109 protein-coding genes and 1 pseudogene (2 of these 110 running past the window's edge) are annotated in these 113,787 nt (G+C 68.5%); 77 read left to right on the forward strand and 33 right to left on the reverse strand.

The window, feature by feature from the left end; translation table 11 throughout:
* The 15 genes from ACFWUR_RS06640 to ACFWUR_RS06710 all read left to right on the forward strand — a co-directional run.
* On the forward strand, window positions 1–448 hold the end of the coding sequence (locus tag ACFWUR_RS06640) for a hypothetical protein (RefSeq protein WP_378902956.1). 833 nt of this gene lie to the left of the window's left edge; only the last 448 of its 1,281 coding nucleotides appear in the window; its start codon lies beyond the left edge, outside the window; it ends in the stop codon at window positions 446–448.
* Window positions 449–457: 9 nt separating this feature from the next.
* Window positions 458–1,312 (forward strand): MinD/ParA family protein, encoded by an 855-nt coding sequence (locus tag ACFWUR_RS06645; RefSeq protein ID WP_378902959.1) that lies wholly within the window; start codon window positions 458–460, stop codon window positions 1,310–1,312.
* Window positions 1,309–1,950, forward strand: coding sequence for a hypothetical protein (locus ACFWUR_RS06650; protein WP_378902962.1), 642 nt, complete (start codon window positions 1,309–1,311; stop codon window positions 1,948–1,950). The genes ACFWUR_RS06645 and ACFWUR_RS06650 overlap by 4 nt, the downstream gene beginning before the upstream one ends.
* A 94-nt stretch (window positions 1,951–2,044) precedes the next feature.
* Window positions 2,045–2,338: a hypothetical protein gene (locus ACFWUR_RS06655; protein WP_056815437.1), complete on the forward strand. Its 294-nt coding sequence runs from the start codon at window positions 2,045–2,047 to the stop codon at window positions 2,336–2,338.
* Window positions 2,338–2,592, forward strand: a complete 255-nt coding sequence (locus ACFWUR_RS06660) for a hypothetical protein (RefSeq protein WP_056810720.1) — start codon at window positions 2,338–2,340, stop codon at window positions 2,590–2,592. Before ACFWUR_RS06655 ends, ACFWUR_RS06660 begins: the two co-directional genes overlap by 1 nt.
* Entirely contained in the window at window positions 2,589–3,197 is a 609-nt protein-coding gene (locus ACFWUR_RS06665) for a hypothetical protein (RefSeq protein ID WP_378902965.1), read from the forward strand. The genes ACFWUR_RS06660 and ACFWUR_RS06665 overlap by 4 nt, the downstream gene beginning before the upstream one ends.
* Window positions 3,194–4,009 carry a hypothetical protein gene (locus ACFWUR_RS06670; protein WP_378902968.1) on the forward strand — a complete coding sequence of 272 codons (816 nt, stop codon included), beginning with the start codon at window positions 3,194–3,196 and terminating at the stop codon, window positions 4,007–4,009. The genes ACFWUR_RS06665 and ACFWUR_RS06670 overlap by 4 nt, the downstream gene beginning before the upstream one ends.
* Window positions 4,010–4,065: 56 nt before the next feature.
* A complete protein-coding gene (locus tag ACFWUR_RS06675) occupies window positions 4,066–5,520 on the forward strand; it encodes a hypothetical protein (RefSeq protein WP_378902971.1) in 1,455 nt (484 codons plus the stop codon).
* The gene (locus ACFWUR_RS06680; RefSeq protein WP_378902974.1) at window positions 5,517–7,013 is read left to right on the forward strand and encodes an SCO6880 family protein; all 1,497 of its coding nucleotides are present in this window, start codon (window positions 5,517–5,519) and stop codon (window positions 7,011–7,013) included. Before ACFWUR_RS06675 ends, ACFWUR_RS06680 begins: the two co-directional genes overlap by 4 nt.
* Before the next feature lie 7 nt (window positions 7,014–7,020).
* The gene (locus ACFWUR_RS06685; RefSeq protein WP_378902977.1) at window positions 7,021–9,414 is read left to right on the forward strand and encodes a hypothetical protein; all 2,394 of its coding nucleotides are present in this window, start codon (window positions 7,021–7,023) and stop codon (window positions 9,412–9,414) included.
* Window positions 9,411–9,719 carry a transposase gene (locus ACFWUR_RS06690; protein WP_378902980.1) on the forward strand — a complete coding sequence of 103 codons (309 nt, stop codon included), beginning with the start codon at window positions 9,411–9,413 and terminating at the stop codon, window positions 9,717–9,719. The genes ACFWUR_RS06685 and ACFWUR_RS06690 overlap by 4 nt, the downstream gene beginning before the upstream one ends.
* A 61-nt stretch (window positions 9,720–9,780) precedes the next feature.
* Window positions 9,781–11,436, forward strand: coding sequence for a peptidoglycan DD-metalloendopeptidase family protein (locus ACFWUR_RS06695; RefSeq protein ID WP_378902983.1), 1,656 nt, complete (start codon window positions 9,781–9,783; stop codon window positions 11,434–11,436).
* Between the two features lie 59 nt (window positions 11,437–11,495).
* The gene (locus ACFWUR_RS06700) at window positions 11,496–11,999 is read left to right on the forward strand and encodes a hypothetical protein (protein ID WP_378903446.1); all 504 of its coding nucleotides are present in this window, start codon (window positions 11,496–11,498) and stop codon (window positions 11,997–11,999) included.
* A gap of 90 nt (window positions 12,000–12,089) precedes the next feature.
* Complete coding sequence (locus tag ACFWUR_RS06705; RefSeq protein WP_378903449.1) at window positions 12,090–13,856, forward strand: type IV secretory system conjugative DNA transfer family protein; 1,767 nt, start codon at window positions 12,090–12,092, stop codon at window positions 13,854–13,856.
* The gene (locus tag ACFWUR_RS06710) at window positions 13,853–14,278 is read left to right on the forward strand and encodes a DUF4913 domain-containing protein (RefSeq protein ID WP_378902986.1); all 426 of its coding nucleotides are present in this window, start codon (window positions 13,853–13,855) and stop codon (window positions 14,276–14,278) included. Before ACFWUR_RS06705 ends, ACFWUR_RS06710 begins: the two co-directional genes overlap by 4 nt.
* 52 nt (window positions 14,279–14,330) lie before the next feature.
* On the opposite strand, the gene ACFWUR_RS06715 is transcribed toward ACFWUR_RS06710, so the two are convergent.
* On the reverse strand, window positions 14,331–14,915 hold the full coding sequence (locus tag ACFWUR_RS06715) for a hypothetical protein (protein ID WP_378902989.1): 585 nt from the start codon (window positions 14,913–14,915) through the stop codon (window positions 14,331–14,333).
* 239 nt (window positions 14,916–15,154) lie between these two features.
* Window positions 15,155–16,051 carry a peptidylprolyl isomerase gene (locus ACFWUR_RS06720; protein ID WP_378902992.1) on the reverse strand — a complete coding sequence of 299 codons (897 nt, stop codon included), beginning with the start codon at window positions 16,049–16,051 and terminating at the stop codon, window positions 15,155–15,157.
* 85 nt (window positions 16,052–16,136) lie between these two features.
* On the opposite strand from ACFWUR_RS06720, the gene hisS reads away from it, so the two are divergent.
* Both hisS and ACFWUR_RS06730 read left to right on the forward strand, forming a co-directional pair.
* Window positions 16,137–17,411: a histidine--tRNA ligase gene (hisS, locus tag ACFWUR_RS06725; protein ID WP_378902995.1), complete on the forward strand. Its 1,275-nt coding sequence runs from the start codon at window positions 16,137–16,139 to the stop codon at window positions 17,409–17,411.
* Between the two features lie 250 nt (window positions 17,412–17,661).
* Window positions 17,662–18,309, forward strand: a complete 648-nt coding sequence (locus ACFWUR_RS06730) for a hypothetical protein (RefSeq protein WP_378902998.1) — start codon at window positions 17,662–17,664, stop codon at window positions 18,307–18,309.
* Between the two features lie 143 nt (window positions 18,310–18,452).
* Here the strand turns inward: ACFWUR_RS06730 and ACFWUR_RS06735 are convergent, their stop codons facing one another.
* A complete protein-coding gene (locus ACFWUR_RS06735) occupies window positions 18,453–19,466 on the reverse strand; it encodes an Rv2578c family radical SAM protein (protein WP_378903001.1) in 1,014 nt (337 codons plus the stop codon).
* Between the two features lie 31 nt (window positions 19,467–19,497).
* Complete coding sequence (locus tag ACFWUR_RS06740) at window positions 19,498–20,472, reverse strand: NAD-dependent epimerase/dehydratase family protein (RefSeq protein ID WP_378903004.1); 975 nt, start codon at window positions 20,470–20,472, stop codon at window positions 19,498–19,500.
* Window positions 20,473–20,665: 193 nt separating this feature from the next.
* On the opposite strand from ACFWUR_RS06740, the gene ACFWUR_RS06745 reads away from it, so the two are divergent.
* Window positions 20,666–20,995: a type VII secretion target gene (locus ACFWUR_RS06745; RefSeq protein WP_378903007.1), complete on the forward strand. Its 330-nt coding sequence runs from the start codon at window positions 20,666–20,668 to the stop codon at window positions 20,993–20,995.
* The gene (locus ACFWUR_RS06750; RefSeq protein ID WP_378903010.1) at window positions 20,992–22,638 is read left to right on the forward strand and encodes a hypothetical protein; all 1,647 of its coding nucleotides are present in this window, start codon (window positions 20,992–20,994) and stop codon (window positions 22,636–22,638) included. Before ACFWUR_RS06745 ends, ACFWUR_RS06750 begins: the two co-directional genes overlap by 4 nt.
* Before the next feature lie 57 nt (window positions 22,639–22,695).
* Here the strand turns inward: ACFWUR_RS06750 and ACFWUR_RS06755 are convergent, their stop codons facing one another.
* Entirely contained in the window at window positions 22,696–23,190 is a 495-nt protein-coding gene (locus ACFWUR_RS06755; RefSeq protein WP_378903012.1) for a hypothetical protein, read from the reverse strand.
* Between the two features lie 47 nt (window positions 23,191–23,237).
* Window positions 23,238–24,161, reverse strand: a complete 924-nt coding sequence (locus ACFWUR_RS06760) for a neutral zinc metallopeptidase (protein ID WP_378903015.1) — start codon at window positions 24,159–24,161, stop codon at window positions 23,238–23,240.
* A 209-nt stretch (window positions 24,162–24,370) separates the two neighbouring features.
* Here ACFWUR_RS06760 and aspS point away from each other — a divergent pair, with 209 nt between their 5' ends.
* Entirely contained in the window at window positions 24,371–26,176 is a 1,806-nt protein-coding gene (gene aspS / locus ACFWUR_RS06765) for an aspartate--tRNA ligase (protein ID WP_378903018.1), read from the forward strand.
* A gap of 67 nt (window positions 26,177–26,243) precedes the next feature.
* A complete protein-coding gene (locus ACFWUR_RS06770) occupies window positions 26,244–27,212 on the forward strand; it encodes a DUF389 domain-containing protein (RefSeq protein ID WP_378903021.1) in 969 nt (322 codons plus the stop codon).
* A gap of 2 nt (window positions 27,213–27,214) precedes the next feature.
* Here the strand turns inward: ACFWUR_RS06770 and ACFWUR_RS06775 are convergent, their stop codons facing one another.
* Window positions 27,215–28,234, reverse strand: a complete 1,020-nt coding sequence (locus ACFWUR_RS06775) for a hypothetical protein (RefSeq protein WP_378903024.1) — start codon at window positions 28,232–28,234, stop codon at window positions 27,215–27,217.
* Between the two features lie 192 nt (window positions 28,235–28,426).
* Here ACFWUR_RS06775 and ACFWUR_RS06780 point away from each other — a divergent pair, with 192 nt between their 5' ends.
* Together ACFWUR_RS06780 and ACFWUR_RS06785 are read left to right on the forward strand one after the other, a co-directional pair.
* Window positions 28,427–29,596: a phosphotransferase family protein gene (locus tag ACFWUR_RS06780; protein WP_378903027.1), complete on the forward strand. Its 1,170-nt coding sequence runs from the start codon at window positions 28,427–28,429 to the stop codon at window positions 29,594–29,596.
* 71 nt (window positions 29,597–29,667) lie between these two features.
* Window positions 29,668–30,492 carry a siderophore-interacting protein gene (locus ACFWUR_RS06785; RefSeq protein WP_378903452.1) on the forward strand — a complete coding sequence of 275 codons (825 nt, stop codon included), beginning with the start codon at window positions 29,668–29,670 and terminating at the stop codon, window positions 30,490–30,492.
* Window positions 30,493–30,512: 20 nt separating this feature from the next.
* On the opposite strand, the gene ACFWUR_RS06790 is transcribed toward ACFWUR_RS06785, so the two are convergent.
* Both ACFWUR_RS06790 and ACFWUR_RS06795 read right to left on the reverse strand, forming a co-directional pair.
* The gene (locus ACFWUR_RS06790; RefSeq protein WP_378903030.1) at window positions 30,513–30,674 is read right to left on the reverse strand and encodes a hypothetical protein; all 162 of its coding nucleotides are present in this window, start codon (window positions 30,672–30,674) and stop codon (window positions 30,513–30,515) included.
* An 81-nt stretch (window positions 30,675–30,755) separates the two neighbouring features.
* Entirely contained in the window at window positions 30,756–32,423 is a 1,668-nt protein-coding gene (locus tag ACFWUR_RS06795; RefSeq protein WP_378903033.1) for an alkaline phosphatase D family protein, read from the reverse strand.
* 125 nt (window positions 32,424–32,548) lie between these two features.
* Between ACFWUR_RS06795 and ACFWUR_RS06800 the strand changes: the two genes are divergently transcribed.
* From ACFWUR_RS06800 to ACFWUR_RS06825, 6 genes are all read left to right on the forward strand, one after another.
* On the forward strand, window positions 32,549–33,925 hold the full coding sequence (locus ACFWUR_RS06800) for a replication-associated recombination protein A (protein ID WP_378903036.1): 1,377 nt from the start codon (window positions 32,549–32,551) through the stop codon (window positions 33,923–33,925).
* 110 nt (window positions 33,926–34,035) lie between these two features.
* Complete coding sequence (gene alaS / locus ACFWUR_RS06805) at window positions 34,036–36,702, forward strand: alanine--tRNA ligase (RefSeq protein WP_378903039.1); 2,667 nt, start codon at window positions 34,036–34,038, stop codon at window positions 36,700–36,702.
* Window positions 36,702–37,265: a Holliday junction resolvase RuvX gene (ruvX, locus tag ACFWUR_RS06810; protein WP_378903042.1), complete on the forward strand. Its 564-nt coding sequence runs from the start codon at window positions 36,702–36,704 to the stop codon at window positions 37,263–37,265. The genes alaS and ruvX overlap by 1 nt, the downstream gene beginning before the upstream one ends.
* Window positions 37,262–38,773, forward strand: coding sequence for an endolytic transglycosylase MltG (mltG, locus tag ACFWUR_RS06815; RefSeq protein ID WP_378903045.1), 1,512 nt, complete (start codon window positions 37,262–37,264; stop codon window positions 38,771–38,773). Before ruvX ends, mltG begins: the two co-directional genes overlap by 4 nt.
* On the forward strand, window positions 38,766–39,590 hold the full coding sequence (locus ACFWUR_RS06820) for a shikimate dehydrogenase (RefSeq protein ID WP_378903048.1): 825 nt from the start codon (window positions 38,766–38,768) through the stop codon (window positions 39,588–39,590). The genes mltG and ACFWUR_RS06820 overlap by 8 nt, the downstream gene beginning before the upstream one ends.
* A 75-nt stretch (window positions 39,591–39,665) precedes the next feature.
* The gene (locus ACFWUR_RS06825; RefSeq protein WP_378903051.1) at window positions 39,666–40,109 is read left to right on the forward strand and encodes a B-4DMT family transporter; all 444 of its coding nucleotides are present in this window, start codon (window positions 39,666–39,668) and stop codon (window positions 40,107–40,109) included.
* 63 nt (window positions 40,110–40,172) lie between these two features.
* Here the strand turns inward: ACFWUR_RS06825 and aroB are convergent, their stop codons facing one another.
* From aroB to ACFWUR_RS06845, 4 genes and pseudogenes are all read right to left on the reverse strand, one after another.
* On the reverse strand, window positions 40,173–41,291 hold the full coding sequence (aroB, locus tag ACFWUR_RS06830) for a 3-dehydroquinate synthase (protein WP_378903054.1): 1,119 nt from the start codon (window positions 41,289–41,291) through the stop codon (window positions 40,173–40,175).
* Between the two features lie 662 nt (window positions 41,292–41,953).
* Window positions 41,954–42,670, reverse strand: a pseudogene (locus ACFWUR_RS06835) (shikimate kinase); the annotation flags it as partial.
* 104 nt (window positions 42,671–42,774) lie between these two features.
* The gene (aroC, locus tag ACFWUR_RS06840; RefSeq protein ID WP_378903056.1) at window positions 42,775–43,992 is read right to left on the reverse strand and encodes a chorismate synthase; all 1,218 of its coding nucleotides are present in this window, start codon (window positions 43,990–43,992) and stop codon (window positions 42,775–42,777) included.
* 173 nt (window positions 43,993–44,165) lie between these two features.
* On the reverse strand, window positions 44,166–44,639 hold the full coding sequence (locus ACFWUR_RS06845; RefSeq protein WP_378903059.1) for a prepilin peptidase: 474 nt from the start codon (window positions 44,637–44,639) through the stop codon (window positions 44,166–44,168).
* Between the two features lie 160 nt (window positions 44,640–44,799).
* Between ACFWUR_RS06845 and ACFWUR_RS06850 the strand changes: the two genes are divergently transcribed.
* From ACFWUR_RS06850 to ACFWUR_RS06865, 4 genes are all read left to right on the forward strand, one after another.
* The gene (locus ACFWUR_RS06850) at window positions 44,800–45,921 is read left to right on the forward strand and encodes a M24 family metallopeptidase (RefSeq protein WP_378903062.1); all 1,122 of its coding nucleotides are present in this window, start codon (window positions 44,800–44,802) and stop codon (window positions 45,919–45,921) included.
* Window positions 45,922–45,986: 65 nt separating this feature from the next.
* Window positions 45,987–46,550, forward strand: coding sequence for an elongation factor P (gene efp, locus ACFWUR_RS06855; RefSeq protein ID WP_378903065.1), 564 nt, complete (start codon window positions 45,987–45,989; stop codon window positions 46,548–46,550).
* Window positions 46,551–46,552: 2 nt separating this feature from the next.
* Window positions 46,553–47,071, forward strand: coding sequence for a transcription antitermination factor NusB (gene nusB, locus ACFWUR_RS06860; protein ID WP_378903068.1), 519 nt, complete (start codon window positions 46,553–46,555; stop codon window positions 47,069–47,071).
* 2 nt (window positions 47,072–47,073) lie between these two features.
* Window positions 47,074–47,340, forward strand: coding sequence for a YciI family protein (locus ACFWUR_RS06865; protein WP_378903070.1), 267 nt, complete (start codon window positions 47,074–47,076; stop codon window positions 47,338–47,340).
* Between the two features lie 281 nt (window positions 47,341–47,621).
* Here ACFWUR_RS06865 and ACFWUR_RS06870 read toward each other — a convergent pair whose 3' ends face one another.
* The gene (locus ACFWUR_RS06870) at window positions 47,622–49,919 is read right to left on the reverse strand and encodes an NERD domain-containing protein (protein WP_378903073.1); all 2,298 of its coding nucleotides are present in this window, start codon (window positions 49,917–49,919) and stop codon (window positions 47,622–47,624) included.
* A 190-nt stretch (window positions 49,920–50,109) separates the two neighbouring features.
* On the opposite strand from ACFWUR_RS06870, the gene ACFWUR_RS06875 reads away from it, so the two are divergent.
* Complete coding sequence (locus ACFWUR_RS06875; protein WP_378903076.1) at window positions 50,110–50,352, forward strand: hypothetical protein; 243 nt, start codon at window positions 50,110–50,112, stop codon at window positions 50,350–50,352.
* A 210-nt stretch (window positions 50,353–50,562) separates the two neighbouring features.
* On the forward strand, window positions 50,563–51,777 hold the full coding sequence (locus ACFWUR_RS06880) for an alpha/beta fold hydrolase (protein ID WP_378903079.1): 1,215 nt from the start codon (window positions 50,563–50,565) through the stop codon (window positions 51,775–51,777).
* A gap of 73 nt (window positions 51,778–51,850) precedes the next feature.
* Here the strand turns inward: ACFWUR_RS06880 and ACFWUR_RS06885 are convergent, their stop codons facing one another.
* Entirely contained in the window at window positions 51,851–52,300 is a 450-nt protein-coding gene (locus ACFWUR_RS06885; RefSeq protein ID WP_378903082.1) for an SgcJ/EcaC family oxidoreductase, read from the reverse strand.
* A gap of 52 nt (window positions 52,301–52,352) precedes the next feature.
* Window positions 52,353–52,976, reverse strand: a complete 624-nt coding sequence (locus ACFWUR_RS06890) for an alpha-ketoglutarate-dependent dioxygenase AlkB (RefSeq protein ID WP_378903085.1) — start codon at window positions 52,974–52,976, stop codon at window positions 52,353–52,355.
* A 450-nt stretch (window positions 52,977–53,426) separates the two neighbouring features.
* On the opposite strand from ACFWUR_RS06890, the gene ACFWUR_RS06895 reads away from it, so the two are divergent.
* Window positions 53,427–54,959 (forward strand): FAD-dependent monooxygenase, encoded by a 1,533-nt coding sequence (locus tag ACFWUR_RS06895; protein ID WP_378903088.1) that lies wholly within the window; start codon window positions 53,427–53,429, stop codon window positions 54,957–54,959.
* A 96-nt stretch (window positions 54,960–55,055) separates the two neighbouring features.
* Here ACFWUR_RS06895 and ACFWUR_RS06900 read toward each other — a convergent pair whose 3' ends face one another.
* From ACFWUR_RS06900 to ACFWUR_RS06915, 4 genes are all read right to left on the reverse strand, one after another.
* A complete protein-coding gene (locus tag ACFWUR_RS06900; protein ID WP_378903091.1) occupies window positions 55,056–55,526 on the reverse strand; it encodes a DUF6463 family protein in 471 nt (156 codons plus the stop codon).
* Window positions 55,527–55,687: 161 nt separating this feature from the next.
* Window positions 55,688–55,978: a hypothetical protein gene (locus ACFWUR_RS06905; protein WP_378903094.1), complete on the reverse strand. Its 291-nt coding sequence runs from the start codon at window positions 55,976–55,978 to the stop codon at window positions 55,688–55,690.
* A gap of 196 nt (window positions 55,979–56,174) precedes the next feature.
* Window positions 56,175–56,774, reverse strand: a complete 600-nt coding sequence (locus tag ACFWUR_RS06910) for a GNAT family N-acetyltransferase (protein ID WP_378903097.1) — start codon at window positions 56,772–56,774, stop codon at window positions 56,175–56,177.
* A gap of 54 nt (window positions 56,775–56,828) precedes the next feature.
* Complete coding sequence (locus tag ACFWUR_RS06915) at window positions 56,829–57,386, reverse strand: TetR/AcrR family transcriptional regulator (RefSeq protein WP_378903100.1); 558 nt, start codon at window positions 57,384–57,386, stop codon at window positions 56,829–56,831.
* Between the two features lie 97 nt (window positions 57,387–57,483).
* Here ACFWUR_RS06915 and ACFWUR_RS06920 point away from each other — a divergent pair, with 97 nt between their 5' ends.
* The 8 genes from ACFWUR_RS06920 (at window position 57,484) to pyrF (ending at window position 67,490) form a co-directional block, all read left to right on the forward strand.
* The gene (locus ACFWUR_RS06920; RefSeq protein ID WP_378903102.1) at window positions 57,484–58,335 is read left to right on the forward strand and encodes an SAM-dependent methyltransferase; all 852 of its coding nucleotides are present in this window, start codon (window positions 57,484–57,486) and stop codon (window positions 58,333–58,335) included.
* A 411-nt stretch (window positions 58,336–58,746) separates the two neighbouring features.
* Window positions 58,747–59,349 carry a bifunctional pyr operon transcriptional regulator/uracil phosphoribosyltransferase PyrR gene (gene pyrR / locus ACFWUR_RS06925; protein ID WP_063056556.1) on the forward strand — a complete coding sequence of 201 codons (603 nt, stop codon included), beginning with the start codon at window positions 58,747–58,749 and terminating at the stop codon, window positions 59,347–59,349.
* A gap of 76 nt (window positions 59,350–59,425) precedes the next feature.
* Window positions 59,426–60,379 carry an aspartate carbamoyltransferase catalytic subunit gene (locus ACFWUR_RS06930; protein WP_378903105.1) on the forward strand — a complete coding sequence of 318 codons (954 nt, stop codon included), beginning with the start codon at window positions 59,426–59,428 and terminating at the stop codon, window positions 60,377–60,379.
* The gene (locus ACFWUR_RS06935) at window positions 60,376–61,674 is read left to right on the forward strand and encodes a dihydroorotase (protein ID WP_378903108.1); all 1,299 of its coding nucleotides are present in this window, start codon (window positions 60,376–60,378) and stop codon (window positions 61,672–61,674) included. The genes ACFWUR_RS06930 and ACFWUR_RS06935 overlap by 4 nt, the downstream gene beginning before the upstream one ends.
* Before the next feature lie 12 nt (window positions 61,675–61,686).
* Window positions 61,687–62,193 carry a transporter gene (locus tag ACFWUR_RS06940; RefSeq protein WP_378903111.1) on the forward strand — a complete coding sequence of 169 codons (507 nt, stop codon included), beginning with the start codon at window positions 61,687–61,689 and terminating at the stop codon, window positions 62,191–62,193.
* The gene (carA, locus tag ACFWUR_RS06945) at window positions 62,190–63,305 is read left to right on the forward strand and encodes a glutamine-hydrolyzing carbamoyl-phosphate synthase small subunit (RefSeq protein ID WP_378903114.1); all 1,116 of its coding nucleotides are present in this window, start codon (window positions 62,190–62,192) and stop codon (window positions 63,303–63,305) included. Before ACFWUR_RS06940 ends, carA begins: the two co-directional genes overlap by 4 nt.
* Window positions 63,305–66,667 carry a carbamoyl-phosphate synthase large subunit gene (gene carB / locus ACFWUR_RS06950; RefSeq protein WP_378903117.1) on the forward strand — a complete coding sequence of 1,121 codons (3,363 nt, stop codon included), beginning with the start codon at window positions 63,305–63,307 and terminating at the stop codon, window positions 66,665–66,667. The genes carA and carB overlap by 1 nt, the downstream gene beginning before the upstream one ends.
* A 1-nt stretch (window position 66,668) precedes the next feature.
* Entirely contained in the window at window positions 66,669–67,490 is an 822-nt protein-coding gene (gene pyrF / locus ACFWUR_RS06955) for an orotidine-5'-phosphate decarboxylase (protein ID WP_378903455.1), read from the forward strand.
* A 51-nt stretch (window positions 67,491–67,541) separates the two neighbouring features.
* On the opposite strand, the gene ACFWUR_RS06960 is transcribed toward pyrF, so the two are convergent.
* Window positions 67,542–68,240, reverse strand: coding sequence for a class I SAM-dependent DNA methyltransferase (locus tag ACFWUR_RS06960; protein WP_378903120.1), 699 nt, complete (start codon window positions 68,238–68,240; stop codon window positions 67,542–67,544).
* A 391-nt stretch (window positions 68,241–68,631) separates the two neighbouring features.
* Window positions 68,632–68,976 (reverse strand): DUF6463 family protein, encoded by a 345-nt coding sequence (locus ACFWUR_RS06965; RefSeq protein ID WP_378903123.1) that lies wholly within the window; start codon window positions 68,974–68,976, stop codon window positions 68,632–68,634.
* A 30-nt stretch (window positions 68,977–69,006) separates the two neighbouring features.
* Between ACFWUR_RS06965 and ACFWUR_RS06970 the strand changes: the two genes are divergently transcribed.
* From ACFWUR_RS06970 to ACFWUR_RS07035, 14 genes are all read left to right on the forward strand, one after another.
* Window positions 69,007–69,597 (forward strand): TetR/AcrR family transcriptional regulator, encoded by a 591-nt coding sequence (locus ACFWUR_RS06970; protein WP_378903126.1) that lies wholly within the window; start codon window positions 69,007–69,009, stop codon window positions 69,595–69,597.
* A 348-nt stretch (window positions 69,598–69,945) separates the two neighbouring features.
* Window positions 69,946–70,266: an integration host factor, actinobacterial type gene (mihF, locus tag ACFWUR_RS06975; protein ID WP_056815410.1), complete on the forward strand. Its 321-nt coding sequence runs from the start codon at window positions 69,946–69,948 to the stop codon at window positions 70,264–70,266.
* A 6-nt stretch (window positions 70,267–70,272) separates the two neighbouring features.
* Window positions 70,273–70,857, forward strand: a complete 585-nt coding sequence (gmk, locus tag ACFWUR_RS06980) for a guanylate kinase (protein WP_378903129.1) — start codon at window positions 70,273–70,275, stop codon at window positions 70,855–70,857.
* Between the two features lie 27 nt (window positions 70,858–70,884).
* Window positions 70,885–71,163: a DNA-directed RNA polymerase subunit omega gene (rpoZ, locus tag ACFWUR_RS06985; RefSeq protein WP_056810542.1), complete on the forward strand. Its 279-nt coding sequence runs from the start codon at window positions 70,885–70,887 to the stop codon at window positions 71,161–71,163.
* Window positions 71,164–71,190: 27 nt separating this feature from the next.
* Complete coding sequence (gene coaBC, locus ACFWUR_RS06990; RefSeq protein ID WP_378903132.1) at window positions 71,191–72,408, forward strand: bifunctional phosphopantothenoylcysteine decarboxylase/phosphopantothenate--cysteine ligase CoaBC; 1,218 nt, start codon at window positions 71,191–71,193, stop codon at window positions 72,406–72,408.
* A 215-nt stretch (window positions 72,409–72,623) separates the two neighbouring features.
* The gene (metK, locus tag ACFWUR_RS06995) at window positions 72,624–73,835 is read left to right on the forward strand and encodes a methionine adenosyltransferase (RefSeq protein WP_378903135.1); all 1,212 of its coding nucleotides are present in this window, start codon (window positions 72,624–72,626) and stop codon (window positions 73,833–73,835) included.
* A 14-nt stretch (window positions 73,836–73,849) separates the two neighbouring features.
* On the forward strand, window positions 73,850–76,057 hold the full coding sequence (locus ACFWUR_RS07000; RefSeq protein WP_378903138.1) for a primosomal protein N': 2,208 nt from the start codon (window positions 73,850–73,852) through the stop codon (window positions 76,055–76,057).
* 63 nt (window positions 76,058–76,120) lie between these two features.
* A complete protein-coding gene (locus ACFWUR_RS07005) occupies window positions 76,121–76,714 on the forward strand; it encodes a TetR/AcrR family transcriptional regulator (RefSeq protein WP_378903140.1) in 594 nt (197 codons plus the stop codon).
* Between the two features lie 501 nt (window positions 76,715–77,215).
* Window positions 77,216–77,893, forward strand: a complete 678-nt coding sequence (locus ACFWUR_RS07010) for a PadR family transcriptional regulator (RefSeq protein WP_378903143.1) — start codon at window positions 77,216–77,218, stop codon at window positions 77,891–77,893.
* A gap of 62 nt (window positions 77,894–77,955) precedes the next feature.
* On the forward strand, window positions 77,956–78,975 hold the full coding sequence (locus ACFWUR_RS07015; RefSeq protein WP_378903146.1) for an esterase/lipase family protein: 1,020 nt from the start codon (window positions 77,956–77,958) through the stop codon (window positions 78,973–78,975).
* Between the two features lie 76 nt (window positions 78,976–79,051).
* Complete coding sequence (def, locus tag ACFWUR_RS07020) at window positions 79,052–79,591, forward strand: peptide deformylase (RefSeq protein ID WP_378903149.1); 540 nt, start codon at window positions 79,052–79,054, stop codon at window positions 79,589–79,591.
* Window positions 79,591–80,514, forward strand: a complete 924-nt coding sequence (gene fmt, locus ACFWUR_RS07025) for a methionyl-tRNA formyltransferase (RefSeq protein WP_378903152.1) — start codon at window positions 79,591–79,593, stop codon at window positions 80,512–80,514. The genes def and fmt overlap by 1 nt, the downstream gene beginning before the upstream one ends.
* Window positions 80,515–81,080: 566 nt before the next feature.
* Window positions 81,081–82,439, forward strand: coding sequence for an RsmB/NOP family class I SAM-dependent RNA methyltransferase (locus tag ACFWUR_RS07030; RefSeq protein WP_378903457.1), 1,359 nt, complete (start codon window positions 81,081–81,083; stop codon window positions 82,437–82,439).
* A 95-nt stretch (window positions 82,440–82,534) separates the two neighbouring features.
* Complete coding sequence (locus ACFWUR_RS07035) at window positions 82,535–82,879, forward strand: MmcQ/YjbR family DNA-binding protein (protein WP_378903460.1); 345 nt, start codon at window positions 82,535–82,537, stop codon at window positions 82,877–82,879.
* 22 nt (window positions 82,880–82,901) lie between these two features.
* Here the strand turns inward: ACFWUR_RS07035 and ACFWUR_RS07040 are convergent, their stop codons facing one another.
* Window positions 82,902–83,810 carry an RNA polymerase sigma factor SigF gene (locus ACFWUR_RS07040; RefSeq protein ID WP_378903155.1) on the reverse strand — a complete coding sequence of 303 codons (909 nt, stop codon included), beginning with the start codon at window positions 83,808–83,810 and terminating at the stop codon, window positions 82,902–82,904.
* The gene (locus ACFWUR_RS07045) at window positions 83,810–84,232 is read right to left on the reverse strand and encodes an ATP-binding protein (RefSeq protein ID WP_378903158.1); all 423 of its coding nucleotides are present in this window, start codon (window positions 84,230–84,232) and stop codon (window positions 83,810–83,812) included. Before ACFWUR_RS07045 ends, ACFWUR_RS07040 begins: the two co-directional genes overlap by 1 nt.
* 99 nt (window positions 84,233–84,331) lie before the next feature.
* Between ACFWUR_RS07045 and rpe the strand changes: the two genes are divergently transcribed.
* Window positions 84,332–84,988: a ribulose-phosphate 3-epimerase gene (rpe, locus tag ACFWUR_RS07050; protein WP_378903463.1), complete on the forward strand. Its 657-nt coding sequence runs from the start codon at window positions 84,332–84,334 to the stop codon at window positions 84,986–84,988.
* Here rpe and ACFWUR_RS07055 read toward each other — a convergent pair whose 3' ends face one another.
* Window positions 84,989–85,459, reverse strand: coding sequence for a hypothetical protein (locus tag ACFWUR_RS07055; protein ID WP_378903161.1), 471 nt, complete (start codon window positions 85,457–85,459; stop codon window positions 84,989–84,991).
* 549 nt (window positions 85,460–86,008) lie between these two features.
* On the opposite strand from ACFWUR_RS07055, the gene ACFWUR_RS07060 reads away from it, so the two are divergent.
* The 4 genes from ACFWUR_RS07060 (at window position 86,009) to ACFWUR_RS07075 (ending at window position 89,069) form a co-directional block, all read left to right on the forward strand.
* Window positions 86,009–86,632 (forward strand): riboflavin synthase, encoded by a 624-nt coding sequence (locus ACFWUR_RS07060; RefSeq protein WP_378903164.1) that lies wholly within the window; start codon window positions 86,009–86,011, stop codon window positions 86,630–86,632.
* A 202-nt stretch (window positions 86,633–86,834) separates the two neighbouring features.
* Window positions 86,835–88,079 carry a bifunctional 3,4-dihydroxy-2-butanone-4-phosphate synthase/GTP cyclohydrolase II gene (locus ACFWUR_RS07065; protein ID WP_378903167.1) on the forward strand — a complete coding sequence of 415 codons (1,245 nt, stop codon included), beginning with the start codon at window positions 86,835–86,837 and terminating at the stop codon, window positions 88,077–88,079.
* Between the two features lie 25 nt (window positions 88,080–88,104).
* Window positions 88,105–88,581 (forward strand): 6,7-dimethyl-8-ribityllumazine synthase, encoded by a 477-nt coding sequence (gene ribH / locus ACFWUR_RS07070; protein ID WP_378903170.1) that lies wholly within the window; start codon window positions 88,105–88,107, stop codon window positions 88,579–88,581.
* A gap of 2 nt (window positions 88,582–88,583) precedes the next feature.
* A complete protein-coding gene (locus tag ACFWUR_RS07075; protein ID WP_378903173.1) occupies window positions 88,584–89,069 on the forward strand; it encodes a PH domain-containing protein in 486 nt (161 codons plus the stop codon).
* Between the two features lie 49 nt (window positions 89,070–89,118).
* Here ACFWUR_RS07075 and ACFWUR_RS07080 read toward each other — a convergent pair whose 3' ends face one another.
* Window positions 89,119–91,071 (reverse strand): gamma-glutamyltransferase family protein, encoded by a 1,953-nt coding sequence (locus tag ACFWUR_RS07080; protein WP_378903176.1) that lies wholly within the window; start codon window positions 91,069–91,071, stop codon window positions 89,119–89,121.
* Between the two features lie 168 nt (window positions 91,072–91,239).
* On the opposite strand from ACFWUR_RS07080, the gene ACFWUR_RS07085 reads away from it, so the two are divergent.
* Window positions 91,240–91,932, forward strand: a complete 693-nt coding sequence (locus tag ACFWUR_RS07085; RefSeq protein ID WP_378903179.1) for an HAD family hydrolase — start codon at window positions 91,240–91,242, stop codon at window positions 91,930–91,932.
* Between the two features lie 206 nt (window positions 91,933–92,138).
* On the opposite strand, the gene ACFWUR_RS07090 is transcribed toward ACFWUR_RS07085, so the two are convergent.
* Window positions 92,139–92,552 carry a hypothetical protein gene (locus tag ACFWUR_RS07090; protein ID WP_378903182.1) on the reverse strand — a complete coding sequence of 138 codons (414 nt, stop codon included), beginning with the start codon at window positions 92,550–92,552 and terminating at the stop codon, window positions 92,139–92,141.
* A 169-nt stretch (window positions 92,553–92,721) separates the two neighbouring features.
* On the opposite strand from ACFWUR_RS07090, the gene uvrC reads away from it, so the two are divergent.
* The 7 genes from uvrC to tpiA all read left to right on the forward strand — a co-directional run bounded on the left by uvrC (window position 92,722) and on the right by tpiA (window position 101,061).
* Window positions 92,722–94,722, forward strand: a complete 2,001-nt coding sequence (uvrC, locus tag ACFWUR_RS07095; RefSeq protein ID WP_378903185.1) for an excinuclease ABC subunit UvrC — start codon at window positions 92,722–92,724, stop codon at window positions 94,720–94,722.
* 121 nt (window positions 94,723–94,843) lie between these two features.
* Window positions 94,844–95,800, forward strand: coding sequence for an RNase adapter RapZ (gene rapZ, locus ACFWUR_RS07100; protein ID WP_378903188.1), 957 nt, complete (start codon window positions 94,844–94,846; stop codon window positions 95,798–95,800).
* Window positions 95,797–96,843 (forward strand): uridine diphosphate-N-acetylglucosamine-binding protein YvcK, encoded by a 1,047-nt coding sequence (gene yvcK, locus ACFWUR_RS07105; RefSeq protein WP_378903191.1) that lies wholly within the window; start codon window positions 95,797–95,799, stop codon window positions 96,841–96,843. Before rapZ ends, yvcK begins: the two co-directional genes overlap by 4 nt.
* On the forward strand, window positions 96,834–97,817 hold the full coding sequence (whiA, locus tag ACFWUR_RS07110; protein WP_056810477.1) for a DNA-binding protein WhiA: 984 nt from the start codon (window positions 96,834–96,836) through the stop codon (window positions 97,815–97,817). The genes yvcK and whiA overlap by 10 nt, the downstream gene beginning before the upstream one ends.
* Before the next feature lie 215 nt (window positions 97,818–98,032).
* Window positions 98,033–99,049, forward strand: a complete 1,017-nt coding sequence (gene gap / locus ACFWUR_RS07115; protein ID WP_378903195.1) for a type I glyceraldehyde-3-phosphate dehydrogenase — start codon at window positions 98,033–98,035, stop codon at window positions 99,047–99,049.
* 5 nt (window positions 99,050–99,054) lie between these two features.
* Window positions 99,055–100,269: a phosphoglycerate kinase gene (locus ACFWUR_RS07120; protein WP_378903197.1), complete on the forward strand. Its 1,215-nt coding sequence runs from the start codon at window positions 99,055–99,057 to the stop codon at window positions 100,267–100,269.
* A gap of 3 nt (window positions 100,270–100,272) precedes the next feature.
* Window positions 100,273–101,061: a triose-phosphate isomerase gene (gene tpiA, locus ACFWUR_RS07125; RefSeq protein WP_378903199.1), complete on the forward strand. Its 789-nt coding sequence runs from the start codon at window positions 100,273–100,275 to the stop codon at window positions 101,059–101,061.
* A gap of 78 nt (window positions 101,062–101,139) precedes the next feature.
* Here the strand turns inward: tpiA and ACFWUR_RS07130 are convergent, their stop codons facing one another.
* Window positions 101,140–101,928: an META domain-containing protein gene (locus tag ACFWUR_RS07130; protein ID WP_378903202.1), complete on the reverse strand. Its 789-nt coding sequence runs from the start codon at window positions 101,926–101,928 to the stop codon at window positions 101,140–101,142.
* A 68-nt stretch (window positions 101,929–101,996) separates the two neighbouring features.
* Window positions 101,997–102,548 (reverse strand): MmpS family transport accessory protein, encoded by a 552-nt coding sequence (locus ACFWUR_RS07135; RefSeq protein WP_378903205.1) that lies wholly within the window; start codon window positions 102,546–102,548, stop codon window positions 101,997–101,999.
* 234 nt (window positions 102,549–102,782) lie between these two features.
* Here ACFWUR_RS07135 and ACFWUR_RS07140 point away from each other — a divergent pair, with 234 nt between their 5' ends.
* A complete protein-coding gene (locus ACFWUR_RS07140; protein WP_378903208.1) occupies window positions 102,783–104,378 on the forward strand; it encodes an MFS transporter in 1,596 nt (531 codons plus the stop codon).
* Window positions 104,379–104,412: 34 nt separating this feature from the next.
* The gene (gene secG / locus ACFWUR_RS07145; protein ID WP_101468684.1) at window positions 104,413–104,646 is read left to right on the forward strand and encodes a preprotein translocase subunit SecG; all 234 of its coding nucleotides are present in this window, start codon (window positions 104,413–104,415) and stop codon (window positions 104,644–104,646) included.
* On the opposite strand, the gene ACFWUR_RS07150 is transcribed toward secG, so the two are convergent.
* Complete coding sequence (locus ACFWUR_RS07150) at window positions 104,633–106,759, reverse strand: thiamine pyrophosphate-dependent enzyme (protein WP_378903212.1); 2,127 nt, start codon at window positions 106,757–106,759, stop codon at window positions 104,633–104,635. The genes secG and ACFWUR_RS07150 overlap by 14 nt on opposite strands.
* Before the next feature lie 119 nt (window positions 106,760–106,878).
* Here ACFWUR_RS07150 and ACFWUR_RS07155 point away from each other — a divergent pair, with 119 nt between their 5' ends.
* The 4 genes from ACFWUR_RS07155 to ACFWUR_RS07170 all read left to right on the forward strand — a co-directional run bounded on the left by ACFWUR_RS07155 (window position 106,879) and on the right by ACFWUR_RS07170 (window position 111,665).
* A complete protein-coding gene (locus tag ACFWUR_RS07155) occupies window positions 106,879–107,106 on the forward strand; it encodes a hypothetical protein (RefSeq protein ID WP_378903215.1) in 228 nt (75 codons plus the stop codon).
* 118 nt (window positions 107,107–107,224) lie between these two features.
* Window positions 107,225–108,190 (forward strand): alpha/beta hydrolase fold domain-containing protein, encoded by a 966-nt coding sequence (locus tag ACFWUR_RS07160; RefSeq protein WP_378903218.1) that lies wholly within the window; start codon window positions 107,225–107,227, stop codon window positions 108,188–108,190.
* Entirely contained in the window at window positions 108,187–109,959 is a 1,773-nt protein-coding gene (locus ACFWUR_RS07165; RefSeq protein WP_378903221.1) for an ABC transporter ATP-binding protein, read from the forward strand. Before ACFWUR_RS07160 ends, ACFWUR_RS07165 begins: the two co-directional genes overlap by 4 nt.
* Window positions 109,956–111,665 (forward strand): ABC transporter ATP-binding protein, encoded by a 1,710-nt coding sequence (locus ACFWUR_RS07170; protein WP_378903224.1) that lies wholly within the window; start codon window positions 109,956–109,958, stop codon window positions 111,663–111,665. Before ACFWUR_RS07165 ends, ACFWUR_RS07170 begins: the two co-directional genes overlap by 4 nt.
* A gap of 48 nt (window positions 111,666–111,713) precedes the next feature.
* On the opposite strand, the gene pgl is transcribed toward ACFWUR_RS07170, so the two are convergent.
* The 3 genes in view from pgl to zwf are tightly spaced (each overlapping or abutting the next) and all read right to left on the reverse strand, a layout consistent with a single transcriptional unit that may run on beyond the window.
* Window positions 111,714–112,499: a 6-phosphogluconolactonase gene (pgl, locus tag ACFWUR_RS07175; protein ID WP_378903227.1), complete on the reverse strand. Its 786-nt coding sequence runs from the start codon at window positions 112,497–112,499 to the stop codon at window positions 111,714–111,716.
* On the reverse strand, window positions 112,492–113,400 hold the full coding sequence (gene opcA, locus ACFWUR_RS07180; RefSeq protein WP_378903466.1) for a glucose-6-phosphate dehydrogenase assembly protein OpcA: 909 nt from the start codon (window positions 113,398–113,400) through the stop codon (window positions 112,492–112,494). Before opcA ends, pgl begins: the two co-directional genes overlap by 8 nt.
* Window positions 113,397–113,787 carry the end of a glucose-6-phosphate dehydrogenase gene (gene zwf / locus ACFWUR_RS07185; RefSeq protein WP_378903230.1) on the reverse strand. The gene runs 1,181 nt beyond the window's last position, so only the last 391 of its 1,572 coding nucleotides appear in the window; its start codon lies beyond the right edge, outside the window; the stop codon is at window positions 113,397–113,399. The genes opcA and zwf overlap by 4 nt, the downstream gene beginning before the upstream one ends.

The following is a 113,787-nucleotide window of genomic DNA, read 5'->3' on the forward strand; positions in this document are numbered from 1 at the left end:
ACGCGGTGGCGACAACGCCGCTCGACACGCCACCCCGCCGCTGCACTTCACCGCGGGCAATCTGACCGCCGACACCGCGGGCTCGTGCCCGACCGAACGCACCGACATCGTGCTGCGCAGCGCCGAAGCGGGCGGCACCGACTCGGGCCCCGACGCTGTCCTCGCCTTCCAGTACGCCTACTACGTGAGCCGATCGGGGGAGCAGGCCAGAGCGGTGGTCGCCCCCGATGCCGACGTCTCGCCGGCCGCCGTGATCCAGCGCGGTATCGACACCATTCCGGTGGGGACCACTCACTGCGTGCGGATCACCACTGTCGCGGCCGACCGGTTCACGGTGGAGGTCACCGAGTTCCGGCCCGCGGGCGCACCGGCCACCTACACCAAGCAATCGGTGCGCACAGCGCTGGTCGGCGATCGCACGCTCATCACGGGCATCGCGGCAGGGTAAGGAGAGGCGATGACAGACGACTGGAGCCGTTGGCTCGACGAGGCCCCCGAGGGGGACCCGTCCGATGACCTGGCGCGTGATCCGGCTCCGGTGGTGCGGTTGCGGCGCCGCACCGGTGAGCGCCGCGACGGCACCCGCAGGCCGATCCTGGTGGTCGGTGGCTGCGGCGGAGCGGGCACGACAACGACGGCGCTCGGCTTGGCCGCGGAACTGGTCACCGCTGGTGCGACGACAGTGGCGGTCGACGCGACCGCGGCGGGTAGCGATATCGCTTTGCGCGGTGCCGACAAGCACCTGCACCCGGTGAACCTGCAGTCGTGGGTATACGGCCGCGGCGACGACGAACCGGCGCCGCTGGAAGACTGTCTTTCCCGTTCCACCTCGGGTTTCGGACTGCTCTGGCGCGATGCGACGCCGCTGCGCCGCCGCGCGACATTCCTCACTGTGGCGCGGGCACTGGACACCGGTGGGTACACGGCGGTGTACGACGGCGGCAATCCGATTGCCGGACGGCAACTGCGACCCCTGCTCGACGACGCCGATATCGCCCTGGTTCTGGCCATTCCGGCCCGCGTGGATGCCGCCAACCGGCTTCGGGTCACGCTGGAATGGCTCGACGACCACTACGGCGACGACGGCGCGGGTGTGGTCGCCGATACCACCATCGTTGTCTCACATCAGTATTCGCACGACGACTCGCGCGTAGCGGAGCATTTGCGCGAGCACCTGTCCGGTTGGGTGCGCGAGGTCGTCGAGATCCCCTACGACCCGCATCTCGCCCGGGGTGAACTCGTTCGTCACGGCGAACTGGCCGAGGCGACGCGATCGGCGTATGCGAGCCTGCTCGCCGGGGTGGCATCATGACGGCAGCCATGAATCTTCGTCGTCGTCGTGAACCGGACGCCCCCGCCGGTGTAGTCGCGCCGCCAGAATCGCTGCGCGCCAAGATCTGGGAGCGACCGGTACCCGGGGTCGGCCGGGCGCCACTGGTGTGGTTGCTCGGGGTGCATGGTGGCGCGGGCGCGACTACCCTGTCGCACGTGCTCGCTCCCGCCGCCGACGCGCGCGGGCGCTGGCCCGGTGTATTCGACCGCGAATCCCCGTATGTCGTCCTGGTCGCCAGGGAGACCATCTCCGGGCTCACCCGCGCGCACGATCTGCTGCGCCAGCACCACGCCGGGCTCGCCGGCCCGGCGCTGGTGCTCGGCCTGATCACCGTCGCGGCGCGCCCCGGCCGGATGCCCCCGGAGATCCGGCGCTATCGGGAAGTGGTCGGCTCGCTGGCCGGGCACGTCTGGCAGGTGCCGTGGTTCGAGGAATGGACTCTGGTGGAGTCCGATGTGCTTCCGGTGTGGTCGCCGGGCGACGAGGTGGCGGTCAGGAAACGCCGCCCCGACCCGCTCGACGACGTGCCGGTCGAAATCGGTGATCTCGGTACCGATGTGGTCGCCGCGATCCGTACGAGTCTCGGCGCGCCCGCGCCGGGCGAGGGTCGATCATGAACGCCGGGCGGTTCGCCGGTCGGTGGTGTACAAACGTGTGTCGTCGTCGAAGTGTTTGTGGCACAACACCTTTACAGTGGGAGAAAGGCACCCGATGAGCATGCTCCTCCTCGCCGTGCAGGACACGTACGGCACCGTGCTGGCCCAGGTCGGTAATCCGACCCCGGAGGCTCCTCCCGGCTCGGAGAAGATCCTGCAGCTGGTGCGATACCTCACCTGGTTCGTCCTGCTGTCGGGCATCTGCGGCATCACCTACGCGGGCGGCAAGTTCGCGTGGGAGCGCTGGACCGGTGGTGGTCTCGAGTCCCCGAAGATGGTGGCGGGCGCCATGATCGGTGGCGTCGTGGCGACCAGCGCGGGCACGATCATGAGCGCGGTCATCGGTTAGTGATCACCGTGCTCGCCTATAAGCAGATCCCGGCCGACGTATTGGCGCCGATGATGCAGTTGCTCAACTGGCTGCTCTGGTTCGTCCTGCTGTCGTGCCTGGCCTGGATGATCCTGTCGGCGGGTCGATTGTGGATCGCGTTCCGCAGCGACCTGGCGGTCAACGACGCCTCACACGGGGTCCTGATGAGCCTGATCGGTGCCTCGGTGGCCAGTACCGCGTCCGCGATCGCGCTGGCCTTCCTGCCCGCATGAATTCCACAGTGACACGACCGGTCGCGGTCGGTATCGCCGTGCTCGCGGCAGCCGTCGGCTGCGGTGGCGGTGGCGATACCGGTCCGGACCTGGCGGCCGCGCCGACCGGGGTGGGCTGGCAGGACTATCAGGGCATCGCCCTGCCGCACACCGACCAGGGTCCGACGACGGTGAGCCAGGGTGCCGCGACGGGTTTCGAGCATTCCCCGCGCGGGGCCGGGCTCGCGGCACTGACCCACACCATCCGGTTGTCGGTGGCCCCGGACGGCCAGTGGGCCCCGGTGGTGAACGCCGAACTCGTTCCGGGCCCGGCACGCGACGAGTGGGCGCTCAACCGAGTACAGCTGTCGATCACCGGACCCGCTACGGCGGAGTACGCGCCGAAATTGTTGGGTTACAAAATTACCGAATATCGTGACGAGCGAACGGCAGTCGACGTCTACACCGAATATTCCGACCGGTCACGGGCGGTGAACCACACCACGGTCAGCTGGTACGGCGGAGACTGGAGACTGCAGTTACCCGATCCGCGCGCCACCGGCCGACCGGTGGATCCGATCGACGAATTACCGCAAGACATCGTGACATTGGAGGCACCGCAGTGAGCGAGAAGGAGCCGGGCACGCGCGACCGCGCGTCCTTCGGCGTGATCGCCTCCGGTGCCCTGCTCGCCCTGATCATGGTCGTGGGCGCTGTCGTGTACTTCACGCGCGACGGCGACACCGAGGTCGACTCCGCGCCCCCACCCGCCCAGGCCGCGGGCGGAACGGGATTCGCCGACCCCGAGGTCGACCTGCTCGGCAGGCGCGTGGACATTCCGAACAACCCGGCAGGCCAGCCGCTGGCTCAGCAACCGGGTACGCAACGTACCGCCGCTGACCCGGATTGGCTGACCGGCGCGCCGGAAGGCACCACGAAACCGCATGGCTGGCAGCGTGTCTACGGCGCGTCGGTGCCGTTCTCGACCTCCGACGGGCCATCGCGGATCGAGGACGGACTCGCCGTCGGCTACGCGCGCACACCGCAGGGCGCCGCGCTGGCCGCCGCCCAGATCACCTACCGGCTCAACGCCCGCCCGGCCGACCGCGACCTGTACGTGACGCAATTGCGGGTCAGCACAGCACAATTGGCCGCCTACGACTCCGCGCTGTCAGGCGACCGGCTGCCGGCACAGCAGCCGGAGCGGGTGACCAAGTACTTCGTGGCCTCCGACGCGTTCAAGATCGACGACTTCGCCGACGACCTGGCGATCGTGCGATTGGCCTCGCGCGGCCCGGTGATCGACGGCAAGCAGTTGTACGCCGCCATGCGGATGATCGTGGTGTGGGACGACGGTGACTGGCGGCTCAAGCCCTCGACGACAGCAAATGCCCAGACCGAGTACGTGGAATCGCTGGCGGGGTGGACGACATGGTGACCGAGGTACAGCACAGCCCGGATCGTTTCCGCGCGGACCATCGAGGGGTGCCAACAATGCTGAGGCGGATCGTCACGATTTTCGCGGTGATCTTCACCGTCATGCTCGCGACACCGACGGTGGCGATGGGCCAGACCTACGGCTTCGACGAGGCGTGCAACGAACTGCACGACACTCTCGACAGCGTCGCGATCCCCGGTGTCTCGCTCGGTGACGCGGCCTCGGCGGTCTGCAAGGCCGGCAATGCCGCCTCTCATCCCGACCAGGCGGCCAACGCGGTCAAGGACAAGGCGTGGGATTCCACCTTCGGCAAGGTGGTCGACTCGCTGATGAAGGGCCTCGGTGAGGCGCTGATCCTGGCGTTGACCTTCTGGATGAAGGTGCCCAACGAGGCGGTGAGCGACTCGGGGGCACTGTTCACCAAGATCAACGACTACACCTATCAGATCCAGATATTGCTGTTGATCGCCTCGGTGATCATCACCGGCGGCCGATTGGCCGAGGCCAGACGCGGGGCAGCCGTGAGCGAGGCCGCCGAATCGTTCCGCCTGTTCGCCCGAGTGGTGTTCAGTTCGTGGATGCTGGGCGCGGTGATCGTCGCGGGTACACGGGCCTCGGACAAGTTCTCCGAGTGGATCATCGAAGACGCCACCGGTGGCAATGCCAAGAACATGGCCGAGTTGATGGTGAAAACCAGTAAGTTGCAAGCTTTTTCGCCGGGTCTGGTGCTGATCATCGCCATCGTCGGCTTGCTCGGCGCGCTCGCCCAGATCGTGCTCGCCATCGTTCGGCAGGGGCTGTTGGTGGTGGCCGCGGGCGTGCTGCCGCTGGCCGCCGCCGCCTCGGCGACGGGGACCGGCAAGCAGTCGTATCAGAAACTGGTCGGCTGGATCATCGCGTTCATGTTGTTCAAACCGGTGGCCGCGATCGTGTACATGATCGCGTTCACCACCGCGGGCCACGTCGACGAGACCACGACGTCGGGCGGGTTGCCCAGCGGTGAGGACGCGCAGCGGATGCTGGTCGCGCTGGTGCTGCTGTGCAGCGTGGCGTTCGTACTGCCCGCGCTGATGCGCCTGGTGGCGCCCGCGGTCGCGACGGTCGGCACCGGCGGCTCGGGTCTGATGATGGCCGGTGGTGTGGCCGTCGGCGCGATGGGTCTCGGTGCGATCGGCACCAAGGCCGTCGCCTCCCGGCCGGTGGCCGCACCCGGCTCGGCGGGCTACTTCGGTGGTGGCGGCGCGGGTGCGCGGCCGAGCGGGCCCGGTGGGGGCGGCGGTGGCGGTGGTGGCGGTGCGCCGCGCCCGGCGCCACCACCACGCGGGGGTGGTGGTGCGCCCGCGACGACCAGTTCGGGTTCGGTGCCGCAGGGGGCGGCGGCACGCAATGTGGTCGCCGCGCGGGCCGCGGCGGGCAGTGCGTCGCGCGCGGACCAATCCATGGGCGACGTCGCCGGTGACCGCTGGGCGAATCGTTCACCCGACCTCGGCAGGAGCACGATTCCGCGATGACGACCTCGGTGACCGACACCTACGAGCGCCGCTCGTACGGGCTGTGGCAGAAACCGCGCAGCGCGGGCCTTTTCGGCCTGCGCTGGGAAGAGACCGTGATCGGTTTCGTCGTGGTGATCACGGCACTGATCTGCGCGATGGTGGGTGGATTCAAATGGGGCTTCATCGTCGGCGGGCTCGGCGCGCTGGTGATGGTGCCCCTGGTGTGGCGGACGGGGGGCCGTTCGGGCTATGAGACGGGACTGATGATGTTCAACTGGAGGCGCTCGCGCAACAACGGCGAGCACGTGTATCGCGGTGGCCGGTTCTCCCGGATCCCCGGCGGTGTCACGAAACTGCCGGGGCTGCTCGCCCCGTCGAAGCTCTACGAAGGCATCGACGCCGGTGGCTATCACTTCGGGATGATCCATCTGCCCGCGTTCGCGCAGTACACCGTGGTGTTGCGGGCGTGGCCGCAAGGGCACGAGGCGGTGGACCAGCCCGTGATCGATCGCTGGGTCGCGGCCTGGGGCACCTTCCTCGCCTCGGTCGGGCAGACCAGTGACATCGTCGCGGTGGTGCCGGTGATCGACACGGTGCCCGAGACCGGAAACCGCTTGCTCAACGAGGTTTCCACGATCACCCGCCCCGAAGCCCCCGATCTGGCCCAGCAGGTGATGTACGAGCTGGCGACCGAATTGCCGCAGGAGCGGGTGCAATTGCTGCCGCGGGTGGCGATCACGTTCAAGGCCACCACCGCTGAACGACGCAAGAATCCGGCCGAGGAAGCGGTGGAGATCGGGCGCAGGCTGCCCGGTATCTGCGCGGCGCTGGCCGAGGCGGGCGTTCGCGCGCAGCCGATGTCGGCGGAGGAGGTCATCTCCTTCATCCGCCGTAGCTACGACCCGGCCTCGCAGGCCGATCTCGAGGTGGCCGCGGCCGATCCCGGTGGGCACGGCCTCGGCTGGGACGACGCGGGTCCGGTGTCCTACGACGAGAAGTGGGATCACCTGATCCACGACGGTGGCCGCTCGGTGACGTGGGAGATGGACGCGGCGCCCGAGGGCGCGGTGGACGAGCGAGTGCTGCAGCGGCTGCTCGCACCCAATCCCGAAGTGCCACGCAAGCGCATCGCGATCGTCTACCGGCCGCACTCGGCCGCCGACGCCGCCGAGATCGTCGACGACGACTTCAAGAACGCGCTCGTCGCGCAGCAGAGCGAACGCGGTGTGGTCTCGGCGGCGGCGACGCTGCGAGTCGGCGCCACCCAGCAGGCGCGCGAGGAACAGGCGCGCGGACACGGTGTGACCCGGTTCGGCGCGCTGGTCACCATCACCGAGCCGCTGCGCGGTGACCTGCCCCGCATCGAGGCCATCACTCGCGACCTCTCGACGCAGGCCCGGCTCAAGATCCGGCGCTGCTACCGCTACCAATCCGCGGCGTTCGCGGCATCTCTGGGTTGCGGCGTGATCCTGCCCGAGCACGCAACCATTCCGAAGGCATTGGCGGGGTGAGGCGATCATGGGACGCGACTACGAACCCCCGGTGCGCGATCGCGACGACGTCGCGTTGCGCCCGGTCCACCGGCCGCCGCGGATCCGCGGCGAACGCGAGCCACGGCCCGCGGGGAGTGCGCCGCGCGTGAGCGACGACGTGCTCGGCCTCGACGAGCGCACCGAACGCGCCGAGCGTGACAGCTCGGCGCGGGGGTCGCGCACGACCGAGGAACGCCCGTCGGGTGAGCGCAGGTCCGGTGAGCAATCGCGCGGCGAGCGAGGTCGCCCGACGGGTCCGCGTGGGGAGGAACCGCGTCCGCGTGGGGAAGAACCGCGCAGACCGCGCGAGGACGAGCCCGGTCGCGGTCGTTCCCGTGGCGACGACACGCGCGGTCGCGGTGACGGGTCGCGAGCGGTCGGTCGCGAAGGTGCGGGGGAGCGGCGTGCGCGGCGCCCGCATACGGATGCCGAACGGACCGCCAAGGCGCGCGCCGAACGCGGGCTGCGCGAGGAGGACCACGGCCCACGCCTGGAACACCAACGCCCGCAGGGTGATCCGCGTCGACGGCCGAAGCAGGCCGAACCCAAACTGGTGAAGAAGAAGCCGAGGCCCGCGAAGGCTGTTCGCCCGATCCGGCCCGACGAGGCCGCCGACCGTGCGATGGGGTCGGGTCGGTCGGTGAAAACGACCAAGCCGGACCGGCGTTCGCAGTCCGGCCCCGCGCTGCTCGACGACGCCACCCGCGCTCGCTACGAGATGATCGCGCGCGAGCAGTCGGGCTTGCGCGCGGCTTGGGCGACCTTCCGTATCCACACCGACGACCTGCGTCGCAACAACGCGAACGCCCGGTCCGAGGCCGTCGTCAAGGATGGATTCGACCGCACCACCGCCGAATTGACCGACCGCGGGTATTCGGGCGCGGGCGGCGGCAAGATGAACGTGGTCGGCCGCCCGGTCGAGTATCGGGCCACCACCGCCCAGGTCGCGGGTCTGTGGCCGTGGTCGGTCGGCGCCGGCGCACCGCTGATCGGCACCCCGCTCGGCTCGCATCTGCATACCGGCGCCCCGGTGTGCTTCGATCCGATGAACTGGTTCATGCGCGGCAGCTTCATCACCGCGCCCAGCCTTTTCGTGCTCGGCCTCAACGGTTTCGGCAAGTCCTCGCTGGTGCGCCGGATCGTGCTCGGCGGCATCGCCCAGGGGATCACCCCGCTGATCCTGGCCGACGTGAAACCCGACTATCGCAAGATGGTCGAACTCGTCGGCGGCCAGGTGATCGACCTCGGCTACGGGCACGGCAAATTGAATCCGCTGGCGGCCGGCGTGCTCGGCTCGGTCGTGCCGCGACTGGAAGACAAACCGGCACTGCAACGTCAGGTGCTGCAGGATTTGCGGGCCCGGCAGGTGACGCTGATCGCGGGCCTGGTGGAACTGGTTCGTGGCGCCCGCGTCGCCGACTTCGAGGAAACGCTGATCGCTACCGCGCTGCGCATCCTCTACCAGCCGGGCGGTTTCACCCCCGACAAACCGCCCATCATGGAGAACCTGCTCGAGGTGATCGTCGGCGGCGGCGCCGAGATGATGCTCGACGCGGGCGCCGACAACGCCGACGAATACCAGAACGCGATCAAGGGCCTGCGCCGATCCTTGCGCGCGCTCACCCAGGGACCGTTCGGCGCGATCTTCAACGGCCAGACCAGCGTTCCCATCGATACCAGCGCGGTGGCGGTGTGCATCGACGTCTCACACATCCCCAGCGGCGACAAGAAGCTCAAGGCCGCGGTCATGCTGGCCTGCTGGGCCGACGGTTTCGCCTCCGTCGAGGCCGCGCACGTGCTGGCCGACGCCGACCTCGGTCCCCAGCGCTACTTCCAGGTGGTGATGGACGAGCTGTGGCAGGTGCTCGGGCTCGGTGACTTCATGGTCGACCGCGTCGACGAACTGACCCGATTGCAGCGCGGTCTGGCCACCGCCCTGATCATGATCAGTCACACCATCAAGGACCTGCAGGCGCTGGGTTCGGACGCCGCGATCGCCAAGGCCATCGGCTTCCTGGAACGCGCGCGCGCCAAGATCTTCGGGGCGCTGCCTGCCGAGGAGATCAGCAGGCTCGACTCCACGGTGCCGTTCACCTCGGCCGAGCAGGAGATGGTGACCAGCTGGTCGGCGCCGCAAGCCCTCACCGGTGAGGCGCTCAAGCCCGGTCAGCAGCGGCCCTCGCCGCCCGGTACCGGCAAGTTCCTGTTGAAGGTCGGCGAGGATCGTCGGCCCGGTATCCCTTTCCACATGGAGTTCACGGTGTCGGAACGAGAAAGCGGCATCCACGACACGAACCAGCGCTTCAGCGAGTTCGGCGACAACCCTCGTGGCACGCCTGCCGCCTCGCAGCCGGACCATTCGAACGGGAGTGAGCAATGATGCCGCACCGGTCCTATCGCCGGGTCTCGCCGGAGGTCCGCAATGCCGCCGTCGCCCAGGTGGTGGCGCTGACCGACAAGTTGCGCAGCGAATCGGAGGCGTGCCGGATGGTCGCCGAACAGATCGGCGTGCACGCCAATTCGGTGCGCAACTGGGTCCGCGCGACCCAGGACTCGAGCCTGGAGCGGATGGACGCCACCGCGCTACGTCGCAAAGTGGCTCTGCTGCAACAACAGTTGGCCGCCGCCGCGGAGATGAACCGCACGCTCGCCGATACGCTCAACGAGTCCCGGCGCCGCACATGAACTCCGCCGCGGCCGACGATGGCGAGATCGGCGCCCGGCGCGGTACGCGGGGAGGCGGTCGGTGAACGTCCGCACGATCATGATGACGGTGATCGGCTCGGTCATCGGGTTGGTGGCACTGGTGCTGGTGATCGTGCTGCCCTCCTCCGATGAGACCTGCGAGACCGGCGATGTGCTGGACGGCTCGTCGGTGCCGACGCTGCCCCAACTGGGCGGCGACACTCGCGCGGGCGCGACCAGTTCTGCTGCGCCCACCTCGAATCCGACGGTCACCGGTACACCGTCGCTGGCCGCGGGTGTCGGCCCGCTGCGCCGCACGTTGCCGCTCGAGACCGGAACCTTCACCATTTCCGATGTGTTCGGTTCGCGCGGCGGCGATCACAAGGGCATCGACATGGCCGCCACCGACGGGACCACGATCTACTCGGTGTCCGACGGCAGAGTCGTCGCCGCAGGCCCCGCCTCGGGTTTCGGCAACTGGATCGTCGTGGATTCGGTCGACACCAACGGTCGCGCCTACTCTGCGGTCTACGGCCACATGTGGGACGCGGGCGTCAAAGTGCGCACCGGTCAGACGGTGACCGCGGGCCAGCCGATCGGGATGGTCGGTTCGGCAGGCGAATCGAGCGGCCCACACCTGCATTTCGAGATCGTGCCCGGCGGTCGGTTCACCGGCGGCCGTCAGATCGACCCGATGCCGTGGCTCGACGGCGCACCGACTCCGGACGTCGGTGGTGCGCGGGCATTTTCGAGCGACCCGAACTGCGTGCGCGGATTCGGCAGCGCCGGTGGGGCATTGGCCGACGGGAAGGTGCCCGCGGAACTCGAGATCTGGTATCGCCGCGCGGGGACGGTGTGCCCGGAGATCTCGTCGTCGCTGCTGGCCGCCCAAGCCAAGCAGGAGTCGGGATTTCGGCGCGGACTCACCTCGCCCGCCGGCGCCCAGGGCCTGGCTCAGTTCCTGCCGGGAACGGCCGCCAGTATCAATCCCGACGACGGGCAGCCCTACATCATCGACGCCGACGGCAACGGCTCCGCCAGCGTGTGGGACGACGGCGACGCGATCATCGGCCAAGCGCGCTACATGTGCTCGATCGCCCGCAAGATCGCGGGCTGGATCGCCTCGGGGCGCGTCTCGGGTGACCTGACCGCGCTCACCCTGGCCGGATACAACGCCGGTGAGGGAGCCGTGCTGACCTCGGGTGGAATGCCCAATCAGTATGCGGCGCACTATTCCGAGACCCGGCCCTACGTCACCAACATCTTGTCGATGGAACCGCAGTACCGGGCGCCCGGCGCGCAAGGCCGGTTCACCCCGGGGCAGGGCAGTGACGGCGAGCAGATCGTCGAGGCCGCCCACGACTGGCTCGGCACACCGTACGTCTGGGGCGGTGGGGGCGTGCAAGGGCCAAGCGGCGGGGGTTTCGACGGGCCGGGACTGACCGCGGCGGCCGTGTTCGCCGCGTCCTCGGGCGAGGTGACGTTGCCGCGCACCGCCGAACAGCAGTGGGAGGCGGGGCGCGAGATCCCGATCGCGAAGGTGGCGGTCGGTGATCTGGTGTTCAGTGACTTCGGGCGTCGGGGGCCCACACAGGTCGGGATCTACACGGGCAACGGTCAGCTGATCCAGGCGGTGCCGCCGACGAGCAACCGAGGTGGCGGGGGTGTCGCCGAGGTGGCGGTACCCGGTGACGCACGGGCGAGGAGGGTGTTGTGAGCGCGCGACCAGCGATAACCTGGTGGGAGAGAACACGAATCCGCACAACTCCGGCGGTGATGCTCGTGGTAGTCCTGCTCTCGGCCCCCGCCTGTGGTGGCGACGCCGCACCGACGCGTCCCGAGGCGAGCTCCACCACCCGCCTGCTCGAGGCCGCGGTCGACCCGACCACTCCCGACGGGGTCGCGGTCGTCGCCCTGCGTGAGGTCTACACCTGGAACCCCACGACCGAGCAACCGGGATCGTCGTTGCAGCGCGCGCGAAAATGGCTGGGGCCCAGCATGATACGTATGCTGGACAGTTCGATCGGCGCGACCGAGACGCCGAAGCCTTCACTGCAGTGGGCCGACTGGGCGAAGGCGAAAGCGCACGTGGAGGCATTCACCTTCGCCTCGGGCGAACCCGCGCCCGCGAGCGCGGATCCGGCTGTGGCGCAGTACAAGATCGGTATCGAACAAACGGTCGTCTACCCGAACGGACGCACCGAAGACCTACCGCCGAGCACGGTCATCGCGACCGTGGTGCAGACGCCGCAAGGCTGGCGCCTCGACGCGTTCCGCTGACCACCCCACGACGTCCACACAAAGGAGGCACCCGTGGCGAAGAAGAAGGTGACGGATCCGGCCGCGGTCGGACCCGACACAACGCTGATCATGATCATGTTCGGGTTCGCGGCGCTGATCACCCTCGCCGGGGCCCTGCACCTGGGCAACGCGTTGGCGGTGGTGCCACAGAGCATTCCGGTGAACCCGATCGCGGTGGTCGCCGATCTGGCGCGGGGCAAGCTGCAGTGGCCGCGTGCCTCGACGGTGATCGTGCTGCTGGTGATCGCGGCGGCCATCGCGTACGTGGTGATCCGTAAGCGGTTGAAGAAGCGTGCGGTCGCGGGGCGATTGGCGGTCGACGACAAGGCCGACCACATGGGCAGCGGTAGTGCGATCGCGTCGATCACCGAGGCCGGAGTCAGGGAGAAGGCGGCTGCTCTCGGTATGAAGCTGGGCACCAACGACTCGCCCGGTGTGCCGATCGGCATCGCTGTCGCCGACGGCACCCCGCTCTACGGCTCCTACGAAGACCTGCACCTCGACATCTGGGGCCCGCGGCAGGGCAAATCGACTTCGCGGGTCATCCCGGCGATCCTGTCCGCGATCGGGCCGGTGCTGGCGACGTCGAACAAGCGCGACGTGGTCGACGCGACCCGAGATGTGCAGGAGGCCAAGGGCAGCCGCACGTTCGTGTTCGATCCACAAGGCGTCGCCGGTGAACGACCGACCTGGTTCTGGGATCCGCTGAGCTGGGTCAACTTCCGCACCGAGGGGTGCGAGATGCGGGCGGCGCGGCTGGCGGGACACTTCGCCGACGCCGAGACGGGCGGCAGCGACGACCGTGACAACTTCTTCGATCCCGAGGCCGAGGACCTGCTCGCCGCGTTCTTTCTCGCCGCCGCGATCGCGGGCAAGCCGATCACCCAGGTGTGGGAGTGGGTGACGAACCCGCAGAACACCGAGGCGATCGAACACCTGCGCGGCGCCGAGCACCACTTCACCGCGTCCGGCCTCGCCATGCAGTACAACGCCGACGAGCGCACCAGGAGCGGTATCTTCGGTACCGCCAAGAAGATGATCCGCTGCCTGCAGCTGTCGAACGTGCATCCGTGGATCACTCCCGCCGACGGCATGCGTCCACAGTTCGACGAACTGGAGTTCCTCGAACGCAACGGCACGCTGTACTGCCTCTCGCTCGAGGGCCGCGGTTCGGCGGCTCCACTGGTGAGCGCGCTCACCGAGGCGGTCGTCGATGTGGCCATGCGCAAGGCGTCGCGGTCGTCGGGTGGTCGGTTGCCGATTCCGCTGCTCGCGGTGCTCGACGAAGCGGCCAACGTGGTGCGCTGGAAGGATCTGCCCAAGCAGTACAGCCACTTCGGGTCGCGCGGCATCGTGGTGATGACCGTGCTGCAGTCGTGGGCGCAGGGTGCGCGCTGCTGGGGCGAGGCCGGGATGAGCGCGCTGTGGTCGGCCGCCAATATCAAAGTGCTCGGCAGCGGTGTCGACGACATGGCTTTCCTCCGCGATCGGTCCGAGGCGATCGGCGAGTACGACTCGATCTCGGCGTCGATGTCGCAGTCGGGCAGCAGCAAGAGCTACTCGCGTTCGCTGAGCTCCTCGGTGACCTTCACCGCGCAGGGCCTGGCGACGCTACCGCGCGGTCGTGCCGTCGTGTTCACCTCCGGTCAGCCCGCTGTTCTGGTGCGGACCGTGCCGTGGTGGGAATCGGACTACGCCGACGCGGTCAAGAGGTCGATCGAGCAGAACGACCCGACTCGCAAGACCCGCATCGAGGACCTTTTCGGATCCCCGTCGTTGACGAAAGCCGTTCCGCCGGAAGAAATCGGTGAAGTCGAGGAGGTCAAGCCGCTGTGAGTCAGGACAATGTTGCCAATGGTGAGATTACGAACGGCTACCCGGGGGTGTACGAGTTCGTCACCGAGTACCTGAGCCAGGTCTATCGCCGTCAGGTCACCGATATCAGCGACACGGTGTGGTGTCCGGAATGGTGGCATCACAGTGAGGCCGTGATCCGGTTGAGTGCGTTGTGGCAGGCCTGGGAAAAACACCGTCTGCAGGGCGGTACCGGTATCAGCGTGTGGTTCCTCGACCACGCGGACCCGCACATGACCAAGCTGTTCGACCCGAAGGGGCCGTTCAAGTACTGCAGTGTGCGCAACGGGCACAAGGGAATGCTCGAACCGCTACCGCTCAAGAAGCCGGAAGGCGCGGACGCGCAGATGTTCGGCAGTCCGGATATCGACCGGCTCTGGCAGAAGAGCCGCGTGCCGGACTGATTGGTTGGGTGCTCGGATCCCGTTGCCAGGCAAGGGGATCCGAGCGGTCAGGTCAGCGCCCGCGTTCGATGCCGCGTTCGATGCCGCGTTCCCCGCGCTGGCGCGCGAGGGTAGCCCGCATCACCGTGTCCCTGGACCGGATCGCCTCCTCCGGTGAGATGCCCTGGCCCATCTCGACCAGCATCCGAACCTGAGTGAGCTCCGGCGCGACGCCGGCGCGCTGCAGATGTGCCGCGATCGCCGAGCGCCGCTCGGCCGAGTCGTAGCCGGCGCTCGGCGCGGCCACGGCACTCGAGGCGAAGGCGGAGCCCGGCGGCTTGGCGAGGTTGATGCCCCGCGACTCCACGCCGCGTGATTCGACGCCACGTGATTCCACACCGCGTGATTCCACCGAGCGCGAGCCCATCGACATCATCTGTACGAGTTCGACATTGCGCGGATCCTTGGCCTTGAGATCACGCGCCTCGCGGATCTGCAGTTCGCGCGCTTCCTTCATCTTGGCCTCGATCGCCTTGGCGCGAGATTCGGCGTCCTTCTGGCCGTGTTCACGCGACTTGACGGCGACCAGGATGGCCATCTGCAGCATAGTGCGCATCATGGACGCCGTTTCGCTGCCGATGTCGTCGAGTTCCGCCATGACTGCTCCCCGATGCTGCTGTGGAAGTGGACATCTGAGCCTACCGCGCCGAGGACACGGTGCGATGTCCGGCGGGGCCGCGCAGCGATGGAGAAAATGCGGGTGAGCACGTGGTGGGCCGAATGGATCGCAGGGTTGCCTAGCCTCTGATGATCTTCTGCGCACGTCGGGGCCGGAAAATCGGAAACGGACCGGACACGCGAGCGTGTCCGGTCCGTGGTGTCTCCGCAAAGGCGGTGTCAGCCCACCTTGACAGTGTTGAACGAGATCGGGATGGCAGGCCCACCGTCCTCGGCGCCACCCTTGACGCCGCCGCCCGCGACCTTGTCCAAGGTGGCCAGGCCGGCTTCGTCGATCGTGCCGAAGATGGTGTAGTTCGGCGGCAGCTGCGTGTCACCGAAGACCAGGAAGAACTGGCTGCCGTTGGTGCCCTTGCCCTCCGGCGAGGTACCCGCGTTGGCCATGGCGACCAGGCCGCGCTTGTAGTTCACCGGCTGCTGGAGCGCCGGGTCGTCGGCGGCGAACAGATCGGTCGGGTACTCGTTGTCGAAGGTGTAGCCGGGGCCGCCCATGCCGGTGGCCGCGGGATCACCGCACTGCAGGATGCCGAAGCCCGGTGACGCCACGATGCGGTGGCAGCTGGTCTTGTCGAAGTAGCCCTGCTGGGCGAGACTCACCAGCGAGTTGACCGTGCACGGTGCCTGTGCGCTGTTGAGCGACAACCCGATCGGGCCCTGTGTGGAATCGATCGCGACCTCGACCTCGGGACCGTCGGTGGCCACCGATGTCGTGGCGGGCGCTGTGACGGGCTTCGCCGGGGGCTCCTGGCCCACCGGGTAGCTGCAGTCGACGGTCGCGGGCTTGGCCGCCGGCGGCGGCGGTCCGGGGATATCGAGGGGAGTGTTGACGAACTGGGTCGTCGGCACCGCCGAGGACGACTCGGCGTTGGCCGACTCGCTGTCGTCGCCCTTGGTGAGGAAGTACACGCCGGTCGCGGCGGCCGCGACGACTATCACACCCAGTACCGAGCCCGCGATCGTCAAGCGCTTGCGCTTCTTCTCCTGCTCGGCCCGTCGTGCCAGCTGGCGCTCCAGCTTGCGCTTGGCCGCCGCCCGTCGCTGTTCGTTACTCGGCACTACCGCGTTCCTCCCGTGTCGTCAGGTTCGTCTAGAGGGTAACCGGTTGGACGCGGAGGGCGCCCGTGGGGAAAACTGGACCATCGTGACCAAGACCAGCAGCTTCACCGCCCCGAAGGGGGTCCCGGACTACCTGCCACCCGGTTCGGCAGAGTTCGTCGCCGTGCGCGACGGCTTGATCCACGCCGCTCGACTCGCGGGGTACGGGCATGTAGAGCTGCCGGTATTCGAACAGACCGCCCTGTTCGCACGGGGTGTCGGCGAGTCGACCGACGTGGTCAGCAAGGAGATGTGGACCTTCGCCGACCGCAACGGGGAGAGCTTCACCCTGCGGCCCGAAGGCACCGCGGGCGTGATGCGCGCGGTGATCCAGCACGGTCTGGACAAGAGCGGTCAGCTGCCGGTGAAGCTCTGCTACGCCGGTCCGTTCTTTCGGTACGAACGCCCGCAGGCCGGTCGGTACCGGCAGTTGCAGCAGGTCGGCATCGAGGCGATCGGCATCGACGATCCCGCCCTGGACGCCGAGGTCATCGCGATCGCCGACGCCGGATTCCGCTCGCTCGGCCTGACCGGATTCCGCCTCGAGATCACCTCGCTCGGCGACGAGACCTGTCGTCCGCAGTACCGCGAACTGCTGCAGGAGTTCCTCCGTGGGCTGCCCTTGGACGAGGACACGCAGCGCCGTGCCGAGATCAACCCGCTGCGCGTGCTCGATGACAAGCGCCCGGAAGTACGTGAGCTCACCGCGAACGCCCCGCTGATGATCGATCACCTCTCGGAATCGGCGAAAGCCCACTTCGAGCAGGTTCTCGGCCACCTCGACGCGCTCGGTGTGCCCTATGTGGTGAACCCGCGGATGGTGCGGGGCCTGGATTACTACACCAAGACCACCTTCGAATTCGTGCACGACCAGCTCGGCGCGCAGTCGGGTATCGGCGGCGGTGGGCGCTACGACGGACTGATGGCCGAGCTCGGCGGACAGCCGCTGTCGGGCATCGGTTTCGGCATCGGTGTCGACCGCACGGTGCTGGCGTTGGCGGCCGAGGGCAAGTCGGCGGCCGATCCGGCGCGCTGCCAGGTGTACGGCGTGGCGCTCGGTGACGCGGCCAAGGCGAAGTTGGTGGCGCTGGCCGGGCAACTGCGCGCTGCCGACATCAGTGTCGACCTGGCCTACGGTGGCCGTGGGATGAAGGGCGCGATGAAGGGCGCCGACCGGTCGGGGGCGAAATACACCCTCGTACTCGGAGATCGCGATCTCGCCGAGAACACGATCGGCGTCAAGGAGATGGCGACCGGCGAACAGAGGTCCGTCCCGCTCGACGGTGTGGTCGCGGTACTGCGCGAGGAACTCGGTCGCTGAGACCGCGCTGCCGGTTCGGGACGGTCGACGAGTCGGCTCGGGTCGGGTAGGCCGGCGCTCGGTCGATGACTCCGCTCGGGTGCGAAGATCCGCGGTGGGTCGATCGCTCCGCTCGGCGGCCGGACTCGGCGCTCCGGTCGTCGGGCGGACAAGCCTCGTCGAGGACCGCGCTCGGCTGCCGAGGCCGGTGTGGCGCGGTAATCTGACCGCGTCTCACGCCGGGCGGGCCGGTGGAGGTGGAGAGGCAATCGTGGACGGGCAGTCCGGGAAGTCGGCGGCGACGGAACCGGTCGGTATCGACCTGGTGGCGCCCGAGGTGTTCGCGCCGATGTTGCGCAGGCTCGCACTGGCCGCGTTCGGCGTCGGGGTGGGCGCGACGCTGCTGGCGGCGGTGTGGCTGAGCTGGCCCGCGGCGATCCTGATCGGACTTGCCGTCGCGGTCCCGACCATCGGCTATGTGTTCGCGTTCCGGCGTCGGCGAATGTGGTTGAGCGGCACCGTGATCCGCGCACATCGACTGTTCGGCGAGCGCTCCGTCGACCTCGCCGACGCCACCGGCGTGCAACTGCTGGTCTACCCGGGCAGGCTCAGCCGTATCGTGCTGAAAGCAACGGTCGGCCCCGACATCCAGCTCGTCCCACTCGCGATGTACACCGACGTGGGCAGCGGCCGCGAACTGCACCTGCTCGGCCTGCGCAAACTCGCCGACGCGCTCGCCGCCAGCCGGCTCGTCGCCGCGATCGCGGTCTCGGAAGTGCTCGTCCAGCAACTGCGAGCGGAGGCCCGCGACGCGGGCCTCGACGAGCGCCCGCTGTTTCGCGCGGTGCAGTCGGTGCGCAGCAAGGACAGCGTCTCGCCGGTGGTCCTGACCGATTCCGAGGTCGCCGCACTGGGCTGAGCGTCGCCCGACGCAGCGCCGGAGTGCCTCGCTCGAGTGAGAGCTGACCGATCAGCCCCTCGCGGTGAACGGCGTGCCGGAATCGTTCGTGCGCGGTCCGGGCCATCGCCGTGCCGGTGCCAGATCCCCTGTGGTTGGTGACGTCAGCCGAAGAGGGCGAGCTGGGTGTCCTGCGGCGTGGGTGAGGGAGCAGGTGGGGTGGTGGGGCCTTGGATTCGGCGCAGGCCGTGGTGGTCCAGAAGAGGATTCACTCGGTCGCGTAGCCAGTCGCGGTACAGCGGCGTGACATTGCCGCCCCGGGCGTAGAGCTGGCGGTAGCGGCGGATGAGCGCGGGGTGCTCGGTGCCGAGCCAGGTGAGGAACCAGTCGCGGGTGGGGCCGCGCAGGTGCATCGGGAAGGCCATGGCGCTGGCCGCGCCCGCGTCGGCGATGGCGGCGAACAGGGCCTCGAGGTGGGCTCGGCTGTCGGTGAGGCAGGGGATGATCGGGGCGGCCATCACGTGGACGGTGAAGCCGGCGTCGGCCAGGGACCGGACCAGGTCAAGGCGAGCCCGGGGTTCGGGGGTCCCGGGTTCGAGGCTGTGGTGCAGGTCGGGGTCGAGGATGGCGATCGACACCGCGACACTCACTTCGACTCGCTGAGCCGCCTCGACGAGGAGCGGGAGATCGCGGCGCAGCAGCGGGCCCTTGGTGAGGATGGAGAAGGGGGTGCCTGAATCCGAGAGGGCGCCGATGATGCCGGGCATCAAGCGGTATCGGCCCTCGGCACGTTGGTACGGGTCGGTGTTGGTGCCCAGCGCCACCGCCTCGCGCTGCCAGGAACGACGCATGAGTTCGCGACGCAGTACCGCCGCGATGTTGGTCTTCACCACGATCTCGGAATCGAAATCGTTGCCCGCGTCGAGTCCGAGATATTCGTGGCTGCCGCGCGCGAAGCAGTAGCGACAAGCGTGCGAGCAGCCGCGCATCGGGTTGATCGTCCAGCGGAAGGGGAGCGCGGAGCTCTCGGGCATCTTGTTGAGCGCGCTCTTGCACAGCACCTCGTGGAAGGTGATGCCGTCGAACTCGGGGGTGCGGACGGAGCGAACCAACCCGGCCCTGGTCAGGCCGGGCAGCGCGCCGTCATCGGCGTCCAGGGTCTGGGCTTGCCACCGCACCCCACGAGTCGAACATGTGTTCGAAGCGGTGTCAAGCCTGGCGCGACTTCCGCAGGAAGTCGACGAGGTCGTTGACGGACTCGACGGTCGGGCGCGGGCGGTAGCCGAGTTCGCGCTCGGCCTTGCCGTGATCGACGACCGGAGCCGAGATCACCGCGCCCAGTGCGGCTTTGGACAGGATGTCGGAACCGAAACGCTTGCCGATCGGCTCGATCACCGGCAGCAGCGCGCCGAGCGCCTTCGCGGGGATGGCGAAGCGTGGGCCTTTGGCGCCGGTGCGGGCCGCGGCCATCCGGCAGAAGTCCATCATCGTGGTCATCTCGCCGCCGAGCAGATAGTTCTCGCCGGTGCGGCCCTTCTCGCCCGCCAGGATCAGGCCATGGGCGACGTCACGGACGTCGACCAGGTCGAACCCGCCGCCGATCATCACCGGGATCCGGCCGCGCATCGCCTGCACGACGGTGCTGTTGAGGCGAGACAGGCGCTCGGGGTGGTCGACCGGACCGAACACGCCGGTCGGGTTCACGATCACCGCGTCGAGTCCGCGCTCGATCACCGGGCGCAGGGCCAATTCGCCGGACCATTTCGACCGGTCGTACACCGGCAGGCCGGGATCGTCGGAGCGGCTGGAGTTCTCGTCGATGTGGCCGCCCGAGCGGTACTGGTCGAAGGCGTGGATGGAACTGGTGTGCACGAACCGGCGCACACCCGATTCCAGCGCCGCCTCGGCGGTGACGCGCACGCCCTCGGTGTTCACCTGCCAGGCCAGATCGTTGCGGTCGGCGAGGGTGATCAACGCGACGAGGTGGTAGACCACCTCGGTGCCCGCCAGTGCCGCGCGCATCGACACCGGGCCGAGTACGTCGCCGTCGACCCAGGTCACGGCCGGATCGGCCGTGGCGGGAGCCACGCGGTCGATCGCGACGACCTCGTGGCCGCGCTCGACGAGCAGGGGGATCAAGTTGGTACCGAGGTAGCCGGCTGCGCCGGTCACTGCGACCTTCATGAGCCCGAGGATATAGAACATGTTCTAGTTTTGATAGTGGATCACCCAGATCGACGGTGGCACGACTCGAAAACTGCCCGGGTGTTCGGCTATATTTGGCGCCAATCGCAGTTGGGTGTTCGCGTCGGGAGTTTCGCGTCCGCCGTCCGCTTCTGTAGTGCAGACTTTTCACGACGAGTTGGGGGGATTTCGCATGAACAATCTTTCGGTGCAACCCGCAGACGTCGCCGCGTTCGCGGCGACCAATGGCGGGGTGGCGGCGCAGGTCGCCGCGGCGGGCAACATCGACCTGGTTGCCAGCGTGTCGGCGGCGACGCCGGTGTTCGGCCTCATCGGCGCCGACTACCTGGCGATGTTCGCGGCCGCACAAGCGTTGCAGGCCAAGGACATCAACGACCTGTCGGCCAAGTTCAGCTCGCTCTCGGACGCGGCCTTCAAATCGTCGGTGACCTTCGAGACCACCGATATCGACAACGCCGCCGAACTCGCGCGTCAGGCCGCAGGGCTCGGGGGCGCTGCGTGAAACCGCTGAGTTCGGACGCGGGCGTCATCGCTCCCGAGGCCGCCATGGCCGCCGCCGATGCCGCGACCGCCTCGGTGATGAGTGCGGTCCCCCTCGAGTCCCAGGCGATCCTGGACGTGTCGCTGATGCAGGTGCCCGAGGATGTGGTGGCCGACGAGGAAGCGGTCTTCACCCTCGCGCAGAAGATCACCGACGACGCCCAGAACGGCAGCATGTCGCCGGCCGGGCTAGGTGGGCTCGGCGGCCTCGGCGCCGGCACGCAACCCCAGGACATCCTGTCCGGCATCTCGGAGGACGCCTCCTCCGCGCTCAGCGGCCTGCAGGGCACGGTGGCCCAGGTCGCCGAGCCTGCCTCGGCCGCCGCGCTGACCGCGTTCGACCAGGCAAAGGCCGCGCTCACCGGTACCTCGGGCGCCGGTACTTCGAGCACCTCCGGGGCGAGCACGTCCGCCGCCGCGACGACGCTGACCGAAGATCCGGTCACCGCGCTGATGAACGGACTGTCGCTGCCCGCCCTGCCCGGCATCGACACCCTGTTCCAGCCGTTCCTCGACCTGCTCAGCAGCTTCGGTACCGGTATTTTCAGCTCGCTGGACCCGACCGCCATCCTGAGCAGCTCCTCCGCGGTCATCGAGCAGGCGATGACCCTGGCCCAAGGTGGCGTGAAGACCGTCCAGCAGGTGTGGGAGGGGCAGGCCGCCGACGCGGCGACCACCGCCAGCCAGCAGGCTCAGACGCAGGGTCAGGACACCAGCCAGCGCGGCATCGACATCTCCGCGCTCACCCAGCAGGCGGCCGCGGTCGTGCAGACCGGTAACGCGCAGCTCACCACGATCGCCACCACCTTCGCGGCCCAGGCCACCGCGCTCGCGCCGACGATCATGCTGCCGCCGACCCAGGCCACTCTGATCGGCTTGGCCACCACGCATCTCGGGGAAGCGGTGTCGGTCGTCAACGTCACCCGTGGTCAGCTGATGGGGTACACCGGCGAACTCAGCAACGTCGTCGGGCAGCTCGCCGGTCAGAGCGGCCTGCCCTCGCCCGAGGAAGTCCTGTCCGCGGCCTCGGAGAACATCGGCGAGCCGCTGCTCGCCCAGGCGGAGCAAGCTTTCACCGGCGGCGACTCCGCCACCACCGCGGCGAGCACCACCGCGGGTACCACCACGCCCGGCTCGACGACGCCGTCGAGTCTCGGCACCGGTGGTTCCGGCGGCTCCGGTGGCAGCGGCGGCGGTTCCGGCGCCTCGCTCGGTGCGCTCGGTACCGCGCGCGGCGGCTCCGGTGGCGCGGGTGGCGCGGCCGGCAGTGCCGGCGGCACCCCGAGCGCGGGCACGCCGAAGACCACCGCTGCCGTGCCGGGTGTGGCGTCTCCCGCCGCGGGCCGTCCGGTGACCTCCGGTCTGATGGGCTCCGGCACCACAGCCGCGGGTACCGGCGGTACCTCCGGCATGATGGGCGGCGGCGCGGGAGCGGGCGCGGGCCGTGGCAACAACGAGGAAGAACACGGTCGTACCGTGCAGCCCTACCAGAGCCGCACCGGCAACGACGATCTCACCGGTCCACTGGGTGAATCCACGCCCGACGTCATCGGCGCCGTCCACGAGGACGAACGCGACATCGACGCGACCGCGGACCGGTTCTGACGGACAGGGGCTCGCCGGTGAAAACCGGCGAGCCCCTGTGTTCTCAGTGTCGATCGCTCAGCTCTCGAACGCGTCGACCAGCTTCTTGTAGAGGTCGCTGAAGCGCTTGCGCGCGGCCTTCTGCTCCGAGTCGAGGCCCTCGGAGGCGCCGGGGGAGTAGATCACCAGGTGGGCTTCGTCCGCCGGATCATCGGGCATGAGGTCGATGATCTCGGTGCCCTTGTTGTCGCCCGCGGGCATCCCGAAATCGATGTCCTCGAGCGCGTTGATCTCCTCGCGCGCGGCCGAGATCACGTCGGCGGCAACCTTTCCGGTCACCTTCTTGGGCGCGGTCTCGGGTTTGCGGTCCTTGCTCACCGCGTCGGGCATGTGCACGGCCTTGCCGTCGGCGAAGATCTGCAGAACCGGGCGCAGGTCGGTGCGTTGCGACCAGCCGTCGGGAATGGTGGTCAGGCTCACCAGCGGTAGAGGCGCCGGATCGGCATGGGCGAGTGCGCTCGCGCCACTCAGGGCGAGAGCGCAGACGAGCAGTCCGGTCAGGGTCGGGCGCATGGGTTCCCCTCGGTCGAAAGACAGTGCGTGGGTATCGCGTTCGATGGTCAGCGTAGCCCGGGCGGGTTGTCGAGGTCACGCGCGGAATAGGTGTCACAGGACTGCACCGACCCGGTCCGGTAGCCGACGAGAAACCACTTCTGCCGCTGGTCCGAGGACCCGTGGGTCCACGACTCGGGATTGACCCCGCGCCCCGCGCTGCGCTGGATACGGTCGTCGCCGACCGCGTTCGCGGCCGACAGTGCGTCACGAATATCGTTGTCCGACAACGGGTTCAGGAACGGTGCTCCGCCGCCGGGCGACGGCTGCTTGTCGGCGAAGTGAGCCCAGAGGCCGGCGTAGCAATCAGCCTGCAGCTCGGTGCGCACCGCACCGGAGGTCGCACCCTGCGGATCGCGCTGAGCCTTGCCGATGTCGCCGAGCTGGTTCTGGATGTGATGGCCGACCTCGTGCGCGACCACGTATTCCTGCGCCAGCGGTCCCGCGCTGGCGCCGAAGCGGTCGGTCAGTTCCTGGAAGAAGGCGGTGTCGAAGTAGGCGGTCTGGTCGGCGGGGCAGTAGAACGGGCCGACATCGCTGGTGGCGTTGCCGCACGCGGTGCTCACCGCACCGGTGAACAGCACCAGTTCGGGCTGCACGTAGCGCTTGCCGGTCTGCTCGGGCAGCTGCACCGACCACACCGCGTCCAGGCTCTGCGCGGTGGCGACGACCCGGCAGTCGACATACTTGTTCGCATCGGCGCCGGTCTTGCAGTGCGACGGCGTGCCCGCGGTCCCCGGCTGCGCCTGCTCGCCCTGCGCGCCGGTGAAGTTGCCGAGCACCGATCCAGGATCGCCGCCGAGGAGCAGCGTGATCACCAACAGGATCAGTCCGCCCGCCCCGCCGCCGACGGCGAGCTTGCCGCCCATGCCGGGTCCGCCGCCCGACGAAGCCCGGCCGGGATCGATCTGCATACCTTCGTTGAAGGTCATCGCGGTACTCGCCTTCGCTCGGTTGTCCAGCTGCCTCGCAGCACGATTCACCGTCGTGCACGCGGCCGACGGTGAACAGGTGTCACAAGCTTGACACGGTGCCGAAGATATCGGTTTTCACTCGGGCATCGTGTCTCACTACGATGGCAGTGCGCCCGGTGTTCTCCGCCGGTGCGACAAGTCCGCGAAAGTCTGTCGAAAGGAATACCGTGCTGCGCACCCACTTGGCTGGTTCGCTGCGAGGCGAGCACGCCGGTCAGACCGTCACCCTCACCGGTTGGGTGGCGAGGCGTCGTGACCACGGTGGTGTGACCTTCATCGATCTGCGCGACGCCTCGGGCGTCTCGCAGGTGGTTTTCCGCGAGGGCGAGGCGGCCGAACAGGCACACAAGCTCCGCGCGGAATTCTGTGTGCAGGTCACCGGTGTGGTGGAACGGCGTCCCGACGGCAACGAGAACCCGGAGCTGCCGACCGGGCAGATCGAGGTCGACGCCAAGGAACTGGTCGTGCTCAACGAGAGCGCGCCACTGCCGTTCCAGCTCGACGAGACCCCCGGTGACGAGGCCCGCCTCAAGTTCCGCTACCTCGACCTGCGCCGCCAAGGCCCCGGCCACGCCATCCGCCTGCGGTCCAAGGTCAACGCCGCCGCCCGCGACGTGCTGGCCGGCCACGACTTCGTCGAAGTCGAGACCCCCACGCTCACCCGCTCGACGCCCGAGGGCGCCCGCGACTTCCTGGTCCCCGCGCGGCTGCAGCCGGGCAGTTTCTACGCCCTGCCGCAGAGCCCGCAGCTGTTCAAGCAGCTGCTCATGGTCGGCGGCATCGAGCGCTACTACCAGATCGCGCGCTGCTACCGCGACGAGGACTTCCGCGCCGACCGTCAGCCCGAGTTCACCCAGCTCGACATCGAGATGAGCTTCGTGCGCCAGGACGACGTGATCCTGCTGGCCGAGGACATCCTCACCGCGCTGTGGAAGCTGGTCGGCCACGAGATCGTCACCCCGATCCCGCACATGACCTACGCGGAGTCGATGCGGCGTTACGGCTCCGACAAGCCCGACCTGCGCTTCGGCGTCGAGATCACCGAGCTCACCGACTACTTCAAGGACACGACCTTCCGAGTGTTCCAGTCGGAATACGTGGGTGCGGTGGTGATGCCCGGCGGCGCGAGCCAGCCGCGTCGTCAGCTCGACGCCTGGCAGGAGTGGGCGAAGCAGCGTGGCGCCAAGGGCTTGGCCTACATCCTGATCAACGAAGACGGCACCCTGGGCGGCCCGGTCGCCAAGAATCTGACCGACGCCGAGCGCGACGGTCTGGCCGAGCAGGTCGGTGCCGAGCCGGGTGACTGCGTGTTCTTCGCCGCCGGCGCGGTGAAGTCGAGCCGGGCCCTGCTGGGTGCCGCGCGCGGTGAGATCGCCCGCAAGTGCGACCTCATCGACCCGAACGCCTGGGCCTTCGTCTGGATCGTCGACGCCCCGATGTTCGAGCCTGCCGCCGAGGCCACCGCCAGCGGTGACGTGGCCCTGGGCCACTCGGCCTGGACCGCGGTACACCACGCGTTCACCTCGCCCAAGCCGGAGTCCATGGACACCTTCGACACCGATCCCGGTTCCGCGCTGGCCTACGCCTACGACATCGTCTGCAACGGCAACGAGATCGGTGGCGGTTCCATCCGTATCCACCGTCGCGACGTGCAGGAACGCGTGTTCTCGGTGATGGGCATCGACAACGCCGAAGCTCAGGACAAGTTCGGCTTCCTGCTCGACGCGTTCGCCTACGGCGCCCCGCCGCACGGCGGCATCGCCTTCGGCTGGGACCGCATCACCGCGCTGCTGGCCGGGGAGGACTCGATCCGCGAGGTGATCGCGTTCCCGAAGACCGGTGGCGGCGTCGACCCGCTCACCGACGCGCCCGCGCAGATCACCGCGCAGCAGCGTAAGGAAGCGGGCATCGACGCCAAGCCCGAGGTCAAGGTCGCCGCGGACGCGCCGAAAGTTGTTGCGGCCGAGAAATAGCAGCCCCGTGGAGTAGCCCGGTACCTTCTGGCGTATCGCCACCGCGATACCGACCAGGAGGACACCGGTGCTACATCTGCGCGTGATCAGCCCGCCCGAGCAGACGGCCGAGCTGATCCGAGTCCTCGAAGCCGACGCCGGCGTCACCCATCTGACGGTGGCGCGCGGCATCGCGCTCGATCCCGCGGGCGATCTCGTCCAGGCCGACGTGGCCAGGGAAGGCGCCAACAAGGTACTCGCCGACGTGAAGGCACTCGGCATCGTCGAGCACGGCGGGATCACCCTCGGGCCGGTCGTGGCGGTGCTCTCCGATGCCGCGAACCGTGCGGTCAGGTCGGCACCCGGAGATCCGAGCGATGCCGTGGTCTGGGAACAACTGCTAGAGGAAACCCACGAGGAGTCCTCGCTCAACATCACCTTCGTCGCGTTCCTCACCATCGCCTGCCTGCTCGCCGCGATCGGCGTGGCGACCGACTCGCCGGTCACCATCGTCGGCGCGATGGTGGTCGGCCCGGAGTTCGGTCCGCTGGCCGCGCTGTCGGTGGCGCTGGTGCGTCGCAACTGGCGTCTCGCCCGCCGTTCGGGAATCGCCCTCGCGGTGGCGTTCCCGATCGCGATGGTGGTCACCCTCGGAGCGACGATCGTGTGGGAGCAGCTCGGCTGGATCACCACCGCGAGCATCGTCGACGCGCACAGCGTCGACTTCATCTACGAGGTCGGGCCGTTCTCACTGGTCGTGGCGTTGCTCGCCGGCGCGGCGGGCATGTTGTCGTTGGTCACCGCGAAGTCGGCGGCGCTGATCGGTGTCTTCATCTCGGTGACGACCGTGCCCGCAGCCGGTTACGCGGTGGTGGCGGCGACGCTCGGACAGTGGCATCGAGCGTTCGAGTCGGCGGGCCAGCTCGCGGTGAACCTGCTCGGCATCGTCATCGCCGGGGTGGTTGTGCTCGAGCTGCGGCCGAAGGCCGGCGACGAAAAGGGCCCGATCGGCCGGTTCAAACGGGCCATCGGCATGCGAACCGTGCTCGAACGCTGACCTCAGACGCGGGCGACCGGCCCCGCCGTCAGCATCCGGTAGGAGTAGGTCACCGCGATCACGCACACCGGCCCCGCGACGAACAACCCGAGCCCGCACAGCGCCGCGCCGACGAGGGTGACCAGCATGACGGTCAGCGCCAGCAGCAGTGCCGCCCACAGATTCGCCAGCACCAGCTGTGCGCTCGCCTTGATCGCCTCCACCGGGCCGTAGTCCTGATCGATCACGAAGTGCAACGAGAACATGCACAGGAACCCGGCGATCAGCCCCGGCGCCAGGCACAACGCCGACAGCAGCAGGGTGACGGTGAACGCCAGCAGTGAGGTCAGCAAGACATTGCCCGCGTTCACGAACCGGAAGAACGACCCGAAAGCCGGTGGATACCCGTCGGTTTCGTAGAGCGCGCCGCGGACCATCGCCGCCTGCAACAGCCACAGCCCGACGATCACCATCAAGAACAGGAACAAGACGCTGAACGGTGAGGTCGGCTCGACGAGCTGGACGACGGCGACGAACCCGAGGTAGATCAGCACGCCCACCGCGGTGACGCCGAGCCAGGGACCCGGATTGGCCCGGAATCGTTCCCAGCCATAACTCAGCGAACGGCCGATATCGAGGGCTTGTGCTCCCGAATGGTAGTAACCGGGCGTCTGCCCGGCGCCGCCGGCCGACACGCCGGATGTGGGGGCGGCGGCGTAGGTCGGATTCTCCGGCTTCGACTGGGGGACCGCGTAACCGGGGCCGGTGCCTGCGGGCCCGTACTGCGGTGTGGGCCTGCCCTGGCCGGCAATCGGCGGTGGCGGCTCTACCGGCTCCTGCCCGTACTGGGCGGCGCCCGGCCCTTCGAACTGCGGATAGCCTGCGCCACCGGCCATTCCGTGCCTGCTCTGTCCCGAACCCGAAGCCGGTGGTTGTCCGGTTCCCTCGTGTCGGCCCGTGGGTCCGGCGAATTGCCCGCCACCGCCCGGAACGGGCGACCCGCCCGGTGAATCGCTCGATGCGGCGTACGGAGTGTCGGTCATTGTGATAGACCTTTCGACTCAACCGGTTGCGGTGTGGCGCACAGCAGTTCACGATGAGAAAACCCGAAGACCGACTGGTGTGTCAAGCGAACAGGCACAGACGCGCAACCTCGGCGCCAACACGCCGAACGACGCGGAAAGGTTGTCCAACCGCTCGCTAGAAGTGACCAGGTACGAGTAGCTTGAGAGGCGATGACCGCACTATTGGCCGAACGCGCCGCCGACGTCGTGTCCGCAGCACAACAGTTGCTCACAAAGCGAATGGGTGCTCCGGTAAAGCTGAGTGATCCGATGGAGCTCAGCGGCAGTGGTAGGACGACAGTCCTACGCGTGCGTGTTGCGGAGAACGCATTTTCGTTGCCGCGCACGCTGATCGTGAAGCAGGTGCGCGGTTCCAGTCCCGACCGCCGCGCCGGTGGTCTAGCGCCCGGCGTCGCCAGCATCGACGCGGCATTCCTGCGCGAAGCGGTGTCCTACCAGTTCACCACCGCGCTGAGCCGCGAGCAGCGCCCCGGCGCCTTCCTGATCGCGCACAGCGTTCCCGACCGACTCCTGGTGCTGTCCGATCTCGGCGAGAACGCGTTGCTCACCTCCGTGTTGCAGGCTCGCGTGGAACCCGGCACCCGCAATTCGCTGATGGCGTTCGCGCAAGCGCTCGGCCGGATGCACGCCGCGACCGTGGGCCGCGAACCCGACTTCGTCGCCCTGATGCGCCGGGTCGATTCGAGGCATCGCGTCGACGGAATCGCACAGCAGGCCCACGCCGCCATCGCCGAGGTTCCCGGTCTGCTCGAGGCCGAATTCGGTATCGAGGTGCCCGGTGAGATCGCCGAACGCATCGTGCACGGCAATCGCCTGTTCACCGGTGGCCGCTACCGGGCGTTCAGCCCGTCGGATCTGTGCCCCGACAACGTGATCATGAACGAGGAAGGCGCGCGGTTCCTCGATTACGAGTGGGGCGGTTTCCGCGACGCCACACTCGACATCGCCTACGCGCTGGTGTCCTACCCCGGCTGCCTGTGCGATTTCGAACTCTCGCGCAGCCGCGCCAAGGAAATGGTCGAGGCGTGGCGTTCGGCCGTGGTCGGCGTCTGGCCGTCGCTGGCCGACGACACGGTCCTGGCCGAACGTATTCTCGAAGCCCGGCTGATCTGGGTCTGGCTGTCCACCTACTGGTTCCTGCCCGCCGACCACACCCGCATCGCCACCGCCCGCGAACACGGCCTGTCGATTCCGCGCTCGGAAGCCTTGATCAACCGCTGGTCCGCGCTCGCCGAGGACGCCAGGATGACCGGCGACGACGCCGTCGGTGACTTCGCCGAACAGGTCTCGGCGATGCTCGAAGAGCGCTGGTCGGAGTAGCGGCGCCGAGCGGGCTCCCATTTCCCGGCGCCACGAGGGTACCGTCGGCGAAGAGCTGAGAAGTTGGGAGCATCGTGCCGAAACCGGTCACCGTCACCGTCGTCCGCAAGCAGTGGTTGACCCCGCATCTGGTGCGGGTGGTCGGCACCGTGTCGGACGAATTCGAACCCAACGGGTTCACCGACGCCTACGTGAAGTTGATCTTCCCGGTACCCGGCGTCGAATATCCCGAGCCGCTCGATCTCGACGCGGTGCGCGCGACGCTCGGCCCCGAGAGCCAGCCTGTGCTGCGCACCTACACCGTGCGATCCTTCGATCCCGAGCGGCGCGAGATCGCCATCGACTTCGTGGTGCACGGCGACGAGGGCGTCGCGGGGCCATGGGCGCGGTCGGTGGAACCGGGCGCGCGGTTCTGGTTGAACGGCCCGGGCGGTGCGTTCGCACCCGACCCGACAGCCGACTGGTACCTGCTCGCGGGCGACGAATCCGCGCTGCCCGCCATCGCGGCCGCTCTGGAAGCGCTCCCCGCGGATGCGCCCGCTCTCGTGTTCGTCGAGGTGGGCGGTACCGAGGACGAGATCGCCCTCGCGTCGCCCGCTGACCTGCGCCTGCGCTGGGTGCATCGCGGTGTGTCGTCGGACCGGATCACCGACGACCTCGCGGGGCCGAACGCACCGCTGGTGGCCGCGGTGCGAGCGGCCGAGTGGTTGCCCGGACAGGTCCAGGCGTTCGTGCACGGCGAGGCCGAGTCCGTGATGCGTCAGCTACGGCCCTACCTGCGCAAGGAACGCGGTGTCGCGCCGAAATGGCTCTCGATCTCGGGGTACTGGCGGCGTGGTCGCACCGAGGAGGGCTTCCGTGAATGGAAGCGAGAGCTGGCGGCCGAGGGCGCCTGATCCGGGTCGTGGCTCGGCGGTCACCTTGTCGGTGCGGCGAGTTTGTATCGCAGATGGGCACGTTCGACCGCGTTGTCGGTGAGCAGCAGCGCCGACGTGTAGGCGGCGATCGCGTCGTCGGTGCGCCCGAGGTCAGCGAGGAAGGCGGCGCGCGGGGGAGTACGCGGCGTACCCGTACTCACCCGACGAGCGACACGTGCGCAATCGACAACCCTGTCCGAAGAATTCTGCGCCGATTTCCGCGGCGTCGGGTCGAACCCCGGTCAGAGCACCGGAGTCGACCGCGGTTCGAGCCGTCCGCCCGCCGGGACCGCGAAGGACGCGCCGTGTCGCACGCCGGTGGCCGGGTCGGTGACGTCGGCGACGTAGAACCAGTCCATCTGCGTCTGCGTCGCGGTGACCTCCAGCACGCCGAAGCCGTGTGAGTCCAGCTCGGTGTAACGCAAGTGGTGGTTGGCCGCTCTGATGGCTTCTTCGGCCGGTATCGACCCGGTACGAGGGGGCATTTTCAGCAGGTCGCCGACGCTCGAGGAGGTGACCGACGGGATCACGAATTCCGCGCCGACCGTCGGCCCGCCGGGGTAGTTCGCGGCGTTCACCGGCAGGTCGGCGGCCCAGGAGGTGTGGATGTCGCCGGTGAGGAACACGACGTTGCCCACCTCGTTGTCGGTGATCGTCTGGAACAGGGTGTTCCGGTCGGCGGTATAACCGTCCCACTGGTCGCCGTTGACGGTGATGCCGCCCTGGGGGATGCCCAGTGCCTCGGTGATCGCCTGGGTCGTGGCCGCGTCCAACGGCGGGAACACCAGCGGCGCGACCATCACCGAGTTGCCGATCAGCTTCCAGCGGGTGGGGGAGGAGGTGAGTCCCGCGGTGAGCCAATCCATCTGGGCGCGGCCGGTGATCGTGCGGGCCGGATCGTCGGCGTGGCGCCAACCCGCGCCCGGCCCGGCCTCCTCGTCGCGGTAGCTGCGCAGATCCAGCATCGACAGTTCCGCCAGCGTGCCGAAACGCAAGCGGCGGTAGATCTGTACCTGCCCGTCGGCGCGGGTCGCGCGCACCGGCATCCACTCGAGGTAGGCGCGGGCAGATGCCGCCTTGCGGTCGCCCCAGGGGCCATCGACGGCCGGGTCGTGGTTCTCCGCGCCGTCGCGCCAGGAGTTGTCGGCCGACTCGTGGTCGTCCCAGGTGCAGATGAACGGCACCGCGGCGTGCAGGGCCATCAGATCAGGGTCTGTCTTGTACTGGCCGTGGCGGGTGCGGTAGTCGGTGAGGCTGACGATCTCGTTGGCCGGATCGTGGGCACGGACCGCGCCGTTGCGGCCGGTGTACCTTCCTCGGCCGTACTCGTAGATGTAGTCGCCGAGGTGCACGATCGCGTCGAGATCGGTGCGTGCGGCCAGGTGCCGGTAGGAGCCGAACCAGCCCGCTTCCCAATTGGAGCAGGAGACCAGGCCCAGACGCAGCCGATCGACGTCGCTGTCGGGTGCGGGCGCGGTCCTGGTGCGCCCGACCGGGGAGGTCTCGCCGTGCGCGGTGAAGCGGTAGAAGTAGTCCTGACCCGGGGTGAGGCCGGTCGCGTCGACCTTGACGGTGTGATCGGAATCGGCAGTGGCCGTGACGGTGCCGGACGCGGCGAGCGTCCCGAAATCGTCGTCGGTGGCGATTTCCCAGCGCACCGCCGTCGCCTCGCCGATGCCGGAACCGGGCGTGGCGTCGTCGGCGACGGTCACCCTGGTCCAGAGGATGACCGCGCTCGGCAGCGGATCGCCGGACGCGACGCCGTGCCGGAAGACCGCGCCCGCGGCGTGTGCGGGCGCGACCGTGCTCAACACCGCGACCGCGGCCACCGCGGTGGAACCGGCGAACAGGGTGCGGCGGGCGAAGTGCCCGACCGGCGGGACGGTTACGGCGCTGTTGTTTTCGACCACGATCAGCGATCACAGTCCACGAATCGCTTCCGCGCAAGTCGACGCGAGGATTGTTGGTCAACTGTCCACTTTCACGGAAGGTACTGGTCGGTCTCAGGTGCTCGAGTCGGTGAGCTCCGCAGAACATGTCCGGGGGTCTCGGTACCCTGCACACCGTGAGCGACAGCCTTTTCGACGTGCCCGGCGAAGGTGCGTCCGCCGAACCCGGCGCCGACGCGGTGTTCCGCCGTGACTCGGGCGCCCCGCTCGCGGTTCGCATGCGCCCCGAGAACCTGGACGAGGTGATCGGTCAGGCGCATCTGCTCGGGCCAGGCTCCCCGCTACGCCGCCTCGTCGAAGGGTCGGGTGCGGCATCGGTGCTGCTCTACGGCCCGCCCGGCACCGGCAAGACCACACTGGCCTCGTTGCTCTCGCAGGCCACCGGCCGACGCTTCGAAGCGTTGTCGGCACTGTCGGCCGGCGTCAAGGAGGTTCGAGCGGTGATCGACCTCGCCCGGCGCCGACTCACCGCGGGCGAACAGACTGTGCTGTTCATCGATGAGATCCACCGGTTCTCCAAGACCCAGCAGGACGCGCTGCTGGCCGCCGTCGAGAACCGCGTGGTGCTGCTGGTCGGCGCGACCACCGAGAACCCGTCGTTCTCCGTCGTCTCGCCGCTGTTGTCGCGTTCGCTCGTGCTGCAACTGCAACCGCTCACCCCCGACGACATCCGAGCCGTGCTGGCCCGCGCGATCAGCGACCCGCGTGGTCTCGCCGACGCCTACACGGTGAGCGAGGAGGCGATCGAACACATCGTCCGGATCGCCGGTGGCGACGCCCGGCGCGCGCTCACCGCGTTGGAGGCGTCGGCCGAGTCCGCGAGCGAGGGTCGCGTCGACCTGGAAACGGTCGAGGCCACCGTCGACAAGGCCGCTGTTCGCTACGACCGCGCGGGCGACCAGCACTACGACGTGATCAGCGCCTTCATCAAGTCCATTCGCGGCTCCGATGTCGACGCGGCCGTGCACTATCTGGCACGTATGCTCGCCGCGGGCGAAGATCCCCGCTTCATCGCGCGTCGCCTGATGATCCACGCCAGCGAAGACATCGGCATGGCCGACCCGATGGCCCTGCAGACCGCCACCGCGGCCGCCCAGGTCGTCCAACTGGTCGGTCTGCCCGAATGCAAGCTCGCGCTGGCCCAAGCCACCATCCACCTCGCGACAGCCCCCAAATCCGGCGCGGTGACCACCGCCATCGGCACGGCCATGGCCGATGTCTCGCGCGGCAAGGCCGGCGCCGTTCCGCCCTACCTGCGCGACGGCCACTACGCGGGCGCCGCTCTGCTCGGCAACGCGCAGGGCTACAAGTTCCCGCACAAATACCGCGAGGGCGTGGTGCCCCAGCAGTACCCGCCCGACGAACTGGTCGGCACCGACTACTACCTGCCCACCGACCACGGCAACGAGCGTACGATCGGCCCGCGCCTGGAAAAACTGCGCCGCATCATTCGCGGAAAGTAGCTTTTCAACGCTCGGTTCTCGGCACGGCGCGTGGGTCGTCGATCCGGCGTGGCGCGGACCACCCCGGTCGATGAAAAACCACCCGCACCGGCCCGGTAGGCTGGGTATTTGTGCAGACCCACGAGATTCGACGACGGTTCCTGGACCATTTCGTCCGTGCCGGACACACCGAGGTCCCCAGTGCTTCGCTGATCCTGGCCGACCCCAACCTGTTGTTCGTCAACGCGGGCATGGTCCAGTTCAAGCCGTATTTCCTGGGTCAGGAGGCGCCGCCCTACACGCGCGCGACCAGCGTGCAGAAGTGCGTGCGCACCGGTGACATCGACGAGGTCGGCGTCACCACCCGGCACAACACGTTCTTCCAGATGGCGGGCAACTTCTCCTTCGGCGACTACTTCAAGGAAGGCGCCATCACCCTGGCCTGGGAGCTGATCTCCAAGCCCGCGGAGGAGGGCGGTTTCGGTTTCGACCCCGAACGGATCTGGGTCACCGCCTACGAGTCCGACCCGGAGGCCGCCGAGATCTGGCACCGCGTCGCCGGAATCCCGCACGAGCGCATCCAGTTCCGTGACGGCAAGGACAACTACTGGGACATGGGCGTGCCGGGCCCGGGTGGTCCGTGCTCGGAGATCTACTACGACCGCGGTCCCGCCTACGGCAAGGAAGGCGGCCCGGTCGCCGACGAGGACCGCTACCTCGAGATCTGGAACCTGGTGTTCATGCAGGACATCCGCGGTGAGCAGAGCCCCAAGCAGGGCTTCCCGCCGGTCGGGTCGTTGCCGCGCAAGAACATCGACACCGGTATGGGTGTCGAGCGTGTCGCCATGTTGCTCCAAGGCGTGGAGAACGTCTACGAGACCGACCTGCTGCGCCCGATCATCGACAAGGCAGAACAGCTCACCGGCCGCTCCTACGGTGTCGAACACGCCGACGACGTGCGCTTCCGCGTGATCGCCGACCATGTGCGCAGCTCGGCCATGCTCATCGCCGACGGCGTGAACCCCGGCAACGACGGCCGCGGCTACGTGCTGCGCCGCCTGCTGCGCCGCATCGTGCGCTCGGCTCGTCTGCTGGGCGCCGAGAAGCCGGTGATGGCCGAGCTGATGAATGTCGTCTCCGGACTGATGTCGCCGTCCTATCCGGAACTGGCCACCGACTTCTCGCGCATCGAAACCGTCGCGGTCGGCGAGGAAACGGCCTTCTTGAAGACCCTGAACACCGGCGAGACCCTGTTCGACAACGCCGCCACCGCGGTGAAGTCCAAGGGCGGCAAGCAGATCACCGGCTCCGATGCCTTCGCCCTGCACGACACCTACGGCTTCCCGATCGACCTCACCCTCGAAATGGCCGCCGAGGCAGGCCTTTCCGTGGACGAGGACGGCTTCCGCTCGCTCATGGCCGAGCAGCGCAAGCGCGCCAAGGACGACGCCCAGTCCCGCAAGCACGCCCATGCCGACCTCACCGTGTACAAGGAACTGGTCGACCGCGGCGCCACCGAGTTCACCGGTTTCGACGAGCTCATCTCCGAGGCCACCGTGCTGGCCCTGATCGCCGACGGTGTGCGGGTCCCGGTGGCCACGGCGGGCCACGACATCGAGGTCATCCTCGATCGCAGCCCGATGTACGCCGAGTCCGGCGGTCAGATCGCCGACCGCGGCACTATCACCGCGTCGGGGCTGAAGCTGCAGGTCAACGACGTGCAGAAGATCGCCAAGAAGGTCTGGGTCCACAAGGCCACGGTCGAGACGGGTCAGATCACCGAAGGCGATGTCGTGCTCGCCCAAGCGGATCCGGCCTGGCGTCGCGGCGCCACCCAGGGCCACTCCGGCACGCACATGGTGCATGCCGCGCTGCGCCAGATCCTCGGCCCCAACGCGGTGCAGGCCGGTTCGCTGAACAAGCCCGGCTACCTGCGGTTCGACTTCAACTGGCAGGGTGCGCTCTCGGAGCAGCAGAAGGCCGATATCGAAGCCGTCTCCAATGACGCCGTCGGCGCGGACTTCGCGGTGAACACCTTCGTCACCGATCTGCCCAAGGCCAAGGAAATGGGCGCGATGGCGCTGTTCGGCGAGAACTACGGCGACGAGGTGCGTGTCGTGGAGATCGGCGGCCCGTTCTCGATGGAGCTGTGCGGCGGCACCCACGTGGAGCATTCCTCGCAGATCGGCCCGATCACCCTGCTGGGTGAGTCCTCGGTGGGTTCCGGTGTGCGGCGCGTCGAGGCCTTCGTCGGCCTGGATTCCTACAAGTACCTGGCCAAGGAGCGTGCGCTGCTGGCCGGTGTCGCGTCCTCGCTGAAGGTGCCCTCCGAGGAGGTGCCCGGGCGGGTGGAGCAGCTCGTGGAACGGCTCAAGGTGGCAGAGAAGGAACTCGAGCGCACCAAGATCGCCGCGGTGCTGTCGTCGGCGGGCACCTTCGCCGAGCAGGCCGAGCGGGTCGGTGCGGTGCGTCTGGTAGCCGCCGCGGCGCCCGAGGGCGTGTCCGCCGGTGACCTCCGAACCCTGGCCACCGATATCCGTGGCCGTCTCGGCAGCGAGGCCGCGATCGTCGTGCTGCTCGGCAATGTCGACGGCAAGGCACCGTTCGTGGTGACGGTGAACAAGGCCGCCCAGGATCTCGGCGTCAAGTCGGGCGATCTCGTCGCGGCCTTCGGACCCAGTATCGCCGGCCGTGGTGGTGGCAAGCCGGAGATGGCGCAGGGCGCTGGATCGGATCCGTCGGGTATCCCGGCCGGTTTGACCGCGGTCCGCGCCCGGGTGGCCGAACTCGCCGGCTGATGACCACCCCTGGTTCGGCCAACGAAGAATCCGCCGACCGCCCCGACCCGGACACCGACCCGGGTCGGGGCCGCCGGATCGCGATCGATGTCGGTAGCGTGCGCATCGGTGTCGCCTCGAGTGACCCCGACGGCATCCTCGCCACCCCCGTCGAGACCGTCGCGCGCGCCAAGTCCGGTGGACGCGCGGGTGGTCCTCCCACCGATATCGCAAGAATTGCCGACATTGTGCGGGAATATGAAGCGGTGGAAGTGATCATCGGCCTGCCACGCACCTTGCGCGGCGAAAACGGCACAGCGGCTGCTCTGGCACGGAAGTTTGCCAAGCAGTTGCGTCGGGTGATCGACCCGATTCCGATACGCCTTTCCGACGAACGTTTGACTACGGTGTCTGCTGCACGTGCGCTGCGCGACAGTGGAGTTCGCGCACGTGGCCAGCGGCAGATGATCGACCAGGCGGCAGCCGTGTCGATCCTGCAAGGATGGTTGGACGAGCGGAGTTCGGTGTTGAAGGACTACTTGAAGGACTCAGCAGACACGGCGAGGGTCGGAGACGATGCATGACCGACCGATGGACCAGGGCCGAGGAACGCTACCGGGCACGGGAAGCGGATCGGCGCTACCCCCGCCGCGATGACTGGGGCCTGGACGCCCGCGCGGTACGCGAGGACGAGCCACAGCAGGCCGGACCCGCGGGGTGGGACGACGAAGACGGCACAGACGTCATCCCGCGCTACGAAGACGAGATCTACGACGAGTCGGGGCCCGAACCCGAGCCCGAACCGGAACAGACGGCCGCGCCGCGCCGCGTCGGGCAGCGTGCGGCGCAGTCCGGTCGCGCGGCAGCGGACCCCCGTGGCCGCGCTCGCCCTTCGGGCCGCGGCAAGCGGTCGCGGATCGCCTCACGCAAGGCGGCCGAGCGGAAACGGCGCCGTCGCACCATGTGGGCCGTCGCCGCGGTGTTCGTCGTGCTGTTCGTCTCGGCCGCGGGATTCGCCGGGTACAAACTGATGGGCAGCCTCAGCCCGGCCGAAGATTTCGCGGGCCCGCCCGGCGCCCCCGTGGTGGTCCAGGTGCACTCCGGTGACACCGCGACGCAGATCGCCACGGAAATGCACGAGAAGGGCGTGGTGGCCAGCTCCGAGGCCTTCTACGAAGCGGCCGTGCGCAATGCGGGGATGAACAGCGTCCAGCCCGGCTTCTACGCGATCGGGGCGAAGAGCCCGGCCGTCGACGCCGTCACTGCGCTGGTCGGCGGGAAGTCGCGGGTCGGGAACGTGACCATCTCCGAGGGGCGTCTGCTGCACGACAAGCACGACGCGACCACCGGTGGGCGCTACGACGGCATCTACCGCAAGATCGCCGAGGCCAGCTGTGTGGGCCCCGAGCGCAAGTGCGTGACCTACGAACAGCTCGACGCCGCGGGCGCGAGTCTGGACCTGGCCGCACTCGGCGTGCCCGCGTGGGCGGCGCAGGCGGTCAAGGAGTGTCCCGACCGGACACGTCAGCTGGAAGGCCTCATCGCGGCGGGGACGTGGGATTTCGATCCGAGCGGGACCCCGGAGCAGATCCTGCGTCAGATGGTGACCGCGAGCGTGCAGGCCTACGAAGCCACCGGTCTGCTCCAGTCGGGCGCCGACACGAAGCTCTCGCCGTACGAGACGCTGGTCGCGGCCTCGCTGGTCGAACGTGAGGCGCAACCGCAGGACATGGGCAAGGTGGCACGAGTGATCGTGAACCGGCTGCGAGTCGATCAGATGCTGCAGTTCGACTCCACGGTGAACTACGCACTCGACACCACGGAAGTGGCGACCACCGACGCCGATCGAGCCAGGGAAACCCCCTGGAACACCTACGCGATGAACGGCCTGCCCAAGACTCCGATCGCCGCTCCGTCGGTCGGCGCGTTGCGGGCCATGGAGAACCCGGAGCCGGGGGCGTGGTTGTACTTCGTCACCGTCGACAAGCAGGGCACGACCAAGTTCACCGACTCCTACTCCGAGCATCTGCGACTGGTGACCCAGGCGCAGCGCAGCGGCATCCTCGACAGCTCGCGACCCTACGGTGGCTGAGGTCCGCAAGGCGGCGGTGCTCGGCAAGCCGATCGAGCATTCGCGTTCGCCACAACTGCACCTGGCGGCCTACCGCGCGCTCGAATTGCCATGGAGCTACGAACGTATCGAGTGCTCCGCCGAGCAGTTGCCCGGCCTCGTCGCCGGGCTCGGGCCGGAATGGGTCGGGTTGTCGGTGACCATGCCGGGCAAGGAAGCGGCGCTGGCGGTGGCCCTCGAGCGCACCGAACGCGCGGTCCTGGTCGGCTCGGCCAACACGCTCGTGCGCACCGACGGCGGGTGGCGGGCGGACTGCACCGATGTCGACGGTGTCCTCGGTGCGCTGCGCGGTGGTGGCGTCTCGACGATCGAGGAGGCCGTCGTGCTCGGGGCAGGCGGCACGGCCCGGCCCGCGTTGCTGGCGCTGTCGGAACTCGGGGCGAAGACGGTGACGGTGATCGCCCGTGATGCCGGGCGGGCGCGCAGCGCGTTGGACTTGGCCGAGCGACTCGGTATGCGAGCCACGGTCGTACCACTCGATGCCCAGCAGGTGCGCGCGGCGTGCGCGTCGGCCGGTGCGGTGGTCAGTACCGTGCCCGCCGAGGCGGCCGCGGTGATCGCGGCGGCGGTAGCCGAGGCGCCGGTCGTGCTCGACGCCATCTACAACCCGTGGCCGACCCCGCTGGCAACAGCGGTCGAGGCGGCGGGTCACACGGTGGTCAGCGGACTGCAGATGTTGCTGAATCAGGCCTACGGGCAAGTCGAGTTGTTCACCGGGCAGCCCGCCCCGCGCGCCGCGATGGCGGCGGCGCTGGCGGAATCCTCGCCGCGACCGTGATCGGTAGTCCGTCGGCGATCGTTCGATCCACAGAATTGATACCGGTTCTAGTTTTATCCCGCTAAGGTGTTGTCCATGACCGCTTGGGTATTACGAGCCACCGTCCTCGGCGCGCTGGTCGTCGCCCTACGCGTCCTTCTCGGCCTCGCGATGGCCTCCTGGCCCACCTACGGCACCCTCTGGCGCGCGGCGTGCCTGCTCGCGATCATCGCGGTGGTCGCGGCCTGGGGTATGCGTGACGGTCGCGCGGGCGCCGACAACCTCATCGTCCGCTGGTTGGCCGCCGGTTTGGCCACCGGCCTCGCCAGCTCTGCGGTGTGCTGGGTCCTCGATCAGGCTCCCGGCATCGAACTCGGCGACGCGGGCCTGCTCTACGAACTGACCTCCGCGGCGTCGTTCATCTTCCTGCTCGTCTTCCTGCCGTCGATGGCAGGCGCGGCCCTCGGTCGTTCTCGGTCGCGACGTGCGAGCGAATCCACCGCTCCCGCAACGGAACCGGTACTCGTTGCCGCGAGGTGAGTCGGCCGAACCGCGGACGCTCCCCGGCGAGGCCGAAGAGCGTCCGCGCAGAGGTCGCCGATCTCAGAGCATGATCGGCGAGGCGCCAGGGGTCGCGTCGCGGGCGATCGCCGAATAGGCGGCGGCCAGCAGCGACGGGTCGGGACCTTCGAGACGACCGGGCTTGGCCAGGCCGTCCAGGATCACGAAACGCAAGACACCGGAACGGGTCTTCTTGTCGGTTTGCATGGCGTCGATCAGGTGGGGCAGGGCATCGCCGTCGTAGGTGACGGGCAGGCCGACGCTTTCCAGGATGGTGCGGTGCCGATCGGCGGTGGCGTCGTCGAGACGGCCTGCCAGGCGGCCGAGCTCGGCGGCGAAGACCAGGCCCACGGAGACCGCGGCGCCGTGACGCCAGCGGTAACGCTCACGGCGTTCCACGGCGTGGCCGAGAGTGTGGCCGTAGTTCAGGATCTCGCGCAGGCTCGATTCCTTGAGGTCGGCGGCGACCACATCGGCCTTGACCTGGATGGCGCGGCGGATCAGTTCGGGCAGCACATCGCCGGTGGGGTCGAGGGCGGCCTCGGGATCGGCTTCGATGAGGTCGAGAATCACCGGGTCGGCGATGAAGCCTGCTTTGATGATCTCGGCCATGCCGGCGACGATCTCGTTGCGCGGCACCGTTTCCAGAGTCACGAGGTCGACCAGCACGGCGCTGGGTTCGTGGAAGCTGCCGACGAGATTCTTACCGGCCTCGGTGTTGATGCCGGTCTTGCCGCCGACCGCCGCGTCGACCATGGCCAGCAGCGTCGTCGGCACGTGCACGATGCGCACGCCACGCATCCAGGTGGCGGCGACGAAGCCGGCCAGGTCGGTCGCCGCACCGCCGCCGAGGCTCACGATGGCGTCGTTGCGGGTCAGCCCGATTCGTCCGAGAACCTCCCAGCAGAACCCGGCAACGGCCAGTTCCTTGCCGTCCTCGGCGTCGGGGATCTCGATGCGGTGCGCGTCGATCCCGGTGTCGGCCAGTGCCTGACGCACCGCCTCCGCGGTTTCGGCCAGCGGCGGCTGATGGAAGATCGCCACGGTCCGCACGGCATTGCCCGCGTTGACCGACTCGACGAGGTCGCCGAGCAGCCCGCGGCCGATGATCACCGGGTACGGGTCGGCGGTGCGAACCTGAATGGTGGACGGCTCTGTCACGTGCGCTGCTCCGATTCTTTCTGGTCATTGTTATTGCGTCGACCGCTGCGCCGCCGCGGCTGCCCGCGTCGCCTGCGTTCGTTGGTATTCGTCGCGCGATCCGCGTCACCGGGTGGTTGTCCGGCGCGCTGAACCTGTTGTGATGCTGACCCGGTCCGGTTTTCCGTCGCGGGATCCGAGCTCGCTGGACCCGTGGGTCCGGCGAGCTCGCCACCCCGCCGGCCTGCCCGTGCCGGGGCGCCCGCCTCGCGACTGGCCGACCGCCTGCCTCGGCCGGCCCGACTGTTCGTCTGGCCGCTCGAGACCGCCTTGCGCCCACTTGCCCGACTGCCAGGGGCATTGCGGTTGCCCGCCCGGTCCGCGGCGGCGGCATCTCGGTTGTCCGACTGGTTCTCGGCGTTACCCGCACGGCCTTCCGTTCGCGAGCCCGCGAGCCCTTCCTGGTTCACGGACGCGACGCCCGACGAGCTGTCCGCGTCGCGGGCAGCCGCGCTGGTCGCCGACCGGATGCGTGCGCCTCCGCGGCGCGACCTGGTACGCCGGGACCGCCGACTGCCTGCCGCGCGCGTGTCGCCCTGCGCCGCACCTGCCGTGCGAGCGGCGCCGGTGGTTTCGTCGACCGTGGCACCGTCGGTGGCGGATTGTGTTGTCGCCGAACGGTTCCGGTCATCGGCGCTGCCACGCCGTTCTGCCACCCCCACGCCCGGTTGCTCCGCACCCCGACGCGCGGCGGCGGCGCGGACCCTGGCACGTCGCCTGTTTTTGGACCGGTTGCTCCCGGTGCCGGGCCTGCTCGTGACCGAACCCGCGGCCGCGGCCGTATTTCCGGTGTTCGAACGCGTGGCCTCGAGGTCGGTGCGCACCGATTCCAGGCCGAGCTTGGCCAGGATCATTCGCACCACTCGACCCGGACTTCGCCCGTCGGTGCGCACGCGCACGGTGGCGATCTCGCGGTAGAGCGGGCGACGCTCGCGCATCAGATCCCGGTACTTGGCCGCGGGGTCGACACCGTTGAGCAGCGGGCGGGTGCTACTCGCGCCGGTGCGCCGAACTCCTTCGGACACACTGATCTCCAGGTAGACGACCATCGCGTCACGCAGGAGATCTCTGGTCCGCTCGGACAGCACCGAACCGCCACCGAGGGAGACGACACCGTCGTGGCAGAGCACGGCGCGGCGCACCACCTCTTCTTCGATCCGGCGGAACTCCGCCTCACCGTCGGTGGCGAAGATATCGGGAATGGTGCGCCCGGTATCGGACTCGATCCCCGCGTCGGTGTCGTAGAGCGCCACCCCGAGTTCCCTGGCCAGCTTGCGCCCGATCGTCGACTTTCCCGAGCCGGGCAGCCCGACCAGCACCACCCGCGCGCGCGGTGCGATCCGGTCGGCACCGTCGGCGCCGGTGTCGTCGGCACCGGGTTCGGCGGTCGTCGGTGAGGGGCCCGCGTCGCTGCTGCTCGCGGTCCCCTCCTGCCCCTGCTCGGTCATGGGATACGGCTGTCCGCGGGCACGTGTGGGCGGCTGCCGATCCGCTTGACGTAGCTGTTGATGTTGTCGACGGTCTCGGCCAACGAGTCCCCACCGAACTTCTCCAGCGCGGCCTGTGCCAGCACGAGCGCCACCATCGATTCCGCGACAACGGCCGCCGCGGGCACCGCGCAGACATCGGAGCGCTGGTGGATGGCGACGGCTTCCTCGCCGCTGGACATGTCGACCGTCGACAGCGCACGAGGCACGGTCGAGATCGGCTTCATCGCAGCGCGCACCCGCAGCGCTTCACCATTGGTCATGCCGCCTTCGAGGCCACCGGCACGGTTGGTCGAACGCAGCACACCGTCGGGGCCGGGACGCATCTCGTCGTGGGCCAGGCTGCCGCGCCGACGCGCGGTCTCGAATCCGTCGCCCACCTCGACACCCTTGATGGCCTGAATGCCCATGAGCGCGGCGGCCAGGCGCGAGTCGAGACGCTGCTCACCGCTGACGAACGAGCCGAGCCCGACGGGCAGCCCGTCCACGATCACCTCGACGACGCCACCGAGGGTGTCGCCGTCCTTCTTCGCGGCCTCGATCTCGGCGATCATCGCCGCTTCGGCATCGGCGGCGAAGGCGCGAACCGGGCTGGCATCGATCGCGTCGAGATCGTTCGCGCCCGGAGCCACACCGGTGGTGTTGGCCGCGGCACCGATCGACACCACGTGCGAGATCACCTCGACGCCGAAGGCCTGACGCAGGAAGTTGCGGGCTACGGTGCCCGCGGCGACACGGGCCGCGGTTTCGCGCGCGCTGGCGCGCTCGAGCACGGGGCGGGCGTCGTCGAAGCCGTACTTGAGCATGCCCGAGTAATCGGCGTGGCCGGGACGCGGACGGGTCAGCGGCGCATTGCGCGCCATTCCCGCGAGTTCGGTCTCGTCGATCGGATCGGCCGACATCACTTCGGTCCACTTGGGCCACTCGGAGTTGGCGATCTCGATCGCGACGGGGCCGCCCATGGTGCGGCCGTGGCGCACGCCACCGACCAGGGTGACCTTGTCGGCCTCGAACTTCATCCGGGCGCCGCGCCCGTAACCGAGCCGACGGCGGGCGAGCTGTGCGGAGACATCGTCCGATGTCACCTCGACTCCGGCGACCATCCCTTCCAGGAGGGCGACGAGAGCGGGACCATGGGATTCTCCGGCAGTTATCCAGCGCAACACGCCGACCATCTTCCCATGTCGACACGTGTAGTCGGGAACGTGGGCCGACGTGACGAGCGGCACGTCGACCGCGCGCCGGGTCGCGCGGTGGCGGCCACCGCCCTGATCCGGCCGAACCGGCCCGCTCCGGAGCGCCCACAGGACCCTGTCACCGTGATTCTCTCGGCGCGTCGCATCCCCGATCATGCCAACGCCATCGCGGTCACCGTGGCCAGGCACATGGCCGGACCGTGCGGTACCAGCCGCCGCGTCGGCACCGCACGCACCTGTTCCGCACCGCGCGCGGGCAGTGCCCGCAGCCGATCGTTGCCGAGCATCACCACCGCGACCGCGGCGGTGAGCACCGGTGCTGCCACCGCGGCCCACACCCAGGCCGGTGGGCCCGCGATGGCGGCGGCGGCTCCGAGCACCACCGCCAGCTTCACGTCACCGGCCCCGAGCGCGCCGGGGGAAAGGAGATGGGCAATCAGATACGGCATCGTCAGCAGCGCGGCCCCGATCACCGCAGTCCCCAGTTCCCCGGTCGACAGGGCGAACAGGAACACCGCGGCCGCACCGACACCGGTGAGCGCGTTGGGAAGTCGACGGGCATGAATGTCGATGACGCCCAGCAGGAGACACCAGGCGATGAGGCAACAGAACGCGGCAGTGGTCATGGGATCGATCGTGCTGCGCGGCGATCGCCGAAAGTGGGCCGTACCCGAGAATGTGGACAACTTCCGCGCATGTGAACAACGTCGTATCCAGTTGCCCGTCGACACGAGACCCGGGGTATCGCATGCCGACGTGTCGCGTGTTCAGCGGTAGCGTTGACCCATGTGTGCTGACTACACGGCTCCCGATTACGCGGCCCGGCGCGGTGCCCTGCGGAGTCTGCTGGTGGAAAACGGGGTCGACGCGTTGCTGGTGACCGACCTGGTCAACATCCGCTACCTGACCGGCTTCACCGGATCCAATGCCGTTGTGCTGGTGCACTCGTGGGATATGCGCGGCGCCGAAGACCGCACCGTCATCGGTACCGACGGCCGGTACTCCGCCCAGGTGGCCGAGCAGGTACCCGACCTGCAGGCCGAGATCTGCCGATCCACCGCGCGCCGCATCCTCGAACTGGCCGGGGAGTGGCAGCTGGGCCGCATCGGGTTCGAGAGCCATGTGGTGACCGTCGATCAGCACTCGCTGTTCCAGGAACTGCGCACCGGGCTACAGCTGGTGCCCACCACCGGCCTGGTCGAACAACTGCGCATGGTCAAAGACCCGTACGAAGTGCACCAGCTCAGCGCCGCCTGCGCGGCCGCTGACGCGGGCCTTGCCACGCTGCTAGAGCGCGGTCTGCTGCGTCCGGGCCGCACCGAACGGCAGGTGGCCCGCGACCTCGAATGGGCGATGTTCGAGCACGGCGCCGACGCGGTCTCCTTCGAGACGATCGTCGCCGCGGGCGCCAACTCGGCGATCCCGCATCACCGCCCGACCGACGCCGTCCTGACCACCGGCGACTTCGTGAAGTTCGATTTCGGTGCGGTCGTCAACGGCTACCACTCCGACATGACCCGCACCCTGATCCTGGGGAGCGCCGCCGACTGGCAGCGCGACATCTACGAACTGGTCGCCCGTTCGCAACGCGCGGGAACCGAGGCACTGAAACCCGGCGCGAAGACCAGCGAGGTCGACGCCGCGGCCCGGACGGTCATCGAGGAAGCCGGGTACGGTCCGCAGTTCGTGCACGGTCTCGGCCACGGGGTCGGGCTGCAGATCCACGAAGCACCCGGAGTCGCCAAAACGAGTACCGGTACACTTCTGGCTGGTGTGGCGGTGACCGTCGAACCTGGTGTATACCTTCCCGGCCGCGGCGGGGTCCGGATCGAGGACACGCTCGTGGTGCGCGAAGCGGGCCCGGAACTGCTCACCCGCACCAGCAAGGATTTGATCGTCGTCGACTGACATCGGCGCCCTAGAACGCAGTAACCCCCAGTACGCAGTAATACGAACGAGGAGATCCGAGGACAGTGGCGGACACCAGCGACTTCAAGAACGGCCTTGTGCTGAAAATCGAGGGTCAGCTCCAGCAGATCATCGAGTTCCAGCACGTGAAGCCGGGCAAAGGCCCCGCGTTCGTGCGGACCAAGCTGAAGAACGTCGTGTCCGGCAAGGTCGTCGACAAGACCTTCAACGCGGGCGTCAAGGTCGAGACCGCGACCGTCGACCGTCGCGACATGACCTACCTGTACCACGACGGCACCGACTACATCTTCATGGACGGTGACACCTACGACCAGATCTCCATCGCCGAAGCCACCATCGGCGACGGCGCGCGCTTCCTGCTGGAGAACATGGGCGTGCAGGTCGCCGTGCACGAGGACGCCCCGCTGTTCGTGGAGCTCCCCGTCACCATCGAGCTGGTCGTGAAGCACACCGATATCGGTCTGCAGGGCGACCGCTCCACCGGCGGCACCAAGCCCGCCACCCTGGAAACGGGCGCCGAGGTCGCCGTCCCGCTGTTCATCAACACCGGTGACAAGCTGAAAATCGACTCGCGCGACGGCAGCTACCTCGGCCGCGTCAACGGCTGATCGTGACCGACTCCCCGGCAGACAAGAAGGGCTCGTTCAAGAAGCTCGGCGCGCGTCACAAGGCGCGCCGCCGGGCCGTGGACCTGCTGTTCGAGGCGGAGGCGCGCGATGTCGACGTCTCCGTGCTGCTCTCGGACCGCGCTGACCTGGCGACCCGCGACCAGAGCGTGGCTCCCGTGCACGCCTACACCACCACCCTCGTCGAGGGCGTCGCCGACGATCTCGATCGGGTCGACGGCACCATCGAGGGCTACCTCCAGGACTGGACCCTGCAGCGGCTGCCCGCCGTCGACCGGGCCATCTTGCGAATCGCGGTGTGGGAGCTGTTCCACGCCGTCGACGTCCCCCCGGTCGTCGCGGTCGACGAGGCCGTGGAGCTGGCCAAGGAACTGTCCACCGACGACTCCCCGTCGTTCGTGAACGGCGTGCTCGGCCAGGTCGTGCAGGTGGCCCCTCAGGTCCGTGCCGCCGCGGCCGCCACCGCCGCGACGAAGGCCGCGCGCGGCGACACGGAGTCCTGATCGTGGCGCGCAAGTACCTCGTCATGGCAGAGCGCACCGCGAAGTTCGACGCCTCGGTGATCGAACCGCACCGTGCCTTCCTGCAGGAACTGCTCGCTGAAGGGCAGCTCCAGGAAAGTGGCGGCTTCACCGACGGCACCGGCGGCGCGTACGTGGTGCTGGCCGAAAGCCGTGCTGCCGCAACAGCGCTGGTGCACGCCGATCCGCTGCACACCACCGGCGCGTCGACCCTGACGATTCACGAATGGGAAATCACCGTCTCGGCCTGAATCCCGTTGCCCGACAGCCGCACATCCCACCCGGATGCGCGGCTGTCGTCGTCTCCGGCGGTGCCTCGCACGAACCCCGAGATCTGCATGGTGGTGCAGCGCCCGACGCCTCACGTTCGATCAGTGGCTACCCGCGAAGGGTGACGTCGATCCCGACGGCCTCCGCCGGTGGGTGTACGAGGAATCCGGCGGAGGCACGACCGGCGCTGGGTGGCGCGGTGTCGGGTGTGCGCTGGGCACGAAACGATCCTGCTACCTCGAGTGCGCTCGAGGTCAAGGGCTCAGCGGGGGGTGTGGACCAGCGGGGCGAGGAAGCCGGTGAGCTGGGCCGCCGAGGGTTGGCCGAGGCGGCGGCCGAGGTAGTCGGGGGCATCGGCGGCGGCTCGGCAGCGGTCCGGGTCGGTGTGGGACGGGTTGTCGGAATAGCGTTCGCCGAGCATGGTCGCCTTGGCGACCTCGCGTCCGGTGTGGAGTTCGTAGACGGCGATCTCGTAGGTGGCGCGAAACAGGTTGACGGTGCGGCCTATCGGTGCGCCGGGGGAGGGGCCGTACTGGCAGGTCTGAACGAGGTCGCGCAGTTCGAGCTGCTTCATGCAGGCGATGAGCTGCACGGTCGACGGGTCGTTCGGGTTCCACGCGGTCGGATCGTCCGGATGGACCATGGTCGTGAGGTGACCGGACAGGTAGATCGGTCGTGCGCCGTCGCGCTCGTAGGGCGCGGCATTCGGGAACGGCTTCTTGTCCTCGCCACACATCCGGTCGTAGTCCGACATTTCGAATCGGCTCGCCTGGACCGCCGTGATCACGAAGAATCCGGCCCCGAACAGTCCGATGAACAGCAGCAGTGCGACACCGGGCCCGACGCGCAGCCTGCGCCTGGGTGCGCTTCGCTCCTGAACGGGGCGGTTGTGCCACCGCTGGATCAGCGACGGACCGTTCCCTCGCCGCCGCGCCCGCCACCTTTCCGACAGGGTCGGCCGCCGTGCCGTCCGATCGGGTTCGACCCAATCGGACCAGTGTTCCGGGTTCTGTTGGGGCATGGCGTATTCGGAGGAACGGTGCGAAGTCGTGACGGCGCTCGCTGTCGGTCGGGTACTCGACGATTCGGATCTCCCGGGGTGTGCGGCACCGGCCACGGCAGCCGCACCCAATGCGGCAGCTGTGCCGATCGCGGGACCGTTGCCGGTCGTCGCCGCTGTGCCGGAACCGGCCCGGGTGCCCGTGGGAGTGTTCTCGTCCTCGCGTGTGGGCTCCGGGCGCAAGGTCGGACTTTCCTGCGCGCTACGGTCGTCCTCGGCGTCCTCGGCGTCCTCGGCGTCCTCGGCGTCCTCGGCGTCCTCGGCGTCCTCGGGCAGCGGGCCATCGGTCGCGACCGGTGCGGTGCCTGCGGGGGACTTGGTCAGCGAGACAGCGCTTTCGGGCTCAGCGTCCGATGCGTCGTCAGGCGCGGCTGGGTCTGACGCGGTGCCGTCGAAAGATGCGGCGGGCATGACGCTTTCGCTGTGCCCAGACGAGTCCCTTCCAGCCTCGCGACCAGGGGCATCGTTCGGTGCCGGGTCCTTCTCGGCAATGTCGGCGGGGCCGGCCTCGCTCGCCACCTGTTCGTCGGAATCGGGTCCGGGCGTGACCGGTCCGGCTGCGTCGGCCGATTTCGGCACGTCGCCCGAATCAGTGTGTGCGCTGGTGAATTCCGCGCTCGGGGAGGGTGATTGCGTTGCCTCTTCGGCAGGGATCGGTGTCGTGGGTTCCTCCGGACGCGCCGACGTGGTGGTTCGGTGAGCCAGCTTGTCGATCGCAGCGAGAAAGGCGGGTGTGGCCATTTGCGCGGCCCGTGTCGATCCGGTCGGGCCTGCGGCGGAATGCGATGCGGTGGCGGAATCTGCTGTGCCCGAGGGCGAGCCGAGCTCCACGGCTGTCGGGGCAACGGGTCGGGAAGTGGTGTCCGGGTCGAGGGCGGCCGGAAAACCCTGTGCGGTGAGCTCGTCGGGGGTCGGCAACAGGTGGCCCAGGTTCAGTGCGGCGAACACTCGGGTGACGTCGTCGATGCTGAGGCGGACAGTGCGCCCGCTCTCCGCCTGGAAATGGTCGTGCAGCGCGGACGCGTCGTCGCGATCGATCAGCACCGCGCGGTACCCGTCGGCGATCCTGGTTTCCTCGATGGTGATCTCGGCGCCGGGCTGGGAGACCAGCGCGATCACCGCGTTCACCCAGCCGAAGATCCCGGCCTGCTGCAGCAAGCTCTTGGCGGCGAACACCTGTCGGCGTACCTGGACGAACGGGTTCGGCACTCGGGCGGCGTGATAGAGCGCGGCCGGTTCGCCGTCGATGGTCCACGGCCCGTTCGGTGGAGTGGCGAGGGTCCCCTCCTGCCGGGTGGTGAACCCCTTCACCTCGACAATGGTCACGCTCTGCGGCGTGCACACCAGCGCGTCGACCTCGACCGACCCGCCCCGACTCTCCGGCACATGGCAACGGAACACGGCGACCCCGCCTGCCCGAAACCCCTGGTCACGGATGGCCGCACCGACGATCTGTTCTGCGCCTTCGAGTTCGCTCTCGTCCGCGACAACGACGATCACCACGACCCCCTGGGCACCCGATTGCGAACTTCTACCAGGATACGGCCTCCACTAGCCGTACCGAAACTGAATCTTGTTGCTGAGCAACGCCTTCGGCAATGCCGATTACCGATCTCGCCACGGCGCCCCCGGGTGTCGCACTGCCGCGGGTGCCTCGCTGACCGGTCGAACCCGGTCCCGAGCAGGCTCGGTGACCTGCCCCACCAGTGGCGACGCCCCGGCCGACACCGTCAGCGATGGCCACGATCCTGCCGCCGACACCACCGCGTCGTCGCCCCCGAACCTGGCGCACCGTTGCCCCGTCGACGCGTTCGACGAACGCGCGCGCGGCAACGATGAACTCCCCATGCCCGGGATCCTACGACCAGCCACCGACAATCCGCCACGTCGACGCAAGCTCTCCGCCCCGCGCGACCTCGCCGACCGGTCATAGTGCCTGGCCCCGGTCACGGCGAGGAACTGCTGTCGCGGAAGTGATCGCGCTACCGGAGAAGTGCCGAATCCCGGGTTCGGTCAGAAGAACCCGAGGATTGACCCGTTTATCGGGTGTCACCGATGATGGTCGTGGGTGCCCGAGTTGGAGCATCGAGCCCCGGCACGTCCGATTTCAGCGCTCGGTACCGGAACCCACTGAGGAGCGGGTATGAACTCCGAGGTCACCGTCGTTCTGGGCGACGTCTCGTTGCGGGCCACGGTGACCGGCACAGGACCGACGGTTCTGTTGCTGCACGCCGGCGGCGAACAACGCGGTGTCTGGGCACCGATCTCGCCGCGGATCGCCGCAGGTGGGCTTCGAACGGTGGCCTACGACCTGCGCGGTCATGGCGAGAGCACCGGTCGGGCGACAACGCTTCGGGCGCTGCGCGACGACGTGATCGAGATGGTGCGGCGTGAGTCGACCCCGATCGTCGTGGTGGGGGCTTCGATCGGCGGACTCGCGGCCATCGCCGCCCTCGCCGAGCCTGCCGTCGCGCGTGGTGTCGTCGGACTGGTCCTCGTGGATGTCGTGCCCTGCCCCGATCCGGACCGGGTCCGCTCGTGGCTCGGCGCGCGCGGGCTCGCCGATCGCCGTGCCGATCTCGTCGAGGACACACTCACGTGGGGCCCCGCGTTGCACGCCACCGCTGTGGCATCGGACCTGCCGATCCTGCTCGTCCACGCCGGCCGCTCACCCCTCAGCGCCGCCGAGGTGGACCGGTTCCGCGCGGCGAACCCCCGCGTCACGGTGACCGAGCTGCCGGATGTCGGTCATCTCGTGGCTCAGCAGGCACCAACGCAACTGGCGCGCATCGTGTCGGCCTGCGCTACGACGTGGCTCGCCGCCGATCAGGTCGTGCGCGGCGCGTTCGACTTGCAGCGCGCGCTCGGGTCCGAACACATCGAACATCCGGGTGGAACCCTGCACGCGCACCTTCGTCGAGTGCACGCGCTCACGGTCGAATGGGACGCCGCGCCACGCACGCGATTGGCTGCGATCTGCCACGCGTCCTACGGCACCGACGGTTTCGCGCGTGCGCTGCTTCCCGCGCAGGACCGCGGGCGCCTGTCCGACGTCATCGGACCCGATGCGGAGGCACTCGTGTACCTCTACGGTGCATGCGATCGGGAGCGAACCCACCGCGATCTCGGGCAACGACCGTTGACCGTGATCGACCGGTTCACCGGTGAGCCGAGGGTGATCGAGGGAGCCCTGTTGCGTGATTTCACGGTGCTGACAATGGCCAACGAGCTCGACGTCGCACGCCACGCGAGTGTGTCGGCGCCCACTCGCGAAGGCATCCGGAACCTTGTCACCGCGCTGGCGAGCTACGCCCCCACCGAGGCGGCGCGAGCCCTCGCCGACGAAGCGCTCGCCTGAGCGCCGACGTCACCGACCGTGCCGTCGACAGCACTGCCGGGCGAGGGCTGCGCGCCGATCGCGCGTCTGCGGTTCATTCCGCTGACGGCACCAGGGTGTTGTGTCGCGCCGCGGTCCACCACTGCCCGTTCTGCTTGACCAGCACATAGAGCGCGACCATGGCCGGTTCCGTGTCGATCAGGGTGCCGTCGGCGGTGGTGGCGCGGGCCGTCTTGTGGGCGATGGCGACGTCGGGACGCAAGAAGGTCACGTCGACGATGTCGTAGCGGACATATTCGTCCTTCAGGAATCCGGCCAACCCGCGGCGGTTCGCGTCGAGCAGGGCGTCGCGGCCGCGGATCAGCATGCCGACCGCGTTGCCCACTACCGCGTTCGCGGTGAATTGCGCGGTCATGAGTTCCGCGTCGTTGGTGTTGTACGCGGTTTGTGTGTCGGCGACGATCTGGTGGATCGCGACGAGGTCGGCGGTGTGGTCCACGGTGTCGTCGTCGAGGACCGGGGGCTGGATCGTGTTCGTGCTCATACGATGCACTCTTGACCCTCAACTGTGGTTCAGGTCAAGAGGTGGGTCGACATCACCGGACGCCGCGCGGACGGAACTGGATGCTGATGCGAGGTCCGACCGGGCGTGCGGTTTTGGGAACCGCGTGCTCCCAGGTTCGCTGACACGCCCCGCCCATGACCACCAGATCCCCGTGACCCGCCGTGAACCGCACGCTCGCACCTCCGCCGCGCGGTCGCAGCAGGAGCGAACGCGGCGCTCCGACCGAGACGATGGCGACCATCGTGTCGTGGGTGGCACCGCGACCGATCGTGTCGCCGTGCCAGGCGACGCTGTCGCGGCCGTCGCGGTAGAAGCACAGCCCGGCCGTCCGGAACGGTTCACCGAGTTCGACCGCGTAGTGCGCGGTCAACGCCGCCCGCGCTTCGATCAGAATCTGATCCGGCAGCGGATCGTTGTCTCCGAAGAACGACACCAACCGCGGGACGTCCACCACCCGGTCGTACATCGGCCTGCGTTCGGCATGCCAGGGAACGCGCTCGGCCAGCCGATCGAACAGCTGACTCGCGCCGCTCAGCCAGCCGGGCAGCGCATCGACCCAGGCGGTCGCGTCGAGCTGGGTCCGCCGGATCGCCTCGATCGGGCCCAGGGCAATCGCATCACCGTCGAACAGTGAACCTTGCAGGGGCAGCGACATGAGCGCCAGTCTACAACGTAATCGAATGTATGTTCGATACATGGTGTGGGTAGTGACGGACCCGTACCGCGATCAGGGTGGTAGACCGACCTTCGCTGTCGCTCGATCAGCGCATCTGCTCCGAGAACGCGCGTCAAGGGCGTGTTCGAATGTCCGGAGGCACCCACGCTCAACTCCGGGTGCGCGGCGAAGATCGGTAGTCGAGGGCCGCGGGCGTTGCCGCCGGTACCCGTGCTCGGCAGCAACTTGGTGGGCGCTGATCGGGACCGGCTGACAAAGGCCGACGGGCGCGGCGAAGCTTTCGGGTGATATCAAGCGGTTGCTCTACGAGGTGCGCTCACTCGTCGCCCTTTCCAACTTATAGCTCACACAGGGGCTTGCGGCAAGGCCTCGGTGGTGCTGCACAATCGCTGGGCAATGCAGAGACCAGCCACATTCGGGAGCGACAAGATGCAAGAGATGACCGCCGACGTGATCGTTGTCGGCGCTGGGCCTGCCGGACTGATGCTCGCGGGGGAACTGGGTCGGGCCGGGGTGCGGCCGGTGGTGCTCGAACGCCGTGAACAGCCGGGTACCGCGCAGAAGGCCAGTGGTCTCGGTGGGCGAATCCTGGATGTGCTGCGGTATCGGGGACTGCTCGACCGGATGGCAGCGGCCAGTGGAGACGGGAGTCCCACGCCGATTTTCCCGTTCGGCGGGGTGTACCTCGACTTCACCGGCCTCGACGACAGTCCGTTGCACGCCATGGCGATTCCGCAGGCGCGGGTCGAGGAACTCCTCGCCGAGGACGCCGTCGAGCTCGGTGCCGAGATCCGGCGCGGCCACGAGGTGGTCGCGGTGACCCAAGGCGACGACGCGGTGATCGCGGAGGTGAACGGACCGGAGGGGCCGTACCGGGTTCGTGCCCGCTACCTGGTGGGGTGCGACGGTGGCCGGAGCCGGATCCGCGAGCTGGCGGGCATCGGATTTCCCGGCAGCACCCATCCGGAGGTCAACCGGTTGGCGGTGGTCGCGGTGCACGAGACGGTGACCGTGCTCGACGACGGCGCGATCGAGGTGCCCGGTCTCGGTCGGATCGATACGGGATTCACCCACACCGACACCGGCGTTTTCGCGCTCGGACGGGTCGGCGCCGAGGAACGGGTGATGTTCTTCCAGACCACCGAGAACGACGACGCCGAATACGACAACGACGAACCGCTGACCATGGCCGAACTCGGCGGCAGCGTTCGTCGCGTGCTCGGCGCGGAACTGCCGCTGGGCGCGCCGACTCGCTTGTCGCGCTACCAGTTCCAGGAGCGTCAGGCCGAGAACTACCGTGCGGGCAGAGTTTTCCTTGCCGGTGACGCGGCCCACCTGCTGCCCGCCACCGGCGCGGCGATGAATCTCGGCATGACCGACTCGGTGAACCTGGCCTGGAAGCTGGCCGCCGACATCCACGGTTGGGCCCCGGCCGACCTGCTCGACACCTATCACGAGGAACGTCACTTCGCCGGTGGCCGCGCACTGCTGCAGACCCGCGCCCAGGCGGCACTTCGTCGAGGCCAGGACCCCGCCGCTGAGGCGCTGCGCGCGGTGTTCGGGGAACTCCTCTCCGACGAGCCCGCGCTGCGACGCATGGGAGCACTCGTCGCGGGCACCGATCTGCGCTACCCCGACCTCGGAACCCATGCGCTCACCGGCACTTTCGCACCCGATCTGATTCTGCACGCCGACCAGGGCACCGGCGTCGCCGAACTCATGCGGGCCGCGCGACCGGTCTTCCTCGATCTGGCCGACCGCGCCGACCTGCGTGACATCGCCGAAGGGTGGGCGCAGCGCGTCGATATCCATTCGGCCAAGACCGTCGATCGCCCGGTCGACGCCCTGCTGATCCGCCCCGACGGCCATATCGCGTGGGCTGCGACGATCGACGAGTCATCGGCTACCTCGGCAGCCGATTTGCGCACGGCACTGACCAGGTGGTTCGGCGTCCAGCCGTAGTCGATCCTGTGCCGTTCGCCTTGAACTCCGTGCCCATCCAGGGCTGGAACTGGCGGGCGGCGCACCGGTCTTGACGATCAGTGCGCTGCCCATCCGTCAGGCCGCGCCGGAGCCGCCGGCGCCACTGCGCCCGGTCGACCCGATCATGGTCGAGGTGTTTCGCGCGACCGGTCCGACATGCGTGCCGGCGCTGTGGATTCCGCGCAGGAGCACAACGGCGGCGATCACCACGATCGGCCCCGGGGTCGGTTCGACGATGACGGCGCAGAGTATGCCCCAGCCGAGCACCATCCAGGCCAGGAACGGCGGTGGAACGATCCCGTTGCGATCCATCCAGACAATGAGCAATCCGACGACGAACAGTGGCCAACCGAATCCGGCGGGGTTCGCCCAGAAGGCGTTGGCCGCACCGGTGTCCTCCCACCAGTGCCCCCACAGATCCAGTGTGAGCCAGTCGTCGACGTAGGACCAACTTGCCAGCATGCCGAGCGTGAGATGCCCGACGCCGATGAGTGCGATGATCCGCCCCGCCCATTTGATCATCCGATTCACGCTCGGCTGTTCCATGGCTGACTCCCCAATATCTATACGGATCCGTACAAGGTCGAGCGTATCGGTATATATACGGTTGCGTACAGATGGCGGGGTATGGCCTGCGGCACAGGCGAATTCCGACCGCCTCCGCCCAAGGCGTGGAGAAGACTTGTCGTGGAATGGGTTTCGTGTGGTCAGTTGCCCTGGGCCAGGTAGTTGTAGATGTCGTGGACTTCGATGGTGGGCTGGTTGGGCATGCCGACTTCCATGCCGACCGGGCCGAGGGTGGATTCGGCGAAGCTCTGGAACTGCTCGGCGGTTTCCCAGACGTCGGTGACGTGGAATCCGGTGTCGGTCTTCCTGGCCAGGTGGAACAGGAGGCCGGGCCCGCCGGAGCCGCCGTGCACGAAGCCCATCTTCGCGAGGGCCTGGTCGTACTGTTCGAGGGTCGAGCCGGTGAATTCGAGTTCGACGGCAACCGTCATGGCGGTCATCTCCTTGCGCGATCGAGCGGGGGTGGAGTGACTTCGGGCCCGGCCCGACGAGCGGGGGGTCGCGATAGAACACCGTGATCCGGCGCTCCGATCGAATCACGATCGCTCTCGGCGACGGGGCGACCCCGCCGTCGCTATGTGGTGCGCGTCACAGTCTAGTCGGCGGCTCATCGGGCGACAAGCTGCCTCATCGGCGGGCACCCGAGGTGGCTCCAGCGGGCCGAGCCGTTGTGGCCCAGATCATTCCGACACCGGAGTCGGCGGGCGCTGTCCGCGGGCGTGGGGCGGTGCCGATCAGCGCGTATCCGAGCCGCCGGGGGACCGCCGCGCTCCGGGCGTTGGCCGCGTCGCAATGGATTTCGACACGGTCGATGTGGGGGAGGGCCAGTGCGGCGGTGGTCAGCGCGTGGGCCGCCCGGGTGATGACACCCCGGCCGGTGTGGCTGATATGGCACCAGTAACCGATCTCCAGGGCAGCGGGGGAGATCCTGTCGTGGAGCCCGATGCCGCCGGCCACCTCGCCGCCGGCAATGAAGATTCCGTACAGGTAGCCGCCGTCGGGCGTCGGCCAGTTCGCGGCCGAGGTCCGGAGCTTCCGGCGCTGCCCGGCGAGCGTCGGTGGCTGTTCGGCCCACGACATCCATGGGCGAAGATGGGCGTGCGAGGCGGTCAACGCGGCGAACTGGCGAGCCAGATCACCGCGTTGCCACCGGCGAATCAGGAGATCCCCCAGATCGATCCGCTCCGGCGGCGTCGACCGGGAACGGGCGCTGGTGCCGATGGTCATGACCGATGATGGCGGACCCCATGACTGCGGGGCAACGCATTTTGCGAGGCTCGGCTAGTCGATTCGGGCAAGGATGTCGACCGCGATATCCGTGGCGGCGGTGTGCATCTGGTCGTCGGTCAGCTCGAGATCGCCCATCATCGACAGGCTCCAGCTGATCGCGAGCAGGGCTTGTCGGGCGTGATAGACGTCGAGGGGGGCGGCGTCGGGGCCGGTCATGAGATCGGCGAGGACACGGAATTGGTAGCGCAGGCCCGCGCCGAAACCCAGGTCACGGAACGCGGGCTGGTTCTCGTGCCAGAAGCGCACCATGTCGCGGCCGAGGCTGTGCAGTAGCGCGCTGTAGCGGCGCAAGATCTGTTCGGCGCGCTCGGCTCCCGGCGGAGCCTGCTCGGCCCAGGTGACGATGTCGTCGATGCCGCGGCGCAGGTCGTCGGACAGGCTGACGACGATGTCCTCCTTCGTCCGGAAGTGGTAGTACAGCGCGGCTTTGGTGACGCCGAGCCGCTCGGCGATCTCGCGCAGCGACGTCTTCTCGTAGCCGCGCTCGGAGAACAGCTCCATCGCCACCGCGCGAATACGTTCCCTGGTGTCGCTACGACGTCCGTCCACGGGGCTTTCCTTTGCTTGACGACCGGCTAGGGCAAGTCTACCGTCGCACTCGTGATCGAGATCACTAGCCGGTCGGCAAGTTAGTTTGGGAGACAAGATGACACAGGTGAACGCACCCACCGACGGGGTGGCAGTGACCGCGATCGGGGTCGCGTTGATCCGAGAGCGGGAGTCGCGCGGCCCGGATCGGCTCTACGATGATCCGTTCGCCGCGGCTTTCGTCGACGCCGCACGCCGCGACTTCGCCCGCACCGAGGAGGGCTCGGCCCGGTGGGAGCGAGTCGTGACCTTGGCCGAACAGTTCTTCGCGGGTCGATCGGTCGGTGTCCGCCTGGTCGACGACCGGGTGAGCGAGGCCGTCGCCGCCGGATGCCGCCAGGTCGTCCTGCTCGGCGCCGGTCTGGACACCCGCGCCTACCGGATGGGACTGCCCGGCGACGTCACGGTGTACGAACTCGACCTGCCCGAGCTGTTCGCCTTCAAGGAGCCGGTGCTCGGCGCGGTCGGCGCCACGTCGACCGCACAACGACACATCCTGCCGATCGACCTGAGCACCGACTGGGCTGTCCCGCTGGGCGAGCGGGGATTTCGCGCCGACCTGCCGACCCACTGGATCGACGAGGGCGCGCTGCCGTACCTGCGGCCCGAGGACCACCTCCGGGCGGTGGCAACGCTGACGGCCCTGTCCGCGCCCGGGAGTCGATTCGGCCTCAGCCGGTTCGCGATCGACCCCGACGCCCCGCCCTATGCCGAACTGCGCCGACTCGTCGCCGGCGACAGCGATGCGCGAACGCCCCCACTGGATGCCGGACGCCCCGGGGAACAGTGGCTCGTCGAGCACGGCTGGCGCACCGAGTTCCGCGCGTGGGACGACATGATCGTTCCACTCGGCCGAGCGGTGGCGGTGAACAACCCGAACGTGGGTGTCGTGCTCGCCGAGCGGGTGTGACCGACGGCGACAGCGCCGGGCGGCGGTAGGCGTCGGCGGAGTTGCGACGACGTGAAGGCGATCACGGACCGGCTCGCGTCGGGGCGGGCGCAGCGTCGTCGTAGTCGGTGAAACAGGCGCGCTGACTGCGCTTTCGGCGCGTCTGTGACCATCGACACGGCGGCGCTCGTCCGAAGGCGGTCCGTGGTCGCGCTCACAGGTGGGCCTACCTGGTCAAAGGCGCCTCCTGACGCTGATAGGCTGACGGGCGAGTTAGGCATCCTTTAACGGACCGTCCGGTGAGGCGGGGAAGGAGGTCGGCATGGCTGTGCCCGAACGGGCGGCCGATACCGGCGTGAGCGAGCGTGCGAGCGAACCAGCGATACAGCGCGCTTCGCGCACCTGTCCGCCGAGCGTCGGCGAGGTGGACAAGTGAGCGAAACATCGCAGCGGCACACCCCGGAGTGGGTGGCAGCCGGGCGCGAGCTGTTGTCGCCCTCGGATGTCACCAGGACCGTAGCGCGCATCGCGCACCAGATCATCGAGAAGACCGCCCTGGATTCCGGCGACGCCGACGCACCGCGGGTGGTTCTCATGGGAATCCCAACGCGCGGCACCACGCTGGCGAACCGGCTGGCGGACAAGATCGAGGAATTCTCCGGTGTGCGCCCCGCCCTCGGCTCGCTCGACATCACGCTGTACCGCGACGACCTGCGCAGTCGCCCGCACCGCCCGCTCGAGCGCACCTCGGTGCCCGACGGCGGCATCGAGAACTCCCTGGTCGTCCTCGTCGACGACGTCCTGTTCTCGGGTCGCACAGTCCGCTCGGCCCTGGACGGCCTGCGTGACCTCGGCCGCCCCCGTGCGGTGCAGCTGGCGGTTCTCATCGACCGCGGCCACCGCGAGCTGCCGATCCGCGCCGACTACGTGGGCAAGAACGTGCCGACCTCCCGCGCCGAGGACATCTCGGTGCTGATGGTCGAGCACGACGGTCGCGATGGTGTCTACCTGCATCAGGAAGGTCAAGAGCAGTGAGGGAGCGTAGCGACCGAACCATGAACACAGCCATCCGAGGGGTCACGCCGGAGCCGAGCGCCAGCGAGGTGGAGGCGTGAAGCATTTGCTGACGGTCGCCGACCTGGATCGCGGGACCGCCACCGAACTTCTCGACGAAGCCGAACGCTTCGAACAGGCCCTGCTCGGCCGCGAGGTGAAGAAGCTGCCGACCCTGCGCGGGCGCACCGTGATGACGGTGTTCTACGAGAACTCCACGCGCACCCGGGTGTCGTTCGAGGTCGCGGGCAAGTGGATGAGTGCCGACGTGATCAACGTCAGCGCGTCGAGTTCGTCGGTCTCCAAGGGCGAATCGCTGCGAGACACCGCGCTCACCCTGCACGCCGCGGGCGCCGACGCGCTGATCGTGCGCCACCCGGCTTCGGGTGCCGCGCACCAGATCGCGCGCTGGATGGAGCAGTGGGCCCGCGAGGAGGACCGCGCCGCCCCGTCGATCATCAACGCGGGCGACGGCACCCACCAGCACCCCACCCAAGCCCTGCTCGACGCGCTCACCCTGCGCCAGCGCCTCGGCGACATCGCGGGTAAGCGGATCGTGCTGGTCGGCGACATCCTGCACAGCCGGGTCGCCCGCTCCAACGTCTCGCTGCTCAACACCCTCGGCGCCGAAGTGGTGCTGGTCGCGCCGCGCACCCTGCTGCCGGTCGGCGTGGAGGCCTGGCCCGCACGGGTTTCGTCCTCTCTCGACGCGGAACTGCCCGGTGCCGACGCGGTGATGATGCTGCGCGTGCAAGCGGAGCGGATGAACGGCGGGTTCTTCCCGTCGGCCCGCGAATATTCGATCAACTACGGACTGTCCGAGCGCAGGCTCGCGCTGCTCGACGACGACGCCGTTGTCCTGCACCCCGGCCCGATGCTGCGCGGCATGGAAATTGCCTCGGCGGTCGCGGATTCGCCGAAATCGGCTGTGCTGCAGCAGGTCTCGAACGGAGTGCACATGCGGATGGCCGTGTTGTTCCGGCTGCTCGTCGGTCAGGAGGAAACGGTATGAGTGAGCTGCTGATCAAGAACGTCAAGCCCTACGGTGAAGGCGACCCGGTCGACGTCCTGGTGCGCGACACCATCATCGCCGACATCGGCACCGGCCTCACGGCGTCCGACGATGCCGAGGTGATCGAGGGCAACGGCCAGATCCTGCTGCCCGGCTTCGTGGACCTGCACACCCACCTGCGTGAACCCGGTCGCGAAGACACCGAGACCATCGAAACCGGTTCGGCCGCAGCCGCACTGGGCGGTTACACCGCGGTGTTCGCGATGGCCAACACCAGTCCGGTCGCCGACTCGGTCGTCATCACCGACCACGTGTGGCGCCGCGGCCAGGAAGTCGGCCTCGTCGACGTGTTCCCGGTCGGCGCCGTCACGGTGGGCCTGCAGGGCAAGCAGCTCGCCGAGATGGGCACCATGGCCGCGGGTGTCGGCCAGGTACGGATGTTCTCCGACGACGGCCACTGCGTCGACGACCCGCTGATCATGCGCCGCGCCCTCGAATACGCGAACTCCCTGGGTGTGCTCATCGCCCAGCACGCCGAAGAGCCGCGCCTGACCAAGAACGCCATCGCGCACGAGGGCCCCAACGCCGCGCGCCTGGGCCTGCACGGCTGGCCGCGCGCCGCCGAGGAGTCGATCGTCGCGCGTGACGCACTGCTGGCCCGCGACGCGAACGCCCGGGTTCACATCTGCCACGCCTCCACCGCGGGCACCGTCGAGCTGGTGAAGTGGGCCAAGTCCCAGGGCATTTCGATCACCGCCGAGGTCACCCCGCACCACCTGCTCCTCGACGACTCGCGCCTGGAAACCTACGACGCGGTCAACAAGGTGAACCCGCCGCTGCGCGAGTCCACCGACGTGGCCGCCCTGCGCCAGGCACTGGCCGACGGCATCATCGACTGCGTCGCCACCGACCACGCTCCGCACGCCGAGCAGGACAAGTGCTGCGAATTCGCGGCCGCCCGCCCCGGCATGCTCGGGCTGGAGACGGCGCTGTCGATCATCGTGCAGACGATGGTCGAGCCCGGCCTGCTCGACTGGCGCGGCGTCGCGAAGGTGATGAGCGAGAAGCCCGCCGCGATCGTCGGACTCGACGACCACGGCCGCCCGATCGCGGTCGGCGAGCCCGCCAACCTCACGCTGATCGACCCCGACGCCGAGTGGACGGTGCGCGGCGCCGAACTGGCGAGTATCTCGAACAACACACCGTTCGAGGACATGACGTTCCCGGCCGAGGTCACAGCCACCGTGCTGCGTGGCCGGGTAACTGCCCGCGAGGGCAAGGCGGTCGGGATCTAGGGAGGCCAGGAAGTGGAAAGAACGCTGTGGATTGTCGGGCTGCTGGCTTTTTTCGTTCTGTGCCTGTGGTTGATGTACCGGGCTTGGCAGAAGAAGGCCACGCGGCAGCAGGCACGCATCGGCGAACTGCCGACGGTGCCCGCCGAACTGGGCGCACAACTACTGGAACCGACCACCGGCATGTACCTGGGCAGCACCATCGCGCCCAGCTGGCAGGACCGGATCGCGGTCGGTGACCTGGGATTCCGGGCGACCGCCGAGCTGACGCGGTTCGAACGCGGAATTCTGCTCGAACGTGACGGTGCCACGGTGATCTGGATTCCACAGGAATCGGTGACGGCGGTGCGCACCGAGCGCGGACACGCGGGCAAAGTGATGACAGAAGGCGGTGTGCTGGTAATTCGCTGGACACTGCCGACCGGAACCGAGATCGATACCGGTTTCCGGGGCGACGACAAGACGGTGTACCCGGCATGGATTGCGGATGCGACCAGGGTGACGACGGGAGACGATGAATGACGAAGGCACAAGCAGCCTTGGTGCTCGAGGACGGCCGCGTATTCCGCGGAACCGCCTTCGGGGCCGAAGGCCAGACACTCGGTGAGGCCGTGTTCTGCACGGCGATGACCGGGTACCAGGAGACCCTGACCGACCCCAGCTACGCGCGCCAGATCGTGGTGGCCACGGCCCCGCAGATCGGCAACACCGGCTGGAACGACGAGGACGACGAATCCGGCAAGATCTGGGTCGCGGGGTACGCCGTGCGCGACCCCTCGCGGGTCTCCTCCAACTGGCGCGCCACCGGCACGCTGACCGACGAGCTCGACCGCCAGGACGTGGTCGGCATCGCCGGGATCGACACCCGCGCGGTGGTCCGCCACCTGCGCAGCCGCGGTTCGATGAAGGCGGGCATCTTCTCCGGTGCGGCGATGGCCACCGACAAGGAACTCCTCGCCCGGGTCAACGGCCAGGCTTCGATGCTGGGTGCCGATCTCGCCGAAGAGGTCAGCACCGACGCGATGTACACGATCGAACCGGTGGGCGAGCACAAGTTCACCGTCGTCGCGGTCGACCTGGGCATCAAGACCAACACCCCGCGCATGTTCGCCGAGCGCGGCGTACGCACACATGTGGTGCCGTCGAACACCTCCCTCGACGACATCCTCGCGCTCGACCCCAACGGCGTGTTCCTGTCGAACGGCCCCGGCGACCCGGCCACCCAGACCGGCGCGATCGCGCTCACCCAGGGTGTCCTGGAACGCGGAATCCCGCTGTTCGGCATCTGCTTCGGCAACCAGATCCTGGGCCGAGCACTGGGTCGCACGACCTACAAGATGAAGTTCGGCCACCGCGGCATCAACATCCCGGTGATTGAAGAGGGCACCGGCCGCGTGTCGATCACCGCCCAGAACCACGGCTTCGCCCTCGAGGGCGAGCGCGGCGAGGTGTTCGACACCCCGTTCGGCAAGGCCGAGGTCTCCCACATCTGCGCCAACGACGGCACCGTCGAAGGGGTCCGGCTGATCGACGGCCGCGCCTTCTCGGTGCAGTACCACCCCGAGGCCGCCGCAGGCCCGCACGACGCCGCATATCTGTTCGACCGTTTCGCCGGTCTCATGGAAGGAGCCTGATGCCTCGCCGCGAGGATCTGAAGCACATCCTGGTGATCGGCTCTGGCCCGATCGTGATCGGCCAGGCGTGCGAATTCGACTACTCCGGTACCCAGGCGTGCCGGGTGCTGCGGTCCGAGGGACTGCGCGTATCGCTGGTGAACTCCAACCCGGCGACCATCATGACCGACCCGGAGTTCGCCGACGCCACCTACGTCGAGCCGATCACCCCGGAGTTCGTCGAGAAGGTCATCGAGAAGGAACGCCCCGACGCGATCCTGGCCACCCTCGGGGGGCAGACCGCGCTCAACACCGCCGTCGCACTGCACGAGAACGGTGTGCTGGCCAAGTACAACGTCGAGCTGATCGGCGCCGACTTCGACGCCATCCAGCGCGGTGAGGACCGGCAGAAGTTCAAGGACATCGTCGCCAAGGTCGGCGGCGAGAGTGCCCGCAGCGCGGTCTGTTACACCATGGACGAGGTGCGCGAGACCGTCGCCGACCTCGGTTACCCGGTGGTCGTTCGCCCCTCGTTCACCATGGGCGGGCTCGGCTCGGGCATGGCCTACAACGAGGCAGACCTCGACCGCATCGCCGGTGGCGGCCTGTCGGCCTCGCCGACCGCGAACGTCCTGATCGAGGAGTCCATCCTCGGCTGGAAGGAGTTCGAACTCGAGCTCATGCGCGACCGCAACGACAATGTGGTCATCGTGTGCTCGATCGAGAACGTCGACCCGATGGGTGTGCACACCGGTGACTCGGTCACCGTCGCCCCCGCGATGACCCTCACCGACCGCGAGTACCAGAAGATGCGCGATCTGGGCATCGCGATCCTGCGCGAGGTCGGCGTCGACACCGGTGGCTGCAACATCCAGTTCGCGGTGGATCCCAAGGACGGTCGCCTGATCGTCATCGAGATGAACCCGCGCGTCTCGCGCTCCTCGGCGCTGGCGTCGAAGGCGACCGGCTTCCCGATCGCCAAGATCGCCGCCAAGCTGGCCATCGGCTACACCCTCGACGAGATCGTCAACGACATCACCGGCGAGACCCCGGCATCGTTCGAGCCCACCCTCGACTACGTCGTCGTGAAGGCGCCGCGGTTCGCGTTCGAGAAGTTCCCCGGCGCCGACGCCACGCTGACCACCACCATGAAGTCGGTGGGCGAGGCGATGTCGATGGGCCGCAACTTCTCCGAGGCGCTCGGCAAGGTGCTGCGTTCGCTCGAGACCAAGGCCACCAGCTTCTGGACCACCGACGACGGTCAGTGGGCGCCGGCGGATGCGAACGACCCGGCGTCGGTGCGCGAGGCGATCGAGGCCGTCCTGGCCGATCTGCGCGTGCCGACCGAAGGTCGCATCTACCAGGTCGAGCGGGCGCTGCGCTACGGCGCGAGCGTCGAAGAGGTGGCGCTGGCCTCGGGTGTGGACCCCTGGTTCGTCGCCGAGGTGCTCGGCTTGGTCGAGCTGCGTCAGGAAGTCCTCGACGCGCCAGTCCTCGACGAGGAGCTGCTGCGTCGCGCCAAGCACTACGGACTGTCGGACCGCCAGCTCGCGGCCCTGCGCCCCGAGCTCGCGGGCGAGGCAGGCGTGCGCTCGCTGCGTCACCGTCTCGCGGTGCGCCCGGTCTACAAGACCGTCGACACCTGCGCCGCCGAGTTCGAGGCCAAGACCCCGTACCACTACAGCACCTACGAGCTCGATCCCGGTGCGGAGTCCGAGGTCGCGCCGCAGCGCGAGCGCGAGAAGGTCATCATCCTCGGTTCGGGCCCGAACCGCATCGGTCAGGGCATCGAGTTCGACTACTCGTGTGTGCACGCGGCGCAGACGCTGTCGGCCGCCGGGTACGAGACCGTGATGGTCAACTGCAACCCCGAGACCGTGTCCACCGACTACGACACCGCCGATCGCCTCTACTTCGAGCCGCTCACCTTCGAAGACGTCCTCGAGGTGTACAACGCCGAAGCCGAGTCGGGCACCGTGGCCGGTGTGATCGTGCAGCTCGGCGGACAGACTCCGCTGGGTCTGGCGCAGCGGCTCACCGACGCGGGCGTGCCGGTGGTCGGTACCTCCGCGGCCGCGATCGACCTGGCCGAGGACCGTGGCGAATTCGGTGACGTTCTCGTCGCCGCCGGACTGCCCGCGCCCAAGTACGGCACCGCCACCACGGTGGCCCAGGCGAAGAAGATCGCCAACGAGATCGGCTACCCGGTGCTGGTGCGCCCGTCCTACGTGCTGGGTGGGCGCGGCATGGAGATCGTCTACGACGAGGCCTCGCTCGAGGGCTACATCTCCCGCGCCACCGAACTCAACCCCGATCACCCGGTGCTGGTCGATCGCTTCCTCGAAGACGCCATCGAAATCGACGTCGACGCCCTGTGCGACGGCGAGGAGGTCTACCTGGGCGGGGTGATGGAGCACATCGAGGAAGCCGGTATCCACTCCGGTGACTCCGCCTGCGCGCTGCCCCCGATCACGTTGGGTCGCAGCGACATCGAGGCCGTGCGCCGCTCCACCATCGCGCTGGCCAAGGGCATCGGTGTCAAGGGCCTGCTCAATGTGCAGTACGCCCTCAAGGACGACGTGCTCTACGTCCTGGAAGCCAATCCCCGGGCGAGCCGGACGGTTCCGTTCGTCTCCAAGGCCACCGCCGTGCCGCTGGCCAAGGCGTGCGCGCGGGTGATGCTCGGCGCCACCATCGCCGACCTGCGCTCCGAAGGCATGTTGCCGCCCGAGGGCGACGGCGGCCACGTGCCGCTGGACGCACCGGTCGCGGTGAAGGAAGCCGTGCTTCCCTTCCACCGGTTCCGTCGCGCCGACGGTTCGGGTATCGACTCGCTGCTCTCGCCGGAGATGAAGTCCACCGGTGAGGTCATGGGCATCGACGCCGACTTCGGCACCGCCTTCGCCAAGAGCCAGGCCGCCGCCTACGGCTCGCTGCCGACCGAGGGCACCGTGTTCGTCTCGATCGCCAACCGCGACAAGCGCGCCATGGTGTTCCCGATCAAGCGCCTGCACGACCTGGGCTTCCGTATCCTCGCCACCGAGGGCACCGCGGAAACCCTGCGCCGCAACGGCATTCCCTGTGAACAGGCCCGCAAGCACTCCGATCCGGAATCTACCGATCCGGCCACCGGCATGCCGGAGGCCTCGATCGTGGAGCAGATCCGCGACGGCGAGATCGACATCGTGTTCAACACCCCCTACGGCAACTCGGGCCCCCGCGTGGACGGCTACGAGATCCGCACCGCCGCGGTGGGCGCGAACATCCCGTGCATCACCACCGTGCAGGGCGCCGCCGCGGCGGTGCAGGGCATCGAGGCCGGCATCAACGGCGGCATCGGGGTGCGCTCGCTGCAGGAACTGCACTCGAAACTGCGTGGCTGACATGACATTCGGTCACCGATTGCAGCACGCCATGCGGCAGTTCGGACCCGTGTGCGTCGGCATCGACCCCCACCCCGCCCTGCTGCGGGCGTGGGGGCTCACCGAAGACGTCGACGGGCTCGAGGCCTTCGCCGAGATCTGCGTCGAGGCCTTCGACGGTCGGGTCGCTCTGGTGAAGCCGCAGGTCGCGTTCTTCGAGACCTACGGGTCCGGCGGCATCGCGGTGCTCGAGCGCACCATCTCGGTGCTGCGGGCCTCGGGCACCCTGGTGCTGGCCGATGCCAAGCGCGGCGACATCGGCTCCACCATGGATGCCTACGCCCATGCCTGGCTCGGCGACGGACCACTGGGCTCGGATGCCGTGACCGTCTCGCCGTATCTCGGCTTCGGGTCCCTCGACCCGGCGCTGAGCCTGGCGCAGACCAATCACCGTGGCGTGTTCGTGCTCGCGGCGACCTCGAATCCCGAAGGCGCGCAACTGCAACGGATCACGGCGGCGGACGGACGCACGATCGCGCAGACGATGGTGGACGACGCCGCGGCCCGCAACGCCGGGTCCGGTCTCGGTTCTGTCGGCGTGGTCGTCGGCGCGACGCTCACCGAGGCGCCGGATCTCTCGGCCCTCAACGGCCCGATCCTGATGCCGGGTGTGGGTGCCCAAGGCGGGGGAGCGGACTCCATCCGCGCCCTGGTTCCCGAGGCGAACCTGGCCTGCGTCGTGCCCGCGGTGTCCCGTGAGGTCCTCAACGCGGGCCCGTCGGTGACGGCGCTCTGCGACAAGACAGCGCAGCTGCAGGAAGCGTTCGCTTTCCTGCAGGCGTGAATCTGGTGTGACGGAGCCGGAGTGGCACATCCTCTCCGGCTCCGTTGCCGTTCAGCCGTCCTTGCGCCATACATACGCGGCCGAGATCGGGTGATGGCGGAAGCGCTCCCACTGGGGTTTCACCGCAACCCACTCGTCATCGATGACGCGCTCGCGCAACTCGACCAGCCGCCAGCCGGTGTCCAGCGCCGCCGTGACGTGGTCGCTGACGAGGTGGACGGTGGTGCTGATGGCCACGGACTCACCGGCGTCGTCGGTGTAGTGCGTCGGCATGCCCGAGGTCATGATGAAATGCGGGTGGAAGGTGACCAGGGCGAAGACGGCGCCGGGCATCGCCAGCCGCCACGCCTCCCGGTACAGCGGTCGCAGATCGGCGAGGTGCTCGTCTACCAGCGAGGAGATGACGAGGTCGTAGGCCGAATCGGGGAGACCGGTGGCCGCGACGTCGGCCTGCACGAGTCGGTCGTGCGCGCCGCGGCGCTGCGCGACGGCGAGCATCTGCGGTGTCAGATCCACCCCGTCTACGGCCGCAACTCCCTTGTCCCGCAACCACTGTCCGGTCCGGCCGGTGCCGCAGCCCAGGTCCACGGCCCGGGTCGTGGCATCCCACGACGGCTGTTGGAGACGGTCCAGTAGCGCGATGTCCATCGCGTCCTCGACGGTCTGCTCGTAGTCGGCGACCCACTCGCCGTAGCCGGTGCGCACATCCACGGTGCGGTATCCGCGTGCGTCGAAATCGCTGAACTCCATCACGCCGAGTATTCCGTCGGCTCGCAGGATGCGATACCTGTTTTCGCCGGTGGACAGGGACAGCAGTGGCGCGGCCTCTGAGATGTCACGGGGCGCAGTGAAGGCGGATCGGGGATTCCGGGGTTGCGCCGGGCACGGTGGTGGCGGTCGGTCGTAGCGGTGGCCGATCACGAGCTCCGATCGACGCGCAGAGGGCGTTATCCCGACCAGCCCGCCACAACGGCGTCACGGGGACCAGGGCGGCCACCAACGTGGCCGCTGTGAGTACTGCACCACCACGACCACGGGAATTCGACCGAACCGGCCGGCATCGCGGCCGGGCGGCCCAACTGATGCAACACCTCGGTGCCGACCGCGGCCACCTGCGAGCAGCGCCACCCCGGTGTAACCCTCAGGCCGCGACCCGCTCGTTCCTGGCCCGCCACCAGCCGAACGCGCCGATGCCCAGGGGCAGCAGCACGGTCAGGAAACCCGACAGCGGCATGAACGCCAGGCCGAACACCGTGGCCGTGCCGAGGGCCAGCAGCACCGGGCCCGGCAGATACCCCAGTGCGCGCTCCAGCGTGATCATCGCGATACCGAAACCGATCGCGAGCACACCGAACTCGGTGAACCAGAACGTGAGTTCCGCGTCCTGATCGTCGGCGAGGAACAGGACGACGCCGAGCGCGGTGTGCACGGTCCCGATGAGGATCAGCAGTGCGCCGGCGAGCGGGAATCTAGTTTTTGAATCCATATTCATAAACTGTGCCACTAGGCTGAGCCGGTGGCAAGACCCCGCCTTTTCACCGACGATCAGGTGCTCGACGCGGCCCGCGACCTGCTGGTCGACCCCGCGATCACCCGACCGGCCATCACGGCGATCAGCACGGCCGCCGGCGTGCATGCCGGATCGATCTATGTGCGTTTCGCCTCACGTGACGAACTACTCGCCCGGCTGTGGTTGCGGTCGATCCGCCGCTTTCACGAGGGCTTTGTCGCGGCATTGGCAGGTCCGGCGCCATTGCTGGCTGCCGCCACGTTTCTGCCGCGCTACTGCCGTGCGCATCCGACCGAGGCGCGGGCGATGAAGATGTTCCATCGCGACGAACTGCTCGAGGTCGGCGCCGAGGATCTGCGGGCCGCGATCGCCGGTGTCAACGATGAGATGAACGCCGCGCTGCGGGCTGCCGTGGTGGTCGAATTCGGGTCCGCCGACGACCGCGCACTGGCGATCGCGGGCGCCGCGGTGAAGGCGATTCCGTACGGTCTTGTCCGCGATTACATTGCTCGCGCGGCCCCGATTCCGGACTGGTTGGACGAGGTCGTGGCGACCGCTTCGGGTGCGGTTCTCGACGAATTTCGGGCGCGCGCGTGACGACACGCTGTGCGAAATCGGGCGACACGCGAGCTTTTTCAGGAAACCCGCTGGTCGCGCACCACCGGGTTTGCCAGGGCGGCACCGGGACCCCACGCTATCTGGTGGCTATCATCGCCCATATCGGTATAACCGCAGGTGGAGATGCATTTTCAGATTTCGGCTGTACGATCGTGGCGGAAGAATCAGCTGTCACCGCATCGAGCCCGCGCGCGCCATACGGCATCCGTAATCCTGCCCTGACCTGGGGGTCGGGTTCGCAATCGGCGCGCACCGTGGGTACGGTCGCACAGACCGTCCGGGTAACCGGCGGTAGATCTGGCAATGAACGATGAGACGGAGGAACCCGTGGCCCTTCCCCAGCTGACTGATGAGCAGCGCGCCGCTGCTCTGGAGAAGGCGGCTGCCGCTCGCCGTGCTCGGGCAGAGCTCAAGGAGCGCCTGAAGCGCGGTGGAACGAACCTGAAGCAGGTCCTCACCGATGCCGAGTCCGATGAGATTCTCGGCAAGATGAAGGTTTCTGCGCTGCTCGAGGCTCTGCCGAAGGTGGGCAAGGTCAAGGCGGCGGAGATCATGACCGAGCTGGAGATCGCGCCTACGCGTCGTCTCCGTGGTCTCGGTGCCCGGCAGCGCGCCGCGCTGCTCACCCGCTTCGACTTCGACGCCTAAAGTCTGGTGGACAAAAACACGCGGAAGGGCCGACTGGTAGTACTGGTCGGCCCCTCGGCCGTGGGTAAATCCACGGTCGTGCGGTGCGTGCGGGAACGCCTGCCCGAATTGGTGTTCAGTGTGTCGGCGACGACGCGGGACCCCCGTCCCGGTGAAATCGACGGCCTCGACTACCGCTTCGTTTCCCGAGTCGAGTTCGACGCCATGATCGCGGCGAACGAGCTGCTCGAATGGGCAGACATCCATGGGGGGTTGCAGCGATCGGGCACCCCCGCCGCCCCGGTGCGAGAAGCACTGGCGAGCGGACTTTCAGTACTGATCGAAGTCGACCTGGCCGGTGCACGGTCGGTCCGGCAGGCGATGCCGGAGGCACTGCTGGTGTTTCTCGCGCCGCCGAGCTGGGAAGAACTGGTCTCGCGGCTGCGTTCGCGCGGTACCGAGACACCCGAGGTGATCGAGCGAAGGCTCGAGACCGCCCGGGTCGAATTGGCGGCCCGTGACGAGTTCGACACGGTCATAGTGAACAGCGAGGTGACGACTGCTTGTGAGCAGTTGGTATCGTTGTTCGTTAGCACAAATTCGAGTTCTTGACCCACTAACCCGCAGGAGCCACCCCTAGTGAGCACGGACATCACCGCAGTACCCGCGTACGACACCCCGATCGGCCTCACCAACCCCCCGATCGACGAGCTGCTCGAGCGCACGTCCTCCAAGTACGCCCTGGTGATCTACGCGGCCAAGCGCGCCCGCCAGATCAACGATTACTACAACCAGCTCGGTGACGGCATCCTCGAGTACGTCGGCCCGCTCGTCGAGCCGGGTCTGCAGGAGAAGCCGCTGTCGGTCGCCATGCGCGAAATCCACTCCGACCTGCTCGAACACACCGAGGGCGAGTGACAATCTCTAGTCCGGAGGCGTAAGACCATGCGGATCGTCGTAGGGGTCGGCGGGGGCATCGCCGCCTACAAGGCGTGTGCCCTCGTCCGCCGGTTCACCGAAACCGGACATCAGGTGCGGGTGATTCCCACCGAATCAGCTCTACAGTTCGTCGGGAAGGCGACCTTCGAGGCGCTGTCCGGCCAGCCGGTGCACACCACGGTGTTCGCCGACGTGCCCGAGGTGCCGCACGTTCGGATCGGCCAGGAGGCCGATCTCGTCGTCATCGCCCCGGCCACCGCGGACCTGATGGCGCGTGCCGCACAGGGCCGCGCCGACGATCTGCTCACCGCCACCTTGCTGACGGCCCGATGTCCGGTGGTGTTCGCGCCCGCGATGCACACCGAGATGTGGGAGCATCCGGCGACGGTGGCCAATGTCGCGACGCTGCGCGCGCACGGCGCCACCGTGATGGAGCCCGCGTCGGGTCGGCTCACCGGCACCGACACGGGTCCGGGACGACTGCCCGAGCCGGAGGAGATCTTCGGTCTGGCCTCGTTGCTGCTCGAGCGTGCCGACGCGCTGCCCCGCGACCTGACCGGTCGCCGCGTGGTGATCACCGCGGGTGGCACGAGGGAACCCCTCGACCCGGTGCGCTTCCTCGGCAACCGCAGCTCCGGCAAGCAGGGGTACGCCCTGGCCAGGGTCGCCGCCCAGCGTGGCGCCCAGGTGACGCTGATCGCGGGCAACACGATCGAGCTCGCGCCGCCCGCCGCGGTCGAACTGGTCCACATCACCACCGCCGACCAGCTCAAGACCGCCGTCGACAAGCACGCCCTCGGCGCCGATGCGGTGATCATGGCGGCCGCTGTCGCTGATTTCCGTCCGACCCATGTGGCCGCCGCGAAGATCAAGAAGGGCGCCGACGAGCCCGACGTGATCCCGTTGACCAAGAACGAGGACATCCTCGCCGGCTTGGTCGACGCTCGCACCGAGGGACGGCTCGCCGGCACCGCGATCGTCGGTTTCGCCGCCGAGACCGGTGACGACAACGGCGACGTGCTCACCCACGCGCGCGCGAAACTGGCGCGCAAGGGCTGCGATCTGCTCGTGGTCAACGCGGTCGGCGAAGGCAAGGCGTTCGAGGTCGACACCAACGACGGCTGGCTGCTCGGCGCCGACGGCACCGAACAGGCCCTCGATCACGGTTCCAAGGCGCTGCTGGCGAGCCGGGTGCTCGACGCGCTGGTTCCGCTGCTGCGCTGACCGGGGTTTTCGCATCGATTCCGCGCGAAAACAGTTGCGCGGCAACGAGGGTCGCGCAGTCTACCGGCCGTGTGGGTGTTCGCGGTGTGGCTTGGCGCTTACTCGCCACCATGTCGGTGGTTTGGAATAGTCTTGATGAGAAGGGTTGCGCGGTAACACCGAAAAGTTACCGTCACAAGCCGAACGAGTAACCCGTTGAGGGAGAGGGAATAACTGTGCGTACGACAGGTAGTCGGCTATTCACCAGTGAGTCCGTGACCGAGGGGCACCCGGACAAGATCTGTGACGCGATCAGCGATTCCATCCTCGACGCATTGCTCGCGGAGGACCCGAGCAGCCGGGTCGCGGTGGAAACCATGGTCACCACGGGGCAGGTCCACGTCGCGGGCGAGGTCACCACCACCGCCTACGCCGACATCCCGCGGATCGTTCGCGAGAAGGTCCTCGAAATCGGATACGACTCCTCCGCAAAGGGATTCGACGGCAACTCCTGCGGTGTCAACATCGCGATCGGCGCCCAGTCGCCCGATATCGCCCAGGGCGTCGACACCTCGCACGAGGCGCGCGTCGGCGGTTCCGACGACGCGATCGAGCGCCAGGGCGCCGGCGACCAGGGCCTGATGTTCGGCTACGCCACCATCGACACGCCCGAGCTGATGCCGCTGCCGATCGCGCTCGCGCACCGGCTCTCGCGCAAGCTCACCGAGGTCCGCAAGTCGGGCGTGCTGCCCTACCTGCGTCCCGACGGCAAGACCCAGGTCACCATCGAATACGACGGTGACCGCCCGGTCCGCCTCGACACGGTCGTCATCTCCACCCAGCACGCCGCCGACATCGACCTGGACAACCTGCTCGCTCCCGATATCCGGGAAAAGGTCGTCGAGGCCGTCATCGGCGATCTGAACCTCCCGAGTCTCGACACCTCCGACATCCGGCTGCTGGTCAATCCCACCGGCAAGTTCGTGCTCGGTGGCCCGATGGGCGACGCGGGCCTGACCGGGCGCAAGATCATCGTCGACACCTATGGCGGCATGGCTCGTCACGGCGGCGGCGCGTTCTCCGGCAAGGATCCGTCGAAGGTCGACCGCTCGGCCGCCTACGCCATGCGCTGGGTCGCCAAGAACGTCGTGGCCGCGGGCCTGGCCGACCGCGTCGAGGTGCAGGTCGCGTACGCGATCGGCAAGTCGGCCCCGGTCGGCCTGTTCGTCGAGACCTTCGGCACCGAGAAGGTCGACCCGGCGCGCATCTCCACCGCCATCTCCGAGGTCTTCGACCTGCGTCCGGGCGCGATCATCCGCGATCTCGACCTGCTGCGCCCGATCTACGGCCCGACCGCGGCCTACGGTCACTTCGGCCGCACCGATGTCGACCTGCCCTGGGAGCACACGGACCGCGCCGACAAGCTGCGCGCGGCCGTCGGCCTGTAATAGCCACGGACCGCGTGGCAGCGGACGAAACATCGACAGCAGCGGGACACCCCATCGCGAGGGTGCTCCCGCTGCTTTCGCCTGCCCACCTCGATCGCGACTTCGACTACCTCGTCCCCGCTGAGCTGGACGATATCGCCCAACCGGGCGTGCGCGTGCGCGTCCGGTTCGCCGGTCGCCTGGTCGACGGCTATCTCCTGGAACGTCTCCCGCACAGCGATCACAACGGCAAGATGATGCCGCTGGAACGGGTCGTTTCCGCGGAACGCGTCCTCACGCCGGAAATCCTGCGGCTGGCCACCGCCGTCGCCACCCGCTATGCGGGCACTCGTGCCGACGTTCTGCGTCTGGCCATCCCGCCGCGCCACGCTCGCACCGAGACCGGCGGTGCCAAGAAGACCGCTGCACCGAAGGCGGTGGCGAAAGGTATCGATACCGAGGATGTTTCGCCGCCGGACGTGCTTGCCGAGGTCGGCATGACGGACCGCGACGGTGCGGACGAGGCAGGGGACCCCGCCGCGGAGGCAAGCAGGGCGGCAGCGGACAAGTCGGACGTGACCGCTGCGGAGGTTCGGCTCGATCCAGCGCCCGAAGCGGGCGGTGCCGCCACCGAATCGCGCGTCGAAGTCGATACCTGCGCGTGGGGTCGGTATGTGCACGGCCCGGCTTTCGTCGACGCGCTGGCGCACGGCAAGGGTGCGCGGGCGGCGTGGCAGGCACTGCCGGGGGAGGATTGGGCGGCGCGGCTGGCGCAGCTGGCGGCGACGGTGGTGGCCGGTGGGCGCAGCGCCGTGTTGATGGTGCCCGATCAACGGGATCTCGATCGTCTACTCGCCGAATGCGTTGCACTGGTCGGTGATTCGGCTGTCGGGCTGTCGGCCGGGTTGGGGCCCGCGGCGCGATACCGGCGGTGGCTGGCGGTCTTGCGTGGGCAGGCACGGGTCGTGGTGGGGACGCGGGCGGCGGTGTTCGCCCCAGCCCGAAACCTCGGGCTGATCGCGATCTGGGACGACGGCGACGACACCTACGCCGAACCGCGGTCACCGTATCCGCACGCGCGCGAGGTGGCGATGCTGCGGGCGCACGAGACCGGCGCCGCCTTCGTCGCCGCCGGTTTCGCGCGGACCGCCGAGATCCAGGCGGTGGTCGAATCCGGTTGGGCGCGTGACCTTCTCGCCGAACGTCAGGTGTTGCGTGAGGTGGCGCCGCGGATCAGCGCACCCGGTGACAGCGATTTCGCGCTGGAACGCGACGCGTTGGCACGGACGGTGCGAATGCCCGGTGTCGCGTTCGCGGCCGCCCGCTCGGCGATCAAGGAGGACGCCGCGGTGCTGGTTCAGGTACCGCGGCGCGGCTATGTTCCGTCGCTGGCCTGCGCGAAGTGTCGCACGCCTGCTCGCTGTCGGCACTGCAACGGTCCCTTGGCACTGCCGCAGTCGGCCGGTGGTGAAGCGGCGAGTCCCCATTGCAAGTGGTGTGGGATCACCGAGGCGGCGTTTCGCTGTCAGGCGTGCGGTGCGCGCGCTCTGCGGGCGACGGTGATCGGCGCGGCCCGGACTGCCGAAGAACTCGGACGCGCCTTCTCCGGGGTGCCGATCCGCGCCTCGGGCGGTGGGGAAGTGCTCGACACGGTCGAACCGGGCGCTCAGGTGGTCGTCGCTACCGTCGGCGCCGAACCGCTCGTGCGCGGTGGCTACGGTGTCGCTCTGCTGCTCGACGGGTGGGCGCTGCTCGGGCGCGCCGACCTGCGCGCGAGTGAGGACACCCTGCGCCGCTGGATGAGCGCCGCGGCGCTGGTGCGACCGCGCGGGCAGGTCATCGTGATGGCCGAACCCTCGCTTCCCACGGTGCAGGCGCTGGTCCGTTGGGACCCGGTCAACCATGCCGCCGCCGAACTCGAAGCCCGCGCCGAGGTCGGCTTCCCGCCCGCGGTCCGGCTCGCCGCCGTCGACGGCACCACCGCGTCGATCGCCGAACTGCTCGATGCCACCACACTTCCCGACGGCACCGAGATTCTGGGTCCCGTCCCCCTGCCGCCCACGGCCCGCAAGCCCTTCTCGGGCGCCGACTCTCCCGCCGAAGTCGAACGCATGCTCCTGCGCGTTCCCCGCTCGGCCGGCGCCCCGCTCGCCCGCGCGCTCACCGCCGCCCAGGCGGTGCGCAGCTCCCATCGCTCCGATGCCCCGCTTCGCGTCCAGATCGACCCGGTCGACATCGGCTGACCTGGTGCCCGGCACTGCGGTCGGGCCGGCATCGCCGACGGTCCCCGATCTATAGTCAGTTGCATGACTGAATCGCGCGCGCAGGTCGGCCCCCAGATCGGGAAGCGGGAACGCCTGGTGCAGGCGGCGACGCGCGTGTTCTACGAGCAGGGCATCGAGAAGACGACGATCGCCGATATCGCGCGTGAGGCCGACGTGCCGGTGGGCAACGTCTACTACTACTTCAAGACCAAGGATCAGTTCATCGCCGCGGTCATCGAGTTGCACGCGCGGGTGCTGTCGGGTGCTGTCGCCGAATTCGCCGATCTCCCGGGGCCCGCCGAGAAGCTGAAGGCGATGGTGTGCAGCTGGGTCGAACAGCGGGAGATGGCAGCACGTTTCGGCTGCCCGACCGGTTCGCTCGCCGCCGAACTCGACAAGCGCGAGGATGCCTTCGGCGGTGAACCCGCGCGCGTGATGGGACTGCTCGTGGAGTGGGCGCGTGAGCAGTTCGCCGCCCTCGGACGCGCCGATGCCGCCGAACTCGCTATCGCCTTCGTCGCCGCTTATCAGGGAATCTCGTTGCTCACCAACACGTTCCGCGACCCGCAGCTGATGGTCACCGAAGGTGCCCGGTTGGAGCGGTGGATCGACGAGCTGGCGCAGGGGCGCGGATAGCTCGTAGTGAGGCCGCTCGTCGATGCGCGTAGTCGCGCCGGCGGTGGCGGTCACGAAGACACGCTGATCGGCGAGGCGCGCAGCGCGGTAGGCGGGGCGCATGCGGATCGGCCGGCGCATCCCGAGCTCGTCACCGATGCGCTCGCGCCCGTATGCGGTCAGTGGGCCTGGTCTGTTTCCAGATCCTCATCGAGACACCGATGGTGCCCAGGCGGTACACCAGCGCCCGCGCGCCGCAGAGTGGCCACCTATCGGCGGGAAGGCCGTACTCGTGGGCCGCGGCGGCGGCGCGATCGGCCTCGGACAGCCTGCCGAAGGACATGTTCCTGCGGCCGGCCGAGCCCGGGGTCGGTGGCCAGTGACAGTGAGGCGACCAGCTCGGCGAATCGAAGGGGCCGGACGGGTCCGACATGGTGGATTCGGATTGCTCCTTGCACTCGATGCATTGTCGATATATCGTCGATAGCGTCAAGAACAACGAGAGAGCTGTAGGAGGCTGTCATGCACAACCAAGAACAACGAGAATTCGGACACTTCCGGCGCGGTCGCGGACCGGGCCCGATGGAATTCGGTCCCGACCGGCAGCAGTTCCGCCACGGCGGACGCCACGGCCACGGCCCCGAGTTCGGACCAGGCTTCGGTCCGGGTTTCGGCCCGGGCTTCGGTCCCGGTTTCGGACGCGGACGCGGCCGCGGCGGTCGTGGCAGGCGTGGTGACGTGCGAGCCGCGGTGCTGCTGTTGCTCGTCGAGCGACCCATGCACGGCTACGAGCTGATCCAGCAGATTCGCGACCGCAGCGACGACATCTGGCGCCCCAGCCCGGGGTCGATCTACCCGGCATTGGCCCAGCTGGAGGACGAGGGCCTGGTGCTCATCGAGAAGGTCGCCGGTCGCAAGACCGCGCAGCTCACCGACGAGGGCAAGGCCTATGTCGAGACCCATCGCGAGGATCTCGGCGACCCGTGGGCCGAGGTCAAACAGGATGTCGGCGCCCAGGCGCTGGACTTGCGCGGACTGGTCGGACAGGTGATGGGCGCGGTCGGTCAGGTGGCCCAGGTCGGCACGGCACAGCAGGCGGCGAAGGCCGCCGAGGTGCTCGCCGAGACGCGTCGGGCGCTGTATCGCATCCTCGCCGAGGACGATGTCACTTCCGAGGGCGACGCAACCCCCGAGAAGTGAGGGCGTCGTGAACGGCCTTCCCGGCGTGCGGTTGTCGGATCCATGGAGTAAATGTTTGGGTCATGGAACAACTGGGAACGTTGTGGGGTTGGGGAAAGTCACGATTGCGCAAGGCGGCGACGGCCACGGTGCTCGCCTGCACGGCGGTGATCGGTGTGTCTTTCGCACCGATCACCGCCGCTGAACCGGCGGGCTATCAACCCGCTGTCGTTCCGATGCAGGCGGGTCCGGCGCAGGCCGATCATCTCGACGCCGCCCATTACATCAATGCCCATCCGAACTCGGTTCCGGTGGGCCTCAACAACTTCGGGTGTACGCCCTCGCCGGAACATCCGCGGCCGATCGTATTGGTGCACGGCACCGACTCGAGTGCGTACTCCGACTGGGCGGGCATCGGGCCGCAGCTGGTCTCGGCCGGCTACTGCGTGTTCGCGCTGAACTACGGCGGGGCACCGGGCGCCGACACCTACGGCACCGAGGACATGCGGATCAGTTTCGCCCAGCTCGCTCAGTTCGTCGACGACGTGCTTCTCGCGACCAAGGCCACCAAGGTCGATCTGGTCGGGTTCTCGCAGGGGGCCAATGTCAGCCGGTTCTACGTCAACAAGCTCGGCGGAGCGCCGAAGGTCGGGACCTGGGTCGGCCTGGCCTCGCCCAGCTACGGCGGTGTCATGTACGGACTGGTGCCGGTGGGTCAGGCCGTTCCGGGAATGATGGACGTCTTCGCCAGAGTCACCTCCACGGCGGCGGTCCAGCAGGCGCAGGGGGAACCGCTGATGGTCGAGCTCAATGCGGGCGGCGACACAGTGGCCGGGGTCCGTTACGTCACCGTGGGTAGCCGGGTCGACGAGATGATCCAGCCCTTCTCCAACATCGCGCTGCGCGGTGCGGGCGCCGAGAACCTCGTCCTGCAGGACCTGTGCGCCGACGACCTGACCGGCCACTTCCACCTGGTCTACGACCCCTTCGTGCAGCAGCTGCTGCAGCGCATCCTCGACCCTGTCGGGGCCCCCGCACCGGTCTGCACGCCGGTCCCGCTCGGCACCGGAATCCCCGAGGTGATCATCGCGGGCAACTCCTGACGGCCGGGCCGGACGGGAGCGCCGCGCCGGGTCACTAGACTGGGACGACCGCAATTCGTCCTTCCCGGGAGCCGCCGTGACCATTCAGCCCGTTCGCCTGTTCGGCGACCCGATCCTGCGTTCGCGTGCCGACGTGGTCACCGAGTTCGGTCCCGACCTCGCCACGCTGGTCGCCGATCTCACCGAGACCATGCACGACGACGGTGGGGTCGGGATGGCCGCGCCGCAGATCGGGGTGGGGCTGCGGGTGTTCGTCTACGACACCGGCGACGCCGCGGGGCACGTGGTGAATCCGGAGTGGTCGGCGATCGGGTCCGACGAACAGGTCGGACCGGAGGGCTGCCTGTCGATTCCCGGCGTGCGTTACGACGTGCGCCGGGCCTCGCGCGTTCGGGTCACCGGGGTCGACGTCACCGGTGCGCCCGTCGAATTCGAGGCCGACGGTCTGCTCGCGCGCTGCGTGCAGCACGAACACGATCACCTCGACGGCGTGCTGTTCATCAGCCGGCTCGAACCGGCCGACCGCAAGGCCGCGATGCGCACCATCCGCGAATCCGACTGGTTCCGCGACGGGATCACCGTGCGCGAATCCAGCGGTGTGGGTGGTGATCGCTGATGCGCCTCGTTTTCGCGGGAACGCCGGAACCCGCGGTGCCGTCGCTGCGCCGGTTGATCGAGAGCGAGGGCCACGAGGTCGTCGCGGTGGTCACCCGGCCCGACGCGGTCGCCGGCCGTGGCCGAAAGATCATGCGCTCGCCGGTCGGGCAGCTCGCCGATGAACACGGCATCCCGGTGTTCACCCCGCGCAAACCGTCCGACCCTGATTTCGTCGCCGCGCTCACCGAGCTCGCGCCGGACTGCTGTCCGGTCGTCGCCTACGGCGCGCTGCTGCCACAGCAAGTGCTCGATATCCCCGCCCACGGCTGGATCAACCTGCACTTCTCGCTGCTGCCCGCCTGGCGGGGGGCGGCTCCCGTGCAGGCGGCCATCGACGCGGGCGACGACATGACCGGTGCGTCGACTTTCCTGATCGAAGCGGGCCTGGACACCGGGCCGGTGTACGGGGTGATGACCGAGAAGATCGGGCTCACCGATACCGCCGGTGAGCTGCTGGGCCGACTGGCCGAGGCGGGCGCCGTGCTGCTGGAGAAAACCCTGGACGGAGTGGAGGACGGGTCGCTGCGAGCGGTTCCGCAATCCCACGACGGCGTGTCCTACGCACCGAAAGTGAGCGTGGAGGCGGGGCGGATCGGGTTCGACGAACCCGCGCTCGCCATCCACCGTCACATCCGCGCCGTCACCCCGGCGCCCGGCGCGTGGACCGAGGTGAACGGGCTGCGCCTCAAACTCGGCCCGGTGGAAACGGTGGAGGAAACCTTGCCCGAACGCGAGATCGAGGTGCGCAAATCCGGCGTCTTCGTCGGAACATCGACCACAGCGGTCCGCCTGGGGCAGGTGCAACCGCCCGGCAAGAAAATGATGAACGCCCTCGACTGGGCCCGTGGTGCTCGTCTGGCCCCCGGCACGGTGATCGGATGAGTGCCTCCGACCGCCGCCGACGTCGCGAAGCCGACGCCGCCAAGGGCATCACCTCGCACGAGCACCGCAAGCCCACCGGGAAAACCGGCGAGCCGCGCGCCGGCGGCTCCCGCGACGACCGCAAGATCACCAGTAAGAACGTCGACGGCGGCTGGGCTGCCAGAGCCGCGAAGGGAACCACCACCCCGCGCGCGGACGGCGACCGGTGGACGGGCCGCGACGACCGCGGCGGCTCCGATCGACCCCGTCGTGACGACCGCGCGGGCGGCAATCGGTCCGGCGCACCCCGCCGCGAAGACGACCGCCCCGGTTTCGGCGGCGCGAACGCCGGGGCACCGGGTCGCGACGCGGCCGAGCAGCGTGGTGACCGTGGTGCGGCAGGACGCTCGGGCACACCGCGGACCGGCGACCGGAGCTCCGATCGTGGCGCTTCGCGTCCCGATCGTGGTGCGCGCGAAGGTGATTCGCGGGGTCGTGGCGCGAGCAGCCGAGATGCCGGTGCGCGTGGTGCGGCACCGGCGGCCAAGGCCGCCACACAGCGTCGGCCCGAGCGGCCCGACCCCAGCGTGCCCAGTCCGCGCAAGCGCCGCGGCGAGCCCGTGGATCCGGCCCGCGAGGTCGCTCTCGATGTCCTCAGGGCGGTGCGCGAGCGCGACGCCTACGCCAACCTCGCATTGCCGAAGCTGTTGCGCGAGCGCAAGATCAGTGGGCGCGACGCGGCCTTCGCGACCGAGCTCACCTACGGCGCCAGCCGCTCGCAGGGACAGCTCGACGCGGTGATCTCGGCCTGCGCGGGGCGCCCGGTCGCCGAGATCGACGGTCCCATCCTCGACATCCTGCGCCTTGGCGTCTATCAGCTGCTGCGAACCCGCACCAGCGCGCACGCCGCCGTCGACACCTCCGTCGACCTGGCCAGTGCCGAATTCGGCCAGGGCCGTGCCGGTTTCGTCAATGCGGTGCTGCGCAGGGCGGGGGAGAAGACCCACGAGCAGTGGATCGCCGAACTGGCCCCCGCCGACCCGGTCGGCAAGCTCGCCTTCGAACACGCGCACCCGAAGTGGATCGCCCAGTCCTTCGCCGACGCACTCGGTGCCCAGGCAGGAGAGCTGGACGAACTGCTGGCCGCCGACGACGAGCGCCCGGTCGTGCACCTGGTCGCGCGGCCCGGCGAGATCACCTCCGAGGAGCTGGCATTGGTCACCGGCGGCGAAGAGGGCCGCTGGTCGCCGTACGCGGTGTACCTCGACGGTGGCGATCCGGGCCTGTTGGAACCGGTCCGCGACGGCATCGCCTCGGTCCAGGACGAGGGCAGTCAGCTCGTCGCGCTCGCCCTGACCCGCGCACCACTGGACGGCGAGGACAGGGGCCGCTGGCTCGACCTCTGCGCGGGCCCCGGCGGCAAGGCGGCCCTGCTCGGCGCACTCGCCGCGATCGACCTGTTCACCGTCGACGCCGTCGAACCGGCCGAGCACCGCGCCGAACTGGTCCGCAAATCCACCCGCAACCTGCCCGTCACCGTGCACGTCGCCGACGGCCGTGACAGTGGCCTGACCCCGGGGTACGACCGCGTTCTGGTCGACGCGCCGTGCACCGGACTCGGTGCCCTGCGGCGCCGACCGGAAGCACGGTGGCGGCGCACCCCGGCCGACGTGGCCGAACTGGTCACGTTGCAGCGTGAACTCCTCACCGCTGCATGGGATCTGGTGCGCCCGGGTGGTGTCGTCGTGTATTCGACCTGCTCACCGCACCTGGCCGAAACAGTGTCGGTGGTCGCCGATTTCGTCCGCCGCACCGGTGCCGAGGAACTCGACAGCCGCCAATTCCTGCCCGGTGTCACCGATCTCGGCGACGGCCCGTCCGCGCAGCTCTGGCCGCATCGCCACGGCACCGACGCCATGTTCCTGGCCACCCTGCGCAAGAAGTAGAACCCGCGCGAACACACGGCGCCGCTCCCATGGCGGGAGCGGCGCCGTTCCATTCGTCCAAGCGGGTGGCCGGAGCCGAGGAGGAGAATCGGCGTATGGCGATGACGTGGGAGCAGGTGGTGGCGGCGGCGACGGCGCTGCCGGGTGTGGAGGAAGGCACCTGGTGGCGTGGCCCCGGCCTGAAAGTGGGTGGAAAGAGCTTCGCGCGACTACGTGTCGAGGCGGAGGGCGGCCTTGTCCTGCTCTGTGAACTCACGGAGAAGGAGGCACTGCTGGCGTCCGGAGATCCGGCGTTCTACACGACGCCGCACTACGACGGGTACCCCTACATCCTCATCGATCTGGCCGTGGTCGATCCGCAACAGCTCGACGAACTGATCGACAGCGCCTGGTGGCTGCGCGCGCCCGCGAAACTGCGGCGCGCCAGACAGGGCGCGTAGGGACTCCGTTGTCCCGATCGTGTCAGTCCCGTTCGGACAGCTCACGCAGGCGCGCCAGGGTTTTCGCGAGAATGCGCGACACGTGCATCTGCGAGATCCCCAGCTGCGAGGCGATCTGAGTCTGTGTCATCGACTCGAAGAACCGCATGGTCAGAATGCGGCGCTCACGTTCGGGCAGGCCCGCCAGCAGGGGCCGCACCGCGATGTACTCCTCGACCCGGTCGAACTGCGATTCCTCCTCGCCGAGGGTGTCGAGCAGCGACGCGTCGCTGTCGCGTCCGATCGAGGCCGCGTCGATCGAGGTCGGCTGGTAGGCGTTGCCCGCGATGACCGCCTGGGTGACCTCGTCGGGATCGACATCGAGTTCGGCGGCGATCTCCTTGGCGGTGGGGGAGCGCCCCAGCCGCTGCGACAGCTGGTCCACCGCGGCACCGATGCGCAGGTGGGTTTCCTTGACGCGCCGCGGAACCCGCATCGCCCAGGTGTTGTCGCGGAAATAGCGCCGGACCTCGCCCATGATCGTCGGCACCGCGAAGGACAGGAAGTTCGAGCCGCGGCTCAGGTCGAACCGGTCCACCGCGTGCACCAGGCCGACCCGAGCCACCTGCGACAGATCGTCGAACGGTTCACCGCGACCGCTGAACTTGCGCGCGATGTGGTCGGCCAAGGGAATGCAGCGGTTGATCAGTGCGTCGCGCGCCACCGCGTGCGCCACACTGCCCGGCTCGGTCGCGGCCAGGCGCTCGAACAACGCGCTGACGTCGTCGTACCCGGACACCGGCGCCGGTGTTTCGGTCTCGTCCTCGAGGATTTCCGGTTCGAGGGATTCCTTGTCCGGTTCGGCGGCCTTGTCGGAATCCGCGGCAGGGGAGTCTGTTTTGCCGGGTTCGCTGGGGTGGTGCTGGTCGGGCTTGTCTTCCGCGCCGTGCACTACGCCTTCCCCCGCACCCGACGGAATCGGACTGTCGTCGGATGCCCGGACAAGGTCGGGTCGAAATCCTGCTGCTCAGCGGTCACTTCGTCGCACAGCGTACGCAGCACATGCCACCCGAAGCTGCGTTGATCCGGCATGCCCTGCGTCGCCGCGACACCGTCGACACGCACCTGCAGTTCGGTATCACCGACGAGGAATTCGCAGGTGAGAAGCGTATCCGGGGCGGCGATCGCGATGAGTGTCGAACACACTTCGTCCACGGCGAGGCGAACGTCGGCTACCTCGTCGAGGGTGAAATCACTGAGTAGTACCAGTGTTTCGGCCAGTCCGCGCACGATTGGCAGCTGCGTCAGCTGGGCTGCCACACGAATCTCCACCGGGGCGCCGAAGGGCCCATGTTCCGCCGAAAAATTGGTCACCCTGAGAAGGCTACCCATAACCCGGCAGGGCAATCACCATGGCCGTCGCTACACTGGCGCGCTGTGTCCACTCCGACGTTCTCCCGTCCGTCCCAGCCGATGATCGCCCCGTCGATCCTGTCCGCGGACTTCGCGAATCTCGCCGCCGAAGCCGCCGCCGTCGAAGGGTGCGACTGGCTGCACGTCGACGTCATGGACGGCCACTTCGTGCCGAACCTCACACTGGGTCTGCCGATCGTGCAGAGCCTGCTGAAGGCTACCGACATCCCGTTCGACTGCCACCTGATGATCGAGGATCCGGGCCGCTGGGCCCCGAGCTACGCCGAGGCGGGCGCCTACAACGTCACCATTCACGCCGAGGCGACCGATGACCCGATCGCGGTGGCGCGTGACATCCGCGCCGCGGGTGGCCGGGCCGGGCTGTCGGTGAAGCCGAACACCCCCATCGAGCCGTACCTGGAAATCCTGCGCGAGTTCGACACCCTGCTGGTGATGAGCGTAGAACCCGGTTTCGGCGGGCAGTCGTTCATTCCCGGCGTGCTGGAGAAGGCGCGGATCGTGCGCAATCTGGTCGACTCGGGCGAATTGCGGCTGGTCGTCGAAATCGACGGCGGCATCAACGATGACACCATCGAGCAGGCCGCCGCGGCCGGGATCGATTGCTTCGTGGCCGGGTCCGCCGTCTACAACACCGCCGATCCCGGTGCCGCCGTGCAGACCCTGCGCACGCTGGCCGCGTCGGCCTGGTCGGTGTAGTTACAGGGAGCGGAGTTTGCGGGTGCCCAGCGCCCGTGCCGCTTCGATGACCGCCTGCACCGGCGGCCGATGGTCGCCGGAGTCGGGTTCCTGCACCCAGGTGCGGTAGCGGGTGCGTTCGTCGTCGGGGGAGGGCAGCACGATCTGGCTGCCCGCGCAGGCCACGGTCGCGTAGAGACGGAACAGTTCGGCCGACGCGGTCGGGGTGAGGGCGTCGGATCGGCACGGGCCGGTGAGGAACGTCCAGCGCCGGGCGCGGGGGTGATCGACGACCGGACCCGCGATCGCGGCCTCGCGCAACCGAGCCTGCACTCGCTCGCCCAGCTCGCCGGGCATGGTCACCGCGCCGTAGTGCGCGCCGATCTGGAGCAGAATGCGGCGGGAGTCGACATCGATCACGGCCGGTAGATGCAGCTCACGCCGATATCGCACGCAGCGCATTTCCAGCGTCGAATCGATCAATGTGCTCACGCGGCACCCCCACATGTAGCGAACCTGTTGTGACCCACAGTGTTGTCTTCCTGGAGTGGTGGACTATCCCTGGGGCGAACTCCCGGTAGCGGTAGTGCTCCGGGCGGCGAAGTCGGGCGAACCCGCAGTTCCAGGCCCCGACATCTGGTTGAACAGCAGGAATCGTTGACGTAACAATATTGCGTCGATGGCGCGCCGGACGCAAGCATTCCACTCACCGTGTTTCCAGTTCGTAATGGCGGGTAATGACAGGTTAAGGCTGCCGGATGAATGCCGGGGACCGGTTCGCCGAAAATTGGATTGAACGACAACCGCCGGATTGATTAACGGTGGTGTTCTGTCATGTCGATACACCTTTGCCGCCGAATCGGTGCGTGACCGCTCGCTGTCGGTGACCGAGTGCTGCCCGCGGTCGGGTTCGGCCCCCACCCCGGGCTCACCGGTCGCGCTACTAGGCTGTGCGACGAGTCGGTCGGCCGCGCGGGAATAGCGGTCACCCACCTGCTGTTGGGCCCAACGGGTACAGATGACGCGACAAGGGAGTCAGGCATGTTCACAGGGATCGTCGAGGAGCTCGGCGAGATCGTGGCCACCGAAGCGCTGACCGACGCCGCCCGGCTGACGATCCGCGGCAAGTTGGTGACTTCGGATGCCGGACACGGCGATTCGATCGCGGTCAACGGTGTGTGTCTCACCGTCGTCGAGGTGGTCGAGGGCGACAGCTTCACCGTCGACGTCATGGACGAGACACTGAAGCGGTCGAGCATCGGCGGCCTGGTCCCCGGATCGCCGGTGAACCTCGAACGTGCGGCCGCGCTGAACAGCCGCCTGGGCGGGCACCTCGTGCAGGGCCACGTCGACGGCACCGGCACCGTTGTGCGCCGCACCCCGTCGGAGAACTGGGAGGTCGTGCGGATCTCGCTGCCGGATGCCATCGCGCGCTATGTGGTGGAGAAGGGCTCGATCACCGTCGACGGTGTCTCCCTCACCGTTTCGGGTCTCGGTATCGACGACGAACCCGGTGCCGACGGAAGCCGTGATTGGTTCGAGGTCTCCCTGATCCCGACCACCCTCGCCCTGACCGTCCTGGGCACCGCTCCGGTCGGCGCCACCGTGAACCTCGAGGTGGACGTCATCGCCAAGTACGTGGAACGTCTCGCCCAGCGAGGGTGACACCGATCGGTGCCGGGCCTCATAGAACATCCTGACGCCGTAATGTAGGAAGTCATTGCCATCCCCAGGGCAGTTTCTCGGCCGCCTCGATCTGGACCGACCAGAGAGTGCGACGAAGGAGTGCCCGCCGGGAGGGAAGATCGAGGCCCACCGGGCCGAGAAACTCGCGGCCCCGGCCGCCGAATATACGGAGCAAGCAGACGTGACCAGGTTGGACAGCATCGAGCGCGCGGTCGCCGATATCGCGGCCGGCAAGGCTGTTGTCGTCATCGACGACGAGGACCGGGAGAACGAAGGCGATCTCATCTTCGCGGCCGAGAAGGCCACCCCGGAGTTGGTCGCGTTCATGATCCGCTACACCTCCGGTTACATCTGTGTGCCGCTGACCGCCGACGATTGCGACCGGCTCGGCCTGCCGCCCGCGTACGCGATGAATCAGGACAAGCACGGCACCGCCTACACCGTCTCGGTGGACGCGCGCGAGGGCATCACCACCGGCATCTCCGGCGCCGACCGCGCCGTCACCATGCGCCTGTTGGCCAGTGCCGAAGCCAAGGCCGACGAGTTCACCCGGCCCGGGCACGTGGTGCCGTTGCGTGCCAAGGACGGTGGCGTGCTGCGCAGGCCCGGCCACACCGAGGCCGCGGTCGATCTGGCCCGGATGGCCGGGTTGCGTCCGGCGGGCGTGATCTGCGAGATCGTCAGCCAGAAGGACGACGGGCACATGGCCCGCACCGACGAGCTGCGCGTGTTCGCCGACGAGCACAACCTGGCGATGATCTCGATCGCCGACATGATCGCGTGGCGGCGCAAGCACGAGAAGCATGTCGTGCGGGTCGCCGAGGCCCGTATCCCGACCGCGCACGGTGAATTCAAGGCCGTGGGCTATCAGAGCATCTTCGACGAGGCCGAGCACGTCGCGCTGGTGCGCGGTGACATCGGCGACGGCGAGGACGTGCTGGTGCGCGTGCACTCGGAGTGCTTGACCGGCGATGTCTTCGGTTCGCTGCGCTGCGATTGCGGACCGCAACTGGACGCGGCGCTCGAGATGGTCGATCTGGAGGGTCGCGGCGTCGTCCTCTACATGCGCGGGCACGAAGGGCGTGGCATCGGCCTGATGCACAAGCTGCAGGCCTACCAGTTGCAGGACACCGGCCGCGACACCGTCGACGCCAACCTCGATCTCGGGCTGCCCGCCGACGCCCGTGACTACGGCACCGGCGCGCAGATCCTGGTCGACCTCGGTATCCGCTCGATGCGGCTGCTCACCAACAACCCGGCCAAGCGGGTCGGTCTCGACGGCTACGGCCTCGCGATCACCGACCGCGTCCCGATGCCGTTGCGCGCCAATGCCGAGAACCTGCACTACCTGCGCACCAAGCGCGATCGGATGGGCCACGACCTGGTCGGCCTCGACGATCTCGATCTCGGCGAAACCGCGCAGTGACCACCACTTCCGAAAGGCGGCAACGATGAGCGGCACAGGTGTTCCGACCTTCGCCTTGGCTCAGGCCAAAGACATCAAACTCGGCATCGTCGCCTCGCGCTGGCACACCGAGATCTGCGACACCCTCGTGGCGAATGCCGAGCGCGTGGCACAAGAGGCCGGCGTCGAGCATGTGACCGTGGTGCGCTGCGCCGGGGCGATGGAACTGCCGGTCGTCGCGCAGGAGTTGGCCCGCACCCATGACGCCGTGGTGGCGTTGGGTGTGGTGATCCGTGGTGGCACACCGCATTTCGAGTACGTGTGTGACGCGGTGACGGCCGGGCTGACCCGAGTGTCGCTCGACGCGGCGACCCCGGTCACCAACGGTGTGCTCACCACCGACGACGAGGACCAGGCTCGTGATCGGGCCGGGCTGCCCGGTTCGGCGGAGGACAAGGGCGAGCAGGCCTGTGCCGCCGCACTCGACGCCGCGCTCACCTTGCGCGCGCTGCGATCGGCGTAGCCGTGCCGGTGGTGCGTACGTGGCGGCGCGGTGCTCCTGAGCCCGACACGGATTGGGAACTCGAAGTGCGTCCGCGCCGCGCGACCCGGACCGCCATCGTGGTCGCCATCGTCATCGTGGTCGCTTTCACGGCAGGTGGGCTGCTGCTGCGGACCGGGTCGACCGGGGTGAACTTCCGGGTCGCCGATCAGGTCGCGATGATTCTGATCGGGGTGCTCGGCGCGGGCGCCGTACTGATGCTCACCCGCCCGCGTGTGCGAGCGGGTAGTCCAGGCGTGGCAGTACGCAACATCCTCGGGGAGCAGGTGTACCCGTGGGCCTACATCCGCGGAGTGTCGTTCCCCGATCGCAAGTCGTGGGCACGCCTGGAACTGGCCGACGACGACTACGTCCCGCTGCTGGCGATCCGGTCCAACGACAAGTCGCACGCCGCGGACGCCATCGAGCGGGTGCGCGAACTCGGCGCCCGCTACGCCCCGTGGGACTGAGGCGGGCGCCCGCCATGCCCCGCGGAGGGTGAGCGCGGGCGCCCACCGCTCAGCGGGTGTCGCCGAGGACCGCTCCCTCGCGTCGCGGATCCGCGCCGCCGATCCAGCCGTCCTTACCGTTGTGCTGCAGCGCGCTGAGCCCGCTGGACTGCGGCGCGACCGACACCTGGTGACCCATCGCGCGCAGTTTTTCGACCAGCGGATCGCGGTCGCCGTTGTCGGTGGCGTCGACAGCGGGGTGTTCACCGCCGATGCCGGTGACGGGCGTATTGCCTGCCCCGAAGGACACCCCGGACACTGCCTGTTGCGGATCGAGGCCCCAATCCAGCGTGTTGACCAGTGTCTTCACCACGAACTGGATGATCACCGAACCGCCGGGTGAACCGGTGACGAGCTTCAGCTCGCCACGGTCGCCCTGGTCGTTTCGATCGAACACCAGGGTCGGGGCCATCGAACTTCGCGGACGCTTGTTGGGCTGGAGACGGTTGGCCACCGGGGTGCCGTCGGGGTCGACGGGGTCGGCGGCGAAGTCGGTGAGCTGATTGTTGAGGACGAACCCGTCGACGAGATGGAACGACCCGAACGCCGATTCGACCGTGGTGGTCATCGCGGCGGCGTTGCCGTACTTGTCGACGACCGAGATGTGGCTGGTGCCGTGCTCGGGCGGCTGCGGGCCGTTGCCGAGGGGCACCGGGCCGAGGTTGCCGGGCTGGGCGGTGCCCATGCTGCGCTGGGGGTCGATCAGCGTCGACCGTTCCGCGAGATACTGCGGGTGGACCAGCGCGAGAGCTGAATTGCCGGGCAGCGGAACGAAATCCGGGTCGGCGACGTATTTGTTGCGGTCGGCGTAGGCCAGTCGCTCGGCCTCGGCGATCAGGTGCACGGCCTGCGCGTCGGGGCGCCCGCCGTTGGCGTCGAGTTCCTGGGGGCCCATCGCGGGCAGGTCGAAGTTGGCGAGAATGCCCAGCGTCGCGGCCACGGTGCTACCGCCCGACGACGGTGCGGGCATGCCACACAGCTCGAATTTGCGATAGCCGGTGCACAGTGCCGTGCGCTTCTTGGCCTCGTAGTTCGCCAGATCGGACGTGGTGAGCGAACTCGGCGTGCGCCCACCCGCGGTGCTGCCCGCTGCCTCGACGATGTCCTGGGCGATGGCGCCGCTGTAGAAGGCATCCGCACCGTCGGTCGCGATCGCGGACAGCGTTTTCGCCAGCGCCGGATTGGTGAGGACGGTGCCGGACTTCTTGGGCGATCCGTCGGGTTCGAGGAAATAGCCGCGCGCGGCCTCGTCGGCGGCCAGGTCTTTCGCGGATTCGGCGATCTGCCCGGCCAGTCGCGGGCTGATCTCGAAACCGCTGTCGGACAGGCTGATCGCGGGATCGAACAGCTCCTTCCAGGCGCTCATCCCGTGTTCTCGATGCGCGAGTTCGAGCATCCGCAGCACCCCGGGCACGCCGATCGAGCGGCCGCTGGCGCGGGTGTTCGGCGCGGGCTCGGTGCGGTCGGTATCGCTGACCCAGCGCAGATAGTTCTCGGTGGCCGCGGCGGGCGCGGTTTCGCGGCCGTCATAGGTGTCGACCGTGCGCGACTTCGCGTCGTAATGCACCAAGAACGCACCGCCGCCGATGCCGGACGCCTGCGGTTCGACCAGTCCGAGCATCGCCTGCGCGGTGACCAGCGCGTCGGTGGCGGTGCCGCCCGCCCGCAGCACCCGGCAGGCGGCCTCCGTGGCGATCGGATTGGCGGTCGACACCGCGTAGGTGGTGGTGCGCACCGCCGTCATCTCCGCGCGGTATCCCGATGCGATCTCGGGGTTGGTGCTGAGGTTCTGCGAGGTCGGCGCACCCCCACCGGTGGCGGGCGCCGCGGACACCGGAGTGCCGTTGGGCGTGCTCGTACACTCGGCAGCCGTCTTCTCATCTGTCGAACAACCGGCCAGTACCCCCACCGCGAGCACTGCGGCCGTCGTGGCCCCGATCCACGTCCGTCGCCTTGGCGTCATACAGGCAGGGTAACGCGCCGTGCCGACACGATTCGATCTTTTTCCGCCCGGATGCCCACCGCCGACTCCGGCCACGACGGCGACACGCGGATGACGTGCACGCGAATCCTGGGTTCTGCGACCGAATTCCGCCAGGCGCCCGGCCGGCCCCTGGCTACCCTGGCTGACATGGACATCGACGCAGTGCTGTTCGACTACTCGGGCACGGTCTTCCGTTTGGAGGACGACCGCACCTGGGCCGACGAACTCGTCGGCGACGACGGAGCACCGTTCGACGTCGCGGCGAAAGCCGAAGTGCTGCGGCGGATGACGGCCCCGGTCGAACAGTTCATGACCTTCGACGCGGCAGGCCAACACGCCTGGGACAACCGCGATCTCGACCCCGCCCTGCACCGGCACGCCTACCTGGAAGTGCTGCGCGGCTCCGGCGTCCCCGACGCCCAGGCGACACGCCTGTACGAACGCCTCATCGACCCACTCACCTGGACCCCGTACCCCGACACCGGAACGGTCCTGGAATCGCTTGCCGCCCAGGGTATTCCGGTCGGCATCGTCAGCAACATCGCCTTCGACATCCGCCCCGCCTTCGCGAAACACGGGTGGACGGACCTGATCGGCGCGATGACCCTGTCCTACGAAGTGGGCGCCATCAAACCGAACCCGCGGATCTTCCGCGACGCCATCGATCGCCTCGGCGTCGACCCCGCACGGGTCCTCATGATCGGTGACAGCACCGAAGCCGACGGCGGCGCCACCACGCTCGGCGCTCGCTTCGCCCTCGTCGACGCGGTCCCCACCACCGATCGCCCGCGCGCCCTCATCGACGCACTCGCCGCACACGGCATCCGGACCGCCGACTGACGACAACGCTGTCGGGTGTCGTGGGGTGAACGGCTCGACCCGGCGGGGCTCCCTGCGCTCGACCGCCTCGCCGGCTGTCCACGTCGAGGAACGGCACGATCACGGCCGACTGGGAAACTCCCGGGAGCGGCGATGCATTCATCGCGCTGGGAACGCCCGCAGCTCGGCCGACCCAGGTCCTGCCGATCGCCCAGTCGATGTGCGGGTCAGCGCTCGCGGGTGAACCAGGCGCGGGCCGAAGGACGCAGGAGCATCCCGGCGACCGCGCCGTTGGCGACGACGCCGACCACGCCCGGCGGCAGTCCGGTGAGGATGCCCGTCGAGGACACGAGCAATGCCAGCACCGCGACCCCGATCGCGGCCTTGCGGACCAGATCACGGCCCTGCCCGAACAACAACACCAGCGGGACCAGGGCGAAGCTCGGCAGATACCCGGCGAGCAGCGCGCCGAGCGAGCCGCCCAGCGCCACCGTGATCACGATCAGCACCACCCCGACAGCGGCGGCGACCGCCGCGATCAGCCGAGCCCCGCGCACCGCGGCGGGCATGACCCCGTGCGGGGTCGCCTCGTCGTCGTACAGGTCGTCGCCGGTGTGGGGCAGGGCAGCTGCGTTGCTCATCGGACGTCCTTTCAGGCGCAGGATCCGCGCACCCACGCTACACAGCCCGATTCCCGGTCGGTCTCGCGCGCCTGACGAGACCGGCGTACTTCGACGTTGCCCGGTCGGCGGGCCACTGCGCGAGCCTCGGCGGTGCGGACCTGTCGGAGCGCCTGGCTAGGCTGGATGGGTGGCAGATCCCGCAACCTACCGGCCGGCGCCGGGCACGATTCCCGTCGAACCCGGTGTGTACAAGTTCCGGGACGTGCACGGGCGGGTCATCTATGTCGGCAAGGCGAAGAGCCTGCGCAGTCGGCTGAATTCCTACTTCGCCGATGTGTACTCGCTGCATCCGCGCACCAAGCAGATGGTGACCACGGCGGCCGCTGTCGAGTGGACGGTGGTGTCCACCGAGGTGGAGGCGCTGCAGCTCGAGTACAACTGGATCAAGGAATTCGATCCGCGGTTCAATGTGCGCTACCGCGACGACAAGACCTACCCGGTGCTCGCGGTAACCCTCAACGAGGAGTACCCCCGGCTGTTCGTCTACCGCGGTGCCCGCAAGAAGGGCGTGCGCTACTTCGGCCCCTACGCCCACGCCTGGGCCATCCGGGAGACCCTGGACCTGTTGCTGCGGGTGTTTCCCGCCCGTACCTGTTCCAACGGGGTCTTCAAGCGGCACAGTCAGATCGGTCGCCCCTGCCTGCTCGGCTACATCGACAAATGCTCCGCGCCGTGCGTGGGCCGGGTCAGCGCCGACGAGCACCGCCAGATCGTCGAGGACTTCTGCGACTTCCTTTCCGGCAAGACCGACAAGATGGTGCGCGCGCTCGAACGCCGCATGCACGAGGCCGCCGAAGATCTGGATTTCGAGAACGCCGCCCGTCTGCGCGACGACGTGCAGGCACTGCGCCGCGCACTCGAGAAGCAGGCCGTCGTGCTCGGCACCGGCACCGACGCCGACGTGATCGCCTTCGCCACCGACGAACTCGAAGCCGCGGTCCAGATCTTCCACGTTCGCGACGGACGCGTGCGCGGCCAGCGTGGCTGGGTCGTCGACAAATCCGGCGACGCCCTCGATGTCGCGGAATCGGGCACGGAACTCGCGGCCCTGGTCGAACAGTTCCTCACCCAGTTCTACGGCGAACAGGCCGCCATGGCCGACCAGAACGGGGATGCCGCGATCGTCGTCCCGCGCGAAGTGCTGGTGCCCGAACTGCCCGCCGACGCCGAGGAGGTCGGGCAGTGGCTCAGCGAGATGCGCGGCTCCGCGGTCTCGCTGCGCATCCCGCAGCGCGGTGACAAGAAGTCGCTCGCCGAGATGGTGCAGCGCAACGCCGCCGAGGCGCTGGCCCAGCACAAGCTCCGCCGCGCCGGTGACCTCACCTCGAGATCGCAAGCGCTACAAGACATTCAAGACGCGCTCGAGCTCGACAGCGCTCCGCTGCGGATCGAATGCGTCGACATCAGCCACGTGCAGGGCACCGACGTGGTCGCCTCGCTGGTGGTCTTCGAAGACGGCTTGGCCCGCAAGTCCGACTACCGCCACTACGCGATCAAGGAAGCCGCGGGCGACGGCCGCTCCGACGACGTCGGCAGCATCGCCGAGGTGACCCGCCGTCGCTTCGCCCGCCTGGCCCGCGACCGCGAACAACCCGTCGAGATCGAACCCGTCGAGATCGAACCCGACGAGGTCGACGAACCCGCCTCACGCCCCGGCATCGATCCCACCACCGGCCGACCACGCCGCTTCGCCTACCCGCCCAACCTCTATGTCGTCGACGGCGGCGCACCGCAGGTCGCCGCCGCGGCCGAGGTCCTGGACGAACTCGGCATCACCGACGTCGCGGTGATCGGCCTGGCCAAGCGCCTCGAAGAAGTATGGGTGCCCGGCGAAGTCGACCCGGTGATCATGCCGCGCAACAGCGAGGCACTGTTCCTGTTGCAACGCGTGCGCGACGAGGCCCACCGCTTCGCCATCACGTTTCATCGCAGCAAACGTTCACGTCGGATGACCGCATCGGCGCTGGACTCGGTACCCGGCCTCGGCGAGACCAGGCGCACAGCCTTGGTCACCCACTTCGGCTCGGTGGCCAGAATCAAGGACGCGACGGTCGAGGAAATCACCTCGGTGCCCGGAATCGGGGTCTCGACGGCGAAAGCGGTGCTCGCGGCACTCAACAGTCCGTAGCCGCCGACGGGTCGGGATCACAAGACGCAACATTGCGTGTGCCGTACGTTGTGTGTCTGCGCCCGATACCCGAACCGGTGCGGGATGATCGAAAGGCACCCAGAAACGGATCCGGTAGGACATGACACGCGTCGAATCGAACAACAAAGCGGGGGCAGCACCCGGTCAGTCCGGGACGGTCACCGACACACAGCAACCAGTAGAAGTGGTCATCGTGACCGGCTTGTCCGGCGCGGGCCGCGGCACTGCCGCGCGCGTGCTCGAGGACCTCGGCTGGTACGTGACCGACAACCTACCGCCCGAATTGATCGGGCGGATGATCGAGCTCGGCGCCGCGGCCGACCCGCCGATCCGGCAGCTCGCGCTGGTCATGGACGTGCGGAGTCGGTTCTTCACCGGTGAGCTCTCCGGTGTCACCGAGCAGTTGCGTGCCGCGGGCATTCGCACCAGGGTGTTGTTCCTCGAAGCCTCCGACGATGTGCTGATCCGGCGGTTCGGCTTCGCCCGGCGCCGTCATCCGCTGCAGAGCGACAGCCCGGACGGGACGTTGTCGGCCGGTCTGACCGCCGAGCGAGCCAGGCTCGCCCCGGTCAAGGGCGCCGCCGATCTCGTCATCGACACCACCGAGCTGTCGATCCACCAGTTGCACCGCAAGCTGGAGGAGGCCTACGGTGCGGGCGCGCCGGCGGCACTGCAACTGACCCTGCAGTCGTTCGGCTTCAAGTACGGTGTTCCACTCGACGCCGACATGGTGTTGGACGTGCGATTCCTGCCCAACCCGCATTGGATCCCGGAATTGCGGGAACACACAGGACAGGAGTCGGTGGTCAGCGACTACGTGTTGTCCAGGCCCGGCGCGCAGGACTACCTGCGGACCGGCGAACACCTGGTCGGCCTGACGACGACCGGATACCGCCAAGAGGGGAAGCGATACATGACCGTGGCAGTGGGCTGCACCGGCGGCAAGCATCGCAGCGTCGCCGTAGCAGAGGCGCTGGGCGAGCGCATCGGCGCCGATACCGGTGACGCCGCGGTGGACGTCGTCCGCGTCGTGCACCGGGATCTGGGGCGCGAATGAGTGGAACCGACGCCGACCCGGCCGTCGTCGCGCTGGGCGGTGGGCACGGGCTGTACGCGACGTTGACGGCGGTGCGAAGACTGACGCGGCGGATCACCGCCGTGGTCACCGTCGCCGACGACGGCGGCTCGTCCGGTCGACTACGCGCCGAACTCGGCATGCTGCCGCCCGGAGATCTGCGGATGGCGCTGGCGGCGCTGGCCGACGACGCCGACGGGGTGTGGGCCACGGCGGTGCAGCACCGCTTCGGCGGCACCGGCGCGCTCGCCGGACACTCGGTGGGCAATCTGATCCTGGCCGGGCTCACCGATGTCCTCGGCGATCCGGTGGCCGCGCTCGACGAGGTGGGACGCTTGCTGCGGATCACCGGCCGGGTGCTGCCGATGTCGCCGATTCCGCTCGATATCGAGGCCGAGGTGTCGGGCCTGGAATCGGATCCGCGGATCGGTCGTCGCGTGCGCGGCCAGGTTGCGGTGGCGACCACGCCGGGTAATGTCCGGCGGGTGCGGCTGATTCCGTCCGATCCGCCGGCCAGCCCGGAAGCGACTTGCGCCATCGAAGACGCGGATGTTGTTGTGCTGGGACCTGGTTCGTGGTTCACCAGCGTCATTCCGCATGTCCTGGTGCCGCAATTGCACGCGGCGCTGGTGCGCACCGAGGCACGAAAAGTACTTGTTCTGAATCTGGCCGCGGAGCCGGGCGAGACCGCCGGCTTTTCCGCGGAGCGTCATCTGCATGTATTGTCCCAGCACGCACCGGATTTCGCGGTCGACGATGTGCTCGTCGACTCGGCGTCGGTGCCCGAGGGGCGGCAACGGGAACATGTGGCAAGAGCCGCCGAACAGTTGCGTGCACGGGTAACGTTCTGCGATGTCGCCGAGCCGGGAACGGATCGGCATCATCCCGGAAAACTTGCCGCCGCACTGGATCAACTGATCCGGTCGCCGCGGTCGCAACTGGCAGGGCTTCGAGTCGAGGGACGACACAGTGTGGCAGATGTGCGTTCCGGGTCGGTGGGAAAGGAGCGCGTCTCGTGGCGATGACAGCCGAGGTGAAGGACGAGCTGAGCAGGCTCGTGGTATCGCAGGTCAGCTCGCGTAAAGCGGAGCTGTCGGCGTTGCTGCGGTTTGCGGGCGGTCTGCACATCGTGGGGGGCAGGGTGATCGTGGAAGCCGAGGTGGACATGGGGTCCATCGCCCGCCGTCTGCGCAGAGAGATTTTCGAACTATACGGATACGGCTCCGACGTGCACGTTCTCGGCGCGGGCGGGCTACGCAAGACCTCCCGCTACGTTGTGCGGGTATCGAAGGAAGGCGAGGCGCTGGCGCGCCAGACCGGCTTGCTCGATGTGCGCGGACGTCCCGTTCGCGGGCTGCCCGCGCAGGTCGTCGGCGGCAGCATCGGTGACGCCGAAGCGGCGTGGCGTGGCGCGTTTCTCGCGCACGGCTCGCTCACCGAGCCGGGGCGTTCCTCGGCGCTCGAGGTGAGCTGCCCCGGTCCGGAAGCGGCACTGGCGCTGGTCGGCGCGGCGCGCAGGCTCGGCATCACCGCCAAGGCGCGGGAGGTGCGCGGCACGGATCGCGTCGTGGTGCGCGACGGTGAGGCGATCGGCGCGCTGCTCACCCGGATGGGTGCGCAGGACACCAGGCTCACCTGGGAAGAGCGGCGGATGCGCCGCGAGGTACGGGCCACGGCCAACCGGCTCGCCAACTTCGACGACGCGAACCTGCGTCGATCGGCGCGCGCGGCCGTGGCGGCGGCGGCGCGGGTGGAGCGGGCGCTCGAGATCCTCGCCGACGACGTTCCCGAGCATCTCGCCGCGGCGGGCAGGCTGCGGGTACAGCACCGGCAGGCCTCGCTCGAGGAACTCGGTCAGCTGGCCGAACCCCCGATGACCAAAGACGCTGTCGCGGGTCGGATCCGGCGGCTGCTGTCGATGGCCGACCGTCGCGCCAAGGATCTCGGCATCCCCGATACCGAGTCCGCGGTGACAGCGGAGCTGCTCGACGACGCGTAGTAGGAACTCGGACAGGACAACGCGCCGAAAGGTGTGGCGAATCCGACGATTAGGGCAGAGCGGTCATCCCTGACCGCTCTGCCCTTTACTCTGGGGGCTCCGCAGGCCTGAGGCCGGGGACCTCACAACTCACAGGTGGCTGTCGTGAAGGCTGGCGTGGCTACTACTGTGGTTGAGGTCGGAATGAATCCGCTTGAAAGCTGAGGAGCGATAACGTGACTGTCCGGGTAGGTATCAACGGCTTCGGTCGTATCGGACGTAATTTCTTCCGTGCGGTGGAGGCGCTGAAGGCCGTCGGCGAGACCGATATCGAGATCGTCGCGGTCAACGACCTCACCGACATCAACACCCTCGCCACCCTGCTGAAGTACGACTCGATCCTGGGTCGTCTCCCGCAGAACGTCTCGGTCGAGGGCGACACCATCGTGGTCGGCGAGCAGCGCATCAAGGCGCTCGCGATCAAGGAAGGCCCCTCGGCGCTGCCGTGGGCCGACCTGAACGTCGACGTGGTCGTCGAGTCGACCGGCATCTTCACCGCCGCCGAGAAGGCCAAGGGCCACCTGTCCGCCGGCGCCAAGAAGGTCATCATCTCCGCGCCCGCCACCGGTGACGACATCACCATCGTGATGGGCGTCAACGACGACAAGTACGACGGCAGCCAGAACATCATCTCCAACGCCTCGTGCACCACGAACTGCCTCGGTCCGATCGCGAAGGTCCTCAACGACTCGTTCGGCATCGTGAACGGTCTGATGACCACCATTCACGCCTACACCCAGGACCAGAACCTCCAGGACGCGCCGCACAAGGATCTGCGTCGTGCGCGCGCCGCGGCTCTGAACATCGTGCCCACCGGCACCGGTGCGGCCAAGGCCATCGGGCTGGTGCTCCCTGAGCTGCAGGGCAAGCTCGACGGTTACGCGCTGCGCGTTCCGGTCCCGACCGGCTCGGTCACCGACCTCACCGCGACCCTGGCCGAGCCCGCCACCATCGAGGAGATCAACGCCGCGATGAAGGCCGCCGCTGAGGGCCCGATGAAGGGCATCCTCAAGTACAACGACGACCCGATCGTGTCCAGCGACATCGTCACCGACCCGCACTCGTCGATCTACGACGCGCCGCTGACCAAGGTCATCGACAACCAGGTCAAGGTCGTCTCCTGGTACGACAACGAGTGGGGCTACTCCAACCGCCTGGCCAACCTGGTCGATCTCGTCGGCAAGTCGCTCTGAACGCGATGACAGTTCAGACACTGCAGGATCTGCTGGCCGAGGGTGTCGAAGGCCGGGGCGTGCTCGTGCGCTCCGACCTGAACGTTCCCCTCGACGACAACGGCCAGATCACCGACCCGGGCCGCATCATCGCCTCGGTGCCCACCATCCAGGCACTGGTCGACGCCGGTGCCAAGGTGGTCGTGATGGCGCACCTCGGCCGCCCCAAGGGCGAGCCCGATGCCAAGTTCTCGCTCGCCCCGGTGGCGGCGAAGCTGGCCGAGTTGCTGGGCCGCAATGTGCAGCTGGCCGGTGACGTAGTGGGCTACGACGCGCTCTCGCGCTCGGAAGGCCTCACCGACGGCGACGTGCTGCTGCTCGAGAACGTGCGCTTCGACCCGCGCGAGACCAGCAAGGACGACTCGGAGCGGGCCAAGCTGGCCGCGGCGTTCGTCGAGCTGGTCGGCGACGACGGCGCGTTCGTCTCCGACGGCTTCGGCGTGGTGCACCGCGAGCAGGCTTCGGTCTACGACGTGGCGCAGGTGCTGCCGCATTACGCGGGCACGCTCGTCGCGGCCGAGGTCGAGGTGCTGCGCAAGCTCACCCAGGACCCCGCCCGCCCGTACGCCGTGGTGCTCGGTGGCTCCAAGGTCTCGGACAAGCTCGCTGTCATCGAGGCGCTGGCCCCCAAGGTCGACACCCTGGTGATCGGCGGCGGCATGTGCTTCACCTTCCTTGCCGCGCAAGGACTTCCGGTCGGTGGCTCGCTGCTGCAGACCGAGATGATCGACACCTGCAAGGATCTGCTCGAGCGCTTCGGCGACGTGCTGCACCTGCCGGTCGACATCGTGGTGGCGGACAAGTTCTCGGCCGACGCCGCTACCGAGACCGTCGCCTCGACCGAGATCCCCGACGGCTGGCTCGGCCTCGACATCGGCCCCGAGTCGGTATCGCGGTTCTCCGCGCTGCTGACCGAGGCGAAGACGGTGTTCTGGAACGGCCCGATGGGCGTGTTCGAGTTCGACGCGTTCGCCGCGGGCACCCGTGGTGTCGCCGAAGCCATCGTGACAGCCACCTCCAAGGGTGCGTTCACGGTTGTCGGCGGCGGCGACTCGGCGGCTGCCGTGCGCACCCTCGGCCTGCCCGACGACGGCTTCTCGCACATCTCCACCGGTGGTGGCGCGTCCCTGGAATACCTGGAAGGCAAAGAGCTGCCCGGTATTTCGGTGTTGGAGGGCTGAACGATGGCAGCACGTAAACCGCTCATCGCGGGCAACTGGAAGATGAACCTCAACCACCTCGAGGCCATCTCGCTGGTGCAGAAGGTGGCGTTCGCGCTGCCCGAGAAGTACTTCGCGAAGGTCGACGTGACGGTGATCCCGCCGTTCACCGATCTGCGCAGTGTGCAGTCGATCGTCGACGGCGACAAGCTCCTGATCACCTACGGTGCGCAGGATGTGTCGGCGCACGACTCCGGTGCTTACACCGGCGAGATCAGCGCGTCGATGCTGGCCAAGCTCGGCTGCACGTTCGTGGTGGTCGGGCACTCGGAGCGTCGTCAGTACCACCACGAGGACGACGCGAGGGTGCTGGCCAAGGCCAAGCAGGCGCTGAAGAACGAGATCACCCCGATCGTCTGCATCGGCGAAGGTCTCGGCGTCCGCGAGGCGGGTACGCATGTCGAGTACAACCTCGAGCAGCTGCGTGGTTCGCTCAAAGGCCTGACGGCGGAACAGATTTCGCAGGTCGTCATCGCCTACGAGCCGGTCTGGGCGATCGGCACCGGCAAGGTCGCCTCGGCGGCCGACGCGCAGGAAGTGTGCGGCGCGATCCGCGGCGAGCTGGAGAAGCTGGCTTCCCCGGAGGTCGCCGCCGGCGTGCGCGTGCTCTACGGCGGGTCGGTGAACGCCAAGAACATCGGTGAGCTGATCCGTCAGTCCGATATCGACGGCGCGCTGGTCGGCGGCGCCTCGCTCAAGGGTGACGAGTTCGCCACCCTGTCGGCGATCGCCGCGGGCGGGCCACTGCCCTGATCGGGTACTGAACGCCGAAGGGCCGGAAACCTCAGGGTTTCCGGCCCTTCCTTCGTCGCGGGCAGTGGCGTCGCGAGGCTACTTCGCGTGCAGGATGAGGCCGTAGCCGTTGTCGTTGCGCAGGGTGAGCGTGTCGGCGTCGACGGTGGCGGTGGTTCGGCCGTCCAACACGCGCAATACGTTCTGCTCGATCTCCATCACCTCCGGCGGGCACATCATCTTGGTCGTGGCGACGGCGAAGGTCACCGCGTCGTCGGCGCCGACTTCCGCGGTTCCGGTGATCCTGTTACAGCCCGCGGAGCCACTGACGGTGCCGCCGTCGCCGAGGGTGAGATTCGGACCCACCTCGTCGAGCGCGGTCGAGCGGATCTGCGCGTCCGGGGTGAGCATGGCGGTGACCACCCACTCGGTGCCGGTCAGCGGCCTGTCGGGAGACACGATTTTCTTGTCGGTGAGGTGGATGGTGACGGACTGTCCCGTCAGGGTCAGCCGATCGCCGTCCAGGCGCCAGGTGGGATCGGATTCCAGGAAGTTGTTCTGCCAGGTGTCGGCGAGTTCGCGCTCGCCCGCACACGCCATCAGGGTGCTCGCCAGCGGTGAGGTGTGCAGAACGTGGTTGCTCAGGTCGACGGTGCCGCCCGCGGAGTTGCAGCCGGAGTTCGCCGAGATCCGGCCGTCGTCGGTGAAGGTGAGTGTCATCGGGCCGCCGCCCGGGATCTTGTCGCCCACGACCTCGGTGGAGATGTAGGTGTGGCCCCTCGGCGTGGCGGTGTCGTCCACCGGTTTCTCGTCGGCTGATCCGCACCCGGCCACCGCCAGGGCGACCAGGGCGAGCAGGACGACCAGAGGACGAGGTGATATCCGCATGCAGCCGATGGTACGGACCGCCCCGGCCACCGCTGGGCGGCGCTCGGGGCGGTGTGCGAACCGGTGACCTACTCGGCCGCGTCGCCCGAGCAGATGGCGCTGGCGAACTGGCCGCTGGCCTGGTCCTCGGCGATCACCTTGCCGCCGACGGTGATCTTGCAGGAGACGTTTCCGCCGTCGGCCCCCGAGAGCACGCTCAGCGAAACGAACTTCACCAGACCGGTGACCGTGACGTCCTTCGACCATGGCAGCGCCACATCGGATTCCTGCGCGACATCGAGGTTTCCGTCGGAGTAGGTCACCGTCGAGGTTCCGGTGCCCCCCGCCTGATAGGAGACGGTGACCTCCCGGCTGACCTCGTTCTCGATCTCGTTGGCGACGGTGCCGACGAGTGCGACACATCCACCGACGACCAGCAGCAGGACCACCAGAATGCCGCCGAGCACCCACGGCCACACCTTCTTCTTGCGCGGCGGCTGCGGGTAGCCACCGTGCTGCGGGTAACCCCCCTGCGGCGGGTAGCCACCTGGCTGCGGGTAGCCGGCGCCGGGAGTGTGCTGGCCGTACGGCGGCGGTTGCCGGCCATAGGGCTGCTGCGGATTGCCGGGTGGGACAGTCATGCGGTTCCTCCGTGTCGTGCGGGCTCGCCGAACGAAACGGGAGCTCTGTACTGATCGCTCGAAAGCGACCAGAAGATAACACCGCACGGCACACAGGCATTTCTATTGTCTTGAACCACAGGGTATCTGGTGGTTGTCGGGGGTCTTTCGCAGAGGCCGGAGCTGACGGTGTACCGCCGTCCGAGCTGGTAGCGCATACCGGAAGACGACAGTCGCCAGGGATATGCTCGTCGGGTGGGTACTGTCGCGGCGGAGCGGATCTCGACCTGGGCGCCGTTGCGGTCGCCGGTGTTCCGGGCACTGTGGATCGCGCAGCTCGTATCCAATCTGGGCACCTGGATGCAGACGGTCGGCGCGCAGTGGATCCTGGTGGATCAACCGAACGCGGCGGCGCTGGTGTCGTTCGTGCAGACCGCCCTCACCCTGCCGGTGATGTTGCTGTCGATCCCGTCCGGCGTCCTGGCCGATCTGGTCGACCGGCGCAGGCTGCTCATCGGCGCGCAGACGGGCATGGCCGTGGCCTCGCTCACCCTCACCGTTTTCACCGCCACCGGCCACACCACCCCCGCGGTCCTGCTCAGCCTGCTGTTCCTGCTCGGCTGTGGGCAGGCGCTCACCGCTCCCGCCTGGCAGGCGGTCCAGCCCGAGCTGGTGCCGCGCGACCAGATCACGTCGGTGGCCGCGCTGGGCAGCATGAGCGTCAATATCGGTCGCGCGGTCGGGCCCGCGGTGGCGGGGGTGATCGTCTCGGTGGCCGGGCCGACCGTGGTGTTCGGGTTCAACACGGTCTCGTTCGTCGGCATCGTCGTGGTGCTGCTGGCGTCGAAGTGGCCGACGCGAACGAGCCCGCTACCCAGCGAACGGCCGCTCGCGGCGTTGCAGGCGGGCACCCGGTTCATTCGCGCCGCGCCCGCGATCCGCAGGGTGCTGTTCCGCGCGATCCTGTTCATCGCCCCGGCCAGCGCGGTGTGGTCGCTGCTGCCGGTGATCGCGCACGACCGCCTCGGACTGTCGTCGTCGGGCTACGGTCTGCTGCTCGGGGCGCTCGGGCTCGGCGCGGTGTGTGGCGCGCTCGGATTGTCGCGCCTGCGGGTCCTGTTCACCCCGACCCAGCGACTCGCGCTCGCAGCGGTGCTGTTCGGCCTCGGCGCGGTCGCGTCCGCGCTGGTCGATCACGTGGTGCTGGTCCTCGTGCTGCTGGTCGGGGCCGGACTGGCGTGGCTGCTGGCGATGTCGACGCTGAACTCGACCATGCAGCTGCTCCTGCCCGCCTGGGTCCGTGCCCGCGGGCTGTCGGTGTACATGCTGGTGTTCATGGGTGGGCAGGCGATCGGATCGCTGCTCTGGGGTCTGGTCGCCGGTGCCTACGGCGCCGTGGCGGCGCTGCTGATCGCTGCGGTGCTGCTGGCCTGCTGTGCGGTGAGCACCCTGTGGTGGCCGATCCGGCACAACGTCGAGGAGATCGACCTCTCCCCGGCGGCGTACTGGCCCGAACCGCAACTCGTTGTCGAGCCCGCACCCGCGGACGGCCCCGTGCTGGTGATGCGCGGCTACGACGTGCCGCCCGCCGACGTCGCCGCGTTCACCGAATCGATGGCATTGGTCGGGCGATCGCGGCAGCGTACGGGCGCGATGGAATGGCGGCTCTACCGCGACGTCGGCACCGTCGACCGCTTCGTGGAAGCCTTCGTCGTCCGCTCCTGGGCCGAGCACATGCACCAGCACCAGGTGCGCCTGACCGCCCGCGACCGGGAAATAGAACAGGCCGTCGCCCAGTACTCCGCAGGCGCCCACACCGTCTCACACCTGGTAGCAGTGGAGCCGGGTTAGACCTGTCGCTCCCGCACCACCTAGGATGAACCTCATGTCGCTGTTCCTCGATATCCTCCTTGTGATCACCAGCTTGCTGTTGGTGCTGCTGGTGCTGCTGCACCGCGCCAAGGGCGGCGGCTTGTCCAGCCTCTTCGGTGGCGGCGTGCAGTCGAGCCTGTCCGGCTCCACCGTCGTCGAGAAGAACCTCGACCGCATCACCATCTTCGTCGGCATCGTCTGGTTCATCGCGATCCTCGGCATCGGCCTCGAGATCAAGTTCGCCTGATCGGTCGGCTCGACGACACAACTCGTCGGGCGGCGGTTTCGATCGCTGATTCACTCAGTAGGACTGTGTCCGCGGCCGGTCCCAGCGGGATGAAGCTGTCGTCACTGGTGACCCGGGTGAGCGCGCCACGGTAACCGGCGTCGACGAGTGCGGCGAACACCGACTCGGACACGCCTCCGCTGCGCCGGGTCTCATCGGCGACCAGCACACGGTCGGTGACCTCGGCATGGCGGAGCAGGTCGGCGACCGGTAGGGGATCGAGCCAGCGCAGGTCGAGTACGCGCGTCTGAATTCCTTGGGCGGCAAGACGATCCGCGGTGCGCAGGCTCATCGGGACGCCGTTGCCGAAGGTGACGATCGTGAGATCTGCGCCGTCTCCGTACACGCGGGCGCTGCCGATCGGGATGTGCTCGGCGGTGGGGGAGGCGAGCCAAGCTTCGTCGCCCGGATGGAGATCTCTCGTGTGGTACAACGCGATCGGTTCGACGAACACGCACACCCGGCCATCGACGCGGGCCGCTGACACGCACGTGCGCAGCATCGCCGCCGCGTCGTCGGCGCGGGCGGGCACCGCGACGACGACGCCGGGGATATCGCGCAGCGCCGCCAGGGAATTGTCGTTGTGGAAGTGGCCGCCGAAGCCTTTTTGATAGGCTAGACCGGCGATGCGTAACACCATCGGGTTGCGGAATTGCCCGTTCGAGAAGAACTGCTGTGTCGCTGCTTCGCCACGGATCTGATCGGCCGCGTTGTGGACGTAGGCCAGGTACTGGATCTCGGGGATCGGGACGAATCCGGCCGATCCGGTACCGAGGGCGGTACCGAGGACGGATTGTTCGTCGAGGAGGGTGTCGAAGACCCGGCGGGCTCCGAAGCGTTTCCTGAGTCCCTTCGTGACGCCGTAGACGCCCCCTTTTCGGCCCACATCCTCGCCGAACACCAGCACGTCGCGGTTCTCGGCGAGGAGTTCGCCGAGCGTGTGGTTGATCGCCTGCGCCAGCGTCATCCGGGGAGCGGGGTCCGAGGTGTCCATGCGGCCGGCATCGTCGCGGACAGCGGCAGGGTGGTCCGGTGCCAGGGGCGCGATCACGGCGGCCGCGGAGTCCAGTCGCGACTCTCGAACCACCTCGTCGGCGGTCTCCCGCACGCGCGCACCGATCTTGTCGTAGCGTTCGAGGAGCTCGCTCGCACCGGCGACCCCCGCGGAAATCAGGTAGCGGGCGGTGCCGATCAGGGGATCGCGGGCCAGGTCAGCGCTCATATCGGCCCGACCACGGTAGGCGGACTCGACGTCGGATCCTGCGTGCCCGCCGAGTCGGACCGTGCGCAGGTGCAGGAAGACCGGCACCCGCCAGGTCCGCGCCAGCTGCACCGCGTCCTGGGCGGCACCGAGAACGTCGGGCAGCTCGCAACCGTCGGCGGCGAGGTAGGTGAGTCCGGGCCGTGGACCGTAGGCGCGTTCGATCCAGTCGGGCGCGGTGGGCACGCTGATGCCAAGACCGTTGTCCTCGCAGACGAACACAAGCGGCATCGGCACGCCCTGATGGGCGGCGTGCAACGCGGCGTTGACCGCACCGGTCGCTGTCGAGTGATTGGCCGAGGCGTCGCCGAAACTGCACACCACCACCGCATCGGCGGGCCACCGACACGAACTCCCTTGCTTGGCAGCACGATCCAACGCGAAGGCCAACCCCACCGCACGCGGTAGATGCGAAGCGATGGTCGAGGTCTGCGGAATGATGGATGCCGCCGAACTCCCGATCACCTTGTGCCGGCCACCGGAAATGGGATCGGCGGCCGCCGCGACCACCCCCAGCAACACATCCCGAATCGGATCCAGCCCCGGAATCTGCTTGCATCGCTGTAGGAAGAAGGCCGCCGACCGATAGTGCAACAACGCTGGATCATCGACGCGCGACGCGGCCGCCACCGCCGCGTTTCCCTCGTGCCCCGAGGACCCGATGCTGTAGAACCCCTGCCGAGCGGCCCCCAAACGCCGAGCCGCCAGATCGAGATGCCGACTGGCGACCTGCGATTCGAACAGTTCGATCCCGAACGCGGCATCGATGGTCTCGATCGGGTCGACCCGGTCGGGCACAGCGAAACTGTGCATCGCGGCCCGAAAAGCCCCATCCAGGTCAAGCGATCCCGGTGCCACCGCAACAACTCCTCGCCCGCAGTCGAGTCGACGTCCGAACCGTCGGCATGCCAAGAAAGCTACTGTGATCGTCGATGAACGACGGGCAATTCCCGCAGATGCGCGCAGCTGTGTTGTCCGCCGTCGCGGCATGGGCCGACGCCGAATACCAGCGGCGGATCTGGCTGGAACACCGTTGTCCCCACGCGAACTTCTACGACGACCTCGACCTCGGTGATCGGCCCGACGCGGTGTATCCCAGTGACACGCGGTGGGGTGCGGTCGTGCGAGCAGCCCGGAAAGCGTCGGCCTCACGCCCGTAGTGCCCGCCCGCGGTGAAGTCGGCGGACCGCATGTTTCCGAAAGCGGACCGGTGGGCCTGCCTGTCAGGGTTGCTCTACGCCGCCGAGAGCGGGTGGTGAGCGAGCCAGGAGGCAGATCATGCGAGGCAGAGTTCCTGTTCGGATGCGGGTGTTGGCCGCACTGAAGAGTGGGCCGGATTGGGATTCGATCACCCCGGCGGAGGTTGTCGAGGGGCGAGAGGCGCAGGAGAAATTGCGTCGGTCCGCTCTCGGGACGTTCATCACCGGTCGCTCGGATCGCGGTGCGCTCGGCACCGATCACACGCTCGAGCTGGCCGGTCGCACACTGCGTGTTCGCGTGCATCGGCCGGTGCGCGGGGGTTCGGGGTTGCCGTTGGTCGTCGCGTTTCACGGTGGCGGGTTCATCACTGGAGTTCCTGAGCAGGACGATTGGCTGTTGAGCCATCTGGCTGCCGAGTGTCCGGCGGTGGTCGCGTCGGTGGACTACCGGTTGGCGCCCGAGCATCCGATTCCCGCCGCTGTCGAGGATGCCCGCGACGCGGTACCGCTTCTTGTCGCACGGGCGGGGGAGTGGGGTGCGGACGGTACCCGGCTCGCGCTGCTCGGTAGTAGCGCGGGTGCCACCCTCGCGGCGTCGACCGCTTTCGGAACTCGTGACCTGCGCACGCAGATGCTGATCAACCCCCAACTCGATTGGACCGACGGGGTATTCGACTACCCCTCGTTCACCGAGAACGCGGACAGCCCCACCGCGACGCCCGCGAACTGCCGTGCGGTGCAACGCATCGCGCTCCCCGCGGGTTTCGACGCGCGACAGATATCGCCGATGTTGCACGACGACCTCGCCGGTGGCGCCCCCACCCTCATCCAGTCCGCCGGTCTCGATCCGCTCGAAGATCAGTCGCCCGCCTACGCCGACCGTCTCCGGCAGGCGGGTGTCGAGGTAACACTGACCCGCTATCCCGAAGCGACACACGGTTTCCTGAGCATGCGAGGGCTGATCCCGGCCGCCGGACCCGCCCGCGCGGAGATCCTCGACCACCTGCGAAGCCACCTGGCTGTGCGTTCGGGCGCACGTCGATGACCACCATCAGCGAACAGGGTTCTCGGCCGACGAGTCTCACGAGCTTGCTTCGACCGTATCTCGGCAGTTTCGGCACGGTCGTGATCCTGCAGGTCGTCGGCGCCGTGGCAGGGCTGGCTCCTTTGCTGGCCGTGGTCGAAGTGGGTCGCATCCTGTTGTCGCCAGGTGAGGTCGACCATGCCCATGTGTGGCTGGTCGTGCTGACCGGTGCGGTGGGTCTGCTCGTTCGATTGCTGTGTACCGCGGCCTCTTCGGCGGTCGGGCACCTGCTCGACGATCGCGTCCAGCTGTCGTTTCGGCGGCAACTGGCCGATCAGCTGGGTCGGGTGCCGATCGGCTGGTTCGCGCGCCGCCGCACCGGTGAGCTGGCGAAGATCGTCGGCGACGACGTGAGCGCGGTGCACCCCTTCATCGCGCACGCGCCCGGCGAACTGGTCTCGGCGTTCGTGGTGCCGTCGGTCTCGCTGATCTACCTGTTCACCGTCGACTGGCGGCTCACGCTCGTCACCTTGATCCCGGTGGTGCTGGCGATCGCGCTCGTCCCCTTGATGATGACCCCCACCCGCCTGCGCGAACAGCAGGACTTCGACACTGCCATGGGTGGTATCGCCAGCTCGGTCGTCGAGTTCGTGCAGGGCATCGCGGTGGTGAAGGCCTTCGGCGGTTCCGAACGCGCTCATCGCCGATTCCGCACCGCCACTGACGATTTCGCCGACATCTTCCTGCGAATGGTGCGTGGCCTGGCGGGAATCGCGGCGGGCATGCAGGTGGCGCTGTCGCCACCGTTCGTGCTGCTGGTGGTGCTGATCGGCGGCACGGTACTGATCACGAACGCCGCGTTGGCCCCGGCCGATCTGCTGCCGTTCCTGCTGCTCGGCATGGGACTCACCGCCCCCGTGGCGGCGCTCGGACACGGTTTCGACGATCTCCAGGCCGCGCGGCGCGCGGCAGGCCGGATCCGCGACGTACTCGACGAGGCGCCGCTGCCCGAGCCGGCCCGGCCGAGAATGCCGCAGGGACATCGCGTGCGGCTGCAGGGCGTGCGGTTCGGCTACGACGACGAAAACGAAGTGCTGCGCGGGATCGACCTGGTACTGGAGCCCGGCACGGTCACCGCGCTCGTCGGACCGTCGGGCAGCGGCAAGTCCACCCTGGTCCAGCTGCTGCCGCGGTTCTTCGACCCGACCCACGGCACGGTTTCCCTCGGCGGCGTCGACCTGCGCGAACTCGGTAGCCGCGAGCTCTACCGGACGGTCTCGTTCGTCTTCCAGGATGTGCGACTGCTGCGGGCCTCGGTCGCGGACAATATCGCCCTCGCCGTCCCCCACGCCGACCGCGACACCGTGATCCGCGCCGCCCGCCTGGCGAACATCCACGACCGCGTCCTCGAACTGCCGCACGGCTACGACACGGTGATCGGCGACGACGCGGCGTTGTCCGGCGGGGAGGCGCAACGGATCGCGCTGGCTCGCGCCCTGCTCGCCGATGCTCCGGTACTGGTCCTCGACGAAGCGACAGCCTTCGCCGACCCGCAGACCGAACAGGCCGTGCGGCAGGCACTGGCATCGCTGGGTCGTGACCGGACCATCCTGGTCATCGCCCATCGACTGGAAACGATCGCCGACGCCGACACCGTCGTGATGCTCGACAACGGCACGATCGTCGAACAGGGCAGGCCCGCGGATCTGCTTGCCCGACAGGGAGAATTCGCCGACTTCTGGCATGCGCACCGAACGGTGACCGCGCGACTACAGGGAGATCCACGATGATTCGCATGCTGTTGCGCGTGCTCGGAGCCGACCACGCAGGCCCGGTTCGGCGCACGGTCGCGCTGATGACGGTCACCGCGGTCGCCGAGGGCCTGTCCTATGCGCTGCTGGTTCCCGTACTGCGGGCGCTGTTCGGTGCCGATCCCGCCGCCGCCAGACCCTGGCTGATCGCCCTGGGCGGTGCCGTTGTTGTCTACGCGGTCCTGCGCTATCGCAGTGACCTTTCCGGATTCCGCGTCGGCACCACGCTGCTGCGCGGGGTGTACCACCGACTCGGCGAGCATCTGGCCGGACTGCCCATCGGCTGGTACACGGCGGGTCGGGTGGGTGAGGTGTCGGTGCTCGCCAGTCGCGGGGTGCTGCAGGCGTTGAGCGTGCTCGCACACCTGCTGGCGCCGCTCATCTCGGCCGCTGTGACGCCGTTGACGATCATCGTCGTGATGTTCGCGTTCAACTGGCAGCTGGGGTTGGCCGCGGCCGCCGCCGTGCCGCTGGTGGCGGCGATCCAGGTCTGGTCGGGGCGTGCGATGGCGGTCGGTGACGCGCAGCGCCACGAGCGCGACCATGACGCCGCGCAACGGGTGATCGAGTATCTGCAGGCCCAGCCTGTTCTGCGGGCCGGAGGGCGTACCGCGCAGCGGTTCGACCTGCTCGACGATTCGCTACAGGAACTCGCGCGCACCTCGCGCCGCCGAGCCTTGACCGCGCTGCCCGGAATCGTCGGCCTCTCGCTGACGGTGCAAGCGGTGTTCACCGGCCTGCTCGCCCTCGGCACCTATCTCGCCCTCGGTGGAAACATCGGTGCGGCGGAGTTCTCGGCGATCCTGATCCTGGCAGCTCGGTGCGCCGACCCGCTGCTGTCCCTCGCCGACCTCGGCGGCCAACTGCGCGGTGCCCGATCAGAACTGGTGCGGCTCGAGGCACTGCTGCGGACCGAAACCTTGCCGGAACCCACTACGCCGCTGCAGCCGCGGGCCCACGACCTGTCCTTCGACGCCGTCACCTTCCGGCACGGCACCCGCACGGTGCTCGACGAGGTGTCACTGACCATTCCCCCTGGCCAACGGCTGGCCGTGGTCGGGCCGTCGGGAGCAGGCAAAACCACTCTGCTGCAACTCATCGCCCGCTTCTACGATGTCGACGCGGGCACCGTCCGCGTCGGCGGCGTCGACGTGCGCTCCATCAGCACCGAAACACTGATGGCCCAGTTCGCCATCGTCTTCCAGGACGTCTACCTCTTCGACGGCACGATCGAAGACAACATCCGCCTCGGCCGCCCCGACGCGACCGACGGCGAGGTGCGAACCGCCGCCACCGCGGCCCGCCTCGACGAGGTGATCGAGCGACTCCCCGGCGGCTGGACAACGCATGTCGGCGAAGGTGGCGCGCTGCTGTCCGGTGGTGAACGCCAACGCGTTTCGATCGCCCGCGCGCTCCTCAAAGACGCCCCGATCGTGTTGCTCGACGAGGTGACCTCCGCCCTCGACCCCCTGAACGAGGCCGCGGTACACGAGGGCATCGAACGCCTGATGGCAGGGCGAACCGTCGTCATGGTGGCCCACCGCCTGCGCACCGTCCGCCGCGCCGACCGCATCGTGTTCCTCGACCACGCCCGCATCGAGGAAGACGGCACCCACGACGAACTCCTCCACCGAGCAGGCCGCTACGCCGAGTTCTGGACAAGCTCGATGACCCCGACCACCTGACATGACAAAGCCGGGCCGCGATCGACGGGCCCGGCTTCGTCAGGTGTGTTATTCCTCGTCGAGCAGCAGACCCGTCGCCGCGGGCTCGTCGATCACCCAGGTGGTCGACTCGATGCCGACCGCGCCGGCCGACGGGATGTCGTCGGGGGAGGCGTCGTTGACCGCTGCGGCCACCGCTGCGGCCTTGCCCTCACCGCTGACCACGAGCATCACGTGGCGGGAGCGGTGCACCGCGGGCAGGGTCATGGTGACCCTGGTGGGTGGGGGTTTGGGGCAGTTGTGCACGGCGACGACGTAATCGGTTGTCTCCTGCACCGCGGGTGAGTGCGGGAACAGGGAGTTGATGTGGCCCTCGGGGCCCATGCCGAGGACTGTGAGGTCGAATTCGCCACGTTCGTCGAGTTCGGTGTGCACAGCCTGGGCGTAGGCGGCCGCGGCTTCCTCGGGGGTGCTGTAGGGGCCGTCGGAGGGGCCGATCGGGAAGACATGGGCCGGGTTCAACGGGACGAAGTCCAGCAGCGCTTCGCGGGCCTGGAGTTCGTTGCGGTCCTTGTCGCCCGCGGGGACGAAACGCTCGTCGCCCCAGTAGACGTACAGGGTGGACCAGTCGATGTCGCCGGGGGACTGGCGAACGCGTTGGAGCAGGCGGATGCCGTCGCTGCCGCCGGTGAGGGCGACCGAGGCATGGCCGCGTTCGGCCTGGGCGGCCACGATCACGTCGACGAAGCGTTCGGCGGCCGCGTCGGCGAGCAGGTCGGCGTCGTCGTGGATCTCGATCGTATTGGCGGGGAATTCGGCACCGAGGTCGTCGTGCACGTCTATGGGGTCACTCATAGGTCACCTTCTCGATTCCGGCGAGGGCCTCGGCGTAGATCTCGTCGGCGTCGAGCCGGCGCAGTTCCTCGGCGAGGCAATCGCGAGTTTCCCGGCGGGCCAGCGCGATTCGCTGGTCGGGTTCGCCGGTGCGGGTCAGCGTTGCTGTTCTTCCCAGTTGTGGTCGTTCGATGGCGATCGAATCGGTGGCGCGCTGGATCTCGACCTTCAACTCCCCGGTCTTGCGGATCACCGGGCAGTGCAGACGCGAGGCCAGCCAACCGGCCAGGGTGTCGAGCGCGGGTTCGGACGCCAGGCCCGACACGGTCACCGAGGTGACCGGTTCGAACGGCGGCTCGTCCAGCGCCGCGGCCAGCAGCGCCCGCCAGTAGGTGATGCGGCTCCACGCCAGATCGGTGTCACCGGCCGCGTAGGAGAAGCGGCGCTTCCTGATCGCGGCCTGCGGATCGCGAGCGTAGGTGGCGTCGGTGATGCGGCGTTTGGCCAGCTTGCCCACCGAATCCAGCGACGGGTACTCCGGCGCGCCTCGCGGCCACCACGCCACCACCGGGGTGTCGGGCAGCAGGAACGGCGTCACGACGCTGCTTTCGTGGTTCACCAGCGCACCCTGGAGGCGCAGCACGATCACCTCGGCCGCACCGGCGTCACCGCCGACGCGGATCTGGGCATCGAGGCGGGTGTCGGCGTCGCGGTCACCGCGGGCCAAAACGATGACCCGGCAGGGATGTTCGCGGCTGGCGTCGTTGGCGGCGTCGATGGCGTCCTCGGCTTCGGAGGAGTCCAGGGTGCACACCACCAGGGTGAGGACTCGGCCCTGGGTGATCACGCCGTTGGTCTCGCGCAACTGCACCATGCGCTTGCCGACATCGACGGTGTCGGTATCGGGCATGTCGACGATCACGGACGCCGCCATTCCCGCCCGCTGCGCGCGAGCATCTCATCGGCCGAGGTGGGACCCCAGGTACCGGCCTCGTAGGGTTCGGGTTTGCCGCCCGCGGCCCAGTGCGCGAGCACGGGGTCGAGGATGCGCCAGGACAATTCGACCTCCGCGTTGACCGGGAACAGCGAGGGGACTCCGAGCAACACGTCGAGGATCAGCCGTTCGTAGGCCTCGGGGGACGACTCGGTGAACGCCTCGCCGTAGCTGAAGTCCATGTTCACATCGCGTACCTCCATGCCCGAGCCGGGAACCTTGGAGCCGAAGCGCAAGGTGATGCCCTCGTCCGGCTGCACCCGGATGACCAGCGCGTTCTGGCCGAGTTCCTCGGTCATGGTCTGGTCGAAGGGC

This window comes from Nocardia sp. NPDC058633 (assembly GCF_042717045.1).
In the GTDB taxonomy this organism is placed as follows: Bacteria; Actinomycetota; Actinomycetes; order Mycobacteriales; family Mycobacteriaceae; genus Nocardia.

What these genes read in the sequence shown, in the direction of transcription:
- ACFWUR_RS06645 (WP_378902959.1), top strand. Translation starts at nt 458, where the DNA reads ATGACAGACGACTGGAGCCGTTGGCTCGACGAGGCCCCCGAGGGGGAC.
- ACFWUR_RS06650 (WP_378902962.1), top strand. Translation starts at nt 1,309, where the DNA reads ATGACGGCAGCCATGAATCTTCGTCGTCGTCGTGAACCGGACGCCCCC.
- ACFWUR_RS06655 (WP_056815437.1), top strand. Translation starts at nt 2,045, where the DNA reads ATGAGCATGCTCCTCCTCGCCGTGCAGGACACGTACGGCACCGTGCTG.
- ACFWUR_RS06665 (WP_378902965.1), top strand. Translation starts at nt 2,589, where the DNA reads ATGAATTCCACAGTGACACGACCGGTCGCGGTCGGTATCGCCGTGCTC.
- ACFWUR_RS06675 (WP_378902971.1), top strand. Translation starts at nt 4,066, where the DNA reads ATGCTGAGGCGGATCGTCACGATTTTCGCGGTGATCTTCACCGTCATG.
- ACFWUR_RS06680 (WP_378902974.1), top strand. Translation starts at nt 5,517, where the DNA reads ATGACGACCTCGGTGACCGACACCTACGAGCGCCGCTCGTACGGGCTG.
- ACFWUR_RS06685 (WP_378902977.1), top strand. Translation starts at nt 7,021, where the DNA reads ATGGGACGCGACTACGAACCCCCGGTGCGCGATCGCGACGACGTCGCG.
- ACFWUR_RS06690 (WP_378902980.1), top strand. Translation starts at nt 9,411, where the DNA reads ATGATGCCGCACCGGTCCTATCGCCGGGTCTCGCCGGAGGTCCGCAAT.
- ACFWUR_RS06700 (WP_378903446.1), top strand. Translation starts at nt 11,496, where the DNA reads ATGCTCGTGGTAGTCCTGCTCTCGGCCCCCGCCTGTGGTGGCGACGCC.
- ACFWUR_RS06705 (WP_378903449.1), top strand. Translation starts at nt 12,090, where the DNA reads ATGATCATGTTCGGGTTCGCGGCGCTGATCACCCTCGCCGGGGCCCTG.
- ACFWUR_RS06715 (WP_378902989.1), bottom strand. Translation starts at nt 14,915, where the DNA reads ATGGCGGAACTCGACGACATCGGCAGCGAAACGGCGTCCATGATGCGC.
- ACFWUR_RS06740 (WP_378903004.1), bottom strand. Translation starts at nt 20,472, where the DNA reads ATGAAGGTCGCAGTGACCGGCGCAGCCGGCTACCTCGGTACCAACTTG.
- ACFWUR_RS06745 (WP_378903007.1), top strand. Translation starts at nt 20,666, where the DNA reads ATGAACAATCTTTCGGTGCAACCCGCAGACGTCGCCGCGTTCGCGGCG.
- ACFWUR_RS06755 (WP_378903012.1), bottom strand. Translation starts at nt 23,190, where the DNA reads ATGCGCCCGACCCTGACCGGACTGCTCGTCTGCGCTCTCGCCCTGAGT.
- ACFWUR_RS06760 (WP_378903015.1), bottom strand. Translation starts at nt 24,161, where the DNA reads ATGACCTTCAACGAAGGTATGCAGATCGATCCCGGCCGGGCTTCGTCG.
- ACFWUR_RS06775 (WP_378903024.1), bottom strand. Translation starts at nt 28,234, where the DNA reads ATGACCGACACTCCGTACGCCGCATCGAGCGATTCACCGGGCGGGTCG.
- ACFWUR_RS06780 (WP_378903027.1), top strand. Translation starts at nt 28,427, where the DNA reads ATGACCGCACTATTGGCCGAACGCGCCGCCGACGTCGTGTCCGCAGCA.
- ACFWUR_RS06800 (WP_378903036.1), top strand. Translation starts at nt 32,549, where the DNA reads ATGTCCGGGGGTCTCGGTACCCTGCACACCGTGAGCGACAGCCTTTTC.
- ruvX (WP_378903042.1), top strand. Translation starts at nt 36,702, where the DNA reads ATGACCACCCCTGGTTCGGCCAACGAAGAATCCGCCGACCGCCCCGAC.
- mltG (WP_378903045.1), top strand. Translation starts at nt 37,262, where the DNA reads ATGACCGACCGATGGACCAGGGCCGAGGAACGCTACCGGGCACGGGAA.
- ACFWUR_RS06825 (WP_378903051.1), top strand. Translation starts at nt 39,666, where the DNA reads ATGACCGCTTGGGTATTACGAGCCACCGTCCTCGGCGCGCTGGTCGTC.
- aroC (WP_378903056.1), bottom strand. Translation starts at nt 43,992, where the DNA reads ATGGTCGGCGTGTTGCGCTGGATAACTGCCGGAGAATCCCATGGTCCC.
- ACFWUR_RS06845 (WP_378903059.1), bottom strand. Translation starts at nt 44,639, where the DNA reads ATGACCACTGCCGCGTTCTGTTGCCTCATCGCCTGGTGTCTCCTGCTG.
- ACFWUR_RS06850 (WP_378903062.1), top strand. Translation starts at nt 44,800, where the DNA reads ATGTGTGCTGACTACACGGCTCCCGATTACGCGGCCCGGCGCGGTGCC.
- ACFWUR_RS06880 (WP_378903079.1), top strand. Translation starts at nt 50,563, where the DNA reads ATGAACTCCGAGGTCACCGTCGTTCTGGGCGACGTCTCGTTGCGGGCC.
- ACFWUR_RS06885 (WP_378903082.1), bottom strand. Translation starts at nt 52,300, where the DNA reads ATGAGCACGAACACGATCCAGCCCCCGGTCCTCGACGACGACACCGTG.
- ACFWUR_RS06890 (WP_378903085.1), bottom strand. Translation starts at nt 52,976, where the DNA reads ATGTCGCTGCCCCTGCAAGGTTCACTGTTCGACGGTGATGCGATTGCC.
- ACFWUR_RS06895 (WP_378903088.1), top strand. Translation starts at nt 53,427, where the DNA reads ATGCAAGAGATGACCGCCGACGTGATCGTTGTCGGCGCTGGGCCTGCC.
- ACFWUR_RS06900 (WP_378903091.1), bottom strand. Translation starts at nt 55,526, where the DNA reads ATGGAACAGCCGAGCGTGAATCGGATGATCAAATGGGCGGGGCGGATC.
- ACFWUR_RS06905 (WP_378903094.1), bottom strand. Translation starts at nt 55,978, where the DNA reads ATGACGGTTGCCGTCGAACTCGAATTCACCGGCTCGACCCTCGAACAG.
- ACFWUR_RS06910 (WP_378903097.1), bottom strand. Translation starts at nt 56,774, where the DNA reads ATGACCATCGGCACCAGCGCCCGTTCCCGGTCGACGCCGCCGGAGCGG.
- ACFWUR_RS06920 (WP_378903102.1), top strand. Translation starts at nt 57,484, where the DNA reads ATGACACAGGTGAACGCACCCACCGACGGGGTGGCAGTGACCGCGATC.
- ACFWUR_RS06935 (WP_378903108.1), top strand. Translation starts at nt 60,376, where the DNA reads ATGAGTGAGCTGCTGATCAAGAACGTCAAGCCCTACGGTGAAGGCGAC.
- carA (WP_378903114.1), top strand. Translation starts at nt 62,190, where the DNA reads ATGACGAAGGCACAAGCAGCCTTGGTGCTCGAGGACGGCCGCGTATTC.
- carB (WP_378903117.1), top strand. Translation starts at nt 63,305, where the DNA reads ATGCCTCGCCGCGAGGATCTGAAGCACATCCTGGTGATCGGCTCTGGC.
- pyrF (WP_378903455.1), top strand. Translation starts at nt 66,669, where the DNA reads ATGACATTCGGTCACCGATTGCAGCACGCCATGCGGCAGTTCGGACCC.
- ACFWUR_RS06960 (WP_378903120.1), bottom strand. Translation starts at nt 68,240, where the DNA reads ATGGAGTTCAGCGATTTCGACGCACGCGGATACCGCACCGTGGATGTG.
- ACFWUR_RS06965 (WP_378903123.1), bottom strand. Translation starts at nt 68,976, where the DNA reads ATGGATTCAAAAACTAGATTCCCGCTCGCCGGCGCACTGCTGATCCTC.
- coaBC (WP_378903132.1), top strand. Translation starts at nt 71,191, where the DNA reads ATGCGGATCGTCGTAGGGGTCGGCGGGGGCATCGCCGCCTACAAGGCG.
- ACFWUR_RS07005 (WP_378903140.1), top strand. Translation starts at nt 76,121, where the DNA reads ATGACTGAATCGCGCGCGCAGGTCGGCCCCCAGATCGGGAAGCGGGAA.
- ACFWUR_RS07010 (WP_378903143.1), top strand. Translation starts at nt 77,216, where the DNA reads ATGCACAACCAAGAACAACGAGAATTCGGACACTTCCGGCGCGGTCGC.
- ACFWUR_RS07015 (WP_378903146.1), top strand. Translation starts at nt 77,956, where the DNA reads ATGGAACAACTGGGAACGTTGTGGGGTTGGGGAAAGTCACGATTGCGC.
- fmt (WP_378903152.1), top strand. Translation starts at nt 79,591, where the DNA reads ATGCGCCTCGTTTTCGCGGGAACGCCGGAACCCGCGGTGCCGTCGCTG.
- ACFWUR_RS07035 (WP_378903460.1), top strand. Translation starts at nt 82,535, where the DNA reads ATGGCGATGACGTGGGAGCAGGTGGTGGCGGCGGCGACGGCGCTGCCG.
- rpe (WP_378903463.1), top strand. Translation starts at nt 84,332, where the DNA reads ATGATCGCCCCGTCGATCCTGTCCGCGGACTTCGCGAATCTCGCCGCC.
- ACFWUR_RS07060 (WP_378903164.1), top strand. Translation starts at nt 86,009, where the DNA reads ATGTTCACAGGGATCGTCGAGGAGCTCGGCGAGATCGTGGCCACCGAA.
- ribH (WP_378903170.1), top strand. Translation starts at nt 88,105, where the DNA reads ATGAGCGGCACAGGTGTTCCGACCTTCGCCTTGGCTCAGGCCAAAGAC.
- ACFWUR_RS07080 (WP_378903176.1), bottom strand. Translation starts at nt 91,071, where the DNA reads ATGACGCCAAGGCGACGGACGTGGATCGGGGCCACGACGGCCGCAGTG.
- ACFWUR_RS07085 (WP_378903179.1), top strand. Translation starts at nt 91,240, where the DNA reads ATGGACATCGACGCAGTGCTGTTCGACTACTCGGGCACGGTCTTCCGT.
- ACFWUR_RS07090 (WP_378903182.1), bottom strand. Translation starts at nt 92,552, where the DNA reads ATGAGCAACGCAGCTGCCCTGCCCCACACCGGCGACGACCTGTACGAC.
- rapZ (WP_378903188.1), top strand. Translation starts at nt 94,844, where the DNA reads ATGACACGCGTCGAATCGAACAACAAAGCGGGGGCAGCACCCGGTCAG.
- yvcK (WP_378903191.1), top strand. Translation starts at nt 95,797, where the DNA reads ATGAGTGGAACCGACGCCGACCCGGCCGTCGTCGCGCTGGGCGGTGGG.
- ACFWUR_RS07120 (WP_378903197.1), top strand. Translation starts at nt 99,055, where the DNA reads ATGACAGTTCAGACACTGCAGGATCTGCTGGCCGAGGGTGTCGAAGGC.
- tpiA (WP_378903199.1), top strand. Translation starts at nt 100,273, where the DNA reads ATGGCAGCACGTAAACCGCTCATCGCGGGCAACTGGAAGATGAACCTC.
- ACFWUR_RS07130 (WP_378903202.1), bottom strand. Translation starts at nt 101,928, where the DNA reads ATGCGGATATCACCTCGTCCTCTGGTCGTCCTGCTCGCCCTGGTCGCC.
- ACFWUR_RS07135 (WP_378903205.1), bottom strand. Translation starts at nt 102,548, where the DNA reads ATGACTGTCCCACCCGGCAATCCGCAGCAGCCCTATGGCCGGCAACCG.
- secG (WP_101468684.1), top strand. Translation starts at nt 104,413, where the DNA reads ATGTCGCTGTTCCTCGATATCCTCCTTGTGATCACCAGCTTGCTGTTG.
- ACFWUR_RS07150 (WP_378903212.1), bottom strand. Translation starts at nt 106,759, where the DNA reads ATGCACAGTTTCGCTGTGCCCGACCGGGTCGACCCGATCGAGACCATC.
- ACFWUR_RS07155 (WP_378903215.1), top strand. Translation starts at nt 106,879, where the DNA reads ATGAACGACGGGCAATTCCCGCAGATGCGCGCAGCTGTGTTGTCCGCC.
- ACFWUR_RS07160 (WP_378903218.1), top strand. Translation starts at nt 107,225, where the DNA reads ATGCGAGGCAGAGTTCCTGTTCGGATGCGGGTGTTGGCCGCACTGAAG.
- ACFWUR_RS07165 (WP_378903221.1), top strand. Translation starts at nt 108,187, where the DNA reads ATGACCACCATCAGCGAACAGGGTTCTCGGCCGACGAGTCTCACGAGC.
- ACFWUR_RS07170 (WP_378903224.1), top strand. Translation starts at nt 109,956, where the DNA reads ATGATTCGCATGCTGTTGCGCGTGCTCGGAGCCGACCACGCAGGCCCG.
- pgl (WP_378903227.1), bottom strand. Translation starts at nt 112,499, where the DNA reads ATGAGTGACCCCATAGACGTGCACGACGACCTCGGTGCCGAATTCCCC.